At 53.6% G+C, this 109636-nt stretch carries 97 protein-coding genes, 1 other RNA gene and 3 pseudogenes; 26 read left to right on the forward strand and 75 right to left on the reverse strand.

Annotation, left to right across the window (positions count from 1 at the left end):
• A partial coding sequence (locus BLP91_RS09425; protein WP_143003518.1) for a transposase occupies window positions 1–213 on the forward strand: 213 nt, incomplete at its 5' end.
• Between the two features lie 113 nt (window positions 214–326).
• Here the strand turns inward: BLP91_RS09425 and BLP91_RS16385 are convergent.
• The 5 genes from BLP91_RS16385 to BLP91_RS09450 all read right to left on the reverse strand — a co-directional run bounded on the left by BLP91_RS16385 (window position 327) and on the right by BLP91_RS09450 (window position 4194).
• A complete protein-coding gene (locus BLP91_RS16385; protein ID WP_143003519.1) occupies window positions 327–506 on the reverse strand; it encodes a hypothetical protein in 180 nt (59 codons plus the stop codon).
• Between the two features lie 127 nt (window positions 507–633).
• Window positions 634–2382 (reverse strand): serine hydrolase domain-containing protein, encoded by a 1749-nt coding sequence (locus BLP91_RS09435; RefSeq protein ID WP_091570090.1) that lies wholly within the window; start codon window positions 2380–2382, stop codon window positions 634–636.
• A 194-nt stretch (window positions 2383–2576) separates the two neighbouring features.
• Window positions 2577–3362, reverse strand: coding sequence for an HAD family hydrolase (locus BLP91_RS09440; protein ID WP_143003520.1), 786 nt, complete (start codon window positions 3360–3362; stop codon window positions 2577–2579).
• Window positions 3363–3612: 250 nt separating this feature from the next.
• Window positions 3613–3831, reverse strand: a complete 219-nt coding sequence (locus BLP91_RS09445) for a hypothetical protein (RefSeq protein WP_091570096.1) — start codon at window positions 3829–3831, stop codon at window positions 3613–3615.
• 156 nt (window positions 3832–3987) lie between these two features.
• A complete protein-coding gene (locus tag BLP91_RS09450; RefSeq protein ID WP_091570099.1) occupies window positions 3988–4194 on the reverse strand; it encodes a hypothetical protein in 207 nt (68 codons plus the stop codon).
• Window positions 4195–4647: 453 nt separating this feature from the next.
• Between BLP91_RS09450 and BLP91_RS09455 the strand changes: the two genes are divergently transcribed.
• Both BLP91_RS09455 and BLP91_RS09460 read left to right on the forward strand, forming a co-directional pair.
• Window positions 4648–6807: an ATP-dependent Clp protease ATP-binding subunit gene (locus tag BLP91_RS09455; RefSeq protein ID WP_091570102.1), complete on the forward strand. Its 2160-nt coding sequence runs from the start codon at window positions 4648–4650 to the stop codon at window positions 6805–6807.
• Window positions 6808–6967: 160 nt separating this feature from the next.
• Window positions 6968–7150 carry a hypothetical protein gene (locus BLP91_RS09460; RefSeq protein WP_091570105.1) on the forward strand — a complete coding sequence of 61 codons (183 nt, stop codon included), beginning with the start codon at window positions 6968–6970 and terminating at the stop codon, window positions 7148–7150.
• A gap of 73 nt (window positions 7151–7223) precedes the next feature.
• Here BLP91_RS09460 and odhB read toward each other — a convergent pair whose 3' ends face one another.
• The 5 genes from odhB to BLP91_RS09490 all read right to left on the reverse strand — a co-directional run bounded on the left by odhB (window position 7224) and on the right by BLP91_RS09490 (window position 14756).
• Window positions 7224–8480, reverse strand: a complete 1257-nt coding sequence (gene odhB, locus BLP91_RS09465) for a 2-oxoglutarate dehydrogenase complex dihydrolipoyllysine-residue succinyltransferase (RefSeq protein ID WP_091570108.1) — start codon at window positions 8478–8480, stop codon at window positions 7224–7226.
• On the reverse strand, window positions 8473–11376 hold the full coding sequence (locus tag BLP91_RS09470; RefSeq protein ID WP_091570110.1) for a 2-oxoglutarate dehydrogenase E1 component: 2904 nt from the start codon (window positions 11374–11376) through the stop codon (window positions 8473–8475). The genes odhB and BLP91_RS09470 overlap by 8 nt, the downstream gene beginning before the upstream one ends.
• A 569-nt stretch (window positions 11377–11945) precedes the next feature.
• Window positions 11946–12311 (reverse strand): SCP2 sterol-binding domain-containing protein, encoded by a 366-nt coding sequence (locus tag BLP91_RS09480; RefSeq protein ID WP_091570115.1) that lies wholly within the window; start codon window positions 12309–12311, stop codon window positions 11946–11948.
• 75 nt (window positions 12312–12386) lie between these two features.
• The gene (locus tag BLP91_RS09485; RefSeq protein WP_091570118.1) at window positions 12387–13601 is read right to left on the reverse strand and encodes an acyl-CoA dehydrogenase family protein; all 1215 of its coding nucleotides are present in this window, start codon (window positions 13599–13601) and stop codon (window positions 12387–12389) included.
• A gap of 12 nt (window positions 13602–13613) precedes the next feature.
• Window positions 13614–14756 carry an acyl-CoA dehydrogenase family protein gene (locus tag BLP91_RS09490; RefSeq protein WP_091570121.1) on the reverse strand — a complete coding sequence of 381 codons (1143 nt, stop codon included), beginning with the start codon at window positions 14754–14756 and terminating at the stop codon, window positions 13614–13616.
• A gap of 264 nt (window positions 14757–15020) precedes the next feature.
• Between BLP91_RS09490 and BLP91_RS09495 the strand changes: the two genes are divergently transcribed.
• Window positions 15021–16358, forward strand: a complete 1338-nt coding sequence (locus tag BLP91_RS09495) for a tetratricopeptide repeat protein (protein WP_245662216.1) — start codon at window positions 15021–15023, stop codon at window positions 16356–16358.
• 205 nt (window positions 16359–16563) lie between these two features.
• Here the strand turns inward: BLP91_RS09495 and BLP91_RS09500 are convergent, their stop codons facing one another.
• The 17 genes from BLP91_RS09500 to BLP91_RS09580 all read right to left on the reverse strand — a co-directional run bounded on the left by BLP91_RS09500 (window position 16564) and on the right by BLP91_RS09580 (window position 36313).
• Window positions 16564–17670, reverse strand: coding sequence for an enoyl-CoA hydratase/isomerase family protein (locus BLP91_RS09500; protein WP_245662217.1), 1107 nt, complete (start codon window positions 17668–17670; stop codon window positions 16564–16566).
• 197 nt (window positions 17671–17867) lie between these two features.
• On the reverse strand, window positions 17868–18566 hold the full coding sequence (sigK, locus tag BLP91_RS09505) for an RNA polymerase sporulation sigma factor SigK (protein WP_091570123.1): 699 nt from the start codon (window positions 18564–18566) through the stop codon (window positions 17868–17870).
• A 387-nt stretch (window positions 18567–18953) separates the two neighbouring features.
• Entirely contained in the window at window positions 18954–19676 is a 723-nt protein-coding gene (locus BLP91_RS09510; protein WP_091570126.1) for a ThuA domain-containing protein, read from the reverse strand.
• Window positions 19677–19932: 256 nt separating this feature from the next.
• Window positions 19933–21321: a sodium:solute symporter family protein gene (locus BLP91_RS09515; protein WP_245662218.1), complete on the reverse strand. Its 1389-nt coding sequence runs from the start codon at window positions 21319–21321 to the stop codon at window positions 19933–19935.
• A 32-nt stretch (window positions 21322–21353) separates the two neighbouring features.
• A complete protein-coding gene (speB, locus tag BLP91_RS09520) occupies window positions 21354–22292 on the reverse strand; it encodes an agmatinase (protein ID WP_091570132.1) in 939 nt (312 codons plus the stop codon).
• A gap of 202 nt (window positions 22293–22494) precedes the next feature.
• A complete protein-coding gene (locus BLP91_RS09525; RefSeq protein WP_091570135.1) occupies window positions 22495–23229 on the reverse strand; it encodes a Cof-type HAD-IIB family hydrolase in 735 nt (244 codons plus the stop codon).
• A 163-nt stretch (window positions 23230–23392) separates the two neighbouring features.
• Window positions 23393–24613 (reverse strand): ROK family transcriptional regulator, encoded by a 1221-nt coding sequence (locus tag BLP91_RS09530; protein ID WP_091570137.1) that lies wholly within the window; start codon window positions 24611–24613, stop codon window positions 23393–23395.
• Between the two features lie 44 nt (window positions 24614–24657).
• The gene (locus BLP91_RS09535; protein WP_091570140.1) at window positions 24658–25767 is read right to left on the reverse strand and encodes a M24 family metallopeptidase; all 1110 of its coding nucleotides are present in this window, start codon (window positions 25765–25767) and stop codon (window positions 24658–24660) included.
• On the reverse strand, window positions 25764–26777 hold the full coding sequence (gene galE, locus BLP91_RS09540) for a UDP-glucose 4-epimerase GalE (protein ID WP_091570143.1): 1014 nt from the start codon (window positions 26775–26777) through the stop codon (window positions 25764–25766). The genes BLP91_RS09535 and galE overlap by 4 nt, the downstream gene beginning before the upstream one ends.
• A 3-nt stretch (window positions 26778–26780) precedes the next feature.
• Entirely contained in the window at window positions 26781–27953 is a 1173-nt protein-coding gene (locus BLP91_RS09545; RefSeq protein WP_245662219.1) for a galactokinase, read from the reverse strand.
• A complete protein-coding gene (gene galT, locus BLP91_RS09550) occupies window positions 27950–28939 on the reverse strand; it encodes a galactose-1-phosphate uridylyltransferase (RefSeq protein WP_091570147.1) in 990 nt (329 codons plus the stop codon). The genes BLP91_RS09545 and galT overlap by 4 nt, the downstream gene beginning before the upstream one ends.
• Window positions 28940–29100: 161 nt before the next feature.
• Window positions 29101–29484, reverse strand: a complete 384-nt coding sequence (locus BLP91_RS09555; RefSeq protein WP_091570149.1) for a family 1 glycosylhydrolase — start codon at window positions 29482–29484, stop codon at window positions 29101–29103.
• 171 nt (window positions 29485–29655) lie between these two features.
• Window positions 29656–31176: an argininosuccinate lyase gene (gene argH, locus BLP91_RS09560; protein WP_091570152.1), complete on the reverse strand. Its 1521-nt coding sequence runs from the start codon at window positions 31174–31176 to the stop codon at window positions 29656–29658.
• 21 nt (window positions 31177–31197) lie between these two features.
• Window positions 31198–32916 carry an ABC transporter permease gene (locus BLP91_RS09565; protein WP_091570155.1) on the reverse strand — a complete coding sequence of 573 codons (1719 nt, stop codon included), beginning with the start codon at window positions 32914–32916 and terminating at the stop codon, window positions 31198–31200.
• Window positions 32909–34009 (reverse strand): ABC transporter ATP-binding protein, encoded by a 1101-nt coding sequence (locus tag BLP91_RS09570; RefSeq protein ID WP_091570157.1) that lies wholly within the window; start codon window positions 34007–34009, stop codon window positions 32909–32911. Before BLP91_RS09570 ends, BLP91_RS09565 begins: the two co-directional genes overlap by 8 nt.
• Window positions 34010–34036: 27 nt before the next feature.
• Entirely contained in the window at window positions 34037–35113 is a 1077-nt protein-coding gene (locus BLP91_RS09575) for an extracellular solute-binding protein (RefSeq protein WP_091570160.1), read from the reverse strand.
• Between the two features lie 24 nt (window positions 35114–35137).
• Window positions 35138–36313 (reverse strand): ROK family transcriptional regulator, encoded by a 1176-nt coding sequence (locus BLP91_RS09580; RefSeq protein WP_091570163.1) that lies wholly within the window; start codon window positions 36311–36313, stop codon window positions 35138–35140.
• Window positions 36314–36527: 214 nt separating this feature from the next.
• On the opposite strand from BLP91_RS09580, the gene BLP91_RS09585 reads away from it, so the two are divergent.
• Window positions 36528–39050 carry an NEW3 domain-containing protein gene (locus BLP91_RS09585; protein WP_091570166.1) on the forward strand — a complete coding sequence of 841 codons (2523 nt, stop codon included), beginning with the start codon at window positions 36528–36530 and terminating at the stop codon, window positions 39048–39050.
• A gap of 64 nt (window positions 39051–39114) precedes the next feature.
• Here the strand turns inward: BLP91_RS09585 and BLP91_RS09590 are convergent, their stop codons facing one another.
• Window positions 39115–40521, reverse strand: coding sequence for a rhodanese-like domain-containing protein (locus BLP91_RS09590; protein WP_091570169.1), 1407 nt, complete (start codon window positions 40519–40521; stop codon window positions 39115–39117).
• Window positions 40522–40697: 176 nt separating this feature from the next.
• Between BLP91_RS09590 and BLP91_RS09595 the strand changes: the two genes are divergently transcribed.
• The 3 genes from BLP91_RS09595 (at window position 40698) to BLP91_RS09605 (ending at window position 43996) form a co-directional block, all read left to right on the forward strand.
• Window positions 40698–41885, forward strand: a complete 1188-nt coding sequence (locus tag BLP91_RS09595; protein WP_091570171.1) for an LL-diaminopimelate aminotransferase — start codon at window positions 40698–40700, stop codon at window positions 41883–41885.
• 132 nt (window positions 41886–42017) lie between these two features.
• Window positions 42018–42347, forward strand: a complete 330-nt coding sequence (locus BLP91_RS09600; RefSeq protein ID WP_091570174.1) for a hypothetical protein — start codon at window positions 42018–42020, stop codon at window positions 42345–42347.
• A 131-nt stretch (window positions 42348–42478) separates the two neighbouring features.
• A complete protein-coding gene (locus BLP91_RS09605) occupies window positions 42479–43996 on the forward strand; it encodes a class I adenylate-forming enzyme family protein (protein WP_091570176.1) in 1518 nt (505 codons plus the stop codon).
• A gap of 60 nt (window positions 43997–44056) precedes the next feature.
• Here BLP91_RS09605 and BLP91_RS17145 read toward each other — a convergent pair whose 3' ends face one another.
• Window positions 44057–44425: a TetR-like C-terminal domain-containing protein gene (locus BLP91_RS17145; RefSeq protein WP_245662220.1), complete on the reverse strand. Its 369-nt coding sequence runs from the start codon at window positions 44423–44425 to the stop codon at window positions 44057–44059.
• Window positions 44426–44480: 55 nt separating this feature from the next.
• On the reverse strand, window positions 44481–44660 hold the full coding sequence (locus tag BLP91_RS17150) for a TetR/AcrR family transcriptional regulator (protein ID WP_245662221.1): 180 nt from the start codon (window positions 44658–44660) through the stop codon (window positions 44481–44483).
• 180 nt (window positions 44661–44840) lie between these two features.
• Here BLP91_RS17150 and asnB point away from each other — a divergent pair.
• Together asnB and BLP91_RS09620 are read left to right on the forward strand one after the other, a co-directional pair.
• A pseudogene (asnB, locus tag BLP91_RS09615) lies at window positions 44841–46663 on the forward strand (asparagine synthase (glutamine-hydrolyzing)).
• A gap of 215 nt (window positions 46664–46878) precedes the next feature.
• A complete protein-coding gene (locus tag BLP91_RS09620) occupies window positions 46879–48318 on the forward strand; it encodes a UDP-N-acetylmuramoyl-L-alanyl-D-glutamate--2,6-diaminopimelate ligase (RefSeq protein ID WP_091570179.1) in 1440 nt (479 codons plus the stop codon).
• Between the two features lie 32 nt (window positions 48319–48350).
• On the opposite strand, the gene BLP91_RS16765 is transcribed toward BLP91_RS09620, so the two are convergent.
• The 11 genes from BLP91_RS16765 to BLP91_RS09675 all read right to left on the reverse strand — a co-directional run bounded on the left by BLP91_RS16765 (window position 48351) and on the right by BLP91_RS09675 (window position 59662).
• The gene (locus tag BLP91_RS16765; protein WP_176757924.1) at window positions 48351–48524 is read right to left on the reverse strand and encodes a hypothetical protein; all 174 of its coding nucleotides are present in this window, start codon (window positions 48522–48524) and stop codon (window positions 48351–48353) included.
• Between the two features lie 466 nt (window positions 48525–48990).
• A complete protein-coding gene (gene ehuA, locus BLP91_RS09630; RefSeq protein WP_091570184.1) occupies window positions 48991–49824 on the reverse strand; it encodes an ectoine/hydroxyectoine ABC transporter ATP-binding protein EhuA in 834 nt (277 codons plus the stop codon).
• Window positions 49825–49843: 19 nt separating this feature from the next.
• Window positions 49844–50509: an ectoine/hydroxyectoine ABC transporter permease subunit EhuD gene (gene ehuD / locus BLP91_RS09635; protein WP_091570186.1), complete on the reverse strand. Its 666-nt coding sequence runs from the start codon at window positions 50507–50509 to the stop codon at window positions 49844–49846.
• Window positions 50510–50512: 3 nt separating this feature from the next.
• Entirely contained in the window at window positions 50513–51169 is a 657-nt protein-coding gene (gene ehuC, locus BLP91_RS09640; protein WP_342670285.1) for an ectoine/hydroxyectoine ABC transporter permease subunit EhuC, read from the reverse strand.
• Between the two features lie 85 nt (window positions 51170–51254).
• A complete protein-coding gene (gene ehuB / locus BLP91_RS09645; protein ID WP_245662222.1) occupies window positions 51255–52130 on the reverse strand; it encodes an ectoine/hydroxyectoine ABC transporter substrate-binding protein EhuB in 876 nt (291 codons plus the stop codon).
• Between the two features lie 21 nt (window positions 52131–52151).
• Window positions 52152–53588, reverse strand: coding sequence for an aldehyde dehydrogenase family protein (locus BLP91_RS09650; RefSeq protein ID WP_091570305.1), 1437 nt, complete (start codon window positions 53586–53588; stop codon window positions 52152–52154).
• 215 nt (window positions 53589–53803) lie between these two features.
• Window positions 53804–54871, reverse strand: a complete 1068-nt coding sequence (locus BLP91_RS09655; RefSeq protein WP_342670289.1) for a homoserine dehydrogenase — start codon at window positions 54869–54871, stop codon at window positions 53804–53806.
• Window positions 54872–54941: 70 nt separating this feature from the next.
• On the reverse strand, window positions 54942–56153 hold the full coding sequence (locus tag BLP91_RS09660; RefSeq protein ID WP_342670286.1) for a M20 metallopeptidase family protein: 1212 nt from the start codon (window positions 56151–56153) through the stop codon (window positions 54942–54944).
• A 73-nt stretch (window positions 56154–56226) separates the two neighbouring features.
• Entirely contained in the window at window positions 56227–57420 is a 1194-nt protein-coding gene (locus tag BLP91_RS09665; RefSeq protein ID WP_091570311.1) for a cystathionine gamma-synthase family protein, read from the reverse strand.
• 49 nt (window positions 57421–57469) lie between these two features.
• Entirely contained in the window at window positions 57470–58447 is a 978-nt protein-coding gene (locus tag BLP91_RS09670; RefSeq protein ID WP_091570191.1) for a cyclodeaminase, read from the reverse strand.
• A gap of 3 nt (window positions 58448–58450) precedes the next feature.
• The gene (locus tag BLP91_RS09675; protein ID WP_091570313.1) at window positions 58451–59662 is read right to left on the reverse strand and encodes a M24 family metallopeptidase; all 1212 of its coding nucleotides are present in this window, start codon (window positions 59660–59662) and stop codon (window positions 58451–58453) included.
• 168 nt (window positions 59663–59830) lie between these two features.
• On the opposite strand from BLP91_RS09675, the gene BLP91_RS09680 reads away from it, so the two are divergent.
• The 7 genes from BLP91_RS09680 to BLP91_RS09710 all read left to right on the forward strand — a co-directional run bounded on the left by BLP91_RS09680 (window position 59831) and on the right by BLP91_RS09710 (window position 66448).
• The gene (locus tag BLP91_RS09680; RefSeq protein WP_091570194.1) at window positions 59831–60829 is read left to right on the forward strand and encodes a pyridoxal-phosphate dependent enzyme; all 999 of its coding nucleotides are present in this window, start codon (window positions 59831–59833) and stop codon (window positions 60827–60829) included.
• 10 nt (window positions 60830–60839) lie between these two features.
• Complete coding sequence (locus BLP91_RS09685; protein WP_091570197.1) at window positions 60840–62507, forward strand: PucR family transcriptional regulator; 1668 nt, start codon at window positions 60840–60842, stop codon at window positions 62505–62507.
• A gap of 253 nt (window positions 62508–62760) precedes the next feature.
• Window positions 62761–63357 carry a diaminobutyrate acetyltransferase gene (ectA, locus tag BLP91_RS09690; protein WP_091570199.1) on the forward strand — a complete coding sequence of 199 codons (597 nt, stop codon included), beginning with the start codon at window positions 62761–62763 and terminating at the stop codon, window positions 63355–63357.
• A 25-nt stretch (window positions 63358–63382) separates the two neighbouring features.
• Window positions 63383–64657, forward strand: a complete 1275-nt coding sequence (gene ectB / locus BLP91_RS09695; RefSeq protein ID WP_091570202.1) for a diaminobutyrate--2-oxoglutarate transaminase — start codon at window positions 63383–63385, stop codon at window positions 64655–64657.
• Window positions 64658–64710: 53 nt separating this feature from the next.
• The gene (locus BLP91_RS09700) at window positions 64711–65094 is read left to right on the forward strand and encodes an ectoine synthase (protein WP_091570204.1); all 384 of its coding nucleotides are present in this window, start codon (window positions 64711–64713) and stop codon (window positions 65092–65094) included.
• Between the two features lie 104 nt (window positions 65095–65198).
• Window positions 65199–66098, forward strand: a complete 900-nt coding sequence (thpD, locus tag BLP91_RS09705) for an ectoine hydroxylase (RefSeq protein WP_091570207.1) — start codon at window positions 65199–65201, stop codon at window positions 66096–66098.
• Window positions 66099–66211: 113 nt separating this feature from the next.
• Window positions 66212–66448 carry a M23 family metallopeptidase gene (locus tag BLP91_RS09710; protein ID WP_091570210.1) on the forward strand — a complete coding sequence of 79 codons (237 nt, stop codon included), beginning with the start codon at window positions 66212–66214 and terminating at the stop codon, window positions 66446–66448.
• A gap of 117 nt (window positions 66449–66565) precedes the next feature.
• Here the strand turns inward: BLP91_RS09710 and BLP91_RS09715 are convergent, their stop codons facing one another.
• Window positions 66566–68344 carry a peptidoglycan D,D-transpeptidase FtsI family protein gene (locus tag BLP91_RS09715; RefSeq protein WP_091570212.1) on the reverse strand — a complete coding sequence of 593 codons (1779 nt, stop codon included), beginning with the start codon at window positions 68342–68344 and terminating at the stop codon, window positions 66566–66568.
• 160 nt (window positions 68345–68504) lie between these two features.
• On the opposite strand from BLP91_RS09715, the gene BLP91_RS09720 reads away from it, so the two are divergent.
• On the forward strand, window positions 68505–69080 hold the full coding sequence (locus BLP91_RS09720; RefSeq protein WP_091570215.1) for a YitT family protein: 576 nt from the start codon (window positions 68505–68507) through the stop codon (window positions 69078–69080).
• 418 nt (window positions 69081–69498) lie between these two features.
• On the opposite strand, the gene BLP91_RS09725 is transcribed toward BLP91_RS09720, so the two are convergent.
• The 19 genes from BLP91_RS09725 to BLP91_RS09815 all read right to left on the reverse strand — a co-directional run bounded on the left by BLP91_RS09725 (window position 69499) and on the right by BLP91_RS09815 (window position 86590).
• The gene (locus BLP91_RS09725; protein ID WP_091570315.1) at window positions 69499–69873 is read right to left on the reverse strand and encodes a hypothetical protein; all 375 of its coding nucleotides are present in this window, start codon (window positions 69871–69873) and stop codon (window positions 69499–69501) included.
• Window positions 69874–70313: 440 nt separating this feature from the next.
• Window positions 70314–71351, reverse strand: a complete 1038-nt coding sequence (gene mltG, locus BLP91_RS09730; RefSeq protein WP_176757925.1) for an endolytic transglycosylase MltG — start codon at window positions 71349–71351, stop codon at window positions 70314–70316.
• A 132-nt stretch (window positions 71352–71483) separates the two neighbouring features.
• A complete protein-coding gene (gene mltG / locus BLP91_RS09735; protein WP_091570222.1) occupies window positions 71484–72527 on the reverse strand; it encodes an endolytic transglycosylase MltG in 1044 nt (347 codons plus the stop codon).
• Window positions 72528–72615: 88 nt separating this feature from the next.
• Window positions 72616–72927: a DUF1292 domain-containing protein gene (locus tag BLP91_RS09740; protein ID WP_091570225.1), complete on the reverse strand. Its 312-nt coding sequence runs from the start codon at window positions 72925–72927 to the stop codon at window positions 72616–72618.
• Window positions 72927–73262: a DUF1292 domain-containing protein gene (locus BLP91_RS09745; protein WP_091570227.1), complete on the reverse strand. Its 336-nt coding sequence runs from the start codon at window positions 73260–73262 to the stop codon at window positions 72927–72929. The genes BLP91_RS09740 and BLP91_RS09745 overlap by 1 nt, the downstream gene beginning before the upstream one ends.
• The gene (gene ruvX, locus BLP91_RS09750; protein ID WP_091570230.1) at window positions 73255–73680 is read right to left on the reverse strand and encodes a Holliday junction resolvase RuvX; all 426 of its coding nucleotides are present in this window, start codon (window positions 73678–73680) and stop codon (window positions 73255–73257) included. Before ruvX ends, BLP91_RS09745 begins: the two co-directional genes overlap by 8 nt.
• Window positions 73681–73712: 32 nt before the next feature.
• Window positions 73713–73955 carry an IreB family regulatory phosphoprotein gene (locus tag BLP91_RS09755; protein ID WP_091570318.1) on the reverse strand — a complete coding sequence of 81 codons (243 nt, stop codon included), beginning with the start codon at window positions 73953–73955 and terminating at the stop codon, window positions 73713–73715.
• Window positions 73956–74065: 110 nt separating this feature from the next.
• On the reverse strand, window positions 74066–76705 hold the full coding sequence (gene alaS, locus BLP91_RS09760; protein ID WP_091570321.1) for an alanine--tRNA ligase: 2640 nt from the start codon (window positions 76703–76705) through the stop codon (window positions 74066–74068).
• A 329-nt stretch (window positions 76706–77034) separates the two neighbouring features.
• Window positions 77035–78105: an AI-2E family transporter gene (locus BLP91_RS09765; RefSeq protein ID WP_091570233.1), complete on the reverse strand. Its 1071-nt coding sequence runs from the start codon at window positions 78103–78105 to the stop codon at window positions 77035–77037.
• 162 nt (window positions 78106–78267) lie between these two features.
• Window positions 78268–78492 (reverse strand): hypothetical protein, encoded by a 225-nt coding sequence (locus BLP91_RS09770; RefSeq protein ID WP_091570236.1) that lies wholly within the window; start codon window positions 78490–78492, stop codon window positions 78268–78270.
• A gap of 18 nt (window positions 78493–78510) precedes the next feature.
• The gene (locus tag BLP91_RS09775) at window positions 78511–78708 is read right to left on the reverse strand and encodes a hypothetical protein (RefSeq protein WP_091570239.1); all 198 of its coding nucleotides are present in this window, start codon (window positions 78706–78708) and stop codon (window positions 78511–78513) included.
• Window positions 78709–78727: 19 nt separating this feature from the next.
• A complete protein-coding gene (locus BLP91_RS09780; protein ID WP_091570241.1) occupies window positions 78728–79228 on the reverse strand; it encodes a PRC-barrel domain-containing protein in 501 nt (166 codons plus the stop codon).
• 64 nt (window positions 79229–79292) lie between these two features.
• Entirely contained in the window at window positions 79293–81548 is a 2256-nt protein-coding gene (recD2, locus tag BLP91_RS09785; RefSeq protein WP_091570244.1) for an SF1B family DNA helicase RecD2, read from the reverse strand.
• A 200-nt stretch (window positions 81549–81748) separates the two neighbouring features.
• On the reverse strand, window positions 81749–82510 hold the full coding sequence (locus BLP91_RS09790; protein ID WP_091570247.1) for an SDR family oxidoreductase: 762 nt from the start codon (window positions 82508–82510) through the stop codon (window positions 81749–81751).
• Between the two features lie 33 nt (window positions 82511–82543).
• A complete protein-coding gene (locus BLP91_RS09795) occupies window positions 82544–83449 on the reverse strand; it encodes an alpha/beta hydrolase (RefSeq protein WP_091570250.1) in 906 nt (301 codons plus the stop codon).
• Between the two features lie 32 nt (window positions 83450–83481).
• Window positions 83482–84201 (reverse strand): DUF998 domain-containing protein, encoded by a 720-nt coding sequence (locus tag BLP91_RS09800; protein ID WP_245662223.1) that lies wholly within the window; start codon window positions 84199–84201, stop codon window positions 83482–83484.
• A 163-nt stretch (window positions 84202–84364) separates the two neighbouring features.
• Window positions 84365–85513: a cysteine desulfurase family protein gene (locus BLP91_RS09805; RefSeq protein ID WP_091570252.1), complete on the reverse strand. Its 1149-nt coding sequence runs from the start codon at window positions 85511–85513 to the stop codon at window positions 84365–84367.
• Between the two features lie 17 nt (window positions 85514–85530).
• Window positions 85531–85950 carry a cysteine metabolism transcriptional regulator CymR gene (cymR, locus tag BLP91_RS09810; protein ID WP_091570255.1) on the reverse strand — a complete coding sequence of 140 codons (420 nt, stop codon included), beginning with the start codon at window positions 85948–85950 and terminating at the stop codon, window positions 85531–85533.
• Window positions 85880–86590 (reverse strand): YczE/YyaS/YitT family protein, encoded by a 711-nt coding sequence (locus BLP91_RS09815; protein WP_245662224.1) that lies wholly within the window; start codon window positions 86588–86590, stop codon window positions 85880–85882. The genes cymR and BLP91_RS09815 overlap by 71 nt, the downstream gene beginning before the upstream one ends.
• Window positions 86591–86718: 128 nt before the next feature.
• Here BLP91_RS09815 and BLP91_RS09820 point away from each other — a divergent pair, with 128 nt between their 5' ends.
• Complete coding sequence (locus BLP91_RS09820) at window positions 86719–88044, forward strand: AAA family ATPase (protein WP_176757926.1); 1326 nt, start codon at window positions 86719–86721, stop codon at window positions 88042–88044.
• Between the two features lie 236 nt (window positions 88045–88280).
• Here the strand turns inward: BLP91_RS09820 and BLP91_RS09825 are convergent, their stop codons facing one another.
• The 10 genes from BLP91_RS09825 to BLP91_RS17540 form a co-directional block, all read right to left on the reverse strand.
• Window positions 88281–88889, reverse strand: coding sequence for a 5' nucleotidase, NT5C type (locus BLP91_RS09825; protein WP_176757927.1), 609 nt, complete (start codon window positions 88887–88889; stop codon window positions 88281–88283).
• A gap of 132 nt (window positions 88890–89021) precedes the next feature.
• Window positions 89022–89198: non-coding RNA, 6S RNA (ssrS, locus tag BLP91_RS09830), on the reverse strand.
• A gap of 69 nt (window positions 89199–89267) precedes the next feature.
• On the reverse strand, window positions 89268–91052 hold the full coding sequence (aspS, locus tag BLP91_RS09835; RefSeq protein ID WP_091570261.1) for an aspartate--tRNA ligase: 1785 nt from the start codon (window positions 91050–91052) through the stop codon (window positions 89268–89270).
• 12 nt (window positions 91053–91064) lie between these two features.
• A complete protein-coding gene (hisS, locus tag BLP91_RS09840; RefSeq protein ID WP_091570264.1) occupies window positions 91065–92324 on the reverse strand; it encodes a histidine--tRNA ligase in 1260 nt (419 codons plus the stop codon).
• 875 nt (window positions 92325–93199) lie between these two features.
• A complete protein-coding gene (locus tag BLP91_RS09845; RefSeq protein WP_091570329.1) occupies window positions 93200–94678 on the reverse strand; it encodes a solute symporter family protein in 1479 nt (492 codons plus the stop codon).
• 59 nt (window positions 94679–94737) lie between these two features.
• The gene (locus BLP91_RS09850; RefSeq protein WP_091570266.1) at window positions 94738–95046 is read right to left on the reverse strand and encodes a DUF485 domain-containing protein; all 309 of its coding nucleotides are present in this window, start codon (window positions 95044–95046) and stop codon (window positions 94738–94740) included.
• Window positions 95047–95182: 136 nt separating this feature from the next.
• On the reverse strand, window positions 95183–96001 hold the full coding sequence (locus tag BLP91_RS09855) for a LytR/AlgR family response regulator transcription factor (RefSeq protein ID WP_091570270.1): 819 nt from the start codon (window positions 95999–96001) through the stop codon (window positions 95183–95185).
• 313 nt (window positions 96002–96314) lie between these two features.
• Complete coding sequence (locus BLP91_RS09860; RefSeq protein WP_091570273.1) at window positions 96315–98057, reverse strand: LytS/YhcK type 5TM receptor domain-containing protein; 1743 nt, start codon at window positions 98055–98057, stop codon at window positions 96315–96317.
• Window positions 98045–99628, reverse strand: a complete 1584-nt coding sequence (locus tag BLP91_RS09865; protein WP_091570276.1) for a solute symporter family protein — start codon at window positions 99626–99628, stop codon at window positions 98045–98047. Before BLP91_RS09865 ends, BLP91_RS09860 begins: the two co-directional genes overlap by 13 nt.
• A 3-nt stretch (window positions 99629–99631) precedes the next feature.
• A complete protein-coding gene (locus tag BLP91_RS17540; RefSeq protein WP_091570278.1) occupies window positions 99632–99970 on the reverse strand; it encodes a DUF485 domain-containing protein in 339 nt (112 codons plus the stop codon).
• Between the two features lie 309 nt (window positions 99971–100279).
• Here BLP91_RS17540 and BLP91_RS17280 point away from each other — a divergent pair, with 309 nt between their 5' ends.
• Window positions 100280–100414 carry a hypothetical protein gene (locus BLP91_RS17280; protein WP_281220537.1) on the forward strand — a complete coding sequence of 45 codons (135 nt, stop codon included), beginning with the start codon at window positions 100280–100282 and terminating at the stop codon, window positions 100412–100414.
• Window positions 100415–100548: 134 nt separating this feature from the next.
• On the opposite strand, the gene BLP91_RS09875 is transcribed toward BLP91_RS17280, so the two are convergent.
• Window positions 100549–101760 carry a threonine synthase gene (locus BLP91_RS09875; RefSeq protein WP_091570281.1) on the reverse strand — a complete coding sequence of 404 codons (1212 nt, stop codon included), beginning with the start codon at window positions 101758–101760 and terminating at the stop codon, window positions 100549–100551.
• Between the two features lie 4 nt (window positions 101761–101764).
• Window positions 101765–102025: a YheC/YheD family protein gene (locus BLP91_RS16390; RefSeq protein ID WP_342670288.1), complete on the reverse strand. Its 261-nt coding sequence runs from the start codon at window positions 102023–102025 to the stop codon at window positions 101765–101767.
• Between the two features lie 667 nt (window positions 102026–102692).
• Here BLP91_RS16390 and BLP91_RS09880 point away from each other — a divergent pair.
• From BLP91_RS09880 to BLP91_RS09900, 4 genes and pseudogenes are all read left to right on the forward strand, one after another.
• Window positions 102693–103574, forward strand: a complete 882-nt coding sequence (locus BLP91_RS09880; protein WP_425412209.1) for a glycerophosphodiester phosphodiesterase — start codon at window positions 102693–102695, stop codon at window positions 103572–103574.
• Window positions 103575–103704: 130 nt separating this feature from the next.
• Window positions 103705–104484 (forward strand): annotated as a pseudogene (locus BLP91_RS17155) (class I SAM-dependent methyltransferase).
• A gap of 157 nt (window positions 104485–104641) precedes the next feature.
• Window positions 104642–104851 (forward strand): annotated as a pseudogene (locus BLP91_RS17160) (cation:proton antiporter domain-containing protein); the annotation flags it as partial.
• Between the two features lie 362 nt (window positions 104852–105213).
• Entirely contained in the window at window positions 105214–105678 is a 465-nt protein-coding gene (locus tag BLP91_RS09900) for a macro domain-containing protein (RefSeq protein WP_091570289.1), read from the forward strand.
• A 34-nt stretch (window positions 105679–105712) separates the two neighbouring features.
• Here BLP91_RS09900 and BLP91_RS09905 read toward each other — a convergent pair whose 3' ends face one another.
• Complete coding sequence (locus tag BLP91_RS09905) at window positions 105713–107221, reverse strand: coproporphyrinogen III oxidase (protein WP_091570334.1); 1509 nt, start codon at window positions 107219–107221, stop codon at window positions 105713–105715.
• Between the two features lie 309 nt (window positions 107222–107530).
• Here BLP91_RS09905 and BLP91_RS09910 point away from each other — a divergent pair, with 309 nt between their 5' ends.
• Window positions 107531–107737 (forward strand): hypothetical protein, encoded by a 207-nt coding sequence (locus BLP91_RS09910; protein WP_091570291.1) that lies wholly within the window; start codon window positions 107531–107533, stop codon window positions 107735–107737.
• A 307-nt stretch (window positions 107738–108044) separates the two neighbouring features.
• Window positions 108045–109358 carry a YjiH family protein gene (locus BLP91_RS09915; RefSeq protein ID WP_091570336.1) on the forward strand — a complete coding sequence of 438 codons (1314 nt, stop codon included), beginning with the start codon at window positions 108045–108047 and terminating at the stop codon, window positions 109356–109358.
• A 73-nt stretch (window positions 109359–109431) separates the two neighbouring features.
• Here BLP91_RS09915 and BLP91_RS09920 read toward each other — a convergent pair.
• On the reverse strand, window positions 109432–109636 hold a 205-nt coding region (locus BLP91_RS09920; RefSeq protein WP_143003524.1), incomplete at its 5' end, for an IS3 family transposase.

The following is a 109636-nucleotide window of genomic DNA, read 5'->3' on the forward strand; positions in this document are numbered from 1 at the left end:
AAAGTGCGAGCCCATCGCCTTTCCTCTACGGGAACATACCTGTACAAAAAACGGAAAGAGACGATCGAGCGAAGCTTTGCAGACGCGAAAGAGCTGCACGGGCTTCGCTACTGCCGGTTGAGGGGAAGGGAAAAGGTCCAAGAGCAAGCGCTGATGACGGCCGCAGCGCAAAACATCAAGAAGATTGCCAACCACCTAACCAAAGCCGGCTAGGTGGTTGGGCGGCCTTTTTGATCCAGGTTTTGATACGTCGATGAGCTGGTTTTGTCCATAAAAAAAGAGTGTGGAGAAAGCAGTGAAGGGCTTTCTCCACACTCTGTTTCTCTTTATTGTGCAATCGATGCGATGGTGGATTTGGACCATTCGGTGAATTCCTGGGGAAAGTCAGGGTAGGCCTTAAGGGTACCGAGCAGCAGTTCAAACCCCACCAGGGAAAGCCCCAGGATAACCATGACGGTGAAAACGGCGAAAGTGAGTCGAAAGAGGAGCGTGCGCAACAGGTTCACGATGCGTCTTCCTCCCAACATTTCTTCTTCAGGAATATTTTTCCCCTTTTTGCTAAAAATATGCCTGGTGAATGCTAAAAAAACCGATCTCTGCTCATTTTTGGGGTGGAGATCGGTTTTTTCAGGTTTAGCCGTCTCTCCGTTCCCAACCATCCGACGACCAATCCAGATCCAGGGTGCGGCCTTTCCCGTCCCGGAGAATCGGATCTTTGACGTACCAACCCCGACCGTTGGCATGATCATCGGTTTGGTAGCGGAAGCGGATGTAGCGGGCGTCGGCGGGAAGGGTCCGTTTCTCCTCCTTCCATCCTTCACTGTGGCCGATGAAGGGTTCTCCCAAGACAGTCCAATGCACGCTGTCGGCGGACACCTCCACCCGACCCTGGTCCAAAGGTTCGGTATTAGGTTCCGCTTCCGTCCGGTACCAGGTGTCAAAGGTGAGGGTCCGACCTTCCTCTCTCTGCCCGGGGATGGTGGCGGTGAGGGAGCGGTCCAGCTCATCTCCGTAACCGGCAAACCAGGCCGTATCCTTTCCGGGGATGGCCACCGGGATCGCATCCGCTGTCAGCCGGGCCACCTGACGCCGGATCGGGTTGATGGAAACCGTCTCCCGCGTCGGGTGCACCCGGTTGGTAAGGGTGATAGTGATGACGCGGTTATCCCGGTTGACCACGAGCGAGGTGCCGGTATAACCGGTATGGCCCAGAGTATGAATATCCGACAAGGCATCCATGTACCACTCCTGGTTCAATTCCCAACCGAGACCGTGATCCTCACCAGGAAAGGCAGCATTATGATTTTTTTCCATCCAGGCCACCGTCTCCGGTTTCAAAATGCGAACTCCGCCATAACTTCCCTCGTTCAGCATGGTATGAGCGAAGATGGCCAGGTCCTTCGCTGTGGAAAAGACGCCGGCATGACCAGCAACCCCATCCAGGGACCAAGCGTTTTCATCATGAACACTCCCCCACACCAATCCCCGCCCCACCCCAGGTTGGTATTCTGTTGCTGCTATTCGGTGCTTCAGGGAATCCGGCGGATTGTACATCGTGTCTTTCATCCCCAAAGGGGCGGTAATGTTTTCTTTGACATACTGGTCCAGCCGTTGTCCGGAGATCCTTTCCACCAGGGCGCCCAGGGTTATCATATTCAGATCGCTGTAGGCATAGGTGGTCCCAGGCTCGTTTTCCAGAGGGTGAGCGAAGACGAGGTTCAAGCGATCTTTTCGACTCTCGCCCATGGTGTAAAGGGGGATCCAGGGCTCAAAGCCGGAGGTGTGGGTCATCAGCTGCCGGACCGTCACCTCATCCTTTCCCTGTTGCGCAAATTCGGGAATGTACTTGGCGACGGGATCCTCCAAGGCAAGCTCCCCCCGTTCTACCAATTGCATCGCAGCCACAGTGGTAAACACCTTGCTGATCGAGGCCAGGTCGAAGATGGTGTCCTCCTTCATTGAGACCGGCTGTTCCAATTGATTCCCTTGATCATCTTGGTATCGGGCCGCGTAGCCATATGCCTCCTGCTTGACGATCGTCCCCTGGCGTGCCACCAACACCACCGCTCCCGGCGTCAGCCCATCCTGAATCGACTGCTTCAACATCGGATCGATCGCCTGCAGCGGCGCTTTTTTCATCCCGGCAGAGGCAGGCGCTCCCCGGTGCAGCACCGGGGGCATCGGACCGGGTTGATCCCAGGGAAATGGGGCCCCGTAAGCCATTGGCCCTTGCTTCATATTTCCCTTTTTCTTCACCGTAGCTTTCGGTTCCATGATCGGCCCCGGTGAGGCTTCGCTTCCCAGGGCAACCGCCGGCGTCAACAGCGTCAGGGCCAGGGCGGCAGAGCACAGCCTTCGCCCGGCCTTAGATCGAACGGCCATCAAACCCCTCCTGTCTGGAATAGAGCGTATTGCCTGTCCTTTCTTCAAATATTATCAGAAATCAATGAATATTTTTCCCCAGTCGCTACGGTTTCCTTCATTTTTTCCAACCAGATGGGGCGCTTAACCATGAACGCCATCGATTCTTCAACCGAACAGAAAAGACCCCTACTGGGGTCTTCCTCTGCTTTCTATCATTCTGCGTATACCTGATGAATCCCATCGGCCACGGAAGCGACTGTCCGGCTGGCTTCCCGGCGCACACCTTCCGGTGCGTGAGCCATGGCGCAGCTGTATCGGGGGAAATGGCGGAACATGGAAACGTCATTGAAAGCATCCCCCAGACAGAGCACCTCATCAGCCTGGATGCCCAGGTGTCGGGTGAGCGCCTGCAATCCGACTCCTTTGGAGACACCGACCGGCATCACGTCCAGGCAGTCTTTATCCGAAATCAGGGTATCTACTTCCCCGGCGAAATGTCTGTCCAATTCCTCCTTCAACCCTTGGCACAGCTCCAGGTCCCCGAAGTAGCTAAATTTGCACGGGAACTGTCCATTGTCAAAGCGCTTGGGTAGGTCGTCCACCAACTGGATCGGGGCAAACAGGCGCTCCCGAACCACACCGCCGTAGGGATGATCCACCGGGGACAAGAGATCATGCTCAAAGCAGACCATCATAAACAGATTCACATCCCGGGTCTTTTGGAAAATCTCCTTGGTCAACTTCGGGGAAAATGCCGACTGGTGCAAGGGCTCCCCCTCCTTGGTTCGCACAAAGGAGCCATTTTGGCTCACCTCATGACAAGGGATCCCCAATTCTTCGGCCACATGCTCCAACTCCACCTGCATCCGACCCGAGGCGAGGCAGAGATCGGCCCCCCGCTCCACCGCCATCTGCAGGGCCTCCCGATCGTGTTTGGCCACCTCTCGCTCCTTTGTCAATAAGGTTCCGTCCAAGTCACTGACAACCAATCGAATCATTGTTTCCACCCTTTCCCGAAGCTGCAATCATTGCTAGATACCCTCTTCCGATGAGCTGCACCCCGAAACCGGGCTCATCGCGCTCCTCCGTCCATCGGCCAGCGGAGGGACCCGTCCTTTTATGAGCAAATCCTCTTCATTATAAGAAAGGTGATCCCTTTGAAGCAACAAAAAAAGACCCACCCGCCGGGTCCCAAAACCTTCTCTGGCACCATCAGCCGTAATCTTCAGTCCTTGGACGATCGTGGCATCACGGACCGGCGTAGGGGCTTTCGGAAGTTCCTTCCCCCGCCGCTACCTGCTTCCGACTCATCTCCTGAGCCATTCCTGCTACCTTTTGGGTACAGACACAATGCTTCCGATGGTAATACATATAAAGCTCCGCATCCTGATATTTATAGTATTCCGCCAACAGTCCGTACATATGGGCTTTTTCCAGCGCCTGTTGAAACTCTTTTTTCACGTCCAATGATGCCACCCTCCCGGTCGCTTGTTCACATAAAGAATATGCGAACAGTCAGCCGATGAGTCCTCTCCCACAAAAATCCATATGCCCCTGATCCAAAAAGAGCCATCCGCTAGGGACGGCCCTTTGCTTAATTTTTTAAAAGACGTATTAAGGGAATCAATGCAATACCGATTCTTGCATGGGATAACAATGGTTCAATCCGCTGAGGTCGATCAGCTTCGATGAGTAAAGAAGATCCTCGCTGGTTGGCGCTTGTGTGGAGTGTCTCCACAAATAATCCGCTTTGGCCCGGTTAAAACGCTCCAGTTGCTCTTCCCAGCTGAGGTGTTTCCATTCCCAATAGCTTCCCCCAATAATCCGCATACCGCTTGATCCACTCCTTCACAGGTTCCTTCTGCCCCAAGGGGTCATCCGTTTTTTGTTTTAAAGGAAAGTTTGATTCTACGGCCAGTTTATAAAAACAGTCCGTTTCCGAACAATAGCCCAAAAGGCTTGATTCCCCACTGTGAAAAACCTTCCATGCCTCTGAGAATCGGGGGCAAAACGACGAACAAATCGATCTCCAAACGAATGGTTTAGGTCTTAAGAGGGGGTCTTCCAACCCGATCGTAAGAAAAGCCGCCGGCCGGAGCTCGTCAATAAAAAGTATACCACAAACAGAACATATGTTCTTGCTTATTTTCAAAAAAATTTCCCTGATTCGCCCCCTCTTGAACGTCAAAGAAGGTCAGTGTATAATACAGTTAAGGTCAAAGAAAGTCAAAGTCAAAATAAAACGTATGATCGGATCAGCAAATAATAAAGGAGGAATGACTGATGCGTTGTGATCACTGCCAACAAAAACCGGCAACAGTGGAATGGAACCTGCAGATCAACGGCAAGGTACAGCACCTCTCGCTGTGCCGGGATTGTTACCATAAAATGCGTAACGGAATGAAAAAACCAGCCAGCATGGGCTTTGGTCCTTCCGGCGGTTTTCCCATGGATGAATGGCTCCGCCACATGATGAGCCCCAAAGCCGGAGGCACGGCCCCGTCTCCGACCCAAGGGATGGCGGCGGCCTCCCAGGGCGGCGGCAATGGAGGACTTTTGGACCAGATGGGTAAAAACTTGTCCCACGCCGCCAACGCCGGTCTGATCGACCCGGTGATCGGACGGGATCAAGAGGTGGAACGGGTGATTGAAACCCTGAATCGCCGCAACAAAAACAATCCGGTATTGATCGGGGAACCCGGAGTCGGGAAGACGGCGATCGCCGAAGGCCTCGCCCTCCGGATTCATGAAGGAAAGGTTCCCCATAAGCTGAAAAACAAACAGATCTATCTGTTGGACGTCACCTCGCTGGTGGCCAACACCGGCATCCGGGGTCAGTTTGAGGAACGGATGAAACAGCTGATCACTGAACTTCAGGAACGGAAAAATGTTATCGTCTTTATCGACGAGATCCATCAATTGGTCGGCGCCGGGTCCGCAGAGGGCTCCTCAGACGCAGGAAACATCCTGAAGCCGGCTTTGGCCCGGGGGGAAATTCAGGTGATCGGTGCGACTACCCTGAAGGAATACCGACAAATCGAGAAGGATGCTGCTTTGGAACGCCGTTTCCAACCGGTGATGGTCGATGAACCCACCGTTGAAGAAGCGGTCCGCATCCTTGAGGGCCTGCGGCAGAAGTACGAGCAGTACCATCGGGTCCAATTTACCGATGAAGCGCTCCGCGCCTGTGTCACCCTATCCAACCGCTACATCCAGGATCGTTTCCTGCCGGATAAGGCGATCGACCTGATGGACGAGGCCGGTTCCAAAGTAAACCTGGCCCACGAAACCGGCGATCTGGACAGCATTCGCAGCCGACTAGAACAAATTGCCTCGGAAAAACGGGCAGCCACCGAAAATGAAGATTATGAGCGGGCGGCCCGCCTCCGGGACGAAGAAACGAGGCTGGAACAAGAGTTGAATGAGGCAGACAACCAGGTGGAACAACAAGCCATCGTCGATGTGGAAACCGTTCAGACCCTGGTTGAAAACAAGACAGGAATTCCGGTCCGCAAGCTGCAAAAAGACGAACAAGAGAAAATGAAGAACCTGGCGGATCGCCTTAACGCCCAAGTGATCGGACAAGAGGAAGCCGTCCAAAAAGTGGCCCGGGCCATTCGTCGCAACCGCGCCGGCTTGCGCCGAGGCACGCGGCCGATCGGATCCTTCCTGTTTGTGGGCCCCACTGGTGTCGGGAAAACCGAGCTGGCCAAAACCCTAGCCCAGGAGATGTTCGGCGAAGAGGAAGCCATGATTCGCTTCGACATGAGTGAATATATGGAGAAACACGCGGTCTCCAAACTGATCGGTTCCCCGCCAGGTTACGTGGGACACGAGGAAGCCGGCCAACTGACCGAACGGGTACGCCGGAAGCCCTACAGTATTATTCTGCTGGACGAAATCGAAAAGGCGCACCCCGATGTCCAACACATGTTCTTGCAAATCATGGAGGACGGTCGGTTGACGGACAGTCAGGGGCGCACCGTCAGCTTTAAAGACACCGTCCTGATCATGACCAGCAACGCCTGGACCGGGGTCAAAAAAGCCAACATCGGGTTCACTCAAGGGGAAGAAGAGACGGACACTCACGTGACGGAGCAGCTGTCCGATACCTTCCGTCCCGAGTTTCTGAACCGGTTTGACGGGGTCATCGCCTTCCGCTCCCTCACCCGGGAAAATCTGCTGCAGATCGTCGACTTGATGTTGGATGACGTTCGAGAGGCTGCTTGTGAGCAAGGGCTCACCCTCTCCGTGACCGAAGCCGCTAAACACAAACTGGTGGACTTGGGCTTTGACCCGGCCTTTGGCGCCCGTCCCCTGCGTCGGGTGATATCTGAGCAAGTGGAAGACGGCATCGCCGATCGGATGTTGGAAGAAGAGGATGTCACCCAACTTACTGTCGATGTTACCGATGATCAGATCACTGTTGTAAAAAATCGATAAATCACGACCCTTCAACCGCCGGGCTCCGATCCTGGCGGTTTTTTATACTTTCGTTCTGAATACAGGTCGCAAGCATAGGTTGTTACCAGGGGGGTGAAACCGGCCGGACAGGCACCCGAAATCTGCCCTGACTGACCGGGGAGAGGAGAAAGGGAAGAGCATGGGGCTGTCTCCACTGAAGCAGGAGGTGGCTGCCGTGCTGTTATGGTATGCGATCGTGGATTCTCTATTTGGGCCGCCTATATTGTGGAGCGGTCAGACACTTAGGGAAATGTCGGAGGTAGCGGGGAATCTCGCCCCCTACTTCCTTTGGCTGGTTTGCCGCGATCGAACCGGGGACTGATCCGGCTCACCCCCTTTTTAGGCAATAAGAAAACCGGCTCGTATAAATCCGAGCCGGTTTTTTAATCCGATCGTCAGCCTTCCAGCAGCAGCAATTCCGGATCTTCCAGCAGTTTTTTGATGGTGACCAGGAAGCTGACGGCCTCTTTTCCGTCAACAATGCGGTGATCGTAGGAAAGCGCGAGGTACATCATCGGGCGGTGCTCCAGTTTATCCCCGTCAACGGTGACCGGGCGCTTCTGGATCGTATGCATGCCCAGGATCCCCACTTGCGGGGCATTCAGGATCGGGGTGGACAGCAGGGAGCCGAAGACGCCCCCGTTGGTAATGGTGAAGGTCCCCCCTTGCAGATCGGACAGGGAGAGTTTCTTATCGCGGGCTTTTTTGGCCAGGTCAGCGATATCCCTCTCGATTTCCGCAAAGGAGCGGCGGTCAGCGTTGCGCACAACCGGCACCACCAGGCCTTCATCTGTGGAGACGGCGATGCCGATATCGTAAAACTTTTTGTAGATGATATCCGTGCCGTCGATCTCTGCGTTCAGTGCCGGAAAAGCCTTCAGAGCTGCCACTGCCGCTTTGGTGAAGAAGGACATAAAACCGAGGTTGACGTCGTGCTCCTCTTTAAAGGCCTCCTTCCGACGTTTGCGCACCTCGATCACCGCGCTCAGATCCACCTCGTTGAAGGTGGTCAGCATGGCTGCGTTGTGCTGCGCCTGAACCAGGTTTTTGGCGATGGTCTGCCGCCGCCGGGGCATGCGGACCCGCTCCACCGGTTTCGTCGGATCGTCGCTCTCTTGGGGCTGAGCTGGTTGTGCGGCCGGCTTCTGGCGCGGAGCTTCCGGCTTAGCAGCAGAAGTTTCTTGATGGGCGTTGACATCATCCGCTGTAATTCGTCCCAGGGGGTCGGAGGGACGGACACGTCGAAGATCGATCCCTTTTTCCCGGGCCAGTTTGCGAGCGGCAGGGGAAGCAGTCACCTCTTCTCCCGATTTATCCTCTGTCTCCGCCTGTTCCGAGGGAGCGGAGGTTTCGGTGGCAGCTTCTTTTTGAGAGGCCTCCTCCTTGGCCGGTTGGGCCTCTTTGGCACCTTCCGCTTTTCCTTCGCCGATGTAGGCGATCACTTCGCCCACTTCCACGTTGTCGCCCGCTTGCTTCTGGATGTTTTGCAGGGTGCCGCTGTTCTCAGCATGAATTTCTACATTCACTTTATCCGTTTCCAGCTCGAGCAGAACATCCCCCTCTTCCACAGAATCCCCTTCGCTTACCAGCCAGTCGGCAATCGTTCCTTCTGTGATCGATTCCGCCAACTCTGGCACTTTAACTTCATGCATGACGTTTACCTCCCGCGATGGTGTCAGTTTTGATGGTTTCCGGATTTAGGGCTTCGGAGAGAATGCGCTCCTGTTCAATATCGTGCACATCGGGCTGCCCCACGGCGGTGCTGGACCGTTCCGGACGTCCCACATAGCGGACGTCCACTTTGCTCGGCACCGTCTCCCGGAGTCTCGGTTCCATATAGAACCAAGCGCCCATGTTTTTCGGCTCTTCCTGCAGCCAGACGACTTCTCGCAGGTTCTTCAGCTTCCCGAGTCGGGCCTGAATCTCTTCTTTCGGGAAGGGATACAGCTGTTCCACCCGCAACACATGCAGCCAATCCGGCTTATGCTCCATACCTTCCAGTTCCGTTTGCAGATCGACCGCTACCTTGCCGCTGGCCAAGACGAGCCGTTTCACCTTCTTCGGTTGATGGCCCAAAAGCGGCTCTTCAATCACCGGTTGGAAGCTGCCCGATTCAAATTCGGCCGGTTTCGATGCCGATCGTTTGTTCCGGATGAGGCTCTTCGGCGTCATCAGGATCAGAGGACGAGCATCCTCTTTTCCAGTCAGGCTCGCCTGGCGGCGCAAGATGTGGAAGTACTGGGCAGCTGTGGTCAGATTTCCGATCACACAGTTGTTCTCCGCAGCCAATTGCAGGAAACGTTCCAAGCGGGCGCTGGAGTGTTCCGGCCCCTGACCTTCATAGCCATGAGGCAGCAGCATCACCAGACTGGAGCGCTGCGCCCATTTAGCCCGACCCGCAGACAGGAACTGATCGATAATCACCTGGGCCGCGTTGGCAAAATCGCCAAATTGTGCTTCCCACAGCACCAAGGTTTCCGGTTCAAACACATTATAGCCATACTCAAATCCCAACACCGAGGCCTCGGACAAGGGGCTGTTGTGGATGGCGAAGGAAGCCTTGGATTGCGGCAGGGTGTGGAGCGGGCAGAAGGACTTGCCTGTCTCGGGATCATGCAACACCAGGTGCCGGTGGGCAAAGGTGCCCCGCTCCGAATCCTGTCCGGTCAGTCGAACCGCCCGCCCATCGGACAGGATGGTGGCGAAGGCCAGCGTTTCTGCTAGAGCCCAGTCCACCTGGCCGTCTTCACTCAAAGCTCCGGAACGCCGTTTCAGCATTTTTTCCAGCTTGGGATACACCTTAAATCCGTCCGGCCACTTTAACAAGTTTTCATTGATCTCGTGCAGGGACGCCAGCGGAACGCCGGTCTGCACTTCCGGCAGAGGTCCGGGAACCTTTTCAAACTGCATCCGGTCTTCCACGTTTTCCTCTGTATCCCGGTTTTCCTTCACCTTTTTGTATGCCTTTTTCAAGCGATCTTGCAGTTTTTTATCAAACGCTTTCAATTGGTCATCGCTGACGATGCCTTCCTTCTTTAATTGTTCGGCATACAGTTTACGAACCGGAGGATGCTTGTGGATCTGAGCATACATTTTCGGCTGGGTGGCCGAGGGGTCATCCATCTCATTATGACCAAAACGGCGGTAGCCGATTAGATCGATCAGGAAATCCTTGTGGAAGCGGGCCCGGTATTCAAATGCCAAATGGATAGCGGCCAGGCAGGCTTCCGGATCGTCCGCGTTGACGTGAACCACCGGAATCTCAAAGCCTTTGGCAAGGTCACTGGAGTAAGTGGTGGAACGGGAATCAAGATGTTCCGTGGTAAAGCCCAGTTGGTTGTTGGCGATAATGTGAATGGTTCCCCCAGTATTGTAACCCCGCAGCCGGCTCATATTGAGGGTTTCGGCCACGATTCCTTCACCGGGGAAAGCAGCATCGCCGTGGATAAGAACAGAAAGGGCTTTAGTCACGTCCTGCTCCGGATAACCAGGCTGATTGCGGTTATCCTGGGCAGCACGGGTGTAGCCTTCTACGACAGGATTGACAAACTCCAGGTGGCTCGGGTTGTTTGCCAAAGTGAGCCGCGTGTGCAAGGTATCGCTTTCATCCACTTTCCGATCCATACCCAGATGGTATTTGACATCTCCTGTCCATCCGTAGTTCAACCCCATCGAACCTTCAGAGGGGACCAACTCTTTGTTCGGAGCATGATGGAACTCGGAGAAGATCGCCTCATAGGGTTTGCCCAACACATGGGCCAACACGTTGAGGCGGCCGCGGTGGGCCATGCCGATCATGACGTTCTTGACGCCGCTGTGGATGCTCTGTTGGACGGCTTCATCCAGCATCGGCACCAGCATATCCACACCCTCGATGGAAAAGCGTTTTTGCCCCACAAAGGTTTTATGCAGGAATTTCTCAAACCCATCCACTTCGACCAAGCGGTTCAGCACCGACAGCCGCTTCTCTTTAGATAGGGAGGGAAGGAATTCTTTTGATTCAACCATGTGAAACAACCATCTCCGCTCATCCTGGCTGTGCACATGGGTGAACTCAAAGGCGAGGGATTGTGTGTAAATCTGACGGAGACGTTTATATACATCCAACCCGGTTTGAATCTCATCTGACTCTTCCGCCCACATCACATGTGCCGGGATCGCATTTAAATCCTCATCGCTCAGTCCGTAATGAGCTGGATCGAGAATGGGGCTGGGCGAACTTCCATGCACGCCCAACGGGTCGATTCGCGCATCCAAATGCCCGTAAGTGCGAATTTTATGGGCGAGTTTCTCAGCTGCAACCACTTTTTTCAAATCGTAACCCGCGGAAGAGGAGGCTGACGGCTGTTGAACGGCACCACCAGCAGCGAGTTCCCCCTGTTCCAGCGAGGCCGGGGGAGGTCCCCATTGGTCGAAAAGCTCTTTTAGTTCAGGCTCCACGGCCTCCGGATCCTGGCGATACCGATCGTATTCATCCAGAAGATATGCCAGGTTGTGGCCGTGGACGCCTTGCCATGGCGTTCCCATTCCAGGCTTCCCTGTAGACATCCGATGTTACCTCCAACTACATTTTATTAGGGTTCCACTGATGGAGTCCTGATGAGCAGATTGCGAATCCGCTTCCGAAAACACCTATAAAGGCCAGGAGCCACCATTCCCTCATCCTTATGGATCCTCGCCTTTATTATATATTGATGGGCGCTCTCGGTAAAATTTCTCATAATAGGGACGACGCGATACATCCTCCCTCGTTGACTGAGGAGACAGCTCTCCCCGATTGTTGAATCATCCATGCTTTTCTTGGCAAAAAAGGAAACGGTTGACGGTGAGGTATAATTAGGGACTCTTTTCCTACGACCCTCCTCAGCTCCCGGGTTGGTAGCTAAGATAATGTGAAATACACCAAATGCATCTTGACACATCAAACGTACGTTGTCGACCCCTGTTTTCATCCCTTTGGTACGGTTAGAGATAGTGGGAAAGAACGTCCTTCTTCCAGATGATCATTCCTTTCTTTATCCTTTGTATCCAAGTGATAAACATCTTTTTTCATTAGAGGGTTCTTTGCAGTCAAAAAAAAGACCCGGCACAGGTTGGATGTGCCGAGTCCTGCAGTTTTATTTGTATTGACTGGTATCGTATTTCCGCAGCAAGCTTTCCAGCTTGATCGCCAGTCCGATATCTCCTTTCACCTTCAGTTTTCCTGACATAAAGGCGGCAGTCCCGTTCAAGTTACCTACGAGCAAATCTTTAAAATCTGACGCCCCCATCTGCAAGGTGCAATCCGGTTCAGCAGGAGTCCCTTTTTCCACTTTTGCCTTACCGTCGGACAGGTGCAGCTGATAGGTGCCTTCCTCTTCTCCAGTGATATCGTACTGATAGACCACATTCAACCCTTCAATCGGCTTGGGATCCGCTTGCAAATTCTTTTCAATCTCCTCCCAAGCTTCATCGACAGTGTACTCCTGAATGTTTTTGGCCATTTCCCTTACCCCTTTCTTCATGTTCAAATAATCATATGATGGTCAACCGGCAAGTGATGCCGTGGGACCTCTTGTTCAGACACGCACACCGTGCGGTTCGTACAGTTGACGCGCAGTCACCAGGTGTTGAATTTGGTTGGTTCCTTCGAAGATGTCGAAGATTTTGGCATCTCGGTAAAGCTTCTCGACGATATGTTGCTCCAACCCGATGGGACCGAGGAGTTCCAGACACTTGGCGCAGACGTCAAGCGCGATTTTTCCCGCATAAGCTTTACACATGGCGGCTTCCTTGGCATTGGGTTGACCGATATCCGCCTTCCAGGCCGCTTCCCATGTGAGCAGTCGGGCAGCCTCAATATCCAGTTCCGCGTCAGCCAACAACTCCGACGCTCGATGGTAAAAAGAGCCTTGCTTGGGATATTCGCGGCGAACCAAATCTAAGGTGTACTCATAGGCAGCGCGGGCGATCCCAATCGCCATCGAGGCCACGATCGGCCGGGTGTTGTCAAAGGTTTTCATGGCCACCCGGAATCCTGAGGGGCCTGAAGCCTTGGCCTGGTAGTACTCCTCGCCGCCGAGAAGGTTTTCGTCAGGAACGAAGCAATCCTCAAACAACAGCTCAGCCGTCTCGGAAGCGCGAATGCCCATTTTGTGAGCTAACCGGGTGCAGCTGAAGCCAGGCGTTCCCTTTTCCACCACAAAGGCCCGGTGGCCGGCACGTCCCAAACTCCGGTCGATGGTAGCAAACACCACCACCCACGAGGCTCGCCCACCGTTGGTGATAAAGATCTTCTGCCCGTTGAGCACATAACCGCCCTCCACTTTTTTAGCGGTGGTGCGGATTCCAGAGACATCGGAGCCGGCATCGGGTTCCGTCAAGGCGTAAGCTCCCCAGCGGGGCGGCTCATCCCGGGAAAAGATGGACAAAAAACGCTCCTTCTGTTCCGGCGTCCCACTGGACTGTACCGGCGGTCCGCCCAGGCCCGGACCGGGAAGCGTCAAGGCGATCGCCGGGTCCCCCCAGCCCAGCTCCTCAGAAGCGATGACCGCCAAACGATTCCCCTGGCGCTCGGTTTTCTTTTTCTCACCGGATCCCGATTTCTGCTTATCCCCCCCGAAGGAGGAAGTACTTAGCTGAATTCCCAGCTGGTTGATCCGCTCCAGCCACTCGTCAGGCACCTTGCCCAACCGATCCGCTTCCATGGAGATCGGACGCATTTCATTTTCGGCGAACCAATGGACAATCTCTTTCACTTGCTGCTGATGGTCGGACAATTGAAAGGAAATCATCGGATACCCCCCTTAAACCTCAATTGGAACCTTTCTGTCCAGCAACTGTTCCCCCCGTTGGATCAGGAGCTCCCCTTCCCGTCCGTATAGGAGGGTTTGCGCTTCGGCGTCCCGCATCCACTTTTCCACAGGGAATTCCTGCACATACCCGTGGCCGCCGAGCAGCTGAACACCGGAATCGCTGACGAACCGGAGGGCTCGATGAACCCGGCCCAATGTGCTGGAAGCTGCTACCTCCCCTTTATCCCCGTCGATATCCGCCGCCGCACGTAGCACCAGATGGCGCATCGCCTGAGTTTCGATGGCCATGCCAGCGAGGGTAAAGGAGACGCCCTGAAATTTGGCGATTTCCTGGCCAAAAGCTTTCCGTTGTGCCGTGTATTCGGTGACGTAAGAAACCGCGGCATCCATCAGCCCTATCTCCTTGGATGCCTCCAACACTTGAATGCGGCGCAACGCTTTTGCCAGGAGGTCCTTTGCCTCATCTCCTTTGGCCAACACCTGATCTGAGGAGATCTTCTCCTCGTCAAAACGGATCCGAGCACAACCGGAGGCTAGCAACCCGAGGCGGTAGTCCCCCGCTTCTGCTTGCCAGCGGTTGCCCTTTTGTCGATCCAACCACAGCAGGAGGGTTTCCCCTTGGGAGTCGACGGCCGAGACGAGCAAGTAGTCCGCAAAGGCCGCCAATCGAACCGGCTGAGACGTGCCATTTAACACGTAACCGGTTTCATCCGCAGACGTGATGGTGACACCCTGGGGAATTTCACCCTCAGCGGCATGAAGGAAAGCGACTGTGGGCCATGTACCCTTTTGCCCCGCCTCTTTGTAAGACGCAAGTAAGGGATGATCGGGGATGAAGCGAAACAGGGAAGCAGCATCTCCAGCGCCGGGCAGCCCCTGAACCACTCCCAGATCACCAGAGCTGAGTGCCTCCAGAATCTGTACCTGGGAAATTAAAGGCATCTCCAAACCGCCCCAACTTTCAGGCAGTTCCAGGGATGCGAAACCCACTTCCTCGATTTTTTTCACCAATTCGGGATGGACACGCCCTTCCTGTTCACACTCCCGAGCCAGGGGACGAATCCGCTCCTTGGCGAAGTCTCTCGCCAAATCAACAAAGGCCTGTTCATCTTCCGTAGGCTGAAAAGAAACCATTGGACACCCTCCTCCTCTAAAATGGATACCCTTGCACAATCAATCCCCTACTCCACCCTGTCTGCACACAGAAGCTTTATCATTCGTACCAGTACGTACTGGTATTTTAAATCGACGGACATCTTCTGTCAACACACATTTCTGATATATCGAAATCGGCTGCTATTATAAATTAACTGTCAGTTATGTAAAATAAACATTTCCTACAACCTGTTAGTTGTTATAAAATTAGGGAAACAATCAATAAAAGGAGGTCTTATATCGTTGACCACTCACTTCGAGTTGCCAAAAATGGGCGAAATCATCAGAAGGGTGCGGAAAATTAAAGGCCTGCGGCTGGAGGATTTGGCCGATGAACAAATTTCCCCCGCGACCATCTCCAATATCGAGCGCGGCGTTCCCCATGTGAAACAGGACAAGCTTTACTACCTGATGGAAAAACTAGGGATATCTATGGAGCAGATTCCGGAGTTAATAAAGGGCGAAGAAGAAAAGTTGCAAGAGTTAAAAACCAAACTGATCTCCTACGAATCCCTGAGCAGCATGGGCAAGCATGAGTTGTGTCTGCAAAAGCTGAAAGAGTTGGAAGCGGAGATCGATGACTCCCACCCCTACGCCCCTGACTATTATTATATTCAGGGGAAGTGTTACAGGCATCTCAAAAAATGGAGACAGGCGGAGAATGCTTATTATCAGGCCATTCGCGTGAGCCAACACACTCCTACAGATACCGAAGCCGCCGCCTTTAACGAACTAAGCCTCTGCAGTTTTTATCAAAACGATCTGGAACAGGCGCTCCAATACGTCGAAAGCGGTATCGACGCCTTTGCCGGTCGGGGAAATCGCTCCCAGATCATCTATATCCTCAAGCGGAACAAAGGCATCTACCTGGAACGGTTAGGCCGACTCGGGGAAGCGATGCGGGTAGTGGATGAAACATGGGACCAATTGTCGGAAATCGAGCAGGTGGAGACGACGCTGGTCTTTTACTGGCTGCGGGCGGAACTCTCCCGCAGAACAGGCGTGCTGGACCAAGCCGTCGAGTATGCCCAGACCGGTCTAGAATTAGCCCGCTTGAACCGGGATTTTTCCATGATGTTCGACTTTTGGACCGTACTCGGCAGCACCTATATTCAGTTAAAAAAATGGGAGCGGGCCGAACACTGTTTTGATATGGCACTTCAATTAAAAGATCGATTACCTGATTTTGACGAGGACAAATTTATTATCACCTATACCCGACTGGGACTACTTTATATGAAATTTAACCGCAATGAGGATGCTGTTATCGCCGTACAAAAGGCGATCGCGATTGGAGAAAGGATGAATGACGCCCCCCACCTGGCCAACGCCCTCCACGCCATGGGGGACTATTACCGTTTGCAGGACGACCGGCAGGAAGCGGCTGCCTACTACCGACGGGAGCTGGAACTTGCCGAAAGCCACGGCCTTCACCAACAAACCTATCAAGCCATGCTTCGCCTGGCCGAATGTTTGGAAGAAGTGGATAAAAAGGAATTTCAACAGTTAACTAGAAATATGTATAGACTACAGTTGAAATTGCAAAATGAGGAGGGCTCAATTCTTGAAAAAGTGGAGTAAAAACTTCCTGTTCGTCCTGATCACCGGTGTCATCTTATCAACTACATTCCATGCTGCCCCAACACTCGATTCAGCCCAATCAACTGATAGTAAACCTGGAGGACATTCAGCCCAATCAACTAATAGTAAACCTGGAGGACATTAAGAGAAAACCGGGCGGAGCTTTCTCCGCCCGGTTTTCTTGTTTGCATTAAGGGGTTCATCTTCACGATTCTCCCTTATCGATCCAATCCACCAGCGGACTCCCATTTCCTCCCCATTGATATTGGAAAAAGGAGCGGATCCGGTCCTCTGTGATCTCTTCCAGGGTAGAGGGTTCCCACCGGGGGGAACGATCTTTATCGACCAGCACCGAGCGAACCCCCTCATAAAAGTCCTCGCACTTCATAAAATTCATCGCCAAGCTCAATTCCATGGCCAAGCATTCTCGGAGCGACCGTTTTTGCCCCAGCTGAAGTTGGCGCAGGGTGACTTTCAATGACGTCGGAGATTTGGATCGGATGTTATTCATTCTCTTCTGCGCCCATTCATCGCCCGATTCCGCCGCTTTCTCCAGGGAAGAAAGGATCGCCTCCACGGTGTCAAACCGAAAGTGGAGATCAATCTGTTCCCGCTGCAACGGGAGGGTGGAGGACGGAGCCGTCGCGGAACCGTATTGCTCCAAGAGGTGATCCAGCTCCTGCCGGACGGATTCCGGTGACCATCTTTTTTCCATCAAGGCCTGTTTCAGCGCCGGCCATGTCGCGCGGGCCACATACCAGTCGGCGGCCCCGATGGAAAGGAGATCCCCCGAGCGGAGCACCTCAGAGGTTAAGGCGAGATAACGTCCTACACACCCCGGCATTTGATTTAAAAACCAGCTGGCCCCCACATCAGGGAAAAAGCCGATATTCATCTCAGGCATGGCCCATTTGGTCGTTTCCGTTACGATACGATGGGAAGCGCCGATGGAAATGCCGACACCGCCTCCCATCACCACCCCGTCCATATAGACGAGCACCGGCTTCGGATAGCGGTGGATTTCGTCATCCATCCGATACTCAGTGGAAAAAAAGGAGGCCGCATAAGCTTCCACGCCATGATCCCTTAATTCGTACAACCGGCGCATATCGCCCCCGGCACACAATCCTTTCTCCCCTTCTCCTTCGATACAGACCAGAGCCACCTGATCATCTTCTCTCCAGTCCCGCAGTTGCCGCTCCATGATTTTCACCATTTCTTCATTTAAGGCGTTTAATGCCCGTGGGCGATTGAGTCGGATCCAACCAACGCCGTTTACGATTTGCGTTCGCACACTCGTTTCATCACTCAACGTCAAAACCACCTTTACCTTGTTGGATACCTAAACTTGTCAGCGGTTTTTGGATGATCACACAGGTTGAATCACTATTATTTTATCGTAAGCAAAACCAGATGAAAGCACTTCCTTATAAAAAAATCCCCGCAAAGAATCGGCAAACCGATCCCTTACAGGGTCCATGAAAAATCCACATCAGACCGGATAAAAGGTCAGGAACCCACCCGGTAAAACTCATGGTACAACTTGATCAGCGCTCGCTTTTCGATGCGGGAGACATAGGAGCGAGAGATACCCATTTCCTTAGCGATTTCCCGCTGAGTTTTCTCTTTTCCTCCGGACAGACCGAATCGGTTTCGGATCACTTCCTGCTCCCTCGGATCAAGGATATGCAGATGTCCGTAGATCTTCTTCTTCTCGATCATCAACTGGACCGTCTCCACAATTTCATCCCGATCCGTTCCCAGCACATCGATCAACGTAATCTCATTTCCCTCTTTGTCTGTGCCGATCGGATCCTGCAGGGAAACATCCTTGCGCGCTTTTTTCAGAGAACGAAGGTGCATCAGAATCTCGTTTTCAATACAGCGGGCTGCATAGGTGGCCAGTTTGGTCCCTTTGTTGGGGCGGTAGGACTCAATCGCCTTGATCAATCCGATGGTACCGATGGAGATCAGGTCTTCCGTGTCCTCACTGGTGTTTTCAAATTTTTTGCAAATATGTGCGACCAACCGGAGATTATGTTCGATCAGGGCGTTGCGGGCCGCCCTGTCGCCCTCAACCATCCGCTGGAGATACTTCTCTTCCTCCTTTTCTTTGAGCGGCTGGGGAAAGGCATTGTTCTTGATGTACGCGACAAAGATCGCCACTTCACGGAATAGTAAAGCAAGGGTCGTGAACAAACCGGGCACGCCGCTGTCACCTCCGCTCTGCTTTGCCGAAAACAGGTGTTACCAGCATATGAGGAGGACAGCAGCCGCGTGCCTGTACGGAAAAATTTCATTCGATCGCGAAGTTCATTCATCGCGGGAAGACATTCGAATCGATATCCATCGACACCTACACCTTACCCATCAACAACCGAACCCGCGCCCTCCCGTGGATCCGCCGGGTTCGTTTCCACATTATGCATCGATTCAGACCAAGATAAGACCAATGAGCTTCCGCTGATCGCTTCGCCTTAACCTCCAAACATCGGCGGTGCATCCCGATCATCGCCGATGTTATCCTTATCTACCAACGCCGCACTCCGATTGGCGGAGTGCCTTCGGATTACAGCGTCCCTTCCAGCAGCCACCCTATATTTGTTCCAAGGGTTTCCGGTTTCCAAAGTTGGGACGAGGGCCAGAGGTGGGAGCCGCCCAACGCACCGCATTACTGATCACTCGCAGCACCTCCGAATGGTAGTAGGTCGGGTACGATTCATGGCCGGGCCGGAAATAAAACACCTTCCCTCGGCCACGGCGGTATGTACACCCACTGCGAAACACCTCTCCCCCCTTAAACCAGCTGACAAAGATCAATTCATCCGGCTGAGGAATGTCGAAAAATTCGCCGTACATCTCCTCTTTTTCGATGTCGATGTACTCCCCGATTCCTTCCACGATCGGATGATTGGGTTGAACCACCCACAGCCGCTCGTTTTCGTCCGCCTCCCGCCACTTCAAATCACAGCTGGTCCCCATCAACCTCTTGAATATTTTGGAAAAATGCCCGGAGTGAAGCACGATTAAACCCATGCCCTCCAACACACGCTGATGCACTCTCTCCACAATCTCATCCTCAACTTCGTCGTGGGCCACGTGTCCCCACCAGGTCAATACATCGGTATTGTTGAGCACCTCCTCGGTCAAACCGTGTTGGGGCTCATCCAGAGTAGCCGTTTTGGTCACGAATCCTTCTTTCCCTAGGTAATGGGCGATCGCACCGTGGATACCTTCAGGATAAAGGGATCGTACCTGCTCATCAGATTGCTCGTGACGGTTTTCGTTCCAGACCGTCACCCGGATCGTTGCTGTCATTGGTCAACCTTCCTTCTATCGGTATTGTCGATAAAGCGGTGGCAGCCATCTGTGAAAAATGATTACAAATCAGTTAACGTCCCCCCCGACTGAAGTTCAGCCCTCCCGTTTTACATTATTTTCTGAATATTTTCCTTTTTCACTTCTTACTTTGTTAAATTAATTTAACTAACAACCTCCATCTAAACGCCTCCTAAAAGGGCATCCATCCATGTACCAGACCGGTTGCGGGATGCCTCGCTATACGATGTCCACATCACATCGTCTGTTGGTGATCGGTAGCAGATTCTTTTTTAGTGGAAAAGTAGGTACCTGCCGCCATCACCACCGCACAGCTGAGAAGACCATACAAGATCGGGTTGAGAGAAGAGATTCCCTCGATCATCAAATCGGTTATGACGACCCCTGCACTAATTAGCATGGAAGCCAGCGTCACCTGAGCCGTTACTCTTTTCCAAAACAAGGCAGCGATTACAGGGATAAAAACACTGCCGGTCAGGAGTGCGTATGCTACATTGAGGGCCACCACGATGTTTTGAATAGCGAGTGAGATGATGACAGCCGTTGTACCGATGAGCAACGTGACCACTCGGGTCAGACGAATCTGATGTTTTTCGCTGGAACCACGGGGTAATAAGTCATTGGCGATAATCGTGGCGGATGCCATCAGGGTGCCGGAGGCGGTGGACATCACCGCCGAAGCTACGGCAGCGATCACCAACCCGAGCCATCCCGGAGGGAGGACTTCTGTCGCCAATTGCGGCAGTGCTTGTTGAGGATCTTGGAGATGGGGAAAAAGCACCTTCGCAGTCATCCCGATCACGGCCCCGGCGATCCCGTATCCGATACAATAGATGCCTCCCCACACGGTACCGTTACGGAGCGTTTGCTTATTTCTCGCGGTAAATGCTCGCTGCCAGATGTCCTGTCCGATCATCATCCCGAAGAAGTAGAGTAAGAAGTAGGAAAATATCACTTTCCCGCCAATATGGGTCATACGAAAATAATCGGCTGGGAGGTGAGCACGCAAGCCTTCCATTCCCCCCACTTCAAAGAAACCCATCGGCAGCACCAGCAACAACAGACCGACCGTCATCACCCAAAATTGAATCACATCCGTCAGGGTGACAGCCCACATCCCCCCAAGTGTGGTGTACAACACGAGGATCGCCCCCCCTACACAGATGGCAATCACATGGGGCCAGCCGAACATCGTTGTAAACAACACACCCATGGAGATCATCGCCGTGACGGACACCATCATGTCATAAACGGCCATTATCGCCGCACTGATGTAGCGACTACTCAGCCCGAATCGTCTCCCGAGCAATTCACTGACGCTGTAGACATGGTACTCACTCAGCTTTTTTGAAAATAAGATTCCCATGCCGATAAGCCCCAAGCCGATCATGACCACCAGCCACATACCGGAAATTCCGTGTTCGTAACCCAAGGATGAACTGCCGAAGGTGGAGGCTCCTCCCAACACCACAGCTGCTATCGCCGGTATAAACAGGCCGTAACCGAGACGCCGTCCCGCGACGAGATAGTCTTCCTCATTGGCGATCCTCTTCATGCTGCTAAAACCGATACCGATCAGGACAACAAAGTATAAGACAACTACGAGGATATCCAGGCTTGTCATGATCTCACCCTCGGATCCGTGATTTTACCGGGTCATGACTCATTCAATGCAATCAAGGCCAAAAACTCGTATACGACAGCCGCCCCTAATAGTGCCGTATTCTGGCTGTGATCATGGGCGGGCAACACCTCCACTAAGTCAAAACCGACATAGTTTAATAAAGGAAGATGCCGGACAAAGGTCAATCCTTGATGACTGGTAAACCCTCCGACCTCTGGTGTCCCCGTTCCGGGCGCATAAGCCGGATCAAAAAAATCGATATCAAAGGTCAGAAACGCGTTTCGGTCACCGACGCGATTTTCGATACGCCTCCGCAGATCTGTGGGATGCAGGGTATGTAGCTCGTCGGCAGCGATTACTTCAAACCCGAGCTCCGCCGCTTCATCCATATCGTCAGGGTGGTATACGGTCCCCCGCAGTCCGATTTGCACGGAATGATGCGGATCGATGATCTCTTCTTCCAGTGCCCGGCGAAAGGGTGTGCCGTGGGTATACTTCTTCCCCCAATACTCATCCCACGTGTCGCCGTGGGCATCGAAATGAACCAGACTGAGCGGCCCATAGACATCAGCCAAACCTCGCAATTCCGCCAATGTCACCGAATGATCGCCACCCAATCCGACCGGGATCACCTTTTCCCTGGCCAACCGGCGATAAGTGTCTCGAATGATGTCGAAGGAGTCTTCCATGTACCCCGGTAAAAGAGGTAGATCACCGTAGTCCACACAACGCACATGCTCAAAGGGATTGATCTTGTGAAAAGAGTGGGCGGGACGAAGCAGGACGGACATCTCACGAATCGCCGCTGGGCCAAACCGAGCCCCCGCACGGAAACTCGCCCCTGTGTCAAAGGGCAATCCGATGACTGCAACATCCGACCCGTCCATTTTCAGGTCAAGCCCCAGTTTCATAAACGTACGGATCCCGGTGTACCGGGGAGCCTTGGTGTAATCTGGGCGATAGGATGACATGTTCTCTACCCCTTTCAAACAATCTGATGGGATGGGGTCACATCCCCTATCAAAGATGTCCCAATTCCGTATATTCAGTATACAGGATTCGCCCAGCTAAACCACTAGACAGATTGTCTAAAGGAGCCAAGCTTCCTTTTACCACGACAAATAGAAAAAGCCAGGGAGGGCCCTGGCTTTTTCTATGATGACATGTGTCTCATTATATCAGCCAATACCGTATCGCTTGGGCCACGCCGTCTTCCTCGTTGGTTCCCGTGACCCAATCTGCAGCCTCTTTCACCACATCCTGCGCATTCCCCATGGCGATCCCGAGCCCCGCTTCTTTGATCATCCGGATATCGTTGAGACTGTCTCCCATCGCCATCACCTGGTCCATCGATAAACCCAACCGGCGACAGACCGTTTCCAGGCCGCGGGCCTTATGGACGCCGACGGCATTCACTTCCATATTCATCGGACTGGAATTAGTGATTTCCAATCTTGGGTTTTCAGACAGCTGTTCCAGAACCTCTGTTCTCACCCCGTCATCGTCAAAATCGAAACCAAACTTTAGCCACTGAGAGGAGGAGAGGTCCGTCGGCAACTGATTCCGCCACACCCGCTCCGAAGTTACTGCCCAGAAACGGGTCTGGTAACGACGGGATAGCTCCCGCATCTTTTCAACGTCTTCCAGGTGAAGCGGGTGTCTCTCCAGCAAATTTCCGGCATCATCCCATACCTCACTTCCGTTTACCGTCACCAGATAAGAGTTCAACTGCAACGATTCGGCATAGGGACGACAGGTGGCGATGGAACGACCGGTGCTTAACACAATGTGGACGCCTTGCTCACGGGCTTTTGCAATCGCTTGCCGATTGACTTCGGAGATCTCATCCTGCCCGTCTAACAGGGTCCCATCCATATCCAAGGCCAACAGCTTGAAACGAGTACTCACTCATCAACACGCCTTCCCAAATAATCATCACCCCCCGAGGGGTCTCTCAGAGGGCGTCAAAAACGGTTGGTTCAGGGCCGAGGATCCCCGTCCGATCTACTTCGTCCATGATCCAACCCCTCATTATGATAAGATGATCGATCTCCTTTTGCCCATACCTGTTTCATGACATTTGAGGTTGAAACAGCTTTTGCAACACCAGGGTATACGCACCGATCGCCCGACCGCTTCGCCCCAGGGTTGAGGGGACGATCGACACATCGCCGGCGGGGATGGAGAGAGCGCGCTCCCGAATCGTTTGTTTGAGCGGGTCAAGTACCAGCGGTCCGGCTGCGATCACCCCGCCGCTCAGGATAATCTTGCGGGGATTAAACAGATTGACCAGGTTGGACAGCCCAATCCCTAGGTAACGGCCGGTTTCCGCCAAAATTTCCGCAGCAAACGTGTCCCCAGCTCGGGCCGCTTGAAAAATCGCCTCCCCGGTGAGGGAATCGGCGGTATCCTGGAGCTTATCGCTGAGGGAGGAGGAGACACCGGTTTGCAATTGCTCTCGGGCTCGCCTCACCATGGCTGGTGCGGCGACAAACGCTTCCAAACAGCCATGATTGCCGCAGTTGCACAAGGGACCCCTGGCATCGATGGTCGTATGGCCCACCTCCCCCGCCGTAAAGGAGGGGCCGTGTACCAACCGGCCCTCAGCGATGATCCCGGCACCCACTCCGGTGCCCACATGGACGGAGATAAAATCATCGATCCCCTGTCCCTGGCCAAACCAACTCTCGCCGATGGCAAGCGCCCGCACGTCATTCTCCACCTCCACCGGCACCTTAAAGACCTCTTCCAACAGCGATGCGATCGGAATATCCCTGAGGTAGAGATTGGGGGCGTAAATAGAGATCCCTTGTTCGGGATCTACCAAACCGTGCATTCCCACCCCGATCCCCAACAGGGGATGACCTTTTTTCTGGATCTGTTCCTTCACCTGATGGACTGCTTTTTGCACAATCGAGACAAACTGCTCCTTGGTTGGCCGAGGAGGAACAGGGAGGACAACCTCCTCGCCAGCGCGCCCTTCCAGATCGGCCGCCAAGGCTCTCACTTTTTTGGCCCCAGCATAGACGCCAATCACGCCGAAAGCAGATCCATTGATCTTTAACAAGATCGGCTTGCGTCCCCCCGTCGATTCCCCGCGGTCGCTCTCCACCACGAGGCCGGATTGAAGAAGTTCCGCAACAATATTGGTGACCGTAGGGGAGGTCAGCCGGGTCACCTTGGCGATCTCTGACCGGGAAATGGGTCCCTGGAGCCGAATGATGTTGAGAATGGCGGACTTATTGATCGATTTCATCCATTGAAAACTGCCAGTCTGTATGGGATGCGACATCCTGTCACCGTCCTTGTCTTTCTACGGTGGACCTCCTGTCCGAGTCACCTTATGAGAATATCAGGCCTTCGGTAGAGTTTTCCATCCGCTTTCCGTTCAATATAAACCCATTCTCCCGTTTCCGTCAAAAACTCGTTCCCCTCCGCACCCACCAGAAGCGTATCCTCCGATTTAATCCCCGGTAACGAGGGATTCCAGGCGAAGGCTTGGTGGAGCTGAACCCTGCCGCCGCTCCCCTCGTGGGCCAAAAACTCCCGGGGGGCATAACCTGTCGGTCCCCCTTGGTGGAGATAGCGCCAATCCTCCGGGAAACCCGCTTCTTCATAGGCCCGGACCCCCGTCCGGAATACTTCCCGGATAGGGACCCCCGGCCGGGTGGCCCGATTCATCGCCAGGTCGATCTCCATCAACTTGAGCCGATTCTGCTTTAGATCCGGCGGGAGAGGCCCGAAATGGACGAAGCGGGTCACATTGGCCACCAACCCAGCTCGTTCGGCACACAAAACCAACATCCCATACCGCTGAAGCGGTTTGTCCGTCGGAATCGGATGGCGGTAGCGACGGATCCGTTCATCTGTGGCCACCAACAACACCGGTACCCGCATTCCCCGGGCGACTGCTTTTCCTGCGAGGAGACCCGCGATCTCAAGCTCGGTCATCCCCGGTTGGAGATCCATGCAGGTTTGTTCCAGTAAACGGGCGGCTTCCTGGCACAATAGCCGGTAACGGTCCCGCTCTGACGGACCCAACACATAAGCGAGGCGGGCCAGCTCAGGACCGAAAAGGAGCGTGTCCACCCCTTCCGCCGGAGCATCGCTGCCGATGCGCTTTCCCAGGCAGGCTTGAGCGAGGCGCGGCTCTGTTCCTGCATACCAAGGAGAGACCACCTGTTCAAAGCCGAGGCCGTCCAACTCCTCTTCGGTGATCCGGTCCGCTTCCATCTCCGTGGTGAAAACAATCACCCGATCCTTCAAGACCAACAGATCGGCGACCCCCTTTTCCTCCGACTGGAGGATATGGTTGGAGCCGCCGCCAGTCAACCAACTGAAACTGCGCCGTTTTCGAAGCAGAACCCCGTCCAGCCCTCTCTCCTCCATCCACCGGCGCAGTCGATCCACCCGTTGGCTCACCTCTGCGGAAAGATCGACCTTCATCGGCTGATCCCCCACTCCCCGCGCCGGCTTCCATACCCCTTCGGATGGCTGCGGTGCCAATTCCAGGCGTGATCGATCATCTCCTCCAACCGCGGGTATTTCGGCTGCCACCCTAGCTCGGAGCGAGCTTTATCCGAGGAGGCGACCAACACCGCCGGATCCCCCGGACGGCGGGGGGTTACACGGATAGGAATCTCCCGTCCGGTCACCTTCCGGGCGGCGTTGATCACTTCCCTCACCGAGAAACCCTCCCCGTTTCCCAAGTTGTACACACCGCTCCCTTCCCCTCTCCGCAGCCTATCCAGGGCGAGGGCATGAGCCTGGGCCAGATCGATCACATGGATATAATCCCGGATACAGGTGCCATCTCTCGTCGGATAATCATCTCCGAAAATGGCGATTTCCTTCCGCTCGCCCAGAGCGGTCTGCAATACCAGCGGAATCAGATGGGTTTCCGGATCATGATCTTCTCCCATCTCTCCGCCGGGCCAGGCACCGGCCGCATTAAAATACCGAAGGCTGACCGACTGAACGCCGTGGGCCTGTTCACACCAGTGAAGCATCTTTTCGATGGCCCGCTTGGTTTCCCCGTAGGGGTTGGTTGGGCGGGTCGGGTCCATCTCCCGGATGGGAAGTCGCTCCGGTTCCCCGTAGACGGCCGCGGTGGAAGAAAAGACGATTCGGTTCACGTCGTGTCGAATCATTTTTCGGAGCAGACATAAAGTGCCATACAAGTTGTTTTCATAATACTTCAGCGGATCTGCCGCACTCTCTCCCACCAAGGAGTGGGCAGCAAAATGGACGACCGCGTCGATATCGTGTTCCGTGAAGATGCGATCCAATAAGTCCCCATCGCGAAGGTCCCCCTCATAAAAGGCATCTCCCCGCACCGCTTGTCGATGCCCGGTCTGTAAATGATCCAGAAGGATCACCTCTTCGGCCTGCTCTTTTAAAAAAACAACGGTGTGACTGCCGATATAGCCGGCTCCACCAGTAACCAATACCGCCATCCTTTACACCTCCTCTGTGATTTCCCGGGCCCCCGCTCCGATCTCCGCCGCGTAAAAGCGGGGCGTCAAACCCGTCTGTTGCGTATACCCTTCAGTCACATGCCGCTTAAAATCCTGCAAACGCTCCCGTCGAACCAGATTGACGGTACAACCGCCAAAGCCGGCTCCGGTCATCCGCGCGCCGATGCACCCGTCGAAGGAAACAGCCGCATCAAACAGAGCATCCAGCTCAGGTCCCGTCACTTCGTAATCGTCCCGCAAGGATCGGTGCGACTCTTTCATCAGCTTCCCGAAACGGGATAGATCCCCCGATTCCAGGGCGGTGGCGGAGTCCAGGACACGCTGGTTTTCCGTCACCACATGTTCCAGTCGCCTCCGGTAGAGCGGTGAAGCAATTCCCTTCCGATGGGTCAGCCACTCCTTCACCGCCACTTCCCCCAAGACCGCCGGCTTGGGAAACCGACGCTTCAGTTGGTGAAATCCCTCTTCACACTCTCGGCGTCGATCGTTGTATTTGGAACCAGTCAGCGTACGGGCTTTGTTGGTATGGGTGATCACTAGCCGATATTCCTTCAGTGAAAGGGGAACATGTCGGTATTCCAGCGTCCGGCAGTTGAGAAGGACGGCGTGATCCGCTTGGCCCATTCCCGATGCAAAAGGATCCATAATCCCTGATTGCACCCCGATAAATGCATTTTCTGCCCGCTGCGCCATCTGGATCAGCTCTAACATCGGCCACGCCCCTTCTTCCAACGCAGCCAAGGCGACGGCTGTCGCCAGCTCAATCGAAGCGGAGGAGGAGAGTCCCGCCCCCTGGGGCATATCACCGTGAAAGAGCAGGTCCGCACCCGGAAGAGCAGCCCCCTTTTCGGCAAACTGCCCGATCATGCCCTTGGGATAATTGGCCCAGCCCTCCTTCTGCCGATAGACGATCCTGTCTTTTCGGCACTCCACCTGCTCTGAATAGTGGGTAGAAGCCAACCGATATCTTCCGTCCCGCCGAGGTCGCACCGCCACCTGAGTACCGAAAGAGAGCGCGGCCGGCAAAACATAGCCACCGGTGTAATCAGTGTGCTCCCCGATCAGATTGACCCGTCCAGGGGCAAAAAAGATTCGAACCGGTCCTGGACCGAAAATCTGGGTAAATCGATCCTGCAGCCACTGCCGATCGGTCACGGCGCATCCACCCCTTCCTGCTTCAACCATCGCAGATACGCCTTTCGCAATTGCGGGGCCGTCTCCTCCACAGCGTGGGGATTGCAGGCCGCCCAGGCACCCAATTCCGAGGAGGCATAATACTTGATCTTGTTCCGCTCCCGCAAAGGCGGGTAAAACTCGATATGGAAATGGTAATAAGCCTCCACATCAGCCCCGGCCACCGGACGTTGGTGAAGCACCATCATGTAGGGAAAGGGCCGTTGAAACAAAGTGTCCATCGCCCCGGTCATCTGCTTCAACATCTCGGCGAGGGCGCGTTTCTGCGGACGGCTGAAATCGCTCAAGGCCGTCTGATGGCTTTTGCTCGTGATAAACAGACCGTAGGGATAATCGGTAAAAAAGGGAATGTAGCTGAGAAAGTGATCGTTTTCCGCGATCACCCGCTGTTGGAAGGCCTGCTCCTCCCGGTTGATATCGCAGATCAAACAGGAACCCGTCCGCTCATGGTGCTTTTTGCAGTTGGCCAGCTCGGTCCGGATTTTTAGCGGCATCTGGGAATAAGCGTAGATCTGACCGTGAGGGTGGGGCATGGTTACTCCCACTTCTTCCCCGCGATTTTCAAAGATCATCACGTATTGATGCCGGGGGTCCTTCCCCAGCTCCACATACCGTTTTGTCCACAGATCCACCAGCTTTTCGATGTGATCCACAGTCAGTTCCGGCAAAGTGGTGGTGTGGTTTGGGGAGTAGAGAATCACTTCACACTTGCCCACCGCCGGTTTCGTCCGGTACAGATCCGACCCGACAGGATCGGGTTCCGGAGGTTGCTCCATCAGCGCCGGAAAATCATTATCGTATTTCAGCACCTCATATTCCTCGGGAACTTTTCCCGATCCTGGACAAAAGGGGCAATCAGTTTTCGGCATCGTGGGCCGGTTTTTCCGATTGGAGGCCACCATCGTCCAATCGTCCAACAGCGGATTGTAGCGGAGTTCCACAAGCATTCACCTCATCCAAAATTACTTAAATTAATTAATTATCTAATTATATCGTATACGAACGCACTATTTTTTTAAATATTACGGAGAAAAAACAGTAGAACGAATCTGCTTTTTAAACAAATCCGCCACCTCCAAAAGCTTGCGATGAAACACGCCATCCCGCTCTACAGGCCACCACAATTCCATCGGCTCCAGATACTCCGTTGCCGGAGCCGACCCTTCCCGGTATTGACCAGGTCGTACAGAGGCCACCAGGTGTATCCGATGACCGGGATGCCTTCACTCCGCAATTCCCCCACGGCCTCCACAGAATTCGTCAACCATTGTACCCGGTTGCCCACCTTCTGATTGGTACTGGTTTCAGTGATCCATATCGGACGGCGGTATCGTCTGTAATAAGCCTGGATGACGTTTTTCAACCCCTGTGATCCGCCCCAAACCGGTTGCTGGATGATGCGATCATCCTCCCTGATCACGTCGAAGACGGACAGCTTCGGACAGTAATTGATACCGACGACGTCCAGAGAGACGGCATACCGACGAACCATTTCAGCTCCTCTCCTACCAAACCATGGGTGGTCAACCAGTCGAACAGGGCATGCCCCTCGTCCACCATACCGAGATGAGATCGAAACAGAGATGAAAATGTGTTAGTAGTTGCTCTGACGAAACCTATAAACAAAAAAAGACCGGGACCCGGTCCTTCTTATTGTGACGAGTTATCCTTTTGAAACGGAAATCAGACGGTTCATCCGGGTCTTGAGCCGGTTCCGGGCATTACGGATGCGATCCTTAGCCCGGATCCAATGCTCCCGGTCTTCCTGCAAGCGAAGGATTCGGTTGTCCAGCATCCGTTTCACTTCCGTCGGATGGGGGCTGCCGGGGCATCGGCGCACGTCGATAAAGTGACGGGGATCAGCGATCTGGGCCAGTTTCTCTTCCGAAAAAGTGATCGCCTGATTGGTCACTTCAAGAGCCGCCTCCGCAAGCATCTGCGGTGGAACGTGATCCAGCTCCAGCCCGGCCCGGTGCGCCCTCTGAGCCACCTGGGCCGCGATCTGGTGAGCGATGCGAAAGGAGAGGTTTTTCTCCCGGACCAGGACATCGGCCAGTTCAGTGATGGTGATATATCCCAACCGGGCCCGCTTGGCCAGATGCTCCTTGTCGATGTCGATGGTGCAGATCACGGCGGTCATCAGCTTCAACACCCGGATGCTCTTATCGATCGCCCGGTAGAGGTGAGGCTGCAGATCATCTTCCGTGTCGACAATATCTCCGAAGGGGGTGTTGTGAACCATGGTGATGGCGGCCTGGGCATCGGCAGCGGCGCTGCTGGCCAGGGAGCGGGAATGCTCCACGGAGACGGGATTTCTCTTTTGGGGCATGATGCTGCTGATCTGGACGTAGGGATCCGCCACCTCAACCGCACGAAACTCCCGAGTGCAAAATTGGAGCATATCCTGAACCCACCGCCCCACATCCGTCATGAGCATGAGGACCGAAGTGGCCGTCTCCAACAGATAATCGGCACCAGCAATCGCATCGTAAGAGTTTTCCACTATATCGTCAAACCCCAAACTTTCCTTCACGGAATCCCGGCAGATGTCAAAGCCGGTGGTGGTGAGGGCGGCGGCGCCAAGGGGACTTCGGTTGACGGTCTGATAGGCTGACCATAGCCGGCGGGTGTCCCGCTCTACCAGATCGTGAACCGCCAAAAGATAATGGGCCAGCGTAGTCGGCTGCGCCGGTTGGGTGTGGGTATAAGCCGGCATCACCGTCTCCCGGTGTTCCTCCGCCACTTCCAACAACGCTTCCCGCAGGTCCTGCAGGTGTTGAAGCAACAGCAACAGGTGATCCCGCAATACCAGACGGTACATGGCCACGCCCATGTCGTTGCGGCTGCGGGCGATGTGCATATTTCCCGCCAACTCCTCTCCGATCGACTCCTTCAGCCGACCCTCCACCATGAAAAACAGGTCCTCGTACCGAGGATCATATTGAAACTCCGAGGGGTCGGATCCGGCCAGCTTTTCCACTCCCTGTAGAATCTCTCCGGCTTCCGCCTCAGACAGCAACCCCTGATCACACAACATCACCACATGGGCCCGATGCACCTGAAACATGGCCCTAAACAGAAAATCCCGCTGGTCATGAAACACCGGCTTCAACAGGCAGTCCACATAAGTCTTGCCGGGAAAGCGCCTGCCGTCGGCGGCCAGTACCTTTTCCCTCTTTCTCATCCCTTCACCTCCGCTGCGTCATCACAGGGTCTGTTCTGTTTTGACCCCGAAAAAACGTTGCGAAATCCACAGGACGCCGGCAATCAGGAGAATCTGATAGACGGCGTAAGCCGCGGCCTGCCCCAGATTAAACATGCGGAGTTGGTTCATGATCTCGATGGAGATGGGGCGGTTGTCGATGGTGTAAAGCATGACCGAGGAAACAAATTCACCTACGGCAGTCACAAAAGCAAGCAGCGTACCGGCCATAATCCCCGGCAGAATCACCGGCAAGATCACGCGACGGAAACTGGTCGTCCACCGGGCCCCCAGATTTCGGGCCGCCTCCTCCAAAGAATCATCCAACTGCTCCAGGGCGGCGTGGGTGGAGCGAACCACCAAGGGGATGTGGCGGACGAAATATGCCAAGGGCAGGATCCAAAAGGTTCCCACTAACACCTGACCGAAGGTAAAGGGGGTCGGGACATTGAAGGCCAGGATCATGTTCATCGCTACCACAGTGGCCGGCAGCGCCCAGGGAAGCATAATCAGGATATCGAGCAGATTTTTCCCACGAAATTTTCTTTTAGCCAAAAGATAAGCGGCCAAGATTCCGAAAAGCACATTGCCGGCAGTGGCGATGGCCGCCATCACGAGACTGTTCCGAACCGGTTCCCAGATGTTTGGATCTTTCATCAACAAAATGTAATTTTCGAAACTGAAGGTTGTGGGATAGGTCTGGTAGGTCCAAGTGCCTTCCGGAACCAACGATAAGAGCAGCAGGGTGGCATGAGGCAGGAGCAGAACGATCACGCCCAGCATGCCAGCGATGGCCAAAGGCCATTTCACCCAGGGATTGCGCACTTCTGTCCGGTGAATGCCCACCCCCTTTTCCATCATCCGATAATCCCGTCGCCCCTGATACCACCGCATAAACAGCAAAAAGGAGATGGAGATGACGGACAGGATCAAAGATTGGGTGGCAGCCATGTCCAGATTGCCGTTGATCTTGGAAAAATAGATTTGCAGACTGAGCACCCGAAAGCCACCGGCTAGCAGGAAGGGGGCCGAAAAAGAAGCCATCGAGGTCATAAAGACCAGCAGCGACGCCGCCACCAGAGCCGGGGTGAGCAACGGCAAGGTGACACGGCGAAATACTGTCCAGGACCCGGCTCCCAGATTGGCAGCCGCCTCCTCCAGAGCCGGGTTGATCCCCCGAATCGCCGATGAGACGGTCATGTAGAAATAGACGTACATGGTGTAAGCATGGACGAGCAGGATGCCCGGCACTCCGGTCAGGCTGAAGGGCGGCTCCTCCCATCCAAACAGGTCCTGAATGGCCCGGGTGACCAAGCCGGATTCCCCGTAGAGAAAGAGAAACGACATGACCCCGACCAAGGATGGCAATACGATCGGCATCACCGCCGCCGATGCGAAAAAGCGACGCCCGGGAAACTCATACCGGTTGAAGATAAAGGCGAGGGGGACCCCGATCAACGCGCTCAAAATCACACTGAGCACCGATATATAGAGGCTGTTCCACAGCGCCTCCAGATTGGCCATGTTCTCAGGGTTAAAAAAATGCCGGTAATTTTGCAGTGTGATCGAGCCATCCACCCAAATGCTTTCCATCAGGGTTCGCAAGCCGGGATAAAAGACATAGGCAAACAAGACAGCCACCACCGGGAGCAGGAGCACCCAGGTAAAGATGCGGTCCCTTTTAAGCCCTTCCCCCCTCCGTCTCAACCAGCGGTTAAACATTGGTCTCACCCTCGGGAATCAGTTGAAGGCGCTCCTCCGGAAACCGAAAGCGCACCTGATCTCCCTCCCGCAACCGGCCCATCCAATCGGGACGGTTGACAAACATCGCCTTCAGCGACGCACCGTTTTCCAGGCGGGCTTCACAGTGAAACGAAGTGCCCATAAATTGGACCCACTCCATGTTTGCCGTAAACGTTGACCCCTCCTCCTCTTCCCGGGCGAGATCCACCGCTTCCGGGCGAAGGGTGAGGAATAACCGATCACCCGGCTTCGCTGAAAACCCGGCTTCCTCCCGCCGGTGTCGAACCTGAAAGGTTTTACCCATGCTTCGGACACGCACCGCCTCCGCCGACACCTCTTCCACTGTGGCTGGAAAGAGGTTGGTCTCTCCGACAAAAGAAGCGACAAAGGCGTTTCGCGGACAATTATAAACCTCCTCCGGCGTCCCCACCTGCTGACAGGTCCCCTGGTTAAACACCGCGATTCGATCGCTCATGGACAAAGCCTCCGTCTGATCATGGGTCACGTAGACGGTGGTTATCCCGAGAGAGCGTTGCAAGGACAGGATTTCCGAACGCATCTCGTCCCGAAGCCGGGCATCCAGGTTGCTGAGAGGTTCATCCAGGAGCAGGATCCCGGGTCGGATCACCAGGGAACGGGCTAGAGCGACCCGCTGTTGCTGTCCCCCGCTGAGCTGAGCGATCCTACGATCGCCGTAGCCGCCCAACCGTACCTGCTGAAGCGCCTCTTCCACTCGCTCCCGGATCTCCGGTTTGGGCACCTTGGCCACCTCCAGTCCGAAAGCCACATTTTCACTTACTGTCATATGGGGAAAAAGGGCATAGTTTTGAAACACCATGCCCGTATTTCGCTTCTGAGGCGGCACTTCTGTCACATTCCGATCATCAAACCAAATTCGCCCGGTCGTCGGATAATAAAAGCCGGCAATCATTCTGAGTGTCGTCGTTTTCCCGCATCCACTGGGTCCGAGAAGGGTGAAAAATTCCCCTTCCTCGATGGTCAGATTCAGCTGATCGACTCCTATGGCAGTTCCGAATTTTTTGGATACATTTTCTAGACGGACCCGGCTCACCTGTGGATCCCTCCCCGTCCAATATGATCACTCTTCGGTCTGTTTGGCTTCGTTTTTTATCCGCTGATCCCAGTGCTTCATCCACTCCTCTTCCTTTTTCCGCAACTGCTTCCAATCCAGCTTCATCGTTTTGATTTCCGTCTCTTCAATCCAATCCGGAAGCCCTTTAATATCCCTTCGGGTCGGAATCCGGTAATAGGTTTCGGCCAACCGCTTTGCTGCCTGTTTGGAGTTGACAAACTCGTAGAAAGCTTTGGCCGCCTTGGGATGCTTCGACCCTTTGACCAGCGCGATCCCCTCGGTCAAAACCGGCGTCCCGCTTTCAGGGATGACGAAATCGAAGGGATAATTTTTCATCTCTTTCAACATAACGGTATCCGGCATATTCCACACGGTGAGGGAACCTTCCCCCCGAGCCACTTTACTGTACATGATCTCGGGGTTGGCGGCGTATTCCTTGGTGTTGGCATCCAACTTTTTTAACCATTCAAAGCCTGCCCCCGGACTGTTGGACGCCTCGTTTTCCCGGTAGATCATCGCGGTGAAGATCGTCCGCATCGTGCCGGAGGCGAGGGGGTAGCGGATGATAATCTCGTCTTTCCATTTCGGATCCAACAGATCGTCCCAATCCCGGGGCGCTTCCGATGGAGAAATTTCCTTGGTGTTGTACATGATCACTTCCGGCGTCTGACTGGTCCCCGTCCAACTGAAATCCTCTGCCCGAAACTCTTCGGGAAGGGCTTCGGCATAGGAAGGTTGATAAGGTTGTAAGAGCCCTTCTTCCTGAGCCTGTTCAAACATCACCGACGGGGCTCCCCACCAGATATCCGCCTGTGGATTCTCCTTTTCGGAGCGAACCCGGTCGAGAATCTCCTGGGACCCGATATCCAACCATTCCACATCGGTTTGGGGATACTTCTGTTCAAACCTCTTTTCAAAATCTTTCAGAATGTCTTTGCCGTGTGGGGAATAGACGACCACTTTCTCTTCCAAACCTTTGCCGTTGGCGGAATCCCCCTCGGGCTCCGAGGCCAGGCACCCGGTAGTGATCACTGTGACCAAAAAGGGGAGGAACAACCAACCCTTTCTGACGAGGGCATTCATAGAAACACTCCCTTCCGCAAACTTTCACAAAACACCCTGATAGGGGCAGTCATGCTCTCGCAAAACTAACGCACCCGCCCCCAGGGCACCTGCATCCGCACCCAGCTGACTGACACGGATCTCCGTTTGTATCGGGGCCAACCGTTTCACACTCTTCACAATCTGGGGAAGAAACAGATCTCGGGAGTTCATCAACCTGCCTCCCAAAATCACCACTTCCGGATCTACCAAGGCCACCGTATTGATGATCCCCGCCGCCACATGTCGTTTGGCCTCCTGGATCACCTGTCCCGCAACCTCATCCCCCCGCCTCCATCGATCAAATACCACTTTGGCATCGGTTATCGCGGGATTCCGCACACGGCGCTGGTACTGACGCAGGATGGCCGGACAGCCGGCTCTGCTTTCCAGATAGCCGAACCCGGTCACCACCGGGTCATTCCAGTGATCGATCGCCTGGGAATCCGTCACCATAAACCCGAACTCTCCCGATGCCCAGTGGCAACCCCTGTACAATTCCCCGTTCAGGATCAAGCCACACCCGATACCGGTCCCGATGGTGATCATAACCACATGTTGTTTGCCCTCTCCCGCCCCTCGCCAACATTCTCCCAAGGCCGCCACATTGACGTCGTTTTCCACATAGACGGGTAAATGGAACCGTCGCTCCATTTCGGCTTTCAGTGGAAGATCGGTCCAACCGAGGCTCGGTGCCGACAGCACCATGCCGTCTTCAAAGCGGGTGATTCCCGGTGTCCCCACACCAAACCCGATCAGCCGGTCTGTGGGAATCGGTGCTCTCCCCAAAAAATGTTCCACCCATTGAAACAGGGAGAGCAGGTCAGAACATGTGGGGATCACTTCTTTGCAAAGGATCCTTCCGGAAAGATTGCAGATAACCGTAGTGATCTGGGATCCCCCAATATCGATGCCGCAGACAAAGGCCGCGTCCTCCACGATCGATAATAAGACCGGCCGCCTTCCACCCTGAGTGGGGGAAACACCGGTACCAGTCTCTTTCACCACCCCTTCTTCCAACAATTCATCGATCAACTGTGACACCGTTGTTCTGCTGAGCAAGGTAATCTCGGCGATGTCCGCCCGGGAAATCGGTTGTTTTTCGCGGATGGTCGCAAGGATCAATCGTTTGTTCATCCGTTTCATCGCCCGCGGCGTTCTGCTGACTATGTACCTTCCCATAAGCCATCCTCACTTGGTTTGTTAAGTTTCCAAACAAACTTGGCAGAGGTGGGATTCATACCGTCAACCTTACTATAAACCCAAGGCAAAATATTCGCAATCATTTTCCCTCTTGCACTGGAAATGATTGAAAAAAACATGCTGTTATGATATTAGTATGCTTGCAGATGGTGGGGATTCATACCGGATCCATTACGACGGAGGAGGGTCCGGCATGTTTCGATGGAAAAAGTGGTTCTCCCTGTTGCTGTCCCTGATTCTGTTCGTCAGTCTGCTCGTGCCGTCCATTCCCCTTCAAGCCCAGGATCAGCAGGACGAGGCACTCTGGAAAGTGCTTCGCCCCTTGGACAAGGTGGTCAGTTTCATGAACACCGGGGCACACCCTGACGATGAATTTAGCGCCCTGCTCGCCTGGCTCTCCCTAGGTCAGGGGGTACGGACATCCAGTCTCCTGGCCAACCGAGGCGAAGGCGGCCAGAACGAGATCGGTAATGAGTTGGGAAACGGTCTCGGCATCATCCGCACCCGGGAGTTGCAAGAGGCAGCCAAGGTGTTGGGAACAGATCTGTTTTTGCTCAGCGAAGAGATCAACGATCCGATCTATGATTTCGGCTTTTCCAAATCCCCAGAGGAAACCCTGAACAAATGGGGGAAAAAGGTGGTCTATGAACGTTTGATCCGCCGCATCCGGGAACAGCGTCCCGACATCTTAATGCCTTCCTTCCGCGACGTTTCCTCCCAGCACGGCCATCACCGGGCGATCACCCGCCTCAGTCTGAAAGCTTTCCACGATGCGGCCGATCCAAAGGTGTTTCCTGAGCATTTGAAACAGGGACTCCGCCCCTGGCAGATCAAGAAGCTTTATCTGCGGGGAACGGAAGAGCAGGAAACATTGCGCTTCAACATCGGCAAGAAAGATCCAGTGTACGGTCTTACCTATCCTCAACTAGGGGAAGAATCACGAAAACTGCACAAAAGCCAGGGGATGGGTCGAGATCTGCCTGCAGAAGATTATTTCGTCTCCCTGGAAAAGGTCCGGTCCGCATCGGGGACCACCGGCAAGGAATCCTCCATCTTTGAAGGAATCCCCGTCACCTTTGCCGACTTGGCCGCCTCGATCTCGGAAACCGATCTCAGCAAGCGGCTGATCTCCCTGCAAAAGAAGCTGGAAGCCGCCCAGGTTGCTTATCCTGATCGACCGGCCGTCACCGAAAAGGTACAGACTGCCCTCAGGATGACCCGTCAATTGATAGAGACGGTCCGTTCGCATCAGCTGAATCCCCATCAGAAAGAGGATCTCCTGTTCCGGCTCCAGGTAAAAGAAAAACAACTGCAAAAAGCGAGCGCCGTCGCTTCCAACATCACAGCCGACCTGTCGGTGGCGGATCCGGTGTTGACCCGCGGGGATGATACTCAAGTCACCCTTTCCCTCCACAATGACAGCGCGTCGGATCTCACGGATCTGACCATCCAACCGATCCTCCCTGACGGGTGGAAAGCTACCACAGAACCATTCTCCAACAAAAAAGTCGCTTCCGGTGAAGAAAAAGCGGTTCACTTCAACGTATCCACACCGAAAGACGCCGACTATTTTGACCCGTACCAACCCTCGGCGATCCGTGCCAAGGTTCAATATCGACTGCAGGGTACTGAGGTGACCCGGACCGTCTCGGTGAATCCGGTACAACAGACGATCGCGCTGCTCCCTGACTGGGGCATGCAACTCCAACCCAACGCCACCATCGTCAACACAGAAAAAGCCGCCGATGCTAAAGATATCACGGTGACGGTGACCAACTACAAAGATCGGCCAAATAGAGGAGTGGTGCAGCCCCAACTGCCTGAGGGTTGGAAGGCGATACCAGCAGTTCAGCCCGTCTCCTTCACCCGCTCCGGAGAAGAAAAAAAGCTCACCTTCCGTATCACACCCCCGGAGGGTGTCTCCCCCGACCGCTATTCCATCGATTTTACGGCGGAAGTGGAAGGGAAGCGACTCCAGAAGAAAGTACAACCCATTGCATACGATCATATCGGCACCAGCTACCTGATCACTGACGCCCGTATGCCCATCCAGGCTTTTCCTCTCCAGTCGGTGGAAGGCCTTAAGGTCGGTTATGTGGACAGCGGCTTTGATCAGGTACCCGCCCATCTGCGGGAAGCGGGGCTAGACGTGACCCTGGTGACAGAGGACGATCTCGCCACCAAAGATCTGAGCCGATTTGACACCATTGTCGTCGGCATCCGGGCGTACCTTTCCCGCGAAGATTTGCTAGAGCATAACGACCGCCTGTTGGAATACGTGAAAGAGGGCGGCCATGTGGTGATGCAGTACCACAAACCGGAAGATAACTGGTCACCGGAATTGGCCCCCTACCCGATCACACCGGGTGAACCGTCGATCGAGTGGCGGGTGACGGACGAAACAGCCCCCGTCACCATATTAAAACCGGAGCATCCTCTCTTCCACGCTCCCAATGAGATTACGGAGAAGGATTTCCAAGGATGGGTTCAGGAACGGGGCCTCTACTTCCCCTCCCAATGGGCCTCTGCCTACACGCCCCTTCTATCGATGGCAGACCCTGGTGAAGAGCCTTTCCAAGGCGGTTTGCTGGTGGCCGATTACGGGGAAGGCTCCTACATCTACAGCAGTCTCGTCTGGTACCGGCAAATCCAGAACCAAGTTCCCGGCGGCTATCGCATGTTTGTCAACCTGATCAGTTACCCGCACAACCGTTAACGCCGCCTGTCACAACGCCCCCCTCCTTCGCAAGGACGGGGGCCTTTTTTGCCAGGGAAAGGGATTATTCCTTGGGCAGTCCTTGGTTCTGCCAAGCGTCAAAACCACCTTGGAGATTGATTACATCCTTGATCCCTGCGGCCTGCAGCAGGCTGGCGGCAATCGCGGAGCGCCCCCCGGCTTTGCAGTTGACGAGCACCGGTCGATTCCGAGGAACCTCCTTGAATCTCTCCTTTAATTCTCCCAGCATGATGTGGCGGGCACCGATGATATGTCCTTTTTCCCATTCATTTTTCATCCGGACATCCACCACTTGCCACCTCCCGCCTCTCACCTTGTCCACAGCTTCCTCCGGAGAAGCGACCCGGTATGTCTCCAGATCGTCGCTGTCACTATTCTGAATCACCGCTGTGTCGATCCATCCCTTCACCTGATCGATTCCGATAGCGTACAGATCCTTTCGGAGCGCCTCCACCTGATCGGAAGCGGCGATCAGACTGACCGGACGATCGTAGTCCACCAGCCAGCCCGCCCATTGCGTAAAACTTGTCCCCTGGGGAATATTGATTGTTCCCGGGATGTGACCCCGTGCAAAATCACCCGGGGAGCGGGTATCGATCACCTGCACGCCTTGCAGCAGCTGTTCCTCCACCGCCGCCTTCAATGGTTGTAACCAATCTACGGCGGGAAGCTGAGCGAGAATCCGCGGCCCTTCACGATTCACCTGCTTCATCACCGCAAAATAACGGGGGGGTTCCGGTTGTCCCTCCAGCAGCTCCTTTTTCAACGATTCCCGAGACCGCTGCTTCAGGGCCCAGTTGTAGCGAGCTTCATAGCCCAAAGTGGAAGAAGGAATCGCGCCTAAGTTTTTTCCACAAGCGCTGCCCGCTCCATGAGCAGGCCAAATCTGCAAAAACTCCGGAAGGGTGCGGATCCGCTGCAAGGATTGATACATCTGCTCCGCACCGAGGTCGGCCGCCCCTGAGATCCCGACAGCTTTCTCCAACAAATCCGGCCGCCCCACATCGCCGACAAAGAGGAAGTCTCCAGAAAAGAGACCGATGGGATCAACCGCCTCCCGATCCGTCAACAGATAGGACATATGTTCCGGCGTGTGTCCCGGCGTATGAATCGCCTCCAGGGTCAGGTGACCGATGTGGAAACAATCCCCGTCCTGAAGGAATCGATGCTCATAATCAGCTGCATAGGCGTAATCTTCTCCATCCCCTGCTCCGGACAGATACAGCTTGGCTCCTACACGCTCCGCCAGTTCCCGGGCTCCAGAGACATAATCGGCATGAATATGGGTTTCAGCAGCCGCCACCACCTTTACCCCATCCTTCCGAGCCGCAGTCAGATACGGTTCCACATCCCGCCCGGGATCCACTACCAAAGCCTCCCCCGAATCGGGACAACCTACCAGATAAGAAGCGTGAGCCAACGAATGGTTATAAAAATAGCGAAGGATCATGATATCCCCCTCTTTCGTTTCTTCAGTCAACCTCTAGACCACATTATGAAGGAACATGCGACAGGTTGCCACACTCATCGATTAGAGCTTCAGATGTAAATTCCCTTCCGTTTACGCTGTCCCGTCTGAAGTGATAAAGTATGTTTAATTCTAGATCCCCACAGGAGGATGAATGGATGGAAATCAGCGCATCCGCAAATATTGGAAAATTGAAGCTAGGCGTATTTAATGAACTGTTGGAACGAAAACGGGAGCTGACGGCTAACGGGAAATCGATGATCGATCTCAGTGTGGGCAGCCCAGACTTGCCCCCGCCCGCCTTTGTCAAAGAGGAGATCCAAAAGCATGCGGCGGAAGATGGTAACTACGGCTATACCATGGGCGGGCTCTCTTCTTTTAATCGAGCAGTAGCCGATTTTTATCATAACCGATACGGCGTGGAGCTGGATCCCGCTACGGAGGTACTGCAGCTGATCGGATCCCAGGACGGGCTGGCTCATCTGGCGACGGCGATCATCGATCCGGGGGATGTGGTGCTGGTTCCGGACCCCGGTTACCCGATCTTTGAAGTCGGTGTTCACATCGCCGGCGGCCAACCCTACCCTATGCCGTTGATGGAGGAGCATCACTTTTTGCCCCAGCTGGAACAAATTCCGACAGAGGTGGCGGAAAAAGCGCGTATGATGGTGCTCAATTACCCGGCCAATCCGGTGACGGCCACGGCCAGCCGTGCATTTTTGCAGGAAGCTGTCGCTTTTGCCCGACGTCATCACATCCTGATCGTCCAGGATTTCACCTATTCAGAGCTGGTCTTCGACGGAGATGCCATCAGCATCCTGTCCATCCCCGGAGCCAAAGAGGTAGCGGTGGAGTTTAACTCGCTGTCCAAAACATTCAACATGGCCGGCTGTCGCATTGGATATATGACTGGCAATCGGCAAGTCCTCCAGATTATGGCGACGATGATGTCCCACACCCAATACGGTATTTTTCAGCCGCTCCAAAAAGCGGCGGAAGCGGCTCTCATCCGAGGGGGCAATTTTATAGAAAAACAGCGGGAAACCTACCGCTCCCGCCGAGATGCTCTGGTGGATTCCTTAGCGGCCAACGGTTGGGAGGTCACCCGTCCGCCGGCCACCATGTATGTATGGGCCCCTACTCCTGACGGCTGGTCGTCCACCGACTTCGTGTTTCGGCTGATGGAAGAACAAGGGGTGATTCTAACCCCAGGACGGGCCTTCGGTGATCAAGGGGAAGGATATGTCCGGATCACCCTCGTCCAACCGGAAAGCATCCTGCAACAAGCCGCGGAGAAGATCGGGCGTTTTTTGTCCTCCTCGGACTCGGGACATCAGTTCCGGTAAATACGGACGCTTTTGTTTCTTCCGGATAACGGGTCCGCCACCAGAAAAACAGGCAGTTTGGATTAGGGAGACTAGCCAAAGGTATGACCCTCCTTCTGATAGGATGAGAAAAGGAAAGGAGGCAAAACCCCTTTGGATCGGCCCGCAACCTCGTGGCAGATCTTTTCTGTTTTTGGCATGCTGCTGTCGGTTCTCGTTCTCATTTGGATCGCCACCAACGGGTTTCCCTTCTATCTTCCCGACCTTTACCGATTTCTCCTCTGGTGTGGAACCATCGGACATTTGGTGCTTCTAGTCGGGATCTGTTTCAGGAGACGCTGGGCGTTGTACGGATATTTCAGCCTGGTGCTGTTAATGATCCCCAACGCTGTGATCGTCGCTGGCCCTGCCGTTTTAACCGCCCTTTCCGGACCAATCATCCTTTGGGTATTGGTTCGGAAAGAATGGCATCAGTTCGATTAAACAACCCCGTAACGGGGTTTTTATTCTGTCAATACGAATAAAGATTTGTTTTACATCTATTTTTATTTCTTAAATGATTAAATACAATGAAGAGGGATAAGATGTTATTTTTTCTGAGGGAGGAATGTTGAATGTCTCATGTTATCGGTGATTTGTTGCGACATCGTGCCCGGTTGAGTCCGCAAGTGGAGGCGCTTGTTTCGCCTCGCGCCCGCCTGACCTATGCCCAATACAACGCCGCGGTCAACCAGCTGGCCCACTTCTTACTCCGTAATCACGTCAAAAAAGGGGATCGTGTAGCTATCGTCTGTAAGAACAGCCATCCCTTTCCCATCATTTATTTAGCGGCCGCGAAAATCGGCGCGATCGCCATCGCTGTCAACTGGCGAATGAAGACGGAGGAGCTTCGATACATACTGCAAGACAGCACTCCAAAGATGTTGTTTTATGACCGTGACTTCGAACAGGTAACCCCTTTGCTAGAAGAAGGCCTTGTCCCTTACCATCTTTCCGTGGGAGACGGAGAAGATACCACCGCCTTCGAGACCCTTATCAAAGACGAACCCACCACCGAACCTGAAGCAGATGTGCAGGAAGACGATCCGGCTCTCATCATCTATACCTCCGGTACGACCGGGCGGCCGAAAGGCGTCGTCTGTACCCATGCCAACATATTCGCCGGCGGAATCGCCAACACGACGACCCTCGATCTGCGGGCCCGGGACCGGTTTCTGTTTGTCACGCCCTTATTCCACATTTCCGGCATGATGTTTATCATCAATTCACTGATCCGGGGTTGCACCTTGGTGGTCCATAGCCAGTTTCACCCGTTCCAGATCTGGGATCTACTCCAGAATGAAAAGATCACCGGGATGATGTCCGTCCCGTCCATGCTGAGTTATATGTACACCGCCGTAAAGTCCCAACCCATCGAAGTACCCTCCCTGCGTATGATCGTCTGCGGGGGATCGTTGGTTCCGGAGGATCTGATCCGGGGGATGAGCGAATTAGGATATGATGTGGTACAGGTGTATGGCGCGACAGAATATACCGGAGCGATCACCTACTGGATGCCAGAGATGGACCTGGCAACCTGCGGTTCCGTCGGCCAAGCCGTCTATTTGACTGAGGTGAAAATCATCGATCCGGTGAGCGGAGAAGGCCTGCCCACGGGAGAGATAGGGGAAGTGGTCTGTCGGGGCCCCTTGATGTTCTCAGGGTATTGGAATCGGGATGAGGAGACGAAAAAAGTGATCCGGAACGGTTGGTATCATACACAGGATGTGGGTTGGATGGATGAAGACGGCCGGTTGTATATCGTCGACCGGCTCCGCGACATGATCATCACCAGCGGTGAAAAAGTGTTTCCCGCTCAGGTAGAGCTTGTGATCGATCAACTGGATGAGGTGGAGGAGTCCGCCGTCGTCGGGGTGGAACATCCGGTATGGGGAGAGCTGGCCCGCGCGTATGTGGTGTTGAAGGAAGGCGCCTCCATCACCGAAGAACAAATCCTCTCCCATGTGCGGGGACAGCTTGCCGATCACAATCTGCATGAAGTCCAACAGGTGGCCGAATTACCGAAAAACAGTATGGGAAAAGTGATGAAATATGTGCTGAAAGAAGCCGCCAATCGTCAAAAGCAAGCATAATCCAAAAAGATCCCGGCTTGGTGCCGGGATCTTTGACGTTGGGACACTATCAATCGAAGTTCAGAAGTTCATATGTTGAAGCCTGAGACGTGTCAACTGGGTCGCCATATATTCCGGGGGATACGGTTGGCCGTTTTTCAACCACCAAACGATGACACCGAGATAAGCGGAGGCGGCGTAATGGACGAGGATTTCTTTTGGAACCGTAGGCTTGAGATGAGTATGGCTGAGCCGTTCAGATAGTGTATCGGTAAACACCTCAAGCAAGCGAAACAAAAGCCGTTGTTCTCCATGCGGACCCAGCATCACGGTGTAAAAGGACTCGTTATTCGCCACGTGTTCGAAGACATAGACCAAATCGGGCAGGGGCTTCACCACATTCCCATCCCTGTCGGTAATCTTCTCCTCCGACAGTCGCTTATTCTTCATCCCGCGGATCAGCTCATTCAATATGTCCTCGATGCTTTGGTTTAACAGATCATCTTTATCCCGATACCCGATAATGGAGATAAAAAGTCGCCCGGTTCAGTGTCGCACGGCGAGCGATATCCTGCACACGGATCGAATCATACCCTTTCTCTCCGATCAGTTCAAGCAAGGCACATTTCAGCATATTACGGGTGCGGACCACCCGGGGGTCCGGTTGTCTCCGCTTTTTTTGCAATAGATTCACCACCTTAAATTTTTCTTGAATTAATCCACAATTCCCTTTCATTTTGTCTATTTATCCACAGATCCAGCCATATTGTTTGTTGATCTCCTCCCTTATGCCATTATAATTGACACTGTGTCGATTAAAAAGCAGGCTGCTTATAAAATCTATCTTTGTGGGGAGATGGTCGATATGTCTGGAATTGTCGGTTGGATCGACTGGGAACAAGACCTTTCCACTCAAGAGGAAATTTTATACGAGATGACGCAGACGATTCAGCATCGCGGTCCTGATGCAGAGGGCTTTTGGTTTTCCCCTCGGGCAGCACTGGGTCATCGTCGCCTGATCGTGACCGATCCGGAAGGTGGTCGGCAACCGATGGTGAAACAGTACGGGGATCGCCGCTACGTCCTCACCTTTAATGGTGAAATCTATAACGACTCCGAACTGAGAAAAGAATTGCAAGAACGGGGTCATACATTTAAGACCGATTCGGACACCGAAGTACTGCTCCATACTTATCTCGAATGGGAAGAAGACTGTGTTCAGCATCTAAATGGGATGTTTGCCTTCGGCATCTGGGACGAAGCAAAGCAAAAACTGTTTTTGGCCCGGGATCATATGGGAATCAAACCGCTGTTTTATGTGGAACGGGGAAATACACTCCTATTCGCCTCCGAGATAAAAGCGATCCTGGCCCATCCGGCGATCCAACCGGAACTGGATGCCCAAGGATTAGGGGAAAATTTCGGAAACGGGCCGATGCGCACACCGGGGGTGGGGGTTTTTAAAGGGATTCAGGAGCTACGTGCCGGTCATTCTATTACAATCACCCGGGAGGGTAAACGGGTTACCCGTTATTGGAAACTAGAGAGCAAACCCCATACGGATGACCTTGACACCACCGCGGCACTATTCGCGTCATTCTGGAGGATACCGTCCGCAGGCAACTCCGTTCCGACATGCCTTTGGTAACAATGCTCTCCGGCGGATTGGACTCCAGCGGTTTGACGGCCATCGCCGGGAAGGAGTTTGCCAAGGGAGGACGAACCCTCCACACCTATTCCCTCGATTTCGTCGATAGCGATCGTAATTTTAAGAAGGACTTGCTGCACGTAGATCTGGATGCCCCTTGGGTGAAACGAGTCTCCGATTATGTTCAAACTGATCACCACCAAATTATGTTAGACTCGGAAGAGTTGGTTGAAAATTTCTTAGCCCCATTACGGGCGAGGGATCTGCCTGGCATCGGGGAAATGGAAACCTCACTGTATCTGTTGTTCCGTGAAATGACAAAAGAGGCCACCGTCACGCTGTCCGGTGAATCGGCAGATGAAGTATTTAGCGGTTATCCCTGGTTCCATCAAGAAGCATTTCTGAATGCGAACACCTTCCCCTGGCGTGTAGGAAATACTCGGCATATAGCAGCATTGCTCAATCCGGAAACCGCCGATTATGTAAAACCGGAAGAATACGTCCAGGCCTGGTATCAGGAGGCGGTTGCCGAAGTCCCATCATTGGAAGGTGAGGACGAGCTCCAAGCCCGTCAACGGGAAATGTCCTACCTGTTCATCACCCGCTTCCTTCCACTGATGCTGGATCGAAAAGATCGTATCAGCACGGTAAACGGATTGGAAGCCCGCGTGCCCTTTTGCGATCATCGTCTGGTGGAATATCTTTGGAATGTTTCTCATCAAATGAAAAAAGCGGACGATATCGAAAAGGGAATCCTGCGCCGCGCTTTGAAAGGATATCTTCCCCAGGATGCACTCTACCGAAAGAAAAGCGCCTATCCTACCGCGCAAAACCCGGTATATTATCAAGCCATCTCCCGCTGGGCGCAGGATATCTTGTCCGACCCGCACTCTCCCGTCCGCCCCTTGATCGATCAGCAGAAAGTACAAGGAATGATTGACGGAAAGACCACACTGGACGAGGGACAAGTGATTAAAGGATTGGAATATCTGATCCAGGTCAATGCCTGGATCGAGGAATACGGCATCTCTATTCGTTGATGCAAGGAGTGAACGGCTGTTACTGGCCCCCATAAAAATAACGGGGGCTTTTTCTCTTTCTCCTGCCAGCTGTGGTATGAACTAACCCGATCGGATAGGGTGGAAATTCCATGTAACCACAATGGGGCGAATCCCGTTACAGAGAGTATAGCCTGTTCTCCGAAATCATAAGATCGATCATCCTTGACGTTGTCAATCCGGAAAGAGGCGTTACCATGAAATTGAAAGAGCTTCCCGTCCCGGCTCCCGCACCGGCGGAAAACCTCAAGGTGCGGAGGATTCACTTTCATTCCAAAAAAGTCAAACCTGGGGACCTCTTTGTCGCCATCCGAGGAAATGAAGCGGACGGGCACGATTTCATGACGGATGCTGTGCAAAGAGGGGCGATCGCTGTGGTGGGAGAAAGAGAGAACTCCGGTCTCCCCGTTCCATACATCCGTGTTTCCGATTCCCGTAAAGCTCTGGCCCGCATGGCAGCATGCTTTTACGGCTTTCCATCGGAAGGCCACACCATGATCGGGGTTACCGGAACCAACGGCAAAACGACCACATCCCATATGATTCAGCATATTCTTCACCACAGCGGGAAGAGATGCAGTCTGATCGGAACGGTTCACCATCAGATCAACGGGATCGAAATCCCCGCTGCCAACACGACCCCCGACGCCCTGTTCCTGCAAAAACAACTGGCAGAAAGCCAGGACACCTATGTGGTCATGGAGGTCTCTTCCCACGGAATCAACCAGCATCGAACCGATGAAATCGCCTTTGATCGGGCTATCTTTACCAACCTCAGCCAGGAACACTTGGACTATCACGGGACGATGGAAGCTTATTTCCAAGTGAAAAAAAAATTGTTTGCCCAACTTCGTTCCTCTGGGCAAGCGGTAATCTGTACCTTTTCTCCTTGGGGGCGCCGGCTGGCAACAGAGTTAACCGCTGCCGGCATCTCCGTCACCACTGTCGGGGAAACTCCCGACGACACCATCCGGATCCAGCCGATAGAGACAGGAGGGATAACGATCCGGGAAGGGAGTTCCGTCCATACCTTATCCCTTCCGCTTCCGGGAGCGTACAATGCCCGCAACGCAGCAGCGGCTTACGGCACTGTACGAACATTGGGCATTCCGGCCACCGGAGCGCTCCGCGCTTTGGAATCCTTCCCTGGTGTGCCTGGAAGGTTTGAAGTGTTCCACGATCCCGGCGGAACCCGTTTCGTGATCGATTATGCCCATACCCCCGACGGACTGGCCCAATTTTTAAAAACCCTTCGCTCTCGGGCGAAGGGACGGATTTTTCATGTTTTCGGCTTCCGGGGGGACAGGGATCCCTGCAAACGCGGTGAGTTATTGGCAATCTCTTCCCGCTTCAGCGACCGGATCCACCTTACCCGGGATAAGTATGGAAAGATGTCCCCACAAGAGATGAAAAAAGAGATGGAACGTCTGGCTAAAACCTGGGGAAAAGGAAAGGTGACGATTATTGAAGATCGCTCCCTCGCCATCGAGAAAGCGTTGGAGGCAGCCGGTCCCGAAGACTGGATTGCCATCACCGGCAAAGGGCCGGAACCTTACGACCAACCCTGTACCTTTCCAGTACAGTCCGATCCGGAAGCGGTTCGTTGGTTATTGAAACGGGAACAAGAAAAGGTATAATAAAAAAGCCCGGCAGGGCTGTAGAAACGAGCTCACTCCCCTGGAACGACGAGGGAGCGGGCCATTTTTTTGGCACTTTCTTTTACCGATTCGATCGGCGGATCCTCGACGGGCTCCGCATAAGCCGTATCCGTTTCTTGATTTTGAATGTAAAAAAGGGTCAAAGCGATCAACAGAGACAATAGCTTCAAGCGATTTTTGTTCAAAGTGGATCCACCTTCCCCGATTCCATACATAGTAGCTCTTATATGATTTATTCGAAAGAGAAGCCCATTTTGTGTCCCCCTTCTGGGGAAAAACATTTTTTTCTTTACACATATCAAAAACCCTCCCGCTCGGGGGGGTTTTGATCCAATCTTCACCCAGTATATATGGGGTGACCCTGGGAATCGCCTCCATATCGGCATCCATCCCCTTCAGGTAGTGATCAAACCAACAGAGGACGATTTGATCCAACGAAGGGACTCCCTCCTGTAGCAAGTCACTGCCGAAATTTCCATGAGTCCAGTTGCCACCAGCAGTTTCGCATTCACCTGGTCCTTCAACTGCTCATAAAGGAGCGGTTCCCCTCTCTGAAAAATATCGTGGAGCCCACCCGTAATAAATGCCGGCACCTCCACCTGATCCGCTACTTCAATCCAAAAAGGCCGGCAGCCGCCGGCCGAAACTTTTTTATTCTCCGTTTCCGTTCATATGGAAGCTTTTCAGAAAGTCCCGCAACCGCTCGGTCTCGGGATGAGCGAACAGTTTGGACGGGGGTCCCTGTTCCTGGATCCTTCCTTCATCGAAAAAGCAAACGCGGTCCGCCACATCCCGGGCGAAACTCATTTCGTGGGTGATCAGCATCATCGACATGTCGCCCTGTTTGGCGATGTCTTTAATCACGTTGAGCACTTCTCCCACCGTCTCCGGGTCCAGTGCGGAGGTGGGCTCGTCAAACAGCATCACCTTCGGCCGCATCACCAGCGCCCGAGCGATGGCCACCCGTTGCTGTTGTCCGCCGGAGAGGCTAGCCGGGTAATCATCGGCTTTTTCCAACATCCCCACCTTGTCCAACATTTTCTTGGCCCGTTCCACCGCTTCTTTCTTAGACAGACCCAGCACTTTGATCGGGGCTTCAATACAGTTTCGGAGGATGCTCATGTGTGGGAACAGGTTAAAGTGCTGAAACACCATGCCAATGTCGCCGCGAATCTTGTGGAGATGCTTCTCATCGGCGGGAACTAGTTTCCCGTTGACTTCCTTGTGCCACAGGTGGCGTCCGTCCACCTCGATCGTCCCTTCGCTGGGCGTTTCGAGTGTCATCAACAGACGGGCCAGTGTCGTCTTACCGGAACCGCTGGGTCCGATGATAGCCACCCGTTCCCCGGGATAGAGATCAAAGTCGATCCCCTTCAGTACTTCGTTATCGCCAAAGGACTTGCTGACGTTCCGGTATTTGATAATCGGTTCCTTGCCATCGATATCGAAGGCGGTCAGATCTTGTGCCTCCGTCGCTTCCGTCATGTCGCACTCACATCCTTCCTCATTTACCATTCAGGTCCAATTTCCATTCCAGACGTTTCACCAAAAGAGAGGCCGTATAGCTCAAAATCAGGAAGATAATCCCGACCATGGTGATCGGCTCCAGGTAACGAAAGGTAACCGATCCGATGCTTTTGGCTTGGCCCAACAACTCCATCAGACCGATCGCGGCCAGCAAAGGAGTTTCCTTGAAGAGAACGATCAAGTAGTTTCCCATCACCGGAATGATCGGTCGGATCGCCTGAGGTAAAATCACTGATTTCCACTTTTGCAGTGGGGAAAAGTTCAGGGCGATTGCCGCTTCCCACTGCCCTTTGGGTACGGATTCGATCCCGGCCCGGTACACCTCCGACAGATAGGTGCTGTAGTGAATGCCCAACCCGAGGATCCCGGCCACCATCGGTTTTAACGTCAACCCGAACAGATGCGGGAAGACAAAGAAGATGAAAAAAAGCTGTACCAAAGGCGGGGTCAACCGGATAAACTCCACGACTCCACGGGTGGGCCAGGAGATCCATTTCTTGTTGGAACGGCAGCCCAAAGCCAGCACCAATCCGAGGACTACAGCTAATGCAAAGGCGCCTAAGGTAGCCATGATGGTGACATGGATCACGTTCAGCAATTCCGGCACCACTTCATTGAGAGTAAAATTCCAGTCCCAGGCCATCGATCAAACCCTCCCCGCGCTGAACTTTCGCTCAAGCCAGCGGAACACCAAAGTGATCACATACCCGATGATGAAATAGGCCACCAGCAGCATACTGAACAACAGGGTATCATGTCCGATGGTGTTACGGGCCTGAGTGATGTAGAAGGTCATATCCTGGATCGTGATCAGGGAAACAAGGGCGGTTCCCTTTAACAATTCGATCATCAGGTTACCGAAGGAAGGCAACATGATACGGAATGCCTGGGGCAGGATGATGCTCTTCATCCGTTGAAAGCGAGTCATATTCAAAGCGATCCCCGCTTCGGCCTGCCCTTTTGGAACTGCCAGGATCGAGCTACGAACGATTTCAGAACCGTAGGAGCCGTAGTTGAGCGTTAAAGCCACAATTCCGACCAGGCCTGTCGGAAGTGTGACTCCCAGCAGGGGCAGTGCATAGTAAAACCAAAAAAGCTGAACCAACAGAGAGGTTCCTCGGAAAAACTCGATCAAAAAACCGGAGACCCAGCGAAGGGGAGCAAACCGAGATAAGCGGGCCAGTCCCCCAACAAAGGACATCACGAAGGACAAAATCCCCGCGATGATCACCAGCTGGATCGTGACAATAAAGCCCTCTTGAAGCAATGGAAGTACTTGGGATACGACGTCGATAGGTATCACATCCTTTCAACCAATGCCTGAGGCGACGAAATCCATTCTAAATCACGAAGGAAGGGGGATTCCTCCCCCTTCAAAAGAACCGGTATTACCCTTTACAGAGCGATTCGTGCGTCAGGTCCCCAGGAAGGTTTTCCTCCGCGAAGTTGAACTGCTTCAGAATGTCCAATAGCTCGCCGGACTTTTCCATTTTGTTTAATTCTTTGGTGAATTGATCCCGAAACTCTGTGTCATCCTTTTTGAAGGCGGCAGCTCCGTAACCGACCACGCTTTTACCGTCGATTACCGGCTGTTTGAAATCCTCCACCGTTTCGATCCCTTCCGTCCCTTGGGCTGCCAGCACTTCACGCAAAGAAGGACCCGTCATGGTAATGGCATCCACCCGTCCAGACTTCAGCGCCTGAACCACAGAGGGCTGATCGGAATATTGCTTGATCTGACTATCTTTCACGCCAAGGTCCTGCAGGTATTGGATTTCGATGGCACCTTGCATAACCCCTACGGTTACATCTTTATTGTCAACAATATCCTGATAGCTGTGGAGATCCTTGGGATTCCCCTTCTTCACTGCCAACCCTTCCCCAATCTGGTATTCCGGATCGGCAAAGGCTACTTCCTTACAGCGTTTAGGGGTGATGTACATACCGGCGGTGATGACATCAAAGCGGCCGGCTTTTAATCCAGGAATCAGCTGACTGAAGTCGGTTAATACCGGCTCCACTTTTTCGATTCCCATTCTTTTAAAGATCGTTTTGGAGATCTCCACCGCTTCACCGGTCACTTTTCCGTTCTCGTCCCGATAGGCGTAAGGTTTTTCATTGGCAAATCCGACCTTGATCACGCCTTCATTCTTCGCCTTTTCCAGGGTGGAACCTCCACCGCCTGCGCCCAGGTCGAGATTACCGCACCCTGTCAGGGATAAGGCGAGCGCCATCACCATCATCCATGTAAAAATCTTCTTCAAGGCGTCTCCTCCTCTTTTGTTTCAACTCCCCAACCGGAAGCAGACCACTTTGGTCTCCGTCATCTCTCCGATGGCGAAGCGGACGCCTTCTCGACCCAATCCCGACTGTTTGACGCCGCCAAAGGGCATGGCATCAATTCGATAATCACTGCTGTCATTCACCATCACGCCTCCGACATCCAGACGTTGAACCAGGTTAAAGGCCTTGTCGAGATCCCGGGTAAACACCCCGGCCTGCAGCCCAAAGTCTGTCCGGTTGGCTCGTTGAACCGCTTCCTCCGCATCCCGGACCGGATACAGACAGACGACCGGACCGAACACTTCCTCTCGTTCGAGACGACTTCCCTCGGGGACATCGGTCAGAACCGTCGGGGTGTAATACGCCCCGTCAAGTTTCCCGCCGCAGCAGAGGGTGGCCCCCTCTTTTATCGCTTCCTTAACCCAACGGTCCACCCGTTCCGCCTCCCTTCGGGTGATCAGCGGCCCCATGTCTGTCTCCTCAGACAGTTTGTTCCCGACGCGGTACTGTTGAGCGCAGAAGACAAACTGCTCCAAAAAGTCCGGGTAGCAGGAATCTTCGATATAAATTCGTTGCACCTTGAGACAATTTTGTCCTGCGGCCCAGAATGCCCCGGATATACAAGATTCCACGGCAGATGAGAGGTCCGCATCGTCCAATACGATTGCCGGACAGTTTGACCCCAATTCCATACTTACTTTTTTTACTCCGGCTTTCCTGACGATTTCCCGGCCCGCATCCACCCCTCCGGTGAAAGAGAGCATGCGAACCGACCGATGTTGGACCAGGATGTCCCCAACCTCCGTACCCCGCCCGGGAACCACTGAAAAGACGGAGGCGGGCAAGCCCGCTTCTTGCATGACCTCCCACAACTTGAGGGCGCTCAAGGGTGTAACGCTGGCAGGTTTGACTATCACGGCATTGCCGGATGCCACGGCGGGACCCACCTTGTGTGCCACCAGGTTGAGGGGATCGTTGAAGGGCGTGATCGCTCCGACCAGACCGACGGGAAAACGATAGAAGCCCCCCAGCCGATTTTCGCCTCCCGGCATTTGATCAAAAGAGATGGTCTCCCCTTGGATCCGTCGGGCCTCTTCCCCGCTGATGCGGATCGTCTCCACCGCCCGGTCCACTTCCTTTCGGGCCTCGCGAATGGTCTTGCTGCCTTCTCGAGCGATCAAGGTAGCAAACTCTTCCCTGCGGGAAGCGATCCGATCCGCCGTACCATATAATACGGAAATCCGTTGATGAACAGGTGTTTCGGCGGCAATTTTTGCTCCTTCCGCCGCCCGGTCCACCGCCTTTTGCATGCCCTCGGCGGTAACAGCAGGCACGGTGGCGATCAGAGAGTCATCCTGCGGGTCGCGAACCTCTATCCTGTTTTTACATTCCACTGAATGACCGGGGCTAAACCCCATTTTGTCATGGATCGTCCACATTTTCAAATGAGACCCCCCTTGATCTGAATCAACCACGCTTCCAAATAGCTTGCGAAGAGAGAGTAGCGGCATGTATCGAAGCCACTCAACCCATTAGGGCACAAATTGCGCAAAGTCCCTCCGTTTCTGTTTCGTTATGCACCTCCTCATAAAGGTGGAACTAGCCTGCTATGGATCAGCCTAAGATGTCGAATCTGCCGCTTATCACCACACTTCTAGCGGGCATCGCGCCAAATCTGAATCAGGTCCGCCAAAAGGGCAAATCCTGTCTCCGAACGTCCCGCCCCGGCACCGACAAGAGTGACTGGACCGAGGAGGTCACAGGTGTAAGTGACGGCGTTGAGGGCCCCTCTCACTCCAGCCAGGGGATCCGTCTCCGGGATAGCGACAGGTTGGACCGATGCGGCAATTCGTCCCTCCTCCTCCCGAAGTTGCCCCAGCACTTTCCACCTCTTTCCTTCCCGCTTCGCCTGCCGGATCGCTTCCGCCGTCACTGTTTGGATCCCTTTCCGTTCCACATCCTGGCGGTTCAGCGGCACCCCCATTACCACTTCGGACAGGATCATCACTTTGTATAAGGCGTCAAATCCCTCCAAGTCACTGGTAGGATCCGCTTCTGCATAACCGTGGTGCTGCGCCTCCCGCAAGGCTTCATCCAGACTTCGCCCTTCTTCCACCCGAGTCAAAATATAATTGGTCGTTCCATTGAGAATCCCCCGGATCTCCCGAACCCGATCTCCGGCCAAAGCGGTTTGCGGCAAGCGAAGAGCCGGCGTCCCGCTCATCACGGTTCCTTCAAATCCCCAAAAAACCCCATTTTTTTCAGCCAGTTCAGATAGTTCCCGGTAGGCGAGTGCCACCGGCCCTTTGTTGGTGGTGACCACGTGTTTTCCCGCCTCAAATGCCCTGCGACAATGATCGATCGCCGGTTGCCCCGTCTCCACATCGGTAAAGGTGACTTCCACCACAACGTCGGCGTTGGTATCCTCAATCGTCTTCAGACTATCCCACCCCCGTTTTAACCCAGGGGTATCCGGGTAAGCATCCAAAGTTCCCGTCTGTTCAAGGGAGCGAAACACCTGAACCAAGTCCAGCCCCTCCGGATGATACAACGCCCCCTTCATCGCATCGGATATAGCGGTGATCCGTGCCATGTATCCTTCCTTCTCCCGCAGTTCAGCTTTTCGTTCCATCAAAATCCGCGCCAGTGCCTGACCCACTGTTCCAAAACCGATCATCGCCAACCGGTGTTCCATGGCACGCTCTCCTTCCGTTTGGGTTATCCGTTAATATCCGGCAAATAGAGGCAGGGGACGATCCTCGCGGTATCCTCCCCTGCCTTGGCCGGACTTCCTAGGAGACCGATTCATCTGCGCGCTCCGATTTCAGTATTTGCAGGGCGGTCTGCGTCAAGATAGCCGTTCCGATGGGCAGGCAGCCCTCGTCGATGTCAAAGATCGGGGTATGCAGATCCCGGTGTATGCCGTCGGGCAACGCGCATCCCAAGAAAAACATCGCTCCCGGTACCTGTTGCGTCATGTAGCTGAAATCCTCCGCAGCCATTCCAAAGGGGCCGCCATCGATCTCCATCTCCGGGTACAGATGACGGATCGCCTTCAGGATCGCCAAATTGGTTTCCGGGTGATTGTATAGCGCAGGCTCTCCCTCTTCCACCTGAAAGGTATAACTTCCGCCCAACCCCGTGACCAGGGAAAAGGCTTTTTCCAACTGATCCACGATTCGGTTGCGGGTGTCAGGATCATAGGTACGGATCGTCCCCTGGATAAACACCTCCGATGGGATCACATTGCTGGCCGTGCCGGCGTGGATTTGTCCGATACTGACCACAGCCGGCTCCAGGGGGGAAACCCTGCGGGCGACGATGCCGTGAACAGCTTGCAGCACCGGCAGCAGCATCCAGCTGGGATCGGTGCCCAGATGGGGATAAGCTCCATGTCCGCCGGTTCCGTATAAGGTACCTTGAAAGGTATCCACCCCGGCCATGGTGTAACCGTCATTGACCAGGACGGCACCGACTGGCCGCTCGGGATTCATATGCAGAGCGATCACCTGCTCCACTCCATCGAGCGCCCCGGCCTCCAACATTTGTGGTGCTCCAGTGGTCCCGACAGCTCCGGTGTATTCCTCCCCCGGTTGGAACACAAACTGGACGGTTCCCTGAATCTTTTCGGAACGAAAGGCCTCTCCCAGAAGGCGAGCCGCCCCCAGTAGAATCGCTGTGTGGGCATCGTGGCCACAAGCATGCATCACACCCGGATTGCGGGAGCGGTAAGGACGATCACCCGATTCCACAATCGGGAGAGCGTCCATATCCGCCCGGAGAGCGATAGTTCTTCCTTCGCCTCGGGACAGCGTTCCAACCACCCCCGTCGTCCCCACTCCTTTTTTCACCACCATCCCATCGATTTTCTCCAGCTCACCGGCCACCAAGCGAGCCGTCTCAAACTCCCGGAAACTCAATTCCGGATTGGCGTGGATCTGACGCCGCCATGCCACCAATTGTTCCTGCAGCGCTTCCGCCTGTTCCGCCACCCTTTTTCCCACTGAGATCCCTCCAGACAAAGCGCAACCCCTGAGAAAAGCGGGTTGCGCTCTCCTTTTCTCTTTTTACTGTCCCTTAAGAAGGGGCCCCTATGCGTTCGGGGAGACGGTCCAGTGCCTGCTTCAGATCGCTAAGCAGGTCATCGGTCTCTTCGATGCCGACGGAATAGCGGATCAATCCCTCCGGGATCCCCATCGACCGGCGTTCTTCCTCGCTGCATTCCAAATGGCTGCTGGTCCGCGGCGGAGCAGCGACGGTCTCCACCGAGCCCAGGTTCGCCGCCAGGTGCGCATAGCGGAGGGAGGGAAGGAAAGCGCGCACGGCGTCGATGCCCCCCTTCAGGGAGAAGCTGAACACTCCACCATAGCCCCGCATCTGTTTGGCTGCGATCTCATGTTGGGGGTGGGAAGGCAGTCCGGGGTGGAACACTTCATCCACCCGAGGGTGTTGCTCCAGCCAACGGGCAATGGCAAGCGCGCTTTCGTTCTGCTGCCGCACCCGGAGATGAAGGGTTTTCATCCCCCTGAGCAGCAGGTAGGCCGCCATCGGATGAAGCGCTCCCCCTTGGATCTCCCGGAACCGGTTCACTCTTTTGACAATCTCCTCCGCACCGCAGATCACTCCGCCCAGAGCATCGGCGTGACCGCCCAAAAACTTGGTGGCGCTATGGATAACTAGATCGACTCCCAACTCCAGCGGGTTCTGGTTGATCGGCGTGGCGAAGGTGTTGTCGACAAAAACCAGCGCCCCTTGTTGCCGGGCGGCCCGGACCATCCGTTCCAAGTCGATCACTTTCAGCGTCGGATTAGTCGGTGTCTCCAGGTACAGGATTTGGCAGCCCTTTTGGATCTCCGCTTCGATCCCATCAAAATCATCCGTGTCGCACATGGCCACATCCACCTGGAAGCGGGGGAGATGGTCGAGGAAGATTTTGCTGGCCCCGCCATAGGTATCTTTGATCGTCACCACCCGGTCGCCGGAAGAGAGAAGCGCGAACAGAGCGTTGGAGATGGCAGCCATACCGGTGGAGAAAGCAGCAGCCGCCTCTGCCCCTTCTAAGCTGCGCACTTTTTCTGCAAACACTTCAACCGTCGGATTGCTATTGCGCCCGTAGATGTGACCTTCCTTCTGACCGAGAGCCACGTCATGCCACGCGTCGATATCCTGGTAACCAAAGGAGACGCTGTGCACCACCGGAACCTGGGTCGCCCCTTGCAACAAATTCTTTTCTTCCCCTGCCCACACCGAACGAGTGCCTCTGCTTTCCATCCCCTTGTTAAAACGCTGTTGGCCCACATCGATCACTCCCTGATTGTGATTAAATCCGGGTCCCTTTTCCCTGCTCACGAAGACGCCGATAAGCCATCACCGCGATCACCGTATCCTGCACACCGGTACCGGTCAGATCGCACAAGGTGATCTCCTCCTCTGATCTGCGTCCCGGTGTGCAGCTCGCCGTGATCTCGCCTAATTCGGTAATCGACTCCCTTTCATCGATCCATCCTTCGGCCACCGCCGCTCGCAACTCTCCCAACCGAAGGGACTGCTGGCGGGAATCGCAGACGAAACGATCCACGGCGGCGATCGCCGCTCCCTCGATCTCCTGTTTGTGTTCCGCATCGGAACCCATCGCTGTCAGATGAAGCCCCTCATGCAACCACTCTTTCTGGATGAGCGGCCGGGTGGCGGGGGTGGACGTAATCACCACATCGGAACGTTTGACGACGGTTTCCGTATCGGGGGCCACTTCCGCAGGGACCCCGATTTCCGCTGCCAGCTCCTGTGCACAGGCTTCCGCTCGTTGTTTATTCCGGGACCAGACCAAAATCCGGTCAAAGCGGCGCACCAGGGCCAGGGAACGAATCTGGTAGCGGGCCTGGGAACCGGCTCCGATCACACCGGCTGTGGTCATTTGATCCCGGGCCAGATGTCGGGCCGCTACCGCTCCCGCAGCTGCTGTCCTCAGGTCGGTCAATAAGCCGTTATCCAACAGGATTGCCTCGGGAAGCCCAGTCTCCACATCCAGCAAAACCATCAACCCGCTGCCGCTGGCCAGGCCCCGTTTGGGATTATCGAAAAAACCGGAAGACATCTTGACCGCAAAGAAAGGCTCGCCCTCCACCACTGCGGTTTTCACATCGACTTCTCCTCGGTGCTCGGGGATATCGACCCGCAGGATCGGGGGCATCCGCACCCGACCTTCCACCAGGGCGGAAAAACCCTTTTCCACCCCATCAACTGTCGCCACGTTTAAAGCGACGGCATCACGGATTTCCTCTTCTGTAAACACCCACACTGGTTACGCCCCGCTTTCCTCTACCGGCATTGTGGCCAGCGGCGGGTCGGGGATTTGGAACAGCTTCCGGGGGAAATTGGCCAATACCTCACAACCGGACTCGGTCACACGCAGGGTTTCCGACAGTTCCACGCCGTAATGATCCAACCAAACCCCCGGGATCAGGTGGAAAGTCATATTGGGTTGCAGAACCGTCCGATCCCCTTTCCTGATGCTGGCCGTATGCTCTCCCCAGTCCGGGGGGTAATTGAGACCGACGGAATAACCGATCCGAGAATCCTTAAAGTAGCCCCTTTTTTCGATCACTTTGCTCCAGACCGCTTCCACCTCCTCACAGGTGATGCCGGGGCGGATCGCTTCCAGTGTGGTGTTCAGACCCTCGATCACCACTTCGGCCAGATCCTGCAACTTGGGAGAGGCTTTGCCGATCACCGCTGTTCGGGCCATTGGCGAGTGGTACCTCTTGTAACAGCCGGCCAACTCCAAGATAACCGCATCTCCCTCCTGGTAGTGACTGTCGGACCAGGTGAGATGAGGGGTACTGGTTTTGATTCCCGAGGGAAGCAAGGGCACAATCGCCGGATAATCCCCTCCGTAATCGGGTGTGCCGCTAAATTGGGCGTAACTGATAGTGGCGGCCACATCGCACCCCCGCACACCGGATCCGATGGAGTGAATCCCAGCTCGCATCGCTTTCTCCACAATCCGTGCCGCTCGGCGCATGTATTCAATCTCCTGATCCGACTTGATCATCCGGACCCGGTTGACCAATAGGGACGTATCCTTAAAGCAGGTATTGGGCATGCGTCGCTTCAATTGTTCAAAGGAGCGGGCGGAAAAGTAATAGGCATCCAGCTCTACACCGATGCGTCGTTTGGACTGCCCGATCTGTGATAAAATATCAGCAACAAAATCCATGGGATGTTGATCACTCGACTGCACGTATTTTTCGGGGTACGGGATAATCTGGTCGGCATGGAACCAGGTGGTGATCCGAGCGCCGTTGGCGTCCTGTTTGCGTCCGATCCAGAGGGGATGCTCTTCATCGGCGATCACTACCAACACCTGAGGAACGTAGAAAGACCAGCCGTCATAGCCGGAGAGATAATTCATGTTAGCAGGGTCGCTCACCAGGAGAACATCCACGCCCGCTTCATGCATCAGACGTTGGGTCCGCACCAACCTTTCCGTATATTCAGACACCGAAAATGGCAAGATCCCGCGCACAGCCTGTTACCCCCTTTTTTCTTTTCTTACTTTTATCATACGGGCACAGCATGAACAGCGACAATTGCCATAATGTATGAAATTAAAGGGACTCTTTTCATCAGATTATCTAAAGGCGGGAGGGCTTGTCCGCCTTTGACCGAGGAGGTTTGAACCATGGAGCGCCTATCCCTCGATATCAGCGACGTCTGGCTTGCCCGAAAGCGAATCGCATCGCTGATCAAAAAAACCCCGCTGGTGAAATCAACCGAACTTTCCCGATGCGCCGGCTGTCCCGTCTATTTGAAAATGGAGACTCAGCACGAAATCCACGCCTTCAAAGTCCGTGGGGCCGCCAATAAAATTCTCAGCTTAAACCAAAAGGAGCGGGCACGGGGGGTAACCACCTTCTCCACCGGCAACCACGGGATGGCGGTCGCTTGGGTGGCCAGCCGCCTCGGCATCCCGGCGGTGATCTGTGTATCCCGCCGCGTACCCGCTGCCAAGACGGAGGCGATCCAGCGGTTGGGAGGCCGACTCCATATCCACGGAGAGAGCCAGGATGAAGCAGAGGCGGAATGTGTGCGCCTGGAGCGGGAAGAGGGACTCACGGTGATCTCTCCCTTCGATGATCCTTGGGTGATCGCCGGCCAGGGCACCATCGGCCTGGAACTGCTGGAGGATTTACCGGAACTGGGGTCGGTGATCATCCCGCTGTCCGGGGGCGGTCTCCTCTCCGGGATCGGACTGGCGGTTAAAACCAATCGCCCCACCAGCCGGATCATCGGTGTCTCCATGGAAGGGCCCGCTGTCATGCATTACAGCCTCAAAAAAGGAAAAACCCTAGTGATGCCGGAACGGACTACCTTGGCGGACAGCCTGTTAGGCGGCTTGGGCACCGACAATCGCTACACCTTCCACATGGTGGGGGACTTAGCCGATCAAACCCTACTGGTGAGCGAAAGAGAGATCGCGGAAGGGATCGCCTTTATGTTGAATCATCACCGCACAGTGGTGGAAGGGGCCGCTGCAACCACTATCGCCGCCATTCTATCCAGAAAATTCAAACCCGACCCTCAACCGGTCGTGTTGATCCTGAGTGGGGCCAATCTCGACCCCTCCACGCTTTTTCAAGCGGTGAGGATGGCTGCAAACCATACCAAAGACCCTGTGTGAGGTGAAGCTCATGCTGACTGTCGCGGATGTGGTTCAGCTGGATGTGATGGAAGGAGCCAAAGTGCTGGCGGCCAAGGAACGCCTCTCCCAGCGTCGGGTGGACTGGGTCTCGGTAATCGAAATTCCTGTGGAAAATTTCATCCGGAAAAACGAACTGGTTTTAAGCTCGGCGATCGGTTCCGGTCACGATCCTGCCCTCTTTTGTCAGTTTACACGAGATGTGATCCAATCCGGCGCCTCCGCCCTCGCCGTTGCCACCGGACATTATCTCCGCAGGGTTCCGGAGGAGGCGATCCAGCTGGCAGAGGAGGCAAAGATGCCTCTGATCGAGGTCCCGTGGGAACGGCGCTTCTCCGATATTGTTCAGCAGGTGGCCACGGAATTGAACCGAAAACAAGATCAAATCGCCCGCCTGTCCAAAGATGTGCAACAGCACCTCCTCCAGCTGCTGCTCCGAGGCGCAAATCTGTCCGAGATCTCCGCGGCCACTGAAGAACGCTGGAGCCAACCCTCCATCATTGTCGGTCTAAACGGGGAAATCCTGGGTCAGAGCCCCCGTTCCAAAATTCTCTCCCGCCTTTGGGCGGAATACACGGAAAAACACCCGCCCGTCCTCGTCCGCCGGCTGTCGGATCAACGAAACCCCATCCACACGGAGTGGCGCTGGTTTCGGCTGGACGATCACAATTGTCTGGAGATGCCAATCCGAACCGCCAGCAAGCTGCAGGGATATCTCCTCTCTCTGCTTCCGCGGGGAGTGGATGTGGAAGAGTTCGCCCATGCGGAAGGTTTGATCGTGTTGGAGCATGCGGCGACCACAGCCGCTCTTTGGTTTTTACAAAACCAAGCCGTCCGGGAAACGGAGCTCAAGTTTCGCCATGATTTCGTCTGGAGTTTGGCAAAGGGAGAGTTTCACTCCCGGGAGATGCCCCGCTCCCGGGCTCGCACCCTCGGTTTCGACATCGATCGCTCCTACCTCTGCCTGGCCGGCCGCCTAGAGAAAGCGGGGCCGCCGCGCCCAGACCCGGAGGTACCGGATCAACTGGTTACCCGGTTGGAACAAGAGATACGCCGGACCAGCCGACAGATGGAGCGTTTACTGATGGCGGCTTCCCAGGGCGTTGAGTGGGTGGTCTATTTGGAGACGCCACCGGAACAGGCGGTAGAGTCAGCTCACGAATTTCTCGACCGATTGGAGGCGGGCCTCTTACCTGGCGCCGACGGCTGGCGTCTCTCCTGGGGAATCGCCGAAAACCGCACCGGCCACTTTACCTTTGAAAACGGGTACCAGGATGCGCGGACAGCCCTGGAGATCGGACGAAAGCAAAAAGGGCCGGGGCACCGCAGCTTCTTCAAGGAGACCGGCCTGTACCGCGCGCTCCGCCATTTGGGCAACCAACCGGAAATGCAGGAGATCACCTGGAAGACGATGGAACAGCTGTTCAACTATAGTAAACAGCGGGGAATCGACCTGATCCAGACCCTCAAGGTGTACATTCGCCACCAGTGTAACGTCAGCCAGACCGCCCGTGAACTCAACCTACACCGTCAATCCCTTCTCTACCGCCTGCGAAAAATCGAATTTTTGACCGGGCTCACTCTGCTCAACCCCGACGATCTCTTTCTATTGCATCTCAGTCTGAAAATCTGGGAAAACGAGATCAATGAACGTCCATGAGACGATGTTGGCGGGAGTGTTCACGACTGGCGGAACACTTCCGCTTCCTGATAACCTGCTCAAACTTCAAGCATCTGTCACCATAAGGTAGCATTCTTAAACAATTCGCTTCTGAATTACCTGGTGAGGGAGTTCAGAATGATTAACCTTTCTCAAAACGGTTAAACTCCTTTGGACGATTACAACGAATCACGTTACCATATAAAGGTGATTAACAGTCACAGTGTCGCAAGTAAAAATTTTAAGGTGGGTGATGTCCATTAACGGCAGTCAGACTGTCCGCACAGTGGAACCAGCTAAAAAGCCTGTGACGATTCGGATCCAAAAGCCTCGCGGCTTGAATGTGGTTTTCAGAAAGCCCGAAGATGAAGACGGTTCGGAAGTCTGGAAACTGATCAAGCGGGCGAAGGTACTGGATCTCAACTCCTCATACAGCTACCTCATGTTATGTAAGTTTTTCCCCGAAACCTGTGTCGTCGCCGAAGACGAAGAAGGACAGATCGTCGGATTTGTCTCCGGGTTTCGACCGCAGACCACGGACGACACTGTCTTCGTCTGGCAGGTAGCCGTCGATGCATCGCAACGGGGCAAGGGACTGGCTAACGCCATGCTGAAATCCCTCATCACCCGTAAGGCTTGTGATGGCGTCAACTACCTGGAGGCGACAGTCTCCCCTTCAAACATTCCTTCCCAGAATTTGTTTAAAGGCTTGGCGAAGGACCTGCAGACGGAATGCGACATATCCGAATGCTTCTCCGAAACCATGTTCCCCGACCAAGGTCACGAGTCTGAATGGACTTACCGAATCGGTCCTTTTAAGGCAAAGGAAACCACCGAGGAGGTTCTATAAACCATTGATACCTACATCTGAAACGATGGATCCTGAGAAAACGGACATGAGTGTTTTTGAAGAAGTGGAATCCGAAGTACGCAGCTACTGCCGTAGCTTTCCCACCATTTTCGAAAAAGCGAAGGGATACAAGCTCTGGGATCGACAAGGTCGAGAATATATCGACTTTTTCGCCGGCGCCGGTACCCTCAACTACGGGCACAACGAGTCCGGTATGCAAAAGAGACTGATCGAGTATCTCACTTCCGACGGAATTGTCCACAGCCTGGACATGGCCACGTCATCTAAAGAAGAATTTCTCAGTCGGTTCCAGGATGTGATCCTGAAACCGCGCAACTTGGAATACAAAGTCATGTTCCCGGGACCCACTGGAACCAACGCGGTGGAGAGTGCCTTAAAATTGGCCCGCAAAGTGACCGGACGACAAACCGTAGTCAGCTTCACTCGGGGTTTTCACGGGATGACACTGGGTTCACTCGCCGTCACCGGAAATGCTTTTAAACGGAAAGGGGCCGGTATCCCGCTGACGGGCGCCGTCTCTCTTCCTTACGATCAATATAACGAGAACATTGATTCGCTAACCCTCCTTGAACGGTACCTGGAAGACAAGGGTAGCGGCGTCGACCTTCCCGCCGCCGTTATTCTGGAAACCGTCCAGGGTGAGGGAGGAATCAACGCGGCCAGTTTCGAGTGGTTGAAGCAGGTTGAGCAAATCTGTCGTCGATATGATGTCCTGCTGATTGTCGATGACATTCAAGCGGGATGCGGCCGCACCGGTACCTTCTTCAGCTTTGAACCGGCAGAGATTCAACCGGATATCGTCTGTTTGTCCAAATCCCTCAGCGGTTATGGGGTGCCCTTTGCCGTCACCCTGTTCCGTCCGGACCTGGACACTTGGGCTCCCGGTGAACACAACGGGACCTTCCGCGGGCACAACCTCGCCTTTGTCGCCGCAACGGAAGCGCTCCGGTTCTGGGAGACCGATGCATTCAGCCGGGAGGTTCAACGGAAAGGGGATCGTGTGAAGGCGGCCCTGCAAAAGATCGCCGACAAACATCCGGACTTGATCACCCAAGTTCGCGGCCGCGGCCTGATGCTCGGCATGGAGTTCCCCAAAGAAGGTCTTGCAGATGAGGTATGTAGCGAAGCCTTCAAACGGGGCCTAATTATGGAGACATCTGGTCCTAACAGCGAAGTAGTCAAACTCTTGCCTCCGTTGATCATCGATGATGAAGGTTTGGACAAAGGATTGGGTATACTGGAAGAGAGCATCGAATCCGCAGCCAAAAAAATCAGCTGATTTTTTCATTAACTTGTTTAAGTTCAGCCAAACCCGGGAAAGGATGAAGCAACGTGATCGTTAAACATTTAGAAGACCTCATGGGAACGGAAGACGTAGTCAAGGGGGAAACTTGGGAAAGCCGCCGCTTCTTGCTAAAGAAGGACAACGTCGGTTTCTCTCTGAACGACACCATTATCCATGCAGGTACAGTCTCCGAATTCTGGTACAAAAACCACATTGAAGCGGTGTACTGTATCGAAGGTGAAGGGAAGCTGGAAGACCTGGATAACGACAAGGTCTACACCCTGAAACCCGGCACGCTGTACACCCTGAACGGTCACGAAAAGCACCGGGTAACGGCCACAACGAAACTGCGGATGGTCTGTGTGTTTAATCCGCCGTTGACCGGTCAAGAAACCCATGATGAGGAAGGTGCTTACCCGCTGTTGGACTAACCCCTGTCGGTAACAGAAACCGAATACGCCTTTCCGATCCCGAGGTCGGCCAGTCAGTGGCCTGAAGGAAACTATCCAAAATCTCATTTACAGGAGTGAATGTGATGGAAGATTTGTATCCTTCCCGAGTCGGTGACGAGCCGAAGATTCTGGAACGGAAAGATCCCGTTCTGTATGGCAGTCCTCAGGAATTAAAGGAAGGACCGCTGGATCAGCAGCAGTTGGGATTCTACGAAAAAAACGGTTTTCTGTTGCTCGATAACTTCTTCAGCGCGGAAGAAGTCGCAGAGATGCAAAAGCACCTTCACCTCCTCTGGGAGGAAAACCGGAACAACGATTCCCCGGAGATCGTCCGGGAACCGGGCAGCGATGAAATTCGCTCCATCTTCGACGCCCATCGGAAGAATGAGCTGTTTGGGCGGCTGTCCCGTGACCCACGCATTACCGACATGATCTCGCAGATTTTGGGCAGCGATATCTATGTCCACCAGTTCCGCATCAACTTTAAACCCGGTTTTAAAGGCAAAGAGTTTTATTGGCATTCCGACTTTGAAACCTGGCATGTGGAAGACGGGATGCCCCGGATGCGGGCAATCAGTTGTTCCATCCTGTTGACCGACAACCATTCCTATAACGGTCCGCTCTTGTTGATCCCTGGATCCCACAAAAAGTATGTTTCCTGTGCGGGTAAAACTCCAGAGAACAACTATCAGTCTTCCTTGAAGAAGCAGGAGTTAGGGGTGCCGGACAACGACAGCCTGGCCCAGATGGTGGAAGAAGGCGGCATCACTACAGCTACCGCCCCTGCCGGTTCCTTGTTGCTCTTTGAATGCAACGTCATGCACGGATCCAACGGAAACATCACCCCTCTCCCTCGGAGCAATGTCTTCTTCGTCTTTAACAGTGTGAAAAACCAGTTAGTAGAGCCCTTCTCCGGATTGAAACCCCGTCCGGAATATCTCGCCAACCGGACCGTTCAACATTCGGTATTGCAGGAATCCTGATCCATGCCGTAAAAGCCGCGCCATATGTGCGCGGCTTTTTTGTGCTTTTGCGGATACGTGATCACGGTTCCACTCACACAATAATTGCATAGAACCCTATGAGAGGCTACGATATGCCCTACCGGATCACTCTTCGCTGGGCGGTTCCCGGCTACCGACGGATCATTTTGGGATTCGGGGTGCGAATCTCTCCCATTTATCACATCTGTCGACTTTATACGGGCACCGACATCCGCCGAGCCTGCATCTACGGAAAACCGGTGGTAGCTGAACTGCAGGCCAACGGAACGCCGATCCATCCAACCCCTTATTTTCGAAATCCCCCAACGCCCCGTCGGTGGGAAACATGACGTCGATGACAGCTGCCACCTTTCGTCTAGTGGAACAAATGGTTCGAAAAACCCTTCGTCGCACCTGACCCGGAAACGTCACAAAACCGATCGGTCGCCGCCGATCGGTTTTTAGGGTTAGGAGTTCGGCTTTTTCACCAACCCCTCCATCACTTGGCGGAAGACCTGGTGCGCCCGCATATCATCGGCTTTTCGCACCGATCGGATGACAATGGCCACGGAATATCGAGGCTGTTCATAAGAACCGTATCCAATCATCCATTTGTTGTAGGTATCCTGATCCGGGCCTCGTTGTGCTGTTCCTGTCTTCGCTCCGAGACGCACCGACGCCCCTTTCAGCGACTGGGCGGTTCCCTGCGTGACAGCCTGCCGCATCATCTGACGGACGGTTTGCAATGCAGCATCCCCGATTTTTTCCTCCGTTTTCAGAGCATGGGGAGGGAAACGGAAATACGGTTCTCCGTCGGGACGCCGGATCTCTCGAACCACTCGGGGGTTCAGGGTCTTCCCCTCCTGAAACAGTGTGGTCACCATATTGGCCGCCTGCAACGGGGTCATCTTCACATCCCGCTGTCCGATGCCGGTCTGAGCCACCGCGCCGCGATCATTCTTTGCGGTAGCGGCGGAAAAAATGACTCCCGTCTGTTCTCCAGGCAGCTGACGAAACTGTTCCTCTTTAAACACCTTCCCCGACCAGAGAATCCGTTGGCCCAGTCCCAATCGACGGGCGTAGTCCTGCAGATTTTCTCCGCCTACCCGTTCCGCGACTTGGGCAAACACCACATTGCAGGAGTTGGCGTAAGCTTCCGCCAGGGTCTGTTTGCCATGGCCGCCGGGTTTGGCATCTTTCATCCCGTACCGACCCAAGTGCCCGTTACAGTGGAAGGTTTCCCCCGGCTTCACCTTTCCGGTATCCAGTGCGGCCAAGGCGGTCACCGTCTTAAAGATGGAGCCCGGAGTCATCTCCAGCAACGCCCGGTTGTCCCAGGGGTTTTCTTTCTTTCCAGCCTCCCCTGGACGGGGGCGGCTGGCCATGGCCAAAATATCCCCGGTGGTGATCTCCTGAACCACCACCGCTCCTTCCACCACTCCCGCCTCGTCCAATACCTTTTCCACCTGTTGTTGCAGCTTGCGATCCAGCGTGGTTTGGATCCGGTAGGGAATCCGGTCCACACCGGCCTCCGCCTTCATATGGAGTCCGTTGAGTGGGCGTCCTCTTCCGTCGGTGGCATAGGTGAGCAGATTGTGTTCGCCCCCTCGAAGCAAGGGATCGAAGGCCGCCTCCAATCCTGTCACCCCGATTCGAAGCGGGGCTCCCGACGGCTCACCCGCTCCCTCTTCCGGATACCGGCTACGGGCCAGAAAAGGCTGGTGCTCCACCCGCCCCAACAGTTGCCGGGCGGGTCGTCCCTCATTGTGACGGTCATCACTTTCTAAGGCGTAGATGCCCGGTATCGCCAACCGTTGGATCGATCGGGCCTGCTCTTCCGTCAAGGTCTTCTCTTTTCCCTTCCGGTCGGAGAGGGTTTGCGGGCGAGTCATCGCTTGTACCTGATCTCGAAACGCCTCAAACTCGTAACCGACGAGCCTAGCCACCTGCTCCAATTTCTTGCGGTGTGCCACCCACTGCTTGTCTGACAAGGGAAACACGATCAGACGCCAGTCTTTTGCACCTGTGAGGGATGTTCCATCTCGATCCAAAATCTCCCCCCGACCGCTGTCCACCACAAACACCCCGCTCTGCTGTTCTTCCGCAGCCGAAACCAGGTCCACTTCCCCCTGGGAGAAAGAGTGAACCGCGATCATCTGGATCCAGTACAACCGAAACAGGATCCCACAAAAAGCGGCCACCAATATGACGGTGATCCAAACAAATCTTCGTCCTCCCCTTTTCATACGATCACCCCGCCCTTTCAACTTCCAGCTTAGGCATCAGGGCTGTGGTGTATACGGGGGAAGCGATGGTTCATGATTTGGTCACCTTTTGTCCCGTATCGCATAGGGTCAGGTGGACAAACATACTTTCTATGGACAGCTTCCAGAAGGGATGACCGGAATGCTTAACCGCCATGTGTCCATCTTCATCGGCGGAACCCTGATCAGCCTCGGCCTCAACCTGTTTCTCACTCCCCATCGGTTGTTGGACGGGGGCGTGATCGGTCTCGCCCTGATTCTTCGATACCTGTGGGGAGTGAAAACCGGACTGGCGATCATTTTGCTGAGTCTGCCGATTTTCTCCGCAGTCTGGCTGTTTGATCGGCGTATGTTGTTGAACAGCTTTTATGGGATGCTGGTCTCTTCACTGCTGATCGACGTCCTTTCCCCCTTGCAAGGAACCGTTCAATCTCCCGTCCTTTTTGGCGCCTTGTTCGGGGGATTGCTGGTGGGAACCGGGGTCGGTCTGATGCTTCGCTTCGGGACGAGTACCGGCGGCACGGACCTTTTGGCACAGTTGATCGCTGACCGTTTCCACTGGAACGCCGGCATCCTGATCTTTGTGATCGATGCCGCGATTATCGGCTCAGGAAGCTTCATCTTGGAGGCCGTTCAGCTTTTCCACACCTTTCTCGTCATCAGCGCCGTCGGTCTGTCCACCTCCCTCTGCCTGCGCAAAGAGCCGGAATCGGCATAAAAACACCTCCGGCAGAATCCGGAGGACAGGATATCATAAGGAATTTCAGGCGAAAGTTTTTCCCTTTCCGAGCTCATCGCCCCATACAACGAACACGGAATCCTTTTCTTGCCCCGTGCTCCTTTCGCCTTAGCCCGAAGCGGGGCGGCCCTCCTTTTCTGCAGTTAGTAAGTATCTGCAGAAAGGAGGCGATTACATGGCGGAAACTATCGCGCTTCTTGCACCGATTGTTCAAGTGGTCAGCATGACATACACGATCACAAGAAAAAAGTAATCCGCCCCCCCCCCCGGCTACCCAACCTGTGGGACGGATTACCTTCGGTAATTCGGGCCGCGGCCTCTGTTACTCAGCTCCAGATTTATCCTTCTGAGGCTGGTTTATTTTCTGCCGAGGGAATGAGGTATCCCTCGGTTCTAATTAATCCCAAAACATTAAATGAAAAGAACTGTCCGTTCTCGATTTTGCAAAAAATTCAGCTTCATCACCGCCATCAACATGGGGATCGATGTTCCAGAAATAACCACATTCACCTTTTTCTATATATCTTGTTCCTACATAATCATTCGGATCAAGAGGGTCATACTCCCATAATTCAACTTTCACCTTATCTGGACCAGTAAAATCATCCCGACAAATCCTATAATTATTCCCTTTAGAGGGATACACATCAGATTCATAACCATTACGAGGGAGAGTTTCTTCTCCTACGTAAGTCCAAGGGCTTGCAAGTGCAGAAGAAGGTATCAACAACGCAGTTACTAATGCCACAATAGACATTTTCACCTTTTTCACGCTCTTCTTCATCTCCTTTTTTACTTGAAAAATCACTCCCCATCCATTTTAAGCAATTTATAATATATTTTCAATATATTTCCTAACCTGCGGGTCATTTCTTCACAGGATCATTCCATCTGAAAAGGCCCGTAAAGCCTTGTCGTCACTCACCGTTCACAGATGGTAGTCATCCATATCAAAAGACCAAACATCGCAGGAATACGGATCATCTGTATAAGGTAAGTGAGCATGTCCGTCACTTGATGCTGATCTCTCTTATCAGCACCAGTTGAATCGTGCCCCATGACCACATGGAGATCGTTCACCGTTCCGGGCATTGGCCCTTTCTGGAAGACCAGACAAGTTCCTTTCGGTCACAAAATGTTTTATACAGTGAATACAGAAACAACCGCCTCTCCAATAACAGGAGAGGCGGTTGGATAAAGTGTTTTTTACGGTTAATTTTGTTGTTTTTTTGCTTGTTGTTCGCTCCGTTTGATGTTGCGGTTGTGACCCGCTTCGGTTCGTGCGAAATAATGGCGGCCGGTGCCGTCCTTGCGGGTGACATAAAAGAAATAATCGTGTTCTTCCGGATGAAGAGCCGCCTTGAGCGCCAGTTTGCCCGGATTGGAGATGGGCCCCGGCGGCAACCCTTTGTATAGATAAGTGTTGTAGGGACTTTTCACCTCTAAATGCTTATAGAGCAAGCGCTGTTTCCGTTTTTCCAGGGCGTACTGGACGGTGGCGTCCACCTGAAGTTTTTTCCCCGCTTGCAACCGATTATAGATAACGCCGGCAATCCGAGGATATTCTTCCGGGACCTTCGCCTCCTTTTCGATAATAGAAGCGATGGTGACCCATTCATCCATAGTCAGATTCCGCTCTTTCAGGTCTGACAGGTAGCCCTCTCGCTCCATATGGCGACGAAACTGTTCCAACATTTTATCCACCAGCTGGGAAGGTTCTGTATCCTTGGGAAGATTGTATGTGATCGGGAAGAGGTAACCCTCCAGACGATGGCGCCGCTCCGCTTCCACTGGAATTCGATTTAAGAGAAAACGGTTCCGGCTCTTCCGGTCCACCGACTTCAGAAAAGCCTCTCCATCGATCCCCTTCTCCTCCAACTTCGCGGCGATCTGTTCCGCTGTATACCCTTCCGGAACCACCAAACGCATCACGCTTTGGGAACCATCGGTGAAAATATCTAAGATCTTGTTCGCATCCGCCCCCGGAGGCACCTCATAAACCCCTGCCTTTATATCCTTGGCCTCTCCTTTTAAGTAGGCATAAGCGGCAAAGATCCATTCATTTTTCACCAAGCCCTTCTCTTCTAGCGTTTTTCCCACCGCTAGCACAGAAGCGCCGGTAGAGATCTCCACCTCCGTCGGGCGGTCGATATCACGGGGAGTCAAGCTGTAATCGACATAAAAATACCCGATCACAGAGACAGCGGTCAAAAGAAGAATGGTTAACAAAATGCGTAAAGTCCAGTTCATCTGTCGTTGCTTCCTCTCCCGATGAGTTTCGTCTATGTGCCTGACCATAACTCTATGAAATTGTACATGTCCCTCGGGTTGATTGGCAACTCACTCGCCATCTGTCAATTCAACAAGCTCGGATTCTGTTTGTCACCTTCTGCTGTTTGAGCTCTGTTTCTCAACGCTCAGTGCCTTATATTTGCGGTGCTCTTCAAAGGTTTCGGCAAAATAGTGTTCCCCTGTTCCATCTTTCTTGGTCACATAATAGAGATAGCTGTGTTTATCTGGTTCGATCGCGGCCACAAGCGCCTTTTCTCCGGGATTGGCGATCGGCCCCGGTGGCAGACCATCGTTTCGGTAGGTGTTATAAGCATTTTCCACTTCTAAATCATCATAGGAAAGACGGGCCTTCTGCTTTCCCCGGGCGTATTGGACGGTCGCGTCCACTTGCAGGCGCATCTCTTGATTGAGTCGATTGTAAATCACTCCGGCAATCTTGGGAAGCTCTTTCTTCGCTTGTCCTTCCCGTTCCACAATGGAAGCGATCGTCACCCACTGGTCCAACGTCAGGTTTTTTTGTTTCAATTTTTGGAGAACGCCGTGTTCCTTCATTTTCTTTTCAAACTGCCCCAGCATCATATTGACCATATCGGTGGCTGTAGCCCTTTTCGGAATATTATAGGTGCTGGGATACAGATAACCTTCCAGACGGTAGCGCCGCTTCGGATTCTCCGGGATCTCCTTGAGAAAAGCGTAATCATAATCCTTCTTTTCCACCGCTTTTATAAACTGCTCTTTGGTCACCTGCGTATTTTCTTCCATCCGCTCTGCGATCTGTTCCACCGTGTATCCTTCAGGGATGGTGACGGAAATGGTGTTTTGCTTCCCCTGGGTGATCATCTCCAGGATGCCGTTCACGTCCATTTCCGGAGGAATTTCATAAATCCCCGCTTTCAACCCCCGGGAATTTCCGCTGATCCACGCATAGGTACTAAAAAACCAATCATTTCGGATGAGGTGCTCCTTTTTTAACAACCGACCGATATCCGCCGTTGAAGCACCCGGTTCGATTTCTACTTGAACAGACTCGGACCGCTGGGGGGAACCGAGAGAGTAATCAATATAAAGGTAGGCCAGGGCTGACCATGCTGCAAAAAGGATCAATGTATAAATACCGCGCATCAGCCACTTCATCCGCTGTACTCCTTCTCTCCGGTTTTGCCCCTATCATCTTAACACATGTGGCAATAAAAAAAACGGGGAAAACCCCCGTTCATCGACATCATTCATCAAAATAGAGCATCTCGTCTAGAGCGTCGGCCACCTGGTCCCACTCGCTGTCCTCATCCACATGTTCCAGACGCCGATTCCCCTGGTGCTCGGTCACCCGAAAGATGTAGGCATCATCGGGATCGTCCTCTTCAAATCCCCCGAGCACGGCATAATGCTGCCCATCTACTTCCAGCTCCCGAATCAACCGGTGGCGGGACTCCCGATTCACATCTTCTTCATCTACAAGAATCAGTTCTTGTCCCAACTCTGTCTCCAATGTATTCAGGTTTTTGATCTTTTCATCCCGCACATTCACCGTCATCACCTATGATCCTCTTCATCATCCAGTTCATCGGCTAAGGTGTTGAGCACTTCTTCCACCATATCCCATTCTTTATCATTCTCGATCGGGATCAGCTGAATGTCTTCGCCCTCCCCTTCATAGCGGAAAGCGTACACTTCCTGCTCGACGGGCTCCCCTTCTTCCTGCTCGGCGGCTTCCTCTACCTGTTCGGCAGGAATCAACAGAATGTACTTTTGCCCGTTATCCCGTTCGAAGCGATAAAGGACTTCAAAGGTTTCTTGCTGGCCATCCTCGTTACTGATCAACACTGTTTCGTGTTGGTGTTCATGTTCATGGTTTCCGTTCTCAGACATCTCTATTCCTCCTCTGGGCATCCAGGTATCCCTGCAGGATCCAGGAAGCCGCCATCTGGTCAATCACTTTCCGCCGTTTGCGGCGACTCATATCGGCGTCGATCAAGGTCCGTTCCACAGCAACCGTGGACAGCCGCTCATCCCATAGCTCCACAGGAATAGAAAACCGTTCCTCCAACTGGCGAGAAAGCTCTTGACATATCTGCCCCTTCTCACCGATCGATCCATCCATATTGCGCGGAAGACCCACGACCAGTTTATCCACCTCATACTGCTCGATCAGCTCTTGCAACCGTTTTAGCCAATCAGGCTGGTCGCGGCGAACCATGTCCACCCCCTGGGCTGTCCAGCCCATCGGGTCGCTAATGGCCACCCCCATACGCTTTTCCCCCACATCCAGTCCCATGATCCGTTTCACGTATTCCACCGCTTCCTGAGGTTCTCATCTGTTTAATCCCGGTTGGTATCCAGGAAAGTCTTCACCAGTTCCTCCAACAGTTCGTCCCGCTCCAATTTGCGGATCAAGGCGCGGGCATTGTTGTGTCGGGGGATGTAAGCTGGATCGCCGGAAAGCAGATAACCGACCAACTGGTTGATGGGATTGTAACCCTTGTCCTTCAAAGCGGCGTACACGGTCAACAGAACCTCTTTAGGATCCGCTTCTTGTCCATCATCACGGAAGTCGAACTTCATAGTCTTATCCAGCGACACGTTCAACACCTCTTTCTATCTATTGACCACCTTGTGGTTTCCCATTCGCCTTTTCTGCTGGATTTCCTTTCTTCTGATCCCAACAGATCCCATCAGTCAGCGCTGTTTACGTTGTGTTCCCTGATGAAATCTGCCACCGCATCCAAGGCTTCATCCAACTTTTCTGGTTGTTTGCCCCCGGCTTGGGCCATGTTGGGGCGCCCTCCGCCACCTCCGCCGCAGCGGGTGGCAGCCTCTTTTACCAGTTTTCCGGCATGATATCCGGCCTGTACATAATCGGAAGACACGCTGGCCACCAATTGAACTTTGCCCCCGTTGACGGTACCGAGGACAATGATCCCTTGCTCCAGCTGATTTTTCAAGTCGTCCACCATCTGGCGGAGGGTGTCCATATCGGGAACATCCACTTTGGCAGTCAATAACGGCACTCCGTCAACATCTTCCACGCGGTCCACCAGACGTTGTCCTTCCAGGTGATTCAGTTTGGAACGGAGGGATTCGTTTTCCCTGGACATTTCTTTGATGCGACTTTGCAAGGTGGTGATGCGGTCAGGTAGTTCATCAGGCGACGTCTTCAACTGGTGGGCGGCAGTTTCCAGCACTTGAAGCTTTTCCTCCATAAACCGGTAAGCATAGCGTCCGGTGACCGCTTCCACCCGGCGGATCCCAGAGCCGATCCCCCCTTCGGAGATCAGTTTGAACAGGCCGATCTCTCCGGTCTGCCGCACGTGGGTCCCACCGCACAGTTCCGTACTGTAGTCTCCCACTTGAACCACACGGACCCAGTCTCCGTATTTTTCGCCGAAAAGAGCCATCGCTCCCATCGCCTTGGCTTCTTCCAGGGGCATCTCCTTGATTTCCACCGGGGTGTTGATCCAGATCTGCCGGTTGACGCGCTCTTCCACATCCCGTTTCTGCTCTTCGGTAAGGGTCTCAATATGGGTAAAGTCAAACCGCAACCGATCCGGAGCGACCAGAGAGCCAGCTTGGTTGACGTGATCCCCCACTACTTCTTTCAACGCTTTGTGCAGCAAGTGGGTTGCCGTGTGATTTTTTACGATATCGTCACGGAGGCGGTCTTCGATGCGGGCCTGGACGGTATCCCCTTTATGAAGCGTCCCCTCTTCCACACGAACCTGATGCACATGGTCCCCCTGAGGAGCTTTTTGCACATCTTCCACTACGAGACGGGCCTGGGATGTGATCATTTCCCCACGATCAGCGACCTGACCCCCGCTTTCTGCGTAGAAGGGGGTTTTTCCCAGCAGGACGAGGCCGGTCTCTCCTTCTCCTAACACATCCACCTGCTGATCCTGGTGGATGATGGCGACCACCTGGGTATCCACTTCCCGTTCCGTATAGCCAACAAAGGTGGTATCCACATCCAAATCGGAGAGCGCGCCACCCTGTACCTTCATGCTGCCGGCATCTTGCCGGGCCTCCCGGGCACGTTCCCTCTGTTCGTTCATCGCCTGCTCAAAACCTTCGGTATCCACGGTCATCCCCTGCTCCCGGGCAAAATCCTCGGTCAAGTCCACCGGGAAACCGTAAGTATCATATAGGGTAAAGGCGTCCCGGCCGCTGATTTGGGTCTTCCCTTCCGTTTTGAGCCGGGAGACCATCCCTTCTAATATATGCAAACCATCGGACAAGGTTTCCAGAAAACGCTCTTCTTCGTTCCGGATCACTTGTTGGATAAACCCTTTCTTTCGTAGGGGTTGCGGATAAAAATCCTGCATCATCTCCGCTACCACGTCAGTGAGACGATAGAGAAAGGCTTTGTGGATGCCCAAGGTGCGGGAGAACCGGACCGCTCGCCGCAACAGCCGGCGAAGCACATAACCACGGCCTTCATTGGAAGGAGTCACCCCATCGCCGATGGCGAAAACCAGAGTACGAATGTGATCGGCGATCACCTTGAGGGCGGTGTCCACCTCTTGGCTTTCTCCGTAGCGAACCCCAGCTTCCGTGCAGACCACCTGAATGATCGGCTGAAACAGATCGGTGTCGAAGTTGGTCCGCACATTTTGCATCACAGACGCCATCCGCTCCAGCCCCATGCCGGTATCAATATTTTTCCGGGGCAGCGGCGTATAGCTCCCGTCAGGATTGTGATTAAACTGAGAGAACACCAGGTTCCAAATTTCCAAAAACCGCTCGTTCTCCCCACCAGGATAACACTCCGGATCGGACAAATCGCCGAAGGCCTCTCCACGATCGTAAAAGATCTCCGTATTGGGACCACTGGGACCTTCACCGATATCCCAAAAGTTTTCCTCCAGCTTGACGATCCGCTCCAACGGGATGCCTACCTGTCGATGCCAGATGGAAAGCGCCTCGTCGTCCTCCGGATGAATGGTGACCGAGAGGCGTTCCGGATCCATCCCCATCCACTTGGGGTCGGTCAAAAACTCCCAAGCCCACAGGATCGCCTCTTCCTTAAAATAATCTCCGATGGAGAAGTTGCCCAGCATTTCGAAGAACGTGTGATGGCGGGCGGTATAGCCTACGTTTTCGATATCGTTGGTCCGAATCGATTTTTGTGCATTGACGATGCGGGGATTTTCCGGCTTCACCCGCCCGTCAAAATACTTTTTTAGTGTGGCCACCCCGCTGTTGATCCACAACAGGGAAGGGTCATCCACCGGCACCAGGGAAGCGCTGGGTTCCACTCGATGCCCCTTTTCCTGAAAGAAATCGAGAAACTTCCGCCGGATCTCATTCCCTTTCATCGTGATCACTCCTTTTAGAAAATAAAAAAACCCCTCCATCCCATTCCGGGACGAGAAAGGTTCCCGCGGTACCACCCCGATTACCCCCGTCAACCAGGGGTCCCTCAACAGAATAACGGCTAGGGCGCCGGCGGGCTTGGTCTCACCCGCGCTCAGGAAACTGGCCTTCAACCGCCGCAACCGTGGAGGTCTTTCAGCCGCGGACCTCCCTCTCTTTCCGGACGAACGGTCTACTTCGGTTCCGTCATCGCATTTGAATGTCCGTTTCACAGGTTGTTATGCCTCATTATACTACGAAACAGGGGTTGTTCAAACCTGTTGACAAGGGTTCAGGTCGTTTTTTTCGAAAGATGGTCGACCACATGTTCCACAATCACTTTGCAGACGGCAAAAAAGGGCACCGCTAAGATCAGGCCGAAAATCCCTCCCAGCTCCCCTCCCACCAACAGGGCAAAAATGATAAACAGGGGATGCATCTGCAAAGTCCTTCCTACAATCTGCGGAGACAAGACGTTTCCTTCCAGCATCTGCACCGCCAGATTGACGATAATCACGGCGATCACCATCTCCTTGGAGAGGGAGAGAGCGACCATCAACGCCGGCACCGCACCAAAAAAGGGACCGAGGTACGGGATCACATTGAATATACCCACCACAAGCGCCAAAATCAATGCATAGGGCAATCCGATAATCAGGTAACCGATATATGCCAAAATGCCGACGGCAAGACAGACCATCAGCTGACCTCGCACATAATTGCCCAGAGCTTCATCCACATCCCGAAACAGACGGAGAACATCCTTGCGTCGTCGAATCGGCAACAGCGTGATTAGCGTTTTTTCGATCACATCCACATCTTTCAACATGTAGAACACAAGGAAGGGAACGATCACAGCCAGGAAAAGCTGGTTGATCGTGGTCCCCAAGGAACTCATGATGTTACCGATCCCATCGCTCACACTTCCCTCCATCCGGTCCAGCGACTTCTCCAATCCCTGACGAAGGGTTTCCGGCAGGGCGTCTTTGCTGTGGTTGTATTGGTCGATCCAGGATTGGACGCGGGCATTCCATTCCGGCAGATGTTCGGCTAACTCCCGCAATTGGATGTGGAAAAGGGGAACCAGATTGATCAGAATGACGCAAATCGCACCGATGAACAAAGAATAGATCAAAAGGACCGCTAGGGAACGGGGAACGGAGTGATTGGCCAACAGATTGACAATCGGATTTAGAAGGTATGAGATGATGACGGCCACCACAAAGGGACCCACTACCGCTTTGGCAAATACAAAAAGGGAATGGAGAAGCGGTTTGATCTGGACCAGCAAAAAAAGAATCCCCAATACCGCAAGGACCAGCAAAGCCGTCCCCAGCCAACGACTTTGCGTCGGACGATCCATCAAGCCCACCTCCTCAACCGTTTCTCCATCAGTATATGTCCAACCTCCCAGGTCTACCCAACAAATCAAAGACCCCCGGAAAATCCGAGGGTCTTCTGGTCATCGGCCGAATCCCGTCTTGACATAAAAAGGGTAAGGGGGGATCGTGAGGTCGGGGCAAGATCAGCGGACAAAACGACGCATCAGCCCATGCCGAAACATATCGGAAATCGTTCGACGAAAGGCTTTGTTCATGCCCAACTTACGCAACCGCTTGGCCTGACGCCCGATCAGGTCGCTGTTGGTGATTTTGTCCAACAGATTTCGGCGGCGACCGTTCTTAGAACGGCTGTACAGGATGGTGGCCGCTGATCCGATCAAAAGGGCGGAAAGGATCGACCGTTTCATGGGAATCCCCCTTCCTGGCTACATGGATAAGGAATCCTGGCTGCTGTCCAGGAACAGGTCATTCAGCGAACTCAATGTTCCGTCTTCCTCCACCTGGTAAATGGAGGCCACTTTCCCGTTTTCGAGCGTCAGCTCGATAAAACATCCCCAGCAATAAAACTGGTTGGAACCGACTTTTCCCAAGTCGTGGGTATTGCAATTGGGACAGCGAAGCATCGATACTCCTCGCTTTCATTTAGACGTCCTGAACCGGCTGCCCGGCCATGGAGGCGATCAGCACATCTTCTCCCCAGGTTAGGGGAGCATCAGGACGGAACATTTTCCGCCCTTCGGTGAGATCGCTGATAAATCCACCGGACAACTCGTACCCCATCAGGGTTCCCAATTCTTCCCTAAAATAGACGTCTTCCACCATCCCCAGCTCCTGGCCGTTGGACATCACCACCGGCCGACCCTTCAGCTTTCGCTGTCCGGTCAGAAGACCGTGCCAATCTTCCTCCAGCTGATTCAAAGGGTGGATGTCGCTTTCGCTGTCCACAATCACCGCATCGGTTCCCAGGGAGCCGATCCGTTCAAAGGGGAGAAATCGCCCCCGCCGAACCCAGCCCCCATTTTCCAACAACAACCCGACCATCTGCTGTTGTCCGTTAAACAGAATATCACGTACCGCCCCCAAACGCTTCCCCGTCCTGACGTGAATGACCGGAAGCCCGATGACATCCTGAGATCTGCGCAAGGAACCTCACTCCTTCCGCTGTTTTTAGTATGGTTTGGGGGGCCGTCTCCATGCTGGGGGATGCTTACCATTCCCGGACAATCAGTTCCGTCAGTTGGCTGTTTCGCTCTTCCCTCCGCTGTCGTTTCACTCCAAAATCCAGGGCATCCCGCTCCCCGCACAAAATCAGGTAAGATTTGCTACGGGTGATCCCGGTGTAGATCAAATTGCGCTGTAACATCCGCCGGTAAGCCATCAAGACAGGAAAAATCACAATGGCAAATTCCGAACCTTGTGCCTTATGGACGGAACAAGCATAAGCGAGGGAGAGCTGGTTGAGCTGGCTTCTTTTGTAAGGAACCTCCTGTTTGTCAAACTGCACCCAGAGCACAGGATCATCCTTGCCGGCTTTTTCGTCGATCGCTGAAATTTTCCCCATATCCCCGTTATAGACGGGATGTTCCACGTGATTGACCAGCTGAAGCACTTTGTCCCCATGCCGAAACACCGTCTCCCCCCATTTCAATTCCTTGCGCCCGGAATCCGGCGGATTGATCACCCGCTGCAATTCTTCATTCAACCGATTGACACCGGCTGGACCTTTGTACATCGGTGCCAGAACCTGCACATCAAACAAAGTGTACCCCTTTTTGATCGCTTGTCGGTAGGTGGAAAGTACCACATCCACCGTTTGATCCCGACTGCAGGGAAAAAAGCGGCGATCCGGTTGGGGGTGCATGAGATCCTCCGGCGTTTGTCCGCTTTTCAGGTGGTGGGCTAAGCGAACAATGGAGGAACCTTCCTCCTGCCGGTAAATGTCGGTCAACTCCACCCGGGGAATGTGAGAGACAGCCAACAGATCTTGCAATACCCGTCCCGGCCCTACGGATGGCAGCTGATCATCATCACCGACCAGGATCACCTGCATGTCCCGGGGCACCGCGCGAAACAGCTGGTTAGCCAACCAAATATCCAACATCGACACTTCATCGACGATCAGCAGCGATCCTTCGATCGGGTGATCGGCGTCTCGCTCAAAGAACTCCCCCTTCCACCCCAGCAGCCGGTGAATGGTCATGGCCGGCAGACCCGTCGCTTCGCTCATCCGCTTGGCCGCCCGGCCTGTCGGGGCCGCCAGCCGAACGGGAAAAGGTTTTTCCGAAGCCTCGTAATCCGCCGGGTCCAAGGAACATTCATGCAGCTTGGCAAACAGATGACAGATCCCTTTGATCACTGTCGTTTTCCCCGTCCCCGGCCCTCCGGTCAAGACCATCAGAGGGGAATCCATCGCCTGGATCATCGCTTCCCGCTGCCGCTCCGCATAGGAAACCCCAAGCGCTTCTTCCACTTCCCCGACAGCTCGGTACATCTCATGGGCTGGGGTTGGCTCCCGATCGCGATCCAACCAGTCCCGCACCCGGACCGCCACCCCGTGTTCGGCATAAAAGAGGGACGGAAGGTAGTATTTATCATGGTCTTCGATGATCCGCTCTTCCTCGATCAAGTACTCCAGGTGCCGCTCCCGCTCTTCGTAAGGAAAGGTTGCTTCTGCTTGGGGATAGAGCAAGCGGTCAATCTGACGGTTCAACTCCTCAGCCGTCACATACACATGACCCTGAGAGAGGCAGGACTCCCTTAAAGCAAACTGGGCGGCTGCCTGAAATCGCTCCGCAGCGTCTAAAGCCATCCCGCTCTTTCGTGCAATTTCATCCGCTCGACGAAATCCAATTCCTTCTACTTCTTCAATCAGGCGGTAGGGATTTTCCCGGATCACCTGCATCGTTTGCTCTTTGTAAGTCTGCACCACCTTCAACGCCGTCGCCGGGCCGAGGCCATATTGATACAGCTGCACCAAAGCTTGCTCCAACAGCCGATGCTCCTGCAAACCCTCCGCAATCGTTTGCGCCCGCTTCTTTGACAGGCCTGGCACCTGAAGCAGCACTTCGGGATCAGTCGCCCTTTCCAGAGCGGCAGGACCGAGATAATCGACGATCTTCTCCGCTGTCTTCTTCCCCACTCCGGGAAAGAGTCCGCTGGACAAGTATTTGACCACCGCTTCCCGGGTTCTGGGCAGCTCTTTCTTCATGTGCCGCACTTCATATTGCCGGCCGTATTTGGGATGCTCTTTCCACTCTCCGTAGACCTTCACCGTCTCATCCGGGTGGGGTAAAACCATGTTGCCCACCACAACCACTTCATCGGTATCTAACTCTTCCGAGGTCTCCGATACCCGCAACAGGAAAACCCCGTACTGGTTCTCTTCGTTATAAAAGATTTCTTGGACGAGGGAACCCTTCAGATATCCCTCCCCTTCAAACAAGTCCAAACCCGGTTGATCCATCTGACAGCACCTCTGACCGATCGGATGTTCTCTTTCCAGTATAGAAGGATTCATAGGCCGATGCCAGCGGTACCCGATCGATACTCGGACATAATAAGGAGGCAGATGGCCGCTGAATCAGCCTATCCCTCTCATCCCGCTACAATAAAAAAGTCCATCTGTCAGAGATGGACAAAATAAAAGGCTGCTGATAGGCCGGATTAAAAGGCGGCCGTCCAGCCGGCGTCTGCTGTGATCACCGTCCCGTTGATAAAGCTGGCGTCATCGGATGCCAGAAACAGCGCAACCTGTGCGATTTCCTCCGGCTTTCCGATGCGCGGCATGACTGCCTGTCCCAATTGAGTACGGCTCGCACCAAAACGATTGATATCTTTCATGCTGGATACGATGTTTGTTGCCACTCCGCCAGGAGCGATGGCATTGCAACGAATCCCTTTTTCCGCATACATAAACCCGGTATTTTTCGTCAATCCAATCACCGCATGTTTGGATGCTGTATAGGCCGCCCCGGCATGAGCTCCGTTTAAACCCCCGGTGGAGGCGGTATTGATAATGATACCCCGTTGTTTCTTTAAAAAGATGGGCAAGGCTTTCCGAGTGGCACGCATCACCCCTTTGGTATTGATATCGAAAATGAGATCCCACTTCTCATCATCGATATCACCGACAGGCTCCATGCTGTCTGAAATACCGGCATTGTTCACAAGGATATCCAATGTTCCATACTGGTTGACCGCTGTATCAATCATCTTTTCGACCGCTTCCGCCTCAGCCACATTCACGTGGACGGCCTGGGCGGTTCCATCCTGCCCCTCGATTTCCTCTACCACCCGTCTCGCTCCGTCCAGATTGAGGTCGGCGACAACCACCTTGGCACCTTCTTTTGCAAACAACTCAGCGATTGCCTTCCCCATACCAGACGCGGCCCCTGTAACGACAGCCACTTGATCTTGCAGTTTCATCAAGATGCCTCCTGGAATGCCATATATCAAAGTTTACGAGCTAAGCTTATCCGCTACGTATTCGCCGATTTCCGCAATGGACTGGCGCCCCTCCGGTACCTTGGCAGCGAAACCTTGAAAAACATGCCACATCTCTTCCCATCTTTTAAACGTGACATCGACTCCCGCGTCACGTGCCCGTTCCACCAGTCGCACAGAATCATCGAGCAAAATTTCATCCTCTCCAACGTGTACCAGCAGAGGAGGCAACCCTTGCAAATCCCCGTAGATCGGTGAGACGAGCGGATGTCGCGGATCCAAATCCTGAGTATACAAGGTGGAGGTAGCCCGCACAGACTGCGGCTCCAGCCATGGATCCCTGTGCGCGCGGCTCTTCATCGACTCCCCTGTTCCCTCCATATCTGTCCAGGGCGAAAGGAGAACGGCACAGGAGGGCAGCGGTTCTCCTGCCTCTTTTAAGGAAAGCAGCAACGCCATGGAAAGCCCCCCGCCTGCCGAGTCTCCACCGACGACAATCTGTTCAGGGGAAACACCGGTGGAAAGAAGCCATCGATAAGCTGTAACTGCGTCTTCCACCGCAGCCGGATACGGATGTTCCGGAGCCAGCCGGTACTCGATAACCAGTACACGAGTCGCTGTTGCCCGGGAAAGTCGGGCCGCCAATTCTCTGTGGGTCTCACAACTGCCCAGTATGTACGCACCCCCGTGGAGATACAGAAAGACGTGCTCCTCGACAGCATCAGGAGCCACGACCCACTCGGCGGGGATCCCCTCCACGTTCAGCTTCTCGACCTTCACATCTGGATCCAGCGGCACCCCACCCAACATCCGTTCCGCTTCTTTACGCCTCTGTTCAATGGAAGTCTCCTTTCCGGTTTGCGACCGCTCCTTCGCCTTTTGCAAATATTGTCGAACAATCTGACTTTCACGGCTCGCCATGATACCTACCTCCTTGTTTTTTGTAGAACGGTTCATCCGTCTTCAGATTTTTTTGGCCAAAGAACCATCGCAGTGACGGTCATCCATAAAAAAACGGATCCATAAAGTATTCGTTGTAAAAGGCCACCTGGAAGGTCAATAAAGGGCTGAAAAAACGCAAGGATAAGGGCACATGTGGTAATTAGCGCACAAACGAAGGTCCAAAGCGATAATTTTGGCATTTTCTTACGAATCGCAAGCCCAATCATGATCAATGCGGGAATTTGAACCACCATCCCCGGAAGAGAACCAAGGGTATGCCAAAGAAAATTCACATCAGCAGGAACGATCCCAGAAATGGTGTAGCTCAATCCATAGATGACAAACAAAGCGGTGGCAGTTCTGCTTTGTTGATTATCGGGCCAGATTCGGTGTAAAAAAATCGCACCCGTAAAAATGGCAATGCCTGTAAACGTAAAGGTCCAATTCATCAGTAGATGATAGGGTGAACAGATCTCGTAAGTTGCGAGTATATATGTATCTGTGCCGCAAGTGGTCACCCCAAGGTCACTCATTGGCTGTTTAAGAAAATTGTAGGGAGCAGTCGTCGCTCGAATGACCAGGTACTCGATAATAAAATATGCACTTAATGATATCCAAGATATCAAACCAATTTTCAAAGTGATCACACGATGATTTCGTAGCCGCACAACCAAACAAATGATCATAATCGTTAATGCAGACATTAAAAAATAAGTGAAATATGGACTCACTTTTACCTCACATTTTCATCATGGTAAACGAGCGCGATCTTATAAATGAAGTTTCCAACCATAGGATTCCGGCCACCATTTGGACAACCCTCCGCTGCTTTATCAGGATCCAAGTCCTTCTGCATTGATATAAAGCCCCCTGCCCTTTTTGCAGGGGGACACCTCATTTCGATTGCTCCGTCAATCGCTTCACCGTTGCCGCGATGGTTTGGGCGGCTTGCCGCACCTCTTCCTCTGTATTGCCCCGGCCAAAGCTGAACCGGATGGCGGAGCGGAGAATTTCATCCGGCAGGTGCATCGCCTTCAGCACGTGGGAGAGCTCCAAGGTGCCGGAAGTGCAGGCGGAACCGCTGGCACAGGCGATCCCCTCCAGATCCAGATTCATCAACATCACTTCCGTATCCGCCCCAGGAAAACTGAGATTCAGAATGTGGGGAAGATGACGTTCCGGGTGGCCATTGACAGTGAAGGTTACCCCCGCAGATTCCAACTCCTCCAGCATCGCCTGACGACAACGAGAGGTATGTTCCCGGTATTGTTCCCGGTTGCCCATAGCTATCTGGGCCGCTCGACCGAAGCCGACGATTCCGGGAACATTTTCCGTTCCAGCCCGTCGTCTCCGCTCCTGCTGCCCCCCATGAGCTAAGGGGCGGAGCGGTACATCCCGATCCACATAGAGAGCGCCCACTCCTTTAGGGCCGTTAATCTTGTGGCTGGAAATAGTCAAGAGGTCCACCGGCAGACGCTGTACATCCAGGGGCTCCACCCCGAAGGCCTGAACCGCATCTGAATGAAACAGGATCCCCTGTTCCCGGGCGAAGGCCCCGATCTCCTCCACCGGTTGCAACGTACCCACCTCATTGTTTCCGTACATGACGCTGATCAGGGCCGTCCGGTCATCCACCGCTTGACGCAACTCGTTCATGGAGACCAGTCCGGTGGCATCGACCGGGACATAAGTCACCCGAAAACCGATCTCCTCCAGAAACTCACAAGTGTCTAAGACCGCATGATGTTCAATCTGAGTGGTGACCACATGGTCTTTTCCCTGTTCCCGTAAAGCCCGTGCTACACCGATCAGGGCCAGGTTGTCTGCCTCCGTTCCGCCGCTGGTGAAAATCACTTGCCCAGGTGCAGCGTGAAGAGCACCAGCGATTTGATCCCTTGCCCGATCCACGGCGTTCCGGATCTCCCTGCCGAAACCGTGGATGCTGGAGGGGTTTCCAAACTGCTGTTCAAGATACGGCAACATCGCTTCCTTCACCTCGGGATGAACCGGTGTCGTTGCCGCATGATCGAGATAAATGGCCATTTTCCTTCACCTTCAATTTAGATGTAAAACATGTAGGAATCCTGGTCCCCTTCAGTGGAATAACGGTTCAAGTCAGACAGGGTGGTATGATCCAGCACGTCGGTGATCGCGTCGCGAATCCTGCGCCACAGCTCCCGACGTCCCCGATCCTCCTCCTCGTGAAATTCAACGGGGTTGATCGGGCCTTCCAACACCCGGATCACATCCCCGGCTGTAATCTCTTCCGGAGAGCGAGCCAGTTTGTATCCCCCGTGCGCACCTCGCACACTCTTCACCAAACCGGCATTTCGTAGCGGGGCCACCAATTGCTCCAGGTAATGTTCCGATAGGGAATGGCGTTCCGCCACACTTTTCAGGGAAGTGGGCTTATCCCCGTACCTCGCTGCTAAATCCATCATGATGGTGAGGCCGTAACGTCCTTTGGTGGACACCTTCAATCCCAACACCTCTTCCCAGCCACTGTTTTATCATTTTCTCCCAAAATTGTATCGAAAGTTGCATCATCGGTCCAATCGATAAGGAGAAAAGTAACGTTCCCACAAATACCGGGCCGCCGAGAAGCCAACCGGCCGCGAGAACACTCACTTCCAGCAGGACCCGAATCCAGCTGATGGACAGACTCAGCTTGTCCGCCAACACCAGCACCAAAGCATCCCGAGGACCGGCACCTAAGCGGGGAGCGATGTAGAGGCCGTTTCCTACCCCGATCAGCACCAAACCGGACAACAGCGCCAGCCACCGGCCATAAAGGGTTTCCGGTGCAAACAGCCACTCCGATTGCAGAAACCAATCGACGAACAAGCCGACCAAAAGCATATTGAGAACCGCACCAGGCCCGGGCCAGCGACGGGCGATGATGGAAGCCAAGCTGATCACCGCCAAACCGACTAATTGCAGCCACGTTCCCACTGTCAGCGGCGTCACATTGGCCAGCCCCATGTGTAACACATCCCAAGGGGCCAGTCCCAATCGAGCCCGGATCATGAGAGCGATCCCCAACGCCATCACCCACATCCCCGCAAAAAAGGCACCCCAGCGAATCCCAACCGAGCACCAATTGATTTCCCTTTTTCTCAATCGCAACCCTTCTTTGTGATACACTAATGGTTAGTTTATCATAGGCAACCATTTGACGACAGACCGGTCGCAACCTTTGGCCACATGAGGTACAATACACCCCAGAGACTTAGGGAAGAAGGGTGATTATGAACCTATTCGACTTCGGACAGGAACAGGAAAAAGAGAAAAAAGCGCCGCTGGCGGCACGAATGCGGCCCCGTACCCTGGACGAAATGGTCGGACAGTCCCACATCTTGGGACCCGGGAAACTATTGCGCCGATCGATCGAGGCGGATCAGCTTTCCTCGATCATCCTCTATGGTCCTCCGGGAACGGGAAAAACCACCTTGGCCAAAGTGATCGCCAATACGAGTCAGGCCCATTTCGAACAATTAAACGCTGTCACCGCCGGTGTAGGGGATATCCGCCGCCTGACCCAGGAGGCCAAAGAACGCCTAGGAATGTATAGCCAGCGCACCCTGTTGTTTATCGACGAGATCCACCGCTTTAACAAGTCGCAACAGGATGCTCTCCTTCCCTACGTGGAAGACGGGACGATCATTCTGATCGGGGCCACCACGGAAAACCCTTCCTTTGAGGTCAATTCAGCACTCTTATCCCGCTCCCGCATATTCCAGTTGCAGCCGCTTTCAGAAGCAGAATTAAAGGAGCTGGCCGACCGGGCTCTCACTGACGAAGAGCGGGGCCTCGGCCATTATAGGGCCCAGGCCGAGGAGGAAGCGATTCAACATATGGTGCGAGTGGCTAGCGGAGATGCCCGTAATCTCCTCAATGCGCTGGAACTGGCAGTTACCACTACTCCGCCCGGCGAAGACGGCATCCGTCTGATTACGCTGGAGGTGGCGGAGGAGTCCATCCAACAAAAAATGGTCCGCTATGATAAAGGCGGAGACCAGCATTATGACACCATCTCCGCCTTCATTAAAAGCATGCGCGGCTCCGATGCCGATGCCGCCCTCTATTATTTAGCCAAGATGATCCATGCCGGCGAAGACCCCCGCTTTATCGCCCGGCGGGTCTTTATCCACGCTGCTGAAGATGTGGGCATGGCCGATCCTCGCGCTTTAACGATCGCAGCAGCGGCAGCTCAGGCCGTCGAACACATCGGATTGCCGGAGGCTCAGATCCCTCTGGCAGAAGCGGTGATCTACATTGCCACCGCTCCGAAGAGCAATGCCGTCGTCCGGGGCATTAACGAGGCGATGGAGGCCGTGAAAAAAGAATCCCGCGGGGATGTGCCCGCACATCTGCGGGACACCCATTTCCGCGGGGCGAAAGACCAAGGGCGAGGACAAGGTTATCTGTATCCCCACCATTTTCCCCGAGGGTATGTCCAGCAGCAGTACCTCCCCGACGAGCACCGCGGAAAAACCTTTTATCACCCCACGGATATCGGATATGAAAAGAAATTGAAGGAGTTTATCCGCTGGGTGAAAACACCTTCCCAATAACTGATCCCGCCCTGCCGGTGGCGGGATTTTTTAATAGATAGCGATCACCCCAACGTAACGCTTCTAGATCGATTGTAAAGGAGCGGCGCCCAGGCCGCACCGTGCGACTGCACTCCATAGAGCACCCCTCTCACCGCTCACTTCGTGCCCATCTCACCTTCGGGCGACAGCCCATCCATTCCATGGTATCCATGGGTGCATAGTCGTTCTTTCAGTCAACCCATATCCACCTGCCATTAACTCCAGCGTTTCTCGTCCATGCCAGCCTCTCCCGCCATCACGGTTTTCTGCCGTTCAATCCATTCATAAGCTTCATCCCATCCGGTGATCCGGGGAAGACGACCCTCATATTGGCGGTTGTACACCGCATCCATCACCACCGTCGGCACGCCGGCCTCCAGCAGTCGGTCCAGGTGTTTGGGGGCATCTTCAAAAAAGAGGTTGACTCCCAATTGTTTTGCCACCTTCGCCTTATCCTGAGCCCCCATGTAAAGGTTGTCCCCGTCGTAAGGGAATCCGTGCTGGATTAGCCACTCCTCGGTCACCTGGGACACCTTGGGAAGCTCTGGGCGGGCGGTGATAAAGTAGATTTCGTGTCCTTGTTGACGCAGATCTTGCAACACCGAAGCGGCGTTTTCCAGCGGAACCCCCAGGCTGTATATTTTCGCTTCCAACTTGCGCCACAGCTTTCGCCCCTGTTGCGGGGTTAAACCAAAGGCCCGGTCCAGGTGAAATTCCTTTACATCCTCGCAGCGAACCGAGCGGTTCAGCTCATCATTAAAGCAGTGAACGGCCGCCTCCTGCGTCTTTTTGATCGTCCCGTCGATATCCACTCCAATTTTCATCATTTGACAACTCCCATATATCTTCCAGTAAGTCCATACCAACCATTATTATCCCACGCGAGCGGCGCATTATCGGCAATCATCGGCCTGTCCAATATTCCAAATATTGGGACTTCATGTGACAATAAAAAGGAGAGCCCCATTATGCCGTGGCTCCCTCAGTTTTGAACCTGCTCTCGGCAGGTGGGTGCCCTGCACCTGAGTTTACGAGTCCCTAGCGGGGCCTTCGCGCCCACAGGTGACACCGGGCTCCCTTTGTGTTGGTGTTGGCTCAAAACTTTCGGTGGTTCACGTACATCACAGGGCTCTTTTTGTGTTTATATGTTAACACACAGATCCGACCCGATCAAGGGGAAGTGACCTAGAAAACCCTTTTTCTTACTTTTTAGATGGATTTCCTTTTCGCCGTGCAATATGCAGTTCATCCAGTTGGTGCTGGGAGACAGGAGAGGGCGCTCCGGTCATGAGGCAGGTAGCGTTGGCGGTTTTGGGGAAAGCGATCGTTTCACGCAGATTGGTTCTGCCTGCCAACAACATCACCAGCCGGTCGAAACCGAAGGCGATTCCGCCGTGGGGCGGGGCCCCATATTCAAAAGCTTCCATCATGAAGCCAAACTGTTCCTTCGCCTCTTCCATGGTGAAACCGAGGGCGTTAAACATGGCTTCCTGCACCTCCCGGCGGTGGATGCGCTGACTGCCTCCCCCGATCTCAAAGCCATTGAGCACCATGTCATAGGCCATCGCCCGCACCTTGGACGGATCGGTTTTCAACAGCGGAATATCTTCCTCCACCGGGGAGGTGAAGGGATGGTGTTCAGCCACATACCGTCCCTCCTCTTCATCGTAAGAGACGAGGGGGAATTCCGTCACCCAAGCAAATTTGTATACATCCTCGGGAATCAGATCCAACTCTCGAGCCAGGCGTACGCGAAGTTCGCCCAGGATGTGAGCGACCTTCTGAGGCTGGTCGGCCACGAAGAACAGGAGGTCACCGGTATCCGCCTCGGTGGCCTTCAGCACATCGTGCCACTCCTGTTCCGACAAGAATTTGGCCACCGGCCCTTTGGCTCCCTCTTCCTTCAGTGTGACCCAGGCCAACCCCTTGGCTCCCAATTGCTGCGCCGTCTCATTCCATTCATCGATCTCTTTGCGGCTCCAATCGGCTTTCCCTTTCACATTGATCGCCTTCACCTGCCCCCCTTTGGCGATGGCGGAGCTGAATACCTTAAACGAACTCTCCCGCAAGGTTTCGGTCAAGTCTACCAGCTCCATATCGAAGCGAAGATCCGGTTTATCGGAACCGTAGCGCTCCATCGCTTCACGGTAGGGAATACGGCGGAAAGGACGCTCCACTTCCACGCCGATCGTCTCACGGAACAACCCTGCCACCATCTCTTCCATCATGCTGAACAGGGTCTCCGGCGACAGAAAGGAGGCTTCAATGTCGATCTGGGTAAATTCGGGCTGCCGATCCGCCCGGAGATCCTCATCCCGGAAGCACCGGACAATCTGGAAGTAGCGCTCCATTCCCGAGACCATCAACAACTGTTTAAAGATCTGCGGGGATTGGGGCAGTGCGTAAAACTCCCCTTCGTGGACCCGGCTGGGCACCAGATAATCCCGCGCCCCCTCCGGTGTGCTTTTGGTCAGCATCGGTGTCTCCACTTCGATAAAACCCCGTTGGTCGAGATAGTTGCGAACCCATTGCATCGCCTGGTGGCGCAGCATCATGGTTTTCTGCATCACAGGCCGGCGAAGGTCCAGGTAGCGATAGCGAAGACGGGTGGTCTCTTCCACCTCTGTATCGTCGGTCAGATCAAAGGGCGGCGTGTGGGATTCGTTCAGAATCTCCACCTGCTGCGCGAACACCTCAATCTTGCCCGTGCTGATTTTCGGATTGACCGTCTCTTCCGAGCGGTCGACCACTTCACCCCGGACAGCCAGTACATACTGATTGCGAACTTTATCTGCAATTTCCGCCGCCTCTGCGGACACCTCAGGGTTGCAAACCACCTGGACCGTTCCGGAGCGGTCCCTCAGATCCAAAAAGATCAGCCCGCCCAGGTCCCGTCGTTTTTGAACCCACCCGTTCAGCACAACGGTCTCACCGACGTTGGTCTGTCTCAATTCACCGCAAGAATGGCTTTTATAGTTGGACTCCATCTGTTCTCCTCCTCATTTGCTCACATCACGAATGTAATCGACCAGTTTGTCCAGCTGGATCGTCTCCTGATCACCAGTGGCCAGGTTTTTCACCTTGACCCGGTTTTCCGCCAGTTCGTTTTCTCCCAGGATGGCCACGTAGGCTGCTCGAGCACGGTCCGCCGCCTTCATCTGCCCCTTCATCTTACGATCGAGGTAGTCCCGCTCCGCGGAAAGGCCGGCCTCACGCAGTTGCTTCAGCAAGGTAACGCCGTGTTTTTTGGCCTCGGCACCCAGAGTGACCAGGAAACAGTCGACTCCGGTCTGCAAGGGCAGCTCCACCTCCTGCTGTTCCAACGCCATCAACACCCGTTCCAGACCGACAGCAAAGCCGATTCCAGGCGTCTCGGGGCCACCCACCTCTTCCACCAGACCGTTGTAGCGGCCGCCGCCTCCGAGGGAGCCGCCCCCTTTTCCTTCCAACACAAATTCAAAGGCGGTCTGGGTGTAATAATCCAACCCCCGCACCAGCCGGGTGTTTACATGGAAAGGCACTTCCAGGAGCTCCAGAGCCTCTTTCACCGAATCAAAGTGAGGTCCGCAATGATCGCAGAGAAAATCGATCACCTTGGGCGCTCCCTCGGTTATCCGATGACAGCTTTCGTTTTTGCAATCGAGGATCCGCATCGGATTCCGCTCTAACCGGGATTGGCAATCCTTGCAGAGCTCCTCCTTGTGAGGGGTCAGGTATTCGACCAATGCCTCCCGATGGACGGGACGGCAACGGGGACACCCGACGCTGTTCAGCTCCACTTTGACGTCGGCAAGGCCGGTCGCTCGGTAAAAACGATAGCCCAGATCGATGATCTCCGCGTCGACATCGGGTTCTTCGGTGCCGAACACTTCTACACCAAACTGATGAAACTGTCGTTGCCGGCCGGCCTGAGGACGCTCATAGCGAAACATGGGGCCGATGTAGTACAACTTTGTCGGCGGTGTGTCCGCATATAATTTGTTTTCTACGAAAGAGCGGACCACCGAAGCCGTCCCTTCCGGACGGAGGGTCAAACTGCGGCCGCCCCGGTCTTCAAAGGTGTACATCTCCTTTTCCACAATATCTGTCGTCTCACCCACACCCCGCTGAAACAGGGATGTCTGTTCAAAAACAGGAGTTCGAACCTCTGAGAAGTGGTAGCGGCGGCAAAGCTCCTTGGCTTTCTCTTCTACGTACTGCCACTTTTCCACCTCACCGGGCAACAAGTCCTGCGTTCCCCGGGGAATCCGAAATTTCACAGCTTCCGCCTCCTTATCTCCGAGATATAAAAAATCTCCCGCCACTGACCCGGTTGTCAGGGACGAGAGATTGGTTTCGCAAATCTACCCGCGGTGCCACCCTTGATTGGAAAACGGACCATCCGTTATCCCACTTCAAACCGGTATATCGCCCGGTAAACGTCCGGATCTACTGTCCCAGGGGGGAGTTCGCTCCGGAACCTCCAGGTGTCTTTCTCCGGTCCTTCGGCAAGGAGCGCTTGCAGCCTATGACGCTCCCTCTCTAACATGCCCGGTCACCGGATACTTTTCCCTTCATCGGCTTAAGGTATGGCAAAAGCGGTTGTTGAGTCAGAATTCTACGGGATGGATGCCCAAAAGTCAAGGATTTATTTGTGAACGAGTGGAGTCAAGTTTTTGCAGGAGGATCCCCTCATCCATAAAAACTTCACCTGCAAAGTCTGACGATAGCTACTTTCATGTGACGTATTTTACGTTCAGACAGACCCGCCACCTTGCAACGCATGAGCGAAAGGCTTGCTCTATATCCATTTTTTAATCGTTTAGACAAAAGGTTCAGGTTGGATTCTACGCTGCTCCCATCGGATGCATGCCGACGGTGTCCATGCTTTTTCCCGCAACAATTTTGAAAGCAGTCACACTCTCGTAAATCCGCAATCTCTTCTCGCTTTTTGACTGGTTTCAGCCCCCTCTGCATCAGCAATGGTGGGTAGCGAGAGCAGAAGGGCTTCAAAGAGCGCTATTATACGTATAATAAAAACGAAGCGGCATCCCCGTCGGAATGGCAGGAAAATCCGCTTCGTTTCATTTCAATTCCATTTTCTAGCTACGTCTCCATGATAGAGATCGCTGCATAGTGTTTACCACCTTTTTCTCTACATTTCTGCACCTAAGCCCGTATTTGTTCTAACATCCAATTCCTCGAACTTATCGTCAAGATTGTCCGGTTTGGTCACCAAGGCCACAATAATGGAGGTGAGAAAACCGAGCGGAATACTGATAATCCCTGGGTTGGCGAGCGGAAATACTGCATTTTCCCCAAGCACGCTCGGGCCTAATATAACAAGTGTAATAGCAGCGACCATTCCTACAACCATTCCCGCAAGTGCCCCCTTCGTATTAAACCGCTTCCAATAAAGGGACAGCAGGAGAGCAGGTAAGTTGGCGCTGGCAGCTACAGCGAAGGCGAGCGCCACCAAGTAAGCGACATTTTGACCTTTACCGAGGATGCCAATCACAATGGATAGGGCACCAACGATAATGGCTGTGATTCGTGCGACCCGAAATTGCTCCTTTTCAGTCGCCTTACCGCGCTTGACTACATTGGTATATATGTCATGGGCAAAGGCCCCCGATGCCGCAATGACTAATCCGGCTACGACTGCTACGATCGTGGCAAAGGAAACCGCTGCAATCGTCGCCATAAAAATCTCACCGCCAATCGTCCCGGGACCGCCGCCTAAATACAAAGCGAGCAGCGGAGCGGCCATGTTCCCGCCAGCGCCGGACTCCGCAATCTTGTCCGGTCCGACGATGACATTCGCACCATACCCAACGAATGTAATCAACAAATAAAACACACCGATTAATAACATGGCCCAAATGACCGACTTACGAGCCTCCTGTGCTGTCGGCACCGTGTAAAAGCGAATGAGAATGTGCGGCAAACCGGCTGTTCCCAAAATGAGCGCCATCCCGAGTGAAAACAGATCGATCGGGTTTTCATACAGTTGCCCCGGAAGCAAAAATTCAAAGCCGTTTCGGTCAGCAACCATACCGAATAAACTGGAAACGTTAAAGTTAAATAAAAACCCAAGAAAAGCAACCATAATGATAGTCGCAAACATGAGTAACATGGCCTTGATGATTTGTACCCAACTCGTTGCCAGCATTCCGCCGAAGATGACGTACATTAACATGAGTACCCCGATAATCCCCACGGAAACTTCGTACGGAATGCCGACGAGAAGTTGAATAATCGCCCCAGCACCCACCATTTGCGCCACCATATAAAATGTACTGATCACAATCGTGACGATGGCAGCCATCATGCGCACCGGTCTTTGTTTAAGCCGGAAAGAAACGACATCCGCCATCGTAAATTTCCCGGAATTACGCATGGGTTCGGCGACGAGATACAAGACGACAATGTATCCCATTAACCAACCGACAGCGTACATAAATCCGTCATAGCCGCCCAAAGCAACCAAACCGGCGATGCCTAAAAAGGAAGCCGCACTCAAGTAATCACCGGCGATGGCAAAGCCATTCTGCCATCCGGATAACGCACGTCCGGCTGCATAAAACCCTTCCGTTCCTTTCATGCGCTTTGAAGCCCAATATGTCACATACATCGTCAAAGTGACAATGGCGATAAATAAGAGCGTGCCAAAAATATCCACCCCGCTCACAGCTAAGCCCCCTTCCGCCTGCTATATTTCTGTAGCAGTGAATCGGCTTGTCGATCAAAACGATTTGCTTTCGTAACATACACAAATGCGAGAACCCAGACGACAACATAATACGTTAAGCCATACAGGTACCCGAACGTGATATTCCCCAACACAAGCTTTCCCATTAACGATTTGGCGTAGCCAGCTATGAGCGGCAAGGCTAAATAATACAAAATGAACAAAAAAACGATCGGCCAAATAAAACGGTTTTTCGACTTCTTAAATTGCCGAAATTCGTCTGATTTGGCGATCGCCTTATAGTCTACCACGGCAGAGCACCTCCCCTAAGGTTTTTGCAATCGATTACTTAAAATTCAGTATATAATAATACGGAAGTGTTTTGGAGGGTATGAGTGCGAATTGTACAAATTCATGCTTAAATTGCCTCCTTCCGTTCATGAACGGTCAATTCCCATGCTCAATCATGCGAAATAAGCGTTTCCCCGCTGCTCGGCTCACTGGTATTTTGCTTTGTTTCCCATCTTGCAAGGTGAGATTGTAGGCCCCGTTAAACCACGGAGTAATTTCTTGAATATAGTCCAAGTTCACCAGGTAGCCCCGGTGCGAGCGGAAGAAAGGAAAACCGCGCAACTTTTCCTCTAACTCTTGCAACGTCATTTTACAGCGCAACACTTGAGCGGATGTATGAATTTCTAATGTTCGGCGTACCCGCACTGCATAGCAAATCTCTTCAGGAGCGAGTACGATTGATTTTTTACCATCGTTCACTAACACTTTTGCCGTCCGGGGTTTAGCAACTGTTGCAGCAGCGGCTGCGGAGGCTCTAGAGAATGCGCCCGATTCAGCGTGTGCAACCTTCCCAGTCTCCTCCTGGGTCACCGAATGGGATAACCACCGGCGCACGCGATCAATCGCCACTTTAAACCGCTCCTCATCGTATGGCTTTAGAAGGTAATCCACTGCCTCCAATTCAAACGCCTCCACCGCATAGTCATCAAACGCCGTTGTAAACACAATAAGAGGAACCGGCGACGACGCACCGCTCGCTTGGCGCATTTTTTTCGCCGCCTCAACACCAGATAGGGCTGGCATTTGAATGTCAAGAAAGATAACGTCGGGCCGATATTGTTCCAGCAGTTGAAGCAGCTGCTCACCTGTTTCCGCACTTGGACATAAAACGATATCCTCCTCCTGTTGAAGTAAGTAAGCGAGCTCCTCGCGGGCTAAACGCTCATCCTCCGCAATCATCGCGTGAATCCTCATTGAACCCGCCTCCCATTTTGTTTCACCTATTTCCAATGGCAAACCACCTCTTGGCCGAAAAGAGCGTGCATAATCAGGGATGCTCTGCTGTTGAACGATCCCATGCCAACGTCACAATGAGCACAGCTTCCACAGCAAAGGACGTTGCGCTAAGCCACTTGCGCGCAACATCGGTCCATTTTTCCAAAGCCATCGGTGTAACGTTTGACAGCAATGAAGGGGCGAATGACATCATTCATGCCATAAGGTGAAGAGGAACCATGCTAGGCAAGCCCTCGTCATTCAGTCGAATGTCCATCATGATGGGCACCGCTTATTTTGTGTTGTACGGAATGCTAAATGCCACTTCGCTGCCACCCGTGGGTAAATTGAGAACGTGCAAGCGAGCCTCCTCCCCGAGCAATCTGATCAAACGCTGGTTGACATTGTACAGACCGGTGCCGCCGCCGCGCTTTCTGACAAAGGGCAAATACCCCACTTGTTCCAGCGTTTCCGGTGAAAAGCCGCAGCCGTTATCACGCACCGCGATGCGGACAGTTTGTTTTAATTTCGAAATGTCAATCACAATACGTCCACCGTTCGTACAGTGCTGCAGCCCATGCTGAATGCTATTTTCTACTAAAGGTTGAATGGTTGCCGGCGGAATGGGCGTCTTCCCAACCCCTTCTACCAAAGGAAAATCAATCGACAATCGTCCGGAATATCGGGTGCGGACAATTTCTAAATACGCATTTAAATGATCGAGTTCCTTTTCTAAATCAACGAGTGAGGCCGACGCTAAGCGGAGGTTATAACGCATATAATTCCCAAGTTGTACGGTGATGTGCCGGGCTTTATTCGTATCCGTCCGAATGAGCGTCGCAATCAGGTGGAGTGTGTTAAACAAAAAATGCGGGTTAATTTGCGCTTGTAAGTTGCGCAGCTCTGCATCCCGAATTAAGGTTTGCATTTGTTCGGCGGCGACCGCATTTAATTGATTAGAGATGAGCTCCCCCAAGCCTCGCGCTAAAACAATCTCTACCGATCGAATATGCTGAGCTTTACGAAAATACAACTTGATGAGACCCGTCGTTTCATTCGTTTCCTTAATAGGGACAATGATCGCAGCGAGCAACGGACAATTTGGGTGCTGACACTGAATCTCCTCTTGTGAATAAGCAACCTGCACCTGACCCGTCCGGATCGCTTGCAGTGACAGATGCGTCAACATTTGGTCGCCCCGCCGGTGGTGATCATCTCCTTTGCCGATGTGCGCCAACACTTCAAAGCGATTCGTCACGGAGACCGCTGCTACTTCCAGTCGATTGTACAGCAAGCGTGCAATGCCTTCTGCCATCTTAAGCGACGATTGTTGTTTTAAATAAGGCAGCGCCTCCTCCGCAATCGTCAAAGCCCGGCTCGTTTCCAGAGCTGCCTCTTTCTCCTGTTCACGTAAAGCGCTGCTGATCATCGCCGTAAAAACAGCAATTGCCACACTATTCGAAATCACCATCGGTAGACCGATCCTATCGACTAATGACACCATCATTTCGGAACCCGGCACAAATACTAAAAGCAATCCCATTTTCAAAATCGGTGGAAAAATACCGATGAAGAGCGCCTTCATCGGTGCAATCACACGCTCCTGCGAAAAAAAACGGGCAGTAAAACCGGCTAACAACCCAGTAAGCGGATTTACTAAACTGTTGGATACGTGTCCCAGCCCTCCTAAGGTATAAACGAACACACCAGAGATAACTCCAGCGCCCAAACCGACGTAAGGCCCTCCTAACAGGCCCGCAATAACAATTGCAACGAGGCTCGAACTAACCAACATTTCATCCTCACCGACAGACAGCACCCATAACCGATTGACAATCGATTCCTCATCGACGACCACCCCAGCGACTGTCCCGGCAATACCGAATAAGCCAAAGACGATGGCATGCATCACGGTCGTTTTCGCATCCATTTCCCGATCCAAGAGTGAACGAAACCCCGGGATACGTGTGAGGATAAAAGCCAGCAAGAGCAACAGCCCCAACCGTTCAAACAAGATCATCGTCAAGAATCCCACCGACGACTCCCCCTCGCTTGAATGCCCGTCTGAGCTTTCACGAACACTTGCATATATAAATCTTCGTCTGCCTCCTTGCGCGTCAGCAGCGTGCCGAGAATAGCCCCTAAAAACCCGATGGGAATGGCGATGAGGCCAGGATTGTACAGGGGGAACAAGGCTCCTCTGGAAATCCATCCGCTTTTCGGATCCATAATATGGGGGCCAAACAAAACGAGCACGAATGAAGCAACAAAGCCAACCGTCATCCCGACCATAACACCGGCAGCATTAAAGCGCTTCCAGTAAAGCGTGAACAGGAGGACCGGCAAGTTGCTGGAAGCCGCCACCACGAATGTTAATGAAACGAGAAAAGCCACATTGATGTTCTCCAATCCAAGCGAGAATAACGTCGCTAAAACACCGATCCCCGCAGCCGTCCATTTCGCTACACGCAATTGCTCTCCTTCGGTAGCAGATCCTCGCTTCACAAGATGGTTATATACATCATGCGCCAAAGAAGTCGTCGCAGAGATAACGAGGCCGGTTACGACCGCGACGATCGTAGCAAAGGCGATCGCGGAAATAAACGCCAACAAAAAGTCACCGCCCAGTACTTGCGCCAGAAGTGGAGCAGCCAAGTTTCCCGTCGAGTCGACGGACACCAGCCTAGACCAACCCACCAAGGCGACCGTGCCCAATCCTAAAATGAGCGTCATCACATAGAATAAGCCGATGATCCAACTGGCTGTAATGACAGAGCGCCGCACTTCCAACGCGTTTCCTACAGTAAAAAAACGGATAAGAATATGGGGTAATCCCGCTGTCCCGAAAATTAATGCCATATTTAACGAAAGAATTTCTACAGGATTTGCGAACAAATTCCCTGGCAAGAAGAATTGCTCGCCCAAGGGTGTCCCCTTTTTTACAAATTCGAGTAAATGCATAACTTGCCATTCAAACCGTGCCAAAACAATGAGTGACAGGAGGAACGTCCCTGACATGAGCAACACGGTTTTCACGATTTGGACCCACGAAGTGGCCGTCATGCCTCCATATACGACGTATACGGTCATCAAGCTGCCGATCACTAAAACGGAAATGGAATAGTCTATCCCGAGTAACAAACGCAATAAGAGACCTGAAGCGACTAACTGCGGAATCATATAAAGAATCGATATCGTGAACGCGCTAATCGCCATTGTCAAGCGGATCTTTCGATCAGGAAATCGGGCCGCGATCACATCACCGAGTGAATACGTGCCCAAGTGATGGACAGGCTCCGCAATGACAAAAAGCATGACGACATATGACACTAGAAAACCGATCGAATATAGAAAGCCATCATAGCCGCCCAGAGCAATCGCACCCGCGATACCCAAAAACGAGGCTGCACTAATATAGTCGCCGGCGATCGCCATCCCGTTCTGGAACCCTGTCAAACTTTGCGCCGCTGTATAAAATTGGTACGTCGTCTGCTCACGTCTCGCTACCCCATGCGTCGTCTTCTGCTCGCGTCTCGCTGCCCAATGCGTAATAATTAACGTACAACCGACGATACAGAGAAAAAACAAAAAATAAGTGAGATTCATCATTTACCCCTTGACTTTCATTTGTCGCACAAGCTGGTCAAACTGTTTTGCTTTATTCCAGTACCGCCACCCTAAAACCCACGTCATCGCAAACTGGGAAAAGGCATACAGCCATCCCCAAGGCATTCCGATAACCGGTGCTAACCGTGACATCGGGCCGGGGTAAAACCATAAAGAAAGCGGCAAACAAAAATAAAATAGCACTAATAGTGTCAGGCAGGGAATGATAAATCGCTTCTTCATCCGCATTAAATGGGAAAAGGTCTCCGAATGAAATAAAGTGCGGGCTTCCCTGTCTAAGTGCATGCCGTTCCCCCTTCCTTTTCTCCGTCTTACTATCATTCATACCACGGATGACCGATCACAGCAAGAAGTGTACAGAATTTTCCGTTTTTAAGTAACTGCGCCATCTTTTGTCCGGCTTTCATCCGTTGACCGGCGCGCACCGTGACACCACCATTGGATTAGCTAACCTTTCCAACGGACTTCATCCTGTTCAAGAGATCAGCTTGTCAAAATGACCAACAATTGCTGTGTTCTAAAACAAATGCTACACAAAGGAGTCCAAAAATAATTTTTGTTGTACCACAGGGGTTTACTTTTCATAAACTGTTATAGTATAATGTGATCATCTCATCGGGAGGGATTCCAATGCATACCAAGCCTCAACAACAGGAGACGTGCCCTGTCTGTGGAAACCTGATCGACAACGGTCGGGAAACCGTGTTGAATGAATGCTGCTCTGGCCAATGGATTAAGCGGCAAATCGACAGCTGCTACGCCTAAAACACCGAATATTGCCACACTCACTCCTTTTCTTGTACTGATCTTCCATTGTTCCACCCCGATTTTGGGGTCTTTTTTATTTTTGTTTTATAACAGCTTTAATCAGCTTATAATCCCCCGAGGCGGGGGTGTGATCAAATGAGCGATCGGTAGTCGGCATAGGAACGGATGATGGGAACCCCTTTCGGTGTCGGCCACGGAAGATATTTCAGGGAATGGGCGGTATTGAAGAGGGCCACCTGTTCTCCTGCTCTGATTTCTCCCTGCTCATGAAGGCGCAGCAATCCCGCCCATACCGCAGAGCCCTCCGGCGAAGCGGAGATCCCTTCCCGCCCCATCTGTCCGGCAGCTTTCTCCATCTCTTCGGCAGTGACAGCCACCGCTGTTCCGCCGGTTTCCCGTATAATCGACAGAATCAGGTTACCCGCCGGCGGATTGGGCACCCGAACCCCGGTCGGTTTGGATGTCGTGTTGTCCCCGGCGGGGGTGAGCCGGTCCGCTTTTGTGCGCACCGCATCGACGACAGGGGTACATCCCGTCTCCTGTACCGCGACAAAACGGGGCAAGTCCCCCTCCGCCCAGCCCAGCTGTTTTAATTCCAACAACGCTTTCCAGATTCCGATCAAACCGGAGCCGCCACCCGTGGGATAAACCACCACATCAGGCATCTTCCAACCCAATTGTTCCGCCAGCTCCAAACCCATCGTCTTTTTCCCTTCCACTCGACCTGGTTCCTTCGCCGTCCCCAGGTCTCTCCAACCCATCTCCCCTTTCCCATCCTCGACCACTTGGCCGGCATGATGAATTAAGCCATCCACCAGGTACGCATGGGCTCCGTACGCCACCGATTCTTCCACGATCATCCCGGGACAATCCCGGGGAACGAACACAAAGGCTTGCAGCCCGGCTCGAGCGGCATAAGCCGCCAAGGCCGAGGCGGCGTTGCCATTGGAATTGACCGCCACTTTCGACGCAGGTGTCTCTCTGACCAGTGAGAGAGCCACGGAAAAACCCCGGGCCTTGAAACTGCCCGTCGGGTTTTGATCTTCCCGCTTTACCCACAACCGTCCTAACCCCAACTTCTTTTCCCACCGTGACATACGAATGAGCGGAGTCCACCCTTCGCCCAAGGATACGATGGCATTCGTATCGCTCACAGGCAACAGTTCATGGTAGCGCCACAAAGTGGAGGGTCTCTTGCGCCATACGTCCCGACTGCTTTCCTTTTTCAGATGTTCCAGGTCATATTGAACCAACAGAGCACCGCCACAATCACACATTCCTCCGTCATAACGAAAGGGGAATGAAGAGCGGCAATCGGTGCACACCAGCCAACGCTTCTTCAAATTCTCACCCTCCTACACTTGGCTGCGTCTGCGAAGCCTCCGGTATTCTTGCTGAATCGACTCCGATATCGATGCCATACTCGGGACAACTGGGGGACCCCTTGGCCATCGCTTTAGCCGTTTCGATGGCAAAGTGCTTCAAACGTCTTTTTACCTCCTCTGCGTTGCTCGGGTCCAAACCGAGATGTCGACGCAGCAGAATGTGAATGGAAGCCGGGCGTCCGTCTCGGTGACGGTTGGTGACCATTTTCGAAGGAGCACCCACTTTACGGACGATCCACTTGCCTTTAAGGGTTGCACATGAACCCGGATATCAAAGGGGACGGCCGTCCGATGTCTTACTGTCGATCCCCCGCCGAATCATATGACTGCGGTATTCTACGGAAGACCCGAGCGCGCGGTGCACGTCTTCCAAATTCAGATATATCTTACACCGCTTATCACTATGGACTTGAAATGTCTTCTCCTCTGCTGAAATGCGATAGCCCCCCCCGCCCCTGTCCTCCACTGTCCGGTTTAACATAGACAAAGGAATACCGGGTTAAAATCCTTCAGATCTTCGCTGTATGGGGGGCGTCTATGAAACGCACGTCCGAGTCACTGGATTTTGATTTAATAGATGAGCTTGTTTCCACTTGCTTTTGCGGAATTTCAAGGCTCCCCTTCCCGTCCCTAAAGACCATCCATTCATATCCATACGCTGGGTCAGACAAGTGGGTGTCGGGGAAACCGCTGTATTTGATGAAAATGGACGTACTTATTAAGAAACCTGCTTGAAAAAATGAATCGATATCCCGGAAGATTCAATGTATACAACACATGCTCTTTAAGAAAAATTATTTATCAATTTGCAAAATATTTTGCACTCGTTAAAATAAGCTTTACAAAGATCCTCTATCATGGGGGGTGTAGAATAAAAAGGGAGAGGGTATATGATGAAGCGCTGGAAACGAGGATGGTCTGCGATCGGCCGGTTGATGATCGCCCTGATGCTCTTTGCTTTGCCGATGATGATCACAGGAGTGGGGCTCGCGGAAGCGGACACCGGATCGGAACGGATCCACCATTCGAAATTTATCAATGTCGCTCACCGAGGCGCGTCGGGTTATGCACCGGAAAACACCATCGCCGCTTTCGACAAAGCAGTGGAGATGAAGGCCGACTACTTTGAACTGGATGTGCAACGGAGCAAGGATGGCCAACTGGTCCTGATTCACGACACCACCGTCGATCGGACCACCAACGGGACAGGAGCTGTCAAAGACCTGACCCTGAAAGAGTTGAAATCCCTGGACGCAGGTAGCTGGTTTGATGAGAAGTATGCCGGAGAAAAAATCCCCACTTTGGGGGAAACCCTGGACCGATACCGGGGAAAAATTAAGATCTTGATTGAATTGAAGAGCCCCTCCCTTTATCCCGGTATCGAACAACAGGTAGCGGAAGAGCTGGCGAAGCGAAACCTGGATAAACGGGGAGACAAAGTGATCGTCCAATCCTTCGACCACGAATCGGTCAAGCGTTTCCATCAAATCATGCCGTCAGTCCCAGTCGGGGTTCTCGCCAGTTACGGTTCCTACCGCGACACGGGGATCACCGATAAACACCTCCGATCCTTCGCCCAATATGCCGACTTCGTCAACCCCAACAAAGACCTGGTCGATCGCGACCTAGTCAAACGGGTTCACCGACACGGGATGAAAATTCTCCCCTACACCGTTCGGGACGAATCCGCCGCCAATGCTTTATTCGATGCGGGAGTCGACGGATTGATCACCGATTTTCCGGAACTGGCCTACACCCACCCCCACAAATGATTCACAGTCTTCAGATCGGGAGCACGACGTTTGTGCTCCTTTTTATTTTACTATTTTTTCCATATAAGAAAATTGTGTTATTATTGTTTTACATTACTTTCGACAGATGAAACGAAGGAGGCGGCAGCCGATGGCTCGTAAACAGGTGAAACGACAGGTGCAACAACAATTTCAACAGTCTGCTTCCGGTTACCTGAACAGTTCCATCCACGCTTCCGGCGCTGATCTAGACTGGATCGCAAAGGAAGTGGAAGCCCACCCTTCTCCGTCCCTCGCCCTCGATCTGGCCACCGGAACGGGACACACCGCCTTTGTGCTCAGCCGGTTCTGCCGACGAGTCATCGGGTACGACCTGACACCGGAAATGCGGGATATCGCCGCACAGGAAGCCGGGAGACGGGAGATCGACAATATCACCTAGCAACAGGGGGACGCCGAGATGCTTCCCTTCTCCGACCGGCGCTTCGATTGGGTGACATGCCGGATCGCTGCCCATCATTTCCCCCGTCCGGAACAGGCCTTTACCGAGGTACACCGAGTATTAAAGCCAAGGGGGTCTTTCATCCTCGTGGATAACACAGCTCCCGCAGATGCGGACTCAGAGCAGGTGTTAAACAAAGTGGAACGGCTGCGGGACCCCTCCCACCAACGAGTCTGGTCTGTTCCTGGCTGGACGCGCCTGCTGAAAACCGCCGGCTTCACTTCCATCCGTCACCTGCGAAGCTGGGAAACGCCTGTTCAGTGGAAGGAGTGGATGGACCGGGCACAAACACCGGAACCCCCACGGCGAAAAGCCCTTCGACTGCTCCTCCATTCCTCTGAATCGATGCAGCAGGCGCTCGGGTTTACCCCTTCCGAAGACGACCCGATCCTGGTACTTCGCAAAAGCATGTGGATCTGCCACAAATAAAAAGGCCCCGACTTTGAGATTGCTGGGTCGCTCCGATCACCATCCCGATCCGCAATTTTCCCAGCACCGCCGGCTGTCCCTGACGAACACACCCATCACCCGCCAGTTTGGTGCAGAGCAAAATGATCAACAACTGCAAAATAACTGCATCGCCCTCCTGGACGATCTGAACCGGAATCGTAACTCCTCTCTCATAGTGGCCGTCGGCGGGGTCATCCTTCCGCTGGCCGGCGGTTACCTCGGGGAGGGGGGTGCCTTCGGTCTGGAACAACAAGGGGCACTGTTTTTGGGCTTGTTGCTGTCCGCCACCTCCGTCAGCATCACCGTGCAAACCCTGAAGGACCTAATAAAAACTGAAAACGAACAATGGGAATTTTGACGAATCAACCCCCCGATTATACGAGGGGTTTGATGATCAAGTTCCGCCGCAAAAACGGCGGCCACGTCCCTTCTTCGTTTTTTGTCGTCTCCGCGGCGAGTGTCGCGCAGCTGTTCTGCATCCTGACTGCGTAATGCCTTCGCCGGACGGGACCGTAACGCCTCGGACCGTAAGTCTTTTTCAGCCACTCCTTCCACCTCCCTTCTTACCCTGTCAAACTCGTGGTAGTGGTATTTGATACTCCCCAGTCCCATCCTTGCCAGTTGCGTGTTGCGGTGGCGACCTTTCCCCTTTATCCTTTAAGAGAAGGATTCATCGCCGCGGTCTACTGTGCAAAGGAGGAAAACCGATTGATCCAACTTCGAAGCGGTAACATCACTGAACAGCGGGTGGAAGCCCTGGTTAACCCGATCAATTGTCACGGGATGTTGGAGCCGGGTCCGGCACTCCAGTTTCGGAAAGCGTTTCCGGCCAACTTTGTTTCTTATCGGCGCGCCTGCCGATTGCGGAAAATCCCCCTGGAAGAACCCTATGTTGTACCGTTGACACCGGAGGAGAAAGACCGTCCCCGGTATATTTTTAACCTTCCCATCAAGCGGACGGGACGTCGCCCCGCCCAGCCGGAAAATATACGGAAAGGGCTTGCGGCACTGGTTCGCACTTGCCGCGACTTAGGCGTGCACTCCATCGCCTTACCTCCGCTGGGAATGGAACCTGGCGGACTCGATTGGGATTCGATCCAAAAAATCCTTACCGACGCCTTTGCAAAAAGCGGCCTGGAAGTGACCTTGGTCCATCCCGCCCAAGAATCATAAAAAGCAACCGGATGAAACCGGTTGCTTGTTTGATTTAGGTCGGCTCCACACGCCGTGTGCTCCAAGCTTCGTCTAGTATGGCCAGTTTTTTGCGGATATTTTGCTGATAGGTGTCAATGTAAGCCAGAGGCTCCTTGGGATTGGGTAAACGCTGAACCTTGCCGGTCCCCGGCGGCATCACCTTGCTGACCGCACCACATCCCAATCCGATGATCGTCTGGCGCTCTTCCATAATCATGATATTGTAAAGACTCTCTTCCCCAGGAAAGGCGTAACCCACATTCTCTTGATTGCCTAAAATATTTTTTTGCCGGTACAGGTAATAGGGGATATAACCCATCCTCTGTGTCCAGCGGCGGGCTTCGTTGACCATCTCCGTGATCTCCTCCCGCCCCGCTGTCTTGTATTTCTCCGGGTTGCGGGTCATATGGGAGCCCCGTTTGAAAGAGAGGGTGTGCACAGTCAGGGATTGCGGACGCAATTCCTCCATCGTACGAAGCGATTGCCGGAATGTGTCCAGCCCCTCTCCGGGAAGGCCGATGATCAGATCCATGTTGATGTTATGCAAGCCCATGGACCGGGCCAGCTCGTATTTTTCCAGGGTCTCCTTCACCGTATGGTGACGCCCGATCAGTTTCAGGGTGTTTTCTTCAAAACTTTGCGGATTGATGCTGATCCGATCCACCTGCCAGCGACGGAGCAGATCCAGTTTTTCTTCATCCAGCGTATCGGGCCGACCGGCCTCTACAGTCAATTCCCGCACCTGATCATATCCGGGGATGGAGACCTGCAGCCGGCGGAAAAGTCCCTCCAGCTCTGCGGTGGTGATAGAAGTCGGGGTGCCGCCGCCAAAGTAGATCGTAGTCACCGGCACCTGATTTCGTTCCAACCAAGCTCCCACGGCAGCTATCTCTTCATGCAATCCCGCCAGGAATTCATCCACCGCGCCGTTCCGCCCCCGAATGGCATACGCCGGAAACGTGCAGTAGGCGCATTTAGTGGGACAGAAGGGGATCCCGATATAAAGGCTGACCCCCCGGTCCAGCTGATACAGATCCGGCAACACCGCAGTCTGTCGTTGGACGATCTCCTGCAACAGATCCACCTTGTCGGGCAGCAGCCGGTAGTCCCCTACTAAGACCTCTCTCGCCTTTTCTGCCGACAAACCATCTAAAAACAGCTTGTGCAGCAGTTTTGTCGGACGAACACCTGTTAAAATTCCCCAGGGTTGGCGGACTCCTGTCGCCTTCTCCAGCACCTTCAGCAACGCACGGTGAACCGCTCGTTTTAAAAGGCGGTTCTGGTCCTGGGCAGTCGCTTTGGCCTCCTGTTCATCATCGCCAAACCAGGTCTGATCTTGGGCGGGATCGGTCAGGGTCACCCCTACCCGAATGCGTTCCGAAGCATCGACATGAAAAGCAACCCACCCATCGGCTTCCTGTCGTTGTTGCGTCACCTTCACTTTAGGATAAAAAAGTCCGGCAATCCGCTCGATATCCTGATGAAAACGGAGTGAAACGCCGGAAACAAATATTTTTCTCATAAAAAACCGCGCATTCCCCACCAGCCGGTGTGGCTGCACGTCCCCCTTTCCATCAGCCGATCCGATTCTCTGAACACAGTTTAGCTTACTGTACCTCACAGATCAATGTGCAAAGAAGTCTCTTTTACGGGAGGTGAAGGACGCTTTTCTGCGTCAAGTTTCTGGAAATCGGATCTCCTCCCAGAGATACAACGCCATGATCCGACTTCGTCTGCTCCTTGCGTCTATAACCGTCTTAGCAGGAGAAAGAAGCAACTTAGAGAGAAGCACTGGCATACAATCAATCCTAGCGGGAAGGGGGAATCAAAAATGACGGCTGGATGGGGGCTTGCGTTGATCGTCATCGGATTGCATCTGGTGGGAACCGCCATTCCGACCAGCATAAAGGGAGAAGCCACCGGATGGCTCGATTCCCGCCCTCCAGGGAAAAAAGAGGAGTGCAACAGTAGGGCACCTGCTTTTGCCTGGTGCGGAGGCGCGTTGTTTATAGTCGGCCTACTGCTTTTGTGCATCTAACCACTTGTCCGGCGGAAATCGAATCCGTCGGACTTTTTCGTGTTATGATTTAGCCGTTTACAACAACAGACTACGAATGGTATTTTTATAAGGCATTTATACTAAATATGCATTTCACAACGAGACTCCACCTATCAGAAAAGAATGACAACAACGTTGAAATCGTTTTTTATACATAATGGGAGAAACATTTGATATTTCCTGCAATTTAATACTACAATGTAAACGTCGTGAATCCGCTTTCATCAAAATAACGAGGTGACATCGATTGAACCCTCAAGAGCAATCCTATCCCGTTTCCGCTTATATGAAGTTTCTATTGCCCTCATTGATCGGCATCTTCCTGTTCATGATCCCCATCCCCTCCAAAGATGGGGTGACGATCCCGGTGGCCATTATGGCTGCTTGGGTTCAGGAGAAATTTGGCGACTTTCTGCCGGGTATCTTAGCCATCATTCTCCTGATCACTGTCATCGGCTCGATTCTCGCCAAGACACTGAAACCCGCCTGGATCATGGACCGCCCGTTCTTTCAGGGACTCTTTAATGTCAAACCCATGTGGCTGATCGCACGGATTCTCGGCCTCCTCTTTGCCCTATCGGCTCTGTACAAAGTGGGGCCGGAGCCGGTCTGGTCGGAAAATACCGGCGGACTGCTCCTATTCGATCTGCTGCCGGTTCTCTTTTCCGTTTTTCTCTTTGCCGGCCTGTTCCTCCCCCTGCTGATGGATTTCGGGCTATTGGATCTGTGCGGGGCGCTGCTGACCCGGATTATGCGCCCGGTCTTTACCCTGCCGGGACGTTCCTCCATCGACTGTATCGCCTCATGGGTGGGGGATGGCACCGTCGGTGTGCTCATCACCAGCAAACAGTATGAAGAAGGGTTTTACAGCAAGCGGGAAGCAGCCGTGATCGGAACCACCTTCTCCGTCGTTTCCATCACCTTCACCATTGTGGTGTTGACGGAGATGCGGCTGCAAGCTTACTTTCTTCCCTACTATTTGACCATCATTCTGGCTGGATTAGTGGCCGCTATTGTGATGCCGCGCATCCCCCCTCTTTCCCGAAAGCCGGATACCTACACCAACGAAACCCAATCACAGTTGAATGAATCGATCCCGACTGCCTACACTCCCTTCACCTGGGGCCTTCGGCAGGCGGCGAAACAAGCACAGGGCAGAAAGCTGAGCCGGATCTTGCAAGGAGGGCTGCAAAACGTCCTAGACATGTGGATGGGTGTCATCCCCATTGTGATGGCCCTGGGGACGATTGCCCTGATCATCGCCGAGTACACCCCTTTCTTCTCCTGGATCGGCGCTCCTTTTGTCCCGCTTCTCTCCCTGCTTCAGATCCCGGAAGCCGGCGCAGCGGCCCAAACCATGGTGATCGGGTTTGCTGACATGTTCCTCCCCTCGGTGATCGGGAGCAGCATCGAGAGCGAATTAACCCGGTTTGTGATCGCCTGTGTGTCGGTGACCCAGCTCATCTACATGTCGGAAGTGGGCGGACTGTTACTCGGCTCCAAGATTCCTGTCAACATGAAGGATCTGTTTATCATTTTCCTGCTGCGCACCTTGATCACCCTGCCGGTGATCGCGCTGATGGCCCATCTGATCTTTTGAATAAAACACCAAAAAAGCCCCCGGCGATGTTTGGTCAAGCCCCCATTTTGTAGACTCTTGGAAAAAACCCGGGTTAAGCGACAAGTTGGCGTCTGTATTCCACAGGCGTCAACTTTTTTAATCTCCGTTGAATCCGTTGTTCATTGTAAAATTGAATGTACTCCTCAATACACCTTTGCGTTTCAGTAATATCTTGGATACCATGGAGGTACAGAGCTTCTGCTTTCAAGTGGGAAAAGAAGCTCTCGATGCAGGCATTGTCAAAGCAATTGCCTCTC

The sequence above is a fragment of the Melghirimyces thermohalophilus genome, from assembly GCF_900102685.1.
Taxonomy (GTDB): domain Bacteria; phylum Bacillota; class Bacilli; order Thermoactinomycetales; family DSM-45169; genus Melghirimyces; species Melghirimyces thermohalophilus.

Bases quoted from the DNA above. Each gene is read 5' to 3' on its own strand.
- BLP91_RS09435 (WP_091570090.1), bottom strand. From the start codon at position 2,382: ATGGCCGTTCGATCTAAGGCCGGGCGAAGGCTGTGCTCTGCCGCCCTG.
- BLP91_RS09440 (WP_143003520.1), bottom strand. From the start codon at position 3,362: ATGATTCGATTGGTTGTCAGTGACTTGGACGGAACCTTATTGACAAAG.
- BLP91_RS09450 (WP_091570099.1), bottom strand. From the start codon at position 4,194: ATGCGGATTATTGGGGGAAGCTATTGGGAATGGAAACACCTCAGCTGG.
- BLP91_RS09455 (WP_091570102.1), top strand. From the start codon at position 4,648: ATGCGTTGTGATCACTGCCAACAAAAACCGGCAACAGTGGAATGGAAC.
- BLP91_RS09460 (WP_091570105.1), top strand. From the start codon at position 6,968: ATGGGGCTGTCTCCACTGAAGCAGGAGGTGGCTGCCGTGCTGTTATGG.
- odhB (WP_091570108.1), bottom strand. From the start codon at position 8,480: ATGCATGAAGTTAAAGTGCCAGAGTTGGCGGAATCGATCACAGAAGGA.
- BLP91_RS09470 (WP_091570110.1), bottom strand. From the start codon at position 11,376: ATGTCTACAGGGAAGCCTGGAATGGGAACGCCATGGCAAGGCGTCCAC.
- BLP91_RS09480 (WP_091570115.1), bottom strand. From the start codon at position 12,311: ATGGCCAAAAACATTCAGGAGTACACTGTCGATGAAGCTTGGGAGGAG.
- BLP91_RS09485 (WP_091570118.1), bottom strand. From the start codon at position 13,601: ATGATTTCCTTTCAATTGTCCGACCATCAGCAGCAAGTGAAAGAGATT.
- BLP91_RS09490 (WP_091570121.1), bottom strand. From the start codon at position 14,756: ATGGTTTCTTTTCAGCCTACGGAAGATGAACAGGCCTTTGTTGATTTG.
- BLP91_RS09510 (WP_091570126.1), bottom strand. From the start codon at position 19,676: ATGACAGCAACGATCCGGGTGACGGTCTGGAACGAAAACCGTCACGAG.
- BLP91_RS09515 (WP_245662218.1), bottom strand. From the start codon at position 21,321: ATGACAAGCCTGGATATCCTCGTAGTTGTCTTATACTTTGTTGTCCTG.
- speB (WP_091570132.1), bottom strand. From the start codon at position 22,292: ATGTCATCCTATCGCCCAGATTACACCAAGGCTCCCCGGTACACCGGG.
- BLP91_RS09530 (WP_091570137.1), bottom strand. From the start codon at position 24,613: ATGTCGCATCCCATACAGACTGGCAGTTTTCAATGGATGAAATCGATC.
- BLP91_RS09535 (WP_091570140.1), bottom strand. From the start codon at position 25,767: ATGAAGGTCGATCTTTCCGCAGAGGTGAGCCAACGGGTGGATCGACTG.
- galE (WP_091570143.1), bottom strand. From the start codon at position 26,777: ATGGCGGTATTGGTTACTGGTGGAGCCGGCTATATCGGCAGTCACACC.
- galT (WP_091570147.1), bottom strand. From the start codon at position 28,939: ATGCTTGTGGAACTCCGCTACAATCCGCTGTTGGACGATTGGACGATG.
- BLP91_RS09555 (WP_091570149.1), bottom strand. From the start codon at position 29,484: ATGGTTCGTCGGTATGCCGTCTCTCTGGACGTCGTCGGTATCAATTAC.
- argH (WP_091570152.1), bottom strand. From the start codon at position 31,176: ATGAGAAAGAGGGAAAAGGTACTGGCCGCCGACGGCAGGCGCTTTCCC.
- BLP91_RS09565 (WP_091570155.1), bottom strand. From the start codon at position 32,916: ATGTTTAACCGCTGGTTGAGACGGAGGGGGGAAGGGCTTAAAAGGGAC.
- BLP91_RS09575 (WP_091570160.1), bottom strand. From the start codon at position 35,113: ATGAATGCCCTCGTCAGAAAGGGTTGGTTGTTCCTCCCCTTTTTGGTC.
- BLP91_RS09580 (WP_091570163.1), bottom strand. From the start codon at position 36,313: ATGGGAAGGTACATAGTCAGCAGAACGCCGCGGGCGATGAAACGGATG.
- BLP91_RS09585 (WP_091570166.1), top strand. From the start codon at position 36,528: ATGTTTCGATGGAAAAAGTGGTTCTCCCTGTTGCTGTCCCTGATTCTG.
- BLP91_RS09590 (WP_091570169.1), bottom strand. From the start codon at position 40,521: ATGATCCTTCGCTATTTTTATAACCATTCGTTGGCTCACGCTTCTTAT.
- BLP91_RS09595 (WP_091570171.1), top strand. From the start codon at position 40,698: ATGGAAATCAGCGCATCCGCAAATATTGGAAAATTGAAGCTAGGCGTA.
- BLP91_RS09605 (WP_091570176.1), top strand. From the start codon at position 42,479: ATGTCTCATGTTATCGGTGATTTGTTGCGACATCGTGCCCGGTTGAGT.
- BLP91_RS17145 (WP_245662220.1), bottom strand. From the start codon at position 44,425: ATGAAGAATAAGCGACTGTCGGAGGAGAAGATTACCGACAGGGATGGG.
- BLP91_RS09620 (WP_091570179.1), top strand. From the start codon at position 46,879: ATGAAATTGAAAGAGCTTCCCGTCCCGGCTCCCGCACCGGCGGAAAAC.
- ehuA (WP_091570184.1), bottom strand. From the start codon at position 49,824: ATGACGGAAGCGACGGAGGCACAAGATCTGACCGCCTTCGATATCGAT.
- ehuD (WP_091570186.1), bottom strand. From the start codon at position 50,509: ATGGCCTGGGACTGGAATTTTACTCTCAATGAAGTGGTGCCGGAATTG.
- BLP91_RS09650 (WP_091570305.1), bottom strand. From the start codon at position 53,588: ATGTGGACGATCCATGACAAAATGGGGTTTAGCCCCGGTCATTCAGTG.
- BLP91_RS09665 (WP_091570311.1), bottom strand. From the start codon at position 57,420: ATGGAAAGCAGAGGCACTCGTTCGGTGTGGGCAGGGGAAGAAAAGAAT.
- BLP91_RS09680 (WP_091570194.1), top strand. From the start codon at position 59,831: ATGGAGCGCCTATCCCTCGATATCAGCGACGTCTGGCTTGCCCGAAAG.
- BLP91_RS09685 (WP_091570197.1), top strand. From the start codon at position 60,840: ATGCTGACTGTCGCGGATGTGGTTCAGCTGGATGTGATGGAAGGAGCC.
- ectA (WP_091570199.1), top strand. From the start codon at position 62,761: ATGTCCATTAACGGCAGTCAGACTGTCCGCACAGTGGAACCAGCTAAA.
- ectB (WP_091570202.1), top strand. From the start codon at position 63,383: ATGGATCCTGAGAAAACGGACATGAGTGTTTTTGAAGAAGTGGAATCC.
- thpD (WP_091570207.1), top strand. From the start codon at position 65,199: ATGGAAGATTTGTATCCTTCCCGAGTCGGTGACGAGCCGAAGATTCTG.
- BLP91_RS09710 (WP_091570210.1), top strand. From the start codon at position 66,212: ATGCCCTACCGGATCACTCTTCGCTGGGCGGTTCCCGGCTACCGACGG.
- BLP91_RS09715 (WP_091570212.1), bottom strand. From the start codon at position 68,344: ATGAAAAGGGGAGGACGAAGATTTGTTTGGATCACCGTCATATTGGTG.
- BLP91_RS09720 (WP_091570215.1), top strand. From the start codon at position 68,505: ATGCTTAACCGCCATGTGTCCATCTTCATCGGCGGAACCCTGATCAGC.
- mltG (WP_176757925.1), bottom strand. From the start codon at position 71,351: ATGAACTGGACTTTACGCATTTTGTTAACCATTCTTCTTTTGACCGCT.
- mltG (WP_091570222.1), bottom strand. From the start codon at position 72,527: ATGAAGTGGCTGATGCGCGGTATTTATACATTGATCCTTTTTGCAGCA.
- BLP91_RS09740 (WP_091570225.1), bottom strand. From the start codon at position 72,927: ATGACGGTGAATGTGCGGGATGAAAAGATCAAAAACCTGAATACATTG.
- BLP91_RS09745 (WP_091570227.1), bottom strand. From the start codon at position 73,262: ATGTCTGAGAACGGAAACCATGAACATGAACACCAACACGAAACAGTG.
- BLP91_RS09755 (WP_091570318.1), bottom strand. From the start codon at position 73,955: ATGAAGTTCGACTTCCGTGATGATGGACAAGAAGCGGATCCTAAAGAG.
- alaS (WP_091570321.1), bottom strand. From the start codon at position 76,705: ATGAAAGGGAATGAGATCCGGCGGAAGTTTCTCGATTTCTTTCAGGAA.
- BLP91_RS09765 (WP_091570233.1), bottom strand. From the start codon at position 78,105: ATGGATCGTCCGACGCAAAGTCGTTGGCTGGGGACGGCTTTGCTGGTC.
- BLP91_RS09770 (WP_091570236.1), bottom strand. From the start codon at position 78,492: ATGAAACGGTCGATCCTTTCCGCCCTTTTGATCGGATCAGCGGCCACC.
- BLP91_RS09775 (WP_091570239.1), bottom strand. From the start codon at position 78,708: ATGCTTCGCTGTCCCAATTGCAATACCCACGACTTGGGAAAAGTCGGT.
- recD2 (WP_091570244.1), bottom strand. From the start codon at position 81,548: ATGGATCAACCGGGTTTGGACTTGTTTGAAGGGGAGGGATATCTGAAG.
- BLP91_RS09790 (WP_091570247.1), bottom strand. From the start codon at position 82,510: ATGAAACTGCAAGATCAAGTGGCTGTCGTTACAGGGGCCGCGTCTGGT.
- BLP91_RS09795 (WP_091570250.1), bottom strand. From the start codon at position 83,449: ATGGCGAGCCGTGAAAGTCAGATTGTTCGACAATATTTGCAAAAGGCG.
- BLP91_RS09805 (WP_091570252.1), bottom strand. From the start codon at position 85,513: ATGGCCATTTATCTCGATCATGCGGCAACGACACCGGTTCATCCCGAG.
- BLP91_RS09820 (WP_176757926.1), top strand. From the start codon at position 86,719: ATGAACCTATTCGACTTCGGACAGGAACAGGAAAAAGAGAAAAAAGCG.
- BLP91_RS09825 (WP_176757927.1), bottom strand. From the start codon at position 88,889: ATGAAAATTGGAGTGGATATCGACGGGACGATCAAAAAGACGCAGGAG.
- aspS (WP_091570261.1), bottom strand. From the start codon at position 91,052: ATGGAGTCCAACTATAAAAGCCATTCTTGCGGTGAATTGAGACAGACC.
- BLP91_RS09845 (WP_091570329.1), bottom strand. From the start codon at position 94,678: ATGTATGTGACATATTGGGCTTCAAAGCGCATGAAAGGAACGGAAGGG.
- BLP91_RS09855 (WP_091570270.1), bottom strand. From the start codon at position 96,001: ATGAGGATTCACGCGATGATTGCGGAGGATGAGCGTTTAGCCCGCGAG.
- BLP91_RS09865 (WP_091570276.1), bottom strand. From the start codon at position 99,628: ATGAATCTCACTTATTTTTTGTTTTTTCTCTGTATCGTCGGTTGTACG.
- BLP91_RS17540 (WP_091570278.1), bottom strand. From the start codon at position 99,970: ATGATAGTAAGACGGAGAAAAGGAAGGGGGAACGGCATGCACTTAGAC.
- BLP91_RS17280 (WP_281220537.1), top strand. From the start codon at position 100,280: ATGCATACCAAGCCTCAACAACAGGAGACGTGCCCTGTCTGTGGAAAC.
- BLP91_RS09880 (WP_425412209.1), top strand. From the start codon at position 102,693: ATGATGAAGCGCTGGAAACGAGGATGGTCTGCGATCGGCCGGTTGATG.
- BLP91_RS09905 (WP_091570334.1), bottom strand. From the start codon at position 107,221: ATGAGAAAAATATTTGTTTCCGGCGTTTCACTCCGTTTTCATCAGGAT.
- BLP91_RS09910 (WP_091570291.1), top strand. From the start codon at position 107,531: ATGACGGCTGGATGGGGGCTTGCGTTGATCGTCATCGGATTGCATCTG.
- BLP91_RS09915 (WP_091570336.1), top strand. From the start codon at position 108,045: ATGAAGTTTCTATTGCCCTCATTGATCGGCATCTTCCTGTTCATGATC.